The following is a 110800-nucleotide window of genomic DNA, read 5'->3' as shown; positions in this document are numbered from 1 at the left end:
CTTGACTCAAGCATTAATGCAGTACGATCTTCAAAGTTAAGATGATGGTATGACAATTTTATATACTCCATAAACCCTTTAAATTAATTAGGTGGTTTATGTCGCACTTCAAGTTTTACTCTGCCCAGCAACCACAACTAGTATGAGATTCTTTATAATCAAATAGAAGAATTACATAAAATTAATTTAAGATACAAATGCCAAATCAAACAGATCAATCAACTTTAAACATGAGTAAAATTGGACCAGCAATAGCATCTGTACTTATCCTGCTCATCGTCATTGGCTATTCTATTAAAACAATAAAAAATCAAGTTCGACATATTGAAAGCTTACACTCAAACGAATGGCACGTATTTGAAAGGCATATGAATTCAAACTATTTTTTTACCGTGTCAAAATTTCGAGATAATCGTAAAAACCTATATATAAGCCAGAATGGTGACGTATTTTATTCTCAACTTTGCACCAACAAACTAAAAAATATCTGTAAATTAGCTTATTCATCTGAAATAAAAGTTGAAAGCGTACTTTTTTATGCTCAAATACATAAACGGACAGGGCGATATACTTCACTACATTTAAAAGACATCGTTTTCATAGATCAAAATAATCGCCAACAAACATTTAATTATTTAACTACACCTCCAGATGATCAAAACTCTATTTCTAATAAAAAAAATAGTTTATGGATTTCACTCATACTCATATTTATAAGTTATTTATTCTTCGGATCTGTGGCATCTTTTCAGATTTCCGATAGCATTCCTCAAAATATTAAAATGCAAAAAAAGATCAATAAAACTATTATTCTCGCAATCTGTATGTGTTACTGCTATTTAATTGCAATCACATTAATTACATTTTTGAGAAATTAATATTTTTCAAATATAAAACAATCAGACACAAAAAAACCGCAACATGTGCGGTTGATTGTTCAAGTTGGTGCGCTCAGAGAGATTCGAACTCCCGACCCCTTAGTTCGTAGCCAAGTGCTCTATCCAGCTGAGCTATGAGCGCATTACTTGTGTGCCAATTCAGGCGATACGTTACATACAGTTTACTTATTGGTGCGCTCAGAGAGATTCGAACTCCCGACCCCTTAGTTCGTAGCCAAGTGCTCTATCCAGCTGAGCTATGAGCGCGACATAAGTAAATTTGGCGGTGAGAGAGGGATTCGAACCCTCGGTACAGTTACCCGTACGCATCCTTAGCAGGGATGTGGTTTCAGCCACTCACCCATCTCACCGTAACGTGCGGCCATAATACAAACTTCATGCTAGCACTGCAAGCACAGACACTCAATTTTTTGCATATTTTCGTTCAATTAAATACTTTTTAAACAATTTAGAGCGGATTCAGCAGAATTTATTCTTTTCTCTACATCTGCATGTTGAATAAAACAGCAGATATTCTAAATTGCCGACATAAAACACAATATTGCAATCATTTGCGTGCAGTCTGTCTTCGCATGACTTATGCTAATCCTATCTACTGACATACAGCCAAAGACATTATGAAAAATTGGGTCGATCCTGAAGCAAAAGCTGAAGCTGAACGTTATGACAACCCTATTCCGAGCCGCACGCTCATTTTAGAAACCATCGAAGAAAAAAAGACGGCTTTATCGCATGCGGACTTGGTCGAAATTTTTGAAATTGCAGATCAAAAAAGCATTGAAGCACTCAGCCATCGTCTGATTGCGATGGTTCGTGATGGTCAACTGATGAAAGATGGCTTCAAGTTTCAAATTGCCGAAGAGCAACCTGAACATGAAGCAACGGTTTACATCAACAGTAAAGGCTTTGGCACGGCGAATATTGCAGGTCATGAAGACTTACTTCTACCTGAACGCGAACTGCGCCAAGTGTTTAATGGTGACCGTGTTAAAGTGCGTCAAACCTCAGTAGACCGCAAAGGTAAAGCTTGGGGCTTTATTACTGAGGTAGTGCAACACCGTGTGAAGCAAATTATTGGTAAAGTATCAATACATGATGGTGAATACTTTATTCAACCAGCAAATCCGAATACGCACCAACCGATTACTTTAGAAAAAGAGTTAATCGAACACGCACAAGTCAAAGTGGGCGATTCGGTTCGTGTTGCAATTGATGACTACCCAACCAAAGATGAGTTGGCGACAGGTCATATTGTGCAATCGATGGCAGACAAGGCCGATACTGAAATTATTATTCCGCAAACCATTTTAGAGTTTGGTTTGCCGTATGAGTTCCCAGAAGAAGTCATTAAAGAAGCAGAGAGCTTTAAAGAGCCTTCAGCGCAAGACCGTGAAGGTCGTATTGACCTACGTGATTTAGCCTTAGTCACTATTGATGGTGAAGATGCACGCGACTTCGATGACGCAGTCTATGCAGAAAAACGTCCAGGCGGCGGTTACCGTGTGGTGGTGGCCATTGCGGATGTCAGTCACTATGTCCGTTCAGGCAAACCACTGGATGATGAAGCTCAAGAACGGGGTACATCGGTGTATTTCCCGCACTTTGTTTTACCGATGTTGCCTGAAGCCCTCTCGAATGGCTTATGTTCACTCAATCCGCATGTAGACCGTCTATGTATGGTCTGTGATTTAAACCTGTCACGTGCAGGTCGGGTCACCAAGTTTGAGTTCTACCCATCTGTGATGCACTCAAAAGCACGTTTAACCTATACCAATGTTGCCCAGTACTTTGACGGCGACAGCAGTGCCATTCCTGAAGACCGTGATGTTCGCAAATCCTTGAACACCCTGTTCCAACTCTATCAAGTCCTCAAAGGTTTACGTGCAGAACGTCATGCCATGGAATTTGAAACCGTTGAAACTTACATGACATTTGATGAGCTGGGCGGCATTAAGGAAATTTTACCTCGTACGCGTAATGATGCGCATAAACTGATTGAAGAATGTATGTTGTTGGCAAACGTAGCAGCGGCTGAATATGCGCTACAACATGATGTGCCAATGTTATACCGTATTCATGAACCACCTGAGTTTTCACGTATTCAAAAAGTACGCGACTTTGTCAAACTGCTAGGTCTACCGTTCCCAGAACAGCCGACTCAGAAAGACTACCAAGCCGTGATTGATGCAACCAAAGACCGTATTGATGCACCAAGTATCCATGCCGTACTGTTACGTTCAATGATGCAAGCCTACTATGGCGCGAATAACGCGGGGCACTTTGGTTTGGCATATGAAGCCTATACGCACTTCACCTCTCCAATTCGTCGCTACCCAGACTTGTTGTTACACCGTGCGATTAAAGCCAAGTTAAAACATAAACCTGCACCTCTTTCAGGGGCTGCTTTGGATGATGCTGGTCAACATTTCTCGGCGACTGAACGTCGTGCAGATGAAGCATCTCGCTCTGTCACCACATGGTTGAAATGCCATTATATGCAGCAGCATTTGGGTGAAGAGTTTGTCGGCACCATTTCTGCAGTGGCAGAATTTGGTCTGTTTGTGACACTCAAAGACTTATATGTTGACGGCATGATCCATGTCAGCCAACTGGGTGATGACTACTTTGTCTATGACCAACCAAGTCAGAGCTTGATTGGGCAAGCACGCAGTCAAAGCTTTAGCTTGGGCGATGAAGTGAAAATCAAAGTTGCAGCAGTGAATTTAGAAGACCGCAAAATTGATTTTGAATTATTGCAGCAACTCTCACATGGTGGTCGGCCCATACGTAGTCGAGCGCCCCGTGTTGGCAAAGCCAAAACAACACGAAGCGAAAGTAAAGAAGAAGTCTTCAGCGAGTCGACAAACACCTCTCCCAGTAACAGCGGAGACCAGCCCATACGACGCAAAAAAGATAAATCCCAACCTAGCTCCTACAGCAAAAAGCCTGGTAAAAAATCTTCATCAAAGTCTGAAACAAAGGTTAAAGATAAAGTGAAGAAAAAGTCGAAACCTAAAAAGAAAAAATCAAATGCAAAAGCGAAAACTGAGTAAATGATGAAAAAGGTGCTAGGGCTTAATGTGTCCTAGCACCTTTTTTCATAGGGCCAACATGAACTTTTTGCGTTTATTTTTAAGCAAACCTATCAGCCAATACCATCCCCTGCTTTATTTCATGGCCACGCGTAGCCGACGTATGATGCGCTATTGGCAGTGGAAAACAGATGGGAAAGACTATGCCCATTCATTTTCTGACGTCCCTTTGGCTTTTCGCGTCAAAAAGCATCAGTCCGTTCTGATTCGTAAATTAGGCGACAGCGATCAGCAGTGGCAATACAATAAAGTCATCAATCTTAAAATTGCCAGTCCGTGTATTTCCGGGATTTTAATCCATCCACAACAAACGTTTTCTTTTTGTCAGTTGGTGGGACAACCAACAACTCAAAAAGGCTATGTCGAGGGAATGGAACTCAGCTTTGGTCAAGCACGCGGTGGTATTGGTGGCGGTATTTGCCAAATTGCCAATCTCATTCACTGGCTTGTCTTGCATAGCCCGTTACAAGTGGTACAACGTTCACAGCATTCCTTTGACCCGTTCCCAGATCATGGTCGTGTACTTCCATTTGGTAGTGGCGCTGCAATTTTTTATAACTATATCGATTATCAATTTTACAACCCCACCCCGCATAGCTTTCAAATTCGGCTGTGGTTTAGTGAGAAATGTTTAGAAGGTGAACTGCGTTGCTCCGCCGATTTAGGCTATGTCTACCATGTGTTTGAACAACAGCATGCCTTCCTAAAAATCGGGACGGACTACTACCGACAAAACGAAATTTGGCGACACCGCAAAGAAAAATATAAAAGCGGTGAAATCTTAGCCACTGAATGCATGACCCGTAACTTTGCCAAAGTGCTTTATCAGCCCTCACGCATTGATCAGCACTACCCATCATGGGCTGAATTTCAAGCAGTGCAAAACATCAAAACCAATTAAAACTTGATTTCCCACGGCATCACCCTTACATCTAGTGATAACTGAACATTTAATTTGGCTTAAACGCATGACATTAGAAAAAGCAACCTTGCCTGTTCCACAGTTTGATCAAATCACCTTAGTACAACTCCAACAGCAGATCGAACAAGCCATTCAACAGGGTCAACATTTCTTAAAAGACCTGAGCGAAGTCCCTGAATCAATTCAGGCACAGCTTACGGTCTTAGAACAAGTTGATCATTTAGAAAATAATATGAGTGAAGCATGGGGCGTGCTGTCTCACCTCAATGCGGTGATGAACAATGCTGAAACTCGTGAGGTATACCAGTCACTATTACCAAGTTTAAGTGAATACTATACCGAGTTAGGTCAACACACAGCGCTGTATCAAACCTATCAACACATTCATGATGCTGCGCAATTTGATCACCTCCCTGAAGCCCAACAAAGTGCGATTAAACTTGCACTGCGCGACTTCAAACTGTCTGGGGTGGCTTTAGAAGGTGAAGCCAAAAAACGTTATGCAGAAATCTCGGCACGCTTATCACAACTATCGTCCGAGTTTTCCAACCATGTTCTGGATGCAACCCAAGCCTATTTCAAACCTTTAGCGGAACACGAACTGGCAGGCTTACCACAAAGCAGTGTTGAGCTGTTAAAACAATATGGTCAGCAGCGCGAACTGGATCAACCCGTTGCCACTATAGACTTCCCGTCGTATTTGGCGATTATGACTTACGCGGAAAACCGCCCTTTACGCGAAGAACTGTATCGTGCCTACACCACACGTGCATCTGATCAGTCTGAACACGCTGAGTTTGATAACAGCGCGGCGATGGAAGAAATCTTAAGCCTGCGTCAGGAAATGGCGGCATTGTTGGGTTTCAACAACTATGCCGAGCTTTCATTGGCCAGCAAAATGGCGCCAAATGTAGTCACGGTGGATCAGTTCTTACGTGATTTAGCTGAACATTCACGTGCCCCTGCGCTCAAAGAAGTGGCGGAGCTGAAAGCCATTGCCGCTGAAGATGGCATTGAGGATTTAAAACCGTGGGATAGCACATATTATTCGGAAAAATTGAAAGTCCAACAGTTCAATTTATCTCAAGAAGCACTCAAGCCCTACTTCCCTGCACCTAAGATTTTGCAGGGCTTATTTAGCATTGTGAATCGTCTTTATGGGATTCAAATTGTGGAGCGTGAAGCCCCCGTTTGGCACGCAGATGCACGTTATTTTGAACTCGAAGATCAAGGCGCAGTGGTCGGTGGATTCTACTTTGACCTCTATGCGCGTCAGGGCAAACGTGGCGGTGCATGGATGAGTGGTTTCCGCTCTCGCACCCAAACAACGCACGGCCTACAAAAACCGATTTGCTATATGGTGTGTAACTTTACGCCACCAGTGGGAGATCAAGCAGCGCTACTGACACATGATGAAGTGATCACATTGTTCCATGAATTTGGACATGGTTTACATCATATGTTGACAGAAGTCGACAATATTGCGGTTGCAGGCACACACGGCGTGGCATGGGATGCGGTGGAGTTACCAAGCCAATTCATGGAGTTTTGGGCATGGGATACCGAAAGCTTAGACCTGCTCAGTGCACATATTGAGACCCAAGAAGCCTTACCAGAAAGTCTACTCAAAGCCTTGCTGGATGCGCGTTTCTTCCAATCCGGCATGCAAAGTTTACGTCAAATTGAGTTTGCCCTATTCGACCTCAGCATTCATAAAGCAGCCCCTGCTTTGAAAGCAGATCAGATCCAAGCCACCTTAAATGAGATCCGTGCACAATACGCTGTTTTAGAGACCACGCCTTATAACCGCTTCCAACATAGCTTCAGCCATATTTTCGCAGGTGGCTATGCAGCGGGTTATTATTCTTATAAATGGGCGGAAGTTTTGGCCAGTGATGCCTTCGATCGTTTCGAAAATGAAGGGATTTTTAATACTGCCACTGGAAAAGAATTTCGCCAGTTTATTCTAGCAGTTGGCGGAAAAGATACAGCGCTTGATGCATTTATCAATTTCCGTGGACGCGAGCCAAAAATAGATGCTTTACTTCGTCATCAAGGTTGGACGAACCGCTAAAAAAGTGAGTAAACTAGGCGCCTAAATTGTTCAGAAGGTAAGTCTAATGACTATTAAACGTCGTTTCATTGCAGGTGCAAAATGTCCTAAATGTCAGGCGATGGATCGAGTTGTTATGCTTACCTCGAATGACGATGAATGGATTGAATGTATCGACTGTGGTTATTCTGAGAATCGTCCAACTCATGTAGACGAGCCTCAGATCCCTGCTATCCCTGACGAGGTTGGGGTCATTCAATTTAAACCACGTCAATCCAAAGAATAAAGGTTGAATCGAATGTCGTCCGTACAACACAACAACCCTAAATTACTCTGGGGTATTACAGCAGGTTTAGTCGCAATCATTGCGATTTTTGCACTTTATCAATGGTTGTTTGCTGCACAAGAGTCTGCAACACCGGTGCATCAAGCGGAGTTGATTCAACCGACCGTGAAGGCGCTTCCAGAAGCTGAAAAAGCAGCTTCGACCGCCATGGCTGACAACACCATTAAATTGGTCGAAGAAGATATTTTAAAAGCACCTGTCCCTGAAAATGCCTCACTTGCCAAAGAAGAAGTGGCGAAACTGGACGATATTCAAAGCCAGTTGAAGGAACAGGAAAAGAGCTTGCAAGCACAGCACAAAGATGCCGATGAGCTGGTAAAACTCAAAGAAGAACAAATTAAACTGTTAGAAGCCCAATTGGCTGCTCAGTAAAATACGGTTGTTATTTTTAAAGACGTTAGCCTATCGACTGATACGCTAACGTCTTTTTTTGCCCTGCTGCTTCACCCACCTTTTCAATCAGCGCCAAGCTATTAGACCACTCATTATTCTTACCTACCTCGCTCCATGAATGACATTGCATTTGTTATAGACCTACTCCTAGCTATGCCAAGAGTTTCTTTTAGAGGGACTTTATGGATCGATTGATTCTTTTCATTGAGCTTAAGTACGGGCTGATTTTTTAAGATGGGACGCTTAACAATACCCTTGTACTTTGTTTTGATTTGAGTGGGTAGTCGCTGCAAAGAAACCATTTTCCTTAAAATCATCATGAATAAAATCCAAAGCATAAAAAAGCATCCGAAGATGCTTTTTTATGGTCTAACTCAAGTTCACAACTTAGTGATACCAGCCAAATAACTTAAAGAAGTATGGAACATAAGCAATGATCAGCATCGCTGGGAACAACACGATCAAAGGTAAAATCCAACGTTCATAACGATAATAGAAAGACAAATGACGCACTTCCTCATCGGCCTCATTCACTTCGGCATCACCAATGGATTGTCTTGCTAAAAGATGATTAAGGGCCACAGGTGGTGTCACATAGCCCAACTCAAAGCCAATCAAGGTGATCATCCAAAAATGGACAGGATGAATACCATATTGATAGGCCACAGGTGCAACCGTCGCAGAAATCAAGATCACGGCGCCAAATGGATCCATAATCATCCCAACAAAGACCATCAACCCCAAAATCAGAGTAATGACCAAGAACGTACTGCTAATATCAGTCGGGAAGAAACTCATTACCTCCGTACGTTCAAGCAATCCGCCCACGCTGACTGACAGTGCCATTAAAATGACCAAAGCACCAATGTGTCCAACGGTTTCACTGGTCGAGATATGCATCGACTTCCAAAAACCGACTTGGCGTAACACGTCCATGGAACTAGATTGAACCACCCCATGATTCACCACTTGTCCATCATCTGCGGCATTACCATGTAGCCCTTCACGGTATTCTGCATGGGCAACTTGAGCCCCAGCCAATACAGGTTCACCACCCGAGTTATAATTTGTGCTGAGTGTCTCATCCCAATGCCCCACAGCAGGCAAAGGCGCAGGCTGATGACGTAATTTATCAAACAACACGATCATCAATAAAATCACAGGCATCATCACGGGTGCAGTAAATTCATTTAAGTCAGTGTCTAATAAGTATTTATAGAACATCCACGTGAGGACAAAAATCACGATATACGGCACAACTGCTAGGAAAGCACGCCCTGATTTCGGTGCGGCCAAACTCGGTGCCGCGATGCGGAATTTACTCTCTGCAAAGAAGAGTGAAACCACTAAAAACAGTGTTGAGGTCAGTAGGAAAGTATAAACACCATATTGATAAAGTAGGTCCGTCGTGACTTCTTTGTTTAAGGATGCCACCACCACAATCAATAAGCATGGACGCAAAACTACACCCAGCGAACCCGACATAGCGGTTGCAGCCAAGGCAAACTGACGACGTCCACCTGCATTCCAGACTTCTTTATAAATAATCGCCCCTGCTGCAATCACAAAGATCCCCGATGCACCCGTATATGCGGTTGGTAAGGCTGCAGCGATTAAAATCAACCAGGTGAGTGTTTCAGGCGCCAAATTCCATGGACGCAAAATATTTAAGAACAGATCCACGACACGGGTTTGTTTCAACAACATACCCGCCCAAATAAATAGGGCTAAATTCAGGAAAATACTGGAGAATTCAACCAGCTGTCCCAAGTAAATCCCTTGGCCCATTGGGTAGTCCATGAAGAAGATAAATGCTACGCCGGTAATCACCGCCATGTAGGCATACAGAGGCACACTCAGGAAAGCAAAGCCAAGACGTCCACCAGCTTTAGCATCTTTCGGTGGGCTAAACAGCTGCCAAACACTTATCAATGTCAGTACGCCAAATAGAACCATCCACAGCCAATAAATCAGCTGGGTTTCGCCATTCATCGGCACACCTGAGTCTTTGACTGAGTTAAATTGACTAATGCTCGAGTAAGCTAATAGACCATTACCGAATGTCATCAGGAGGCTATAAACCCGATAATCTAGCTTAGTCGCAGGGCCACGCAAACCAATATGATGGATTTTTAAGGTGGCACTAATCGCAGCTAAGACCACCATAAAAATTAATAGAATGGCGCGATTTTCTGTTCCGAATTTAAAAATACCGAAAAAGGTGGTTTCAAAATTACGATAGGCACGGATACTTGGATGTGCCTCCATATGTTGCATGGCTTTATCATAAAACTGATACTTTTCTTCACACTGCTGCACACCCGCCAAGATGGACGCACGCACATCCGCTTCCGAAGCCGCACCAAAAAAGTCTGCGAACTCATCTGCGGCGTTGGCTTGCATTTGGGTTTTCACCAAAGCATCCACATTCGGCTGACGATTACACTCTGGTTTGGCAGGCTCTGCCCTTAAAAAAGAGTACTGCATACCCGTGGCTGGATCGCCATATAAGCGCTCACCCATACGCAGTAATTGGCCATGAATCATTTCACCTGTACCAATTAACAGCGTAAGTAACAGTAAAATCAGAATGACAAAAGTAGAAATCCACTCGGTCCATATATACTTCAGCAGATCGAGTCCTGATCTGCGCTGTCCATGATTTTGCATGTTGTTTCCTATTTTTATTACCGTTCTGTCCAGCGTAATACACCGTAGAACCAGTCGTTTTAGACGGCTCGAGCTTGTCCTTTCTCTCTGCCTTTAGATTTTTGTTTTGTTTATCTTTGCATCAAATTTATATTTTTGAATATGACAATCTGGATTTTCTTTTTAGAATTTAGGTCAATAGATTACTCATCAAATAGATTCACCCCGATTAAATACAAAGCTGCAATCACAATTCCCCAGATCACGCCCAACAAATGTGCTTCGACCAAAACTGGACTCCCGATCAGTTCAGCCGTAGCACTCTCGCCAAAGGTATTTTCCCAAATCAATTTGCCTAAAATAAGAAACAACACCAAACTCGCAAACATCCGTTCTTTACGGTATAGCAAATGGACAATGGCTATGGCAGTGAACATCCCATGCAGCACACCTGACAGCCCTGCATAAGCTTCAATATCCGCCAGAAAATAATAAAAACTGAGACTAATCAACGGCGGTAAAATCAGCAATAACGCCACAAAATGCCAGACACGGACCCGTGGAAAAATAAAAGGCAAACACATAAAAGCCAGCATATTGAGTGCAAAATGAATCCATCCCACATGCACCCAATGCGCGGTCCACAAGCGCCAAATTTCAGGAAAAATATCCACTCGCCAATAAATAAATTGATCTTTAAAAATCTGTAGGCATGCCGAGATCGACGCGACAAACGCAATCAAAATGATTTTTCGATTCAGAAATTGATCATGCATCACATGTCCTTATCGTGTTGCTCGTTCATTTATTGTTATTTTTTCTGAGCTTTCGCTCAGTTTAAAATTGGTTAACTTTCACTAAACAACTCATCTAGCTCAGAACGGTCTTCTTTTTCATCCCAGAAATGCGCCATACCACCATCCCCAGTTCGTGTCCCCGTGTGTTCAGTCCAATAACGATCTGAAATCCCCTGAACCATACTCGAGGCCATACTATCAATCAGTTTAAATTGTGGATTACTCTGTTTTTCATCGCTATAGGAAGCCGCATAACTTTTCAATGCATCACGAATCTTGGCATCGTCACCACTGGCTTGAGCCGCTACAGCATACATTGCATGAGATAAACGAACCCCTTTTTGCTCCCCAATTTGCATCGATTGTTTCAAGGTCTGATACGGATCAGGTTTGCCTTCACCCGCACCTGGCAATAAGGTCCAAATCACCGCACGTGTTGCATTCGGTGCACCCCAAAACTTTTCATTGTCTAGACACACCATCCCACGTTCAACAATAGCCGCAATGTCTTTAGGAACATTGACTGCACCACCTGAGTTAATATCATTGGTCATGGCTTGTAACCCACTCAACATCCCCAGCATATATACAGTTTGATCCAAATCGCTGTTCATTTTTGGACAGCCTTCGCCCAATGGTTTCTTATATTTCTTTTCCCAGCGGTTTTGAAAAAGTTGATAGCCAGTATATTGGCGTTGTGCTGCAGTCGCCGCCCAACGCTTTTGTTCAATTCGAGCATCCTGTGCTTCAGAGACATTGCCTGCTTTCGAGGCACGCAAATAACGTAACTCTGCCTCAAGCGCCTGATTCTCCGCACAAATACCTGATGCTGAATAAAGTAGAACCGCCACACGTGTTGGATCTGCCCCCATGTCTTTGGTCGACATAATCGCAGGAGTCAAAGCATTGCCTGAGTTACACACCATCTCAGCGTCTTCCATGGCTAAAATAGGCGGTACTATATGTTTTTCACTAAACCCAAGCGCAACATTGGCACCTGTTTTAACCACTTGTGAACAACCCGAAAATAATAAACTTGTAAGCGCTACAACAGCCACACCTTGGCCTATTTTTTGGACTTGCGACATTTTCCTGTCCTCTATTTGTATAATTGTATGTGTCCATGCTGACAAACATAGCAGAAGCATTTTCCGAAGAAAAGAGTATTTACTCTAAATCAGACCACTACTCTGCCATGAAATAAAATGCGGAAAATTGACTAAAATGACGCCTCAACTTTTTTTAGGCAAAAAAAAGTAGCATAGCGACGGTTCGGCACATGCTACTTATCAACTGGGAAGCCTAGCTAGGCTTTATTTGGTGCAAATCGTTCCTTCAGCACAGTTCCTAATCGTCCTATAACAATCGCTAACACAATTGCTACCACTAGAAACATCCAAGTTGGGATCATCATACGATTTTCCTTGTTTGCTGTTGGTGATTTGAATGTACATTTTAAGCTCAAAAAACTGTAGGAAAGTTGTCTGACAATCCAAAAAAGCACATCAGTTTCTTCAGATATGTCAGACAAAGCAACACTTCATATATTTATACTTATTATTTTTCAATTACTTAATTAAATTGCGTGAATTAAAATTGTCCAACAATTATTGCATTTTAGTGAGTATTTTCAGGGCTTTCCATTGCGTGATGGGTAACTGATCACACCAAACCAACATCGGTTTTGCTCTAAAGTGTTGAAAATAAATCACAATATAAGCACGATGATCCACAATATGGCTGATTTGCACTCGTTGTACATTGGTTTGTTTCTGAAGTGACAAAGACCAATCACGGCCATCTAAATGCTGAAGCTGAAAATGTTGCGGCCCACGTAGAAAAAACAAATATAGCACAAAGCCAGCAACCAAAGCGATCAGCCACAGTCCTAAAGGAAGTAGCTGATACAAGACCAGCATCAGAACGGCATAAATCGACAACTGAAACACATAAGCCAGACGGCTGGGTTTAAGTTGAAAATGACGATGTTCCATTGCACTTATCCGTGTACATAATGCTTTAATTTTTGAATCAAGGTTTTCATTTCAGGGCGTGGCGGCTCAGAGACTTCCATAAACCAATCCAACAAATCAGGATCTTCTTGTTCAACCAAGGCCGCAAACATGGCCTTTTCCGCAGGATCTGCCTGAAGATAATAATTTTTCACATAAGGGTCAAAGTACACATCAATTTCTTTTAAACCACGACGTGCGCGATAGATTACTTTACGCTCTTCTAAGCTCATTTCTTCAGTCATTATATTCCCCAAATTAATTGAAACGGCTTAGTTTAACCGATCATGCCTGTCCCGCCACTAGTTAAATGTCGCAATTTTAACAACTGGCAAAACACATCAAAAAATCAGCCACATTTGAGCATTCAGTCCATTGTCGCTGTATCTACTTTTCACTACTCTCTTAGCAAAATAACAACATCAGGATGAGCTTCCATGCAATCAGGCGCAATTCGCCCGTTAAACAATATGCTGCCGCGCAACTTATTTAATACTGAACATGAGGCATTTCGAGAAACTGTGCGAAAGTTTTATGCCAAAGAAGTTGTTCCAAATATTGAAAAATATGAACAACAGCAGCATGTCGATCGTGAGCTATGGAATAAAGCAGGCGCCATGGGGCTACTGTGTGCCACTATGCCTGAAGCTTATGGTGGCTCAGGTGTAGACCGCTTGTACAGTATGATTTTGATTGAGGAGCAAGCCTATGCCATGGATTCCTCAACTGGATTTTCACTACACTCGGACATTGTCGCAAACTATATCAATAACTTTGGCAGTGAAGTACAAAAACACCATTGGTTAACGCGGATGGCTTCGGGTGAAACCGTCACAGCCATTGCTATGACTGAACCCGGCACAGGCTCAGACTTGCAAGCGGTACGAACAACAGCTGTTTTAGACGGGGATGACTATATTATCAATGGCTCCAAAATCTTCATTACCAACGGCTATCTCTGCGATATGGCGATTGTGGTCTGCAAGACAGGCGACAGCGAAAAGGGTTCAGCCAATCTCTCTTTAATCATCGTTGAAGCTGATCGTGCGGGGTTCAGTAAAGGTAAACCCCTCAATAAAATTGGAATGAAAGGACAAGACACCTGCGAATTATTTTTTGATCATGTCCGAGTCCCCAAAGAAAATCTACTGGGTATGGAAGGCATGGGCTTTATGATGCTGATGAAAGAACTGGCTTGGGAGCGCATGTTGGTGGCCATTATCTGCCAAGCGGGTGCAGAAGCAGCACTGGCGCATACTGTTCAGTACACCAAAGAGCGTAAAGCTTTTGGAAAAACAGTTTCAAGCTTTCAAAATACCCGTTTTAAACTGGCAGAGTTACGTACAGAAATCGATTTTTGCCGCGCTTACCTCGACCGTTGTATGCAATTGCAACTGGAAGAGAGTCTCGGCATTGATGCCGCAGCGGCTGCCAAATATAAAATTTCTGAGATGTTTTCTAAAGTTGTCGATGAATGCCTACAACTGCATGGCGGTTATGGCTATATGCTAGAATACCCGATTGCACGAGCTTATCTAGATAATCGTGCCAATCGCATTTATGCAGGAACCAATGAAATTATGAAAGAGCTCATTTCACGTTCTCTTTAACTCAAATAGCCCATCTTTGGATGGGCTTTTACTTTTAACAATGTGCTTGATGAAACTCCGCAATCAAAGCAACCTCCAACTCTGGTTGCTCTTTATGTGGCATATGATGTAAACCTTCTAAAATGTGCAGATCAGCATGCCCTGACACCCCTTCAAAAATCTGCTGGGGTTGTGCCGTACTGCCGTATTCATCCAGTTCACCATGAATAACCAAAGTTGGACAATGCACACCATCAATCAAACTGGCCAAATTCCAATCTTGGAAAATGGGTGATAGCCATGTTTCAGTCCATGCATCAAGCACCCACTGCGCCTTTTCAGGGTGATATTTATATAAACGTTCCATTTGTCCCGCTTGTTGAAAGCCAATTTTTGCTTCACTTATCCCCTTCAGTGTCAGCGTTTCAACCGCATACTGTGCACAGATTGAAATTAATCCTTGGCAACGTTCTGGATAAGCCGCAGCAATCGCAACAGACATTCCACCACCCACGCTATGCCCTAGAATGACAAAATTCTGGATCGAAAAATAATCCAATACAGCTTTAAAGGTCTGTTCTGCTTCAGTGATGACAAAACTATGTGCCAAGGGCTGTGTACTCGCATCAGATAAACCAAAACCTAAGCGATCATAGGCATAAACCACCGGCGCGGTCGCTTGTGCCAGTCGGGCAGGAAAATCCCGCCACAAAGCCACACAACCTAATGAATCGTGCATTAAAATAATCGGGGCTAAAGTATGATCTGCTGCATCAGTGTGCCATTTTTTAGCATGAATCATGTTTGACACAGATGGGACTTGGTAATTTTGTTCTAAGATATTCCCTATTCTTTATCTTTTAAATTTTTAAAATCATCTACCAGTCCTACAGTTTAAGAAAGTAAAAACAGAACACCCTAAAGTCATTTCCTTAAAAAAAGGAGCGTTACGCCATTGCTGTCCCACAATTTTTCACAAGAGGAAGCTCATTTGAGCTTCCTCTTGTTTTATGGGTATTTTATCGGGTGAAAATAAAGCTTTTAAAGTTTTTCTTTCAAACAAATTCACTTGAATTATTCTGAGTAAACGTTGAACTGTCCAACCTGTTTTTCCTAAATATTGAGCGAAACTCACCAACAAATAGGCGATCATCGCAATCCAGATTTGTGTCTGAATTGCGTTCCTGCTGCGGCCTAGAAACGCTTTTAATTTGAGATTCTGCTTAATCGCCTTAAAGAACAGCTCAACTTTCCAACGATCTTTATAAATCGCCGCAATGGTGGAGGCGGCTAAATGAAAGTTATTGCTGAGAAAGCTAAAGTGCTTGCCACTTTGCTGATCTCTATATTCAATTCTTCTTAACACTGGGGCTTTTCTTTTTAGGGCATGTGCGCTATTCAGCTGAATGGTTTCATCTTTTAGAATACCTTTGGATTCAAGCACTGGATGTTGCTGGATCACCTGATACACAGATTTAGGCCTAAAACGTGTGACAAATCCAATGTTTTGAGCAGTCAGATTTGCATACCATTGGTAATCGACATAGCCTTTATCAAAAACTACAATGCTGCCAGCAGGAAACTGGAATTTTCGGCCTTGTACCATGTCATTTTCTTTCCCATTTTCAACTGCAACAAACTCAGGAATATCATTGCTGTGATTCAATCCTATGCTGAGTTTCATGCTGGCTTTTGAGTCGTGAACTTTGGCCCATTCACATAAGGAAAGCGACAGGTCAATATGACTGGCATCCAAGGAATACAAGGGATTCTTAAAGCGAAATTTATGAGCTACTTTTGAGTGTTCATAGTATTTAAGCAACTTGTAAAATAGCTGTTGATATAAGGCAGCAGGCTGCTGCTCATTGATTCGTGCCAGCGTGCTTCGGGGAATAGACTTTGCTCCGAGATGACTTAGCTTTTCCTGTTGGCACTCCAAATTGGATTGAATATCTCTCAGACTTTGCCTACAAGAGAATTGAGACATCAATATGGCAATAAACTGATCCCACCGGGAAGCCGCTCTAAATTTCTGTCCAACATGGTGTACTTTAGCAAGTTGTTCAAAATCCTGTCGCACAACAGGTTTAATTAGCTCATGAAATACGGTATTCTGATGTGACAAAACCTGAATCCTGGTCGTTAAAGTGTTTGTTTGCACTCATATTTTAACTGTTAGGACTCAGGTTTTTTTATTTAAAGCAAACTATGGGACAGCAGTGAGCGTTACGCTCCTTTTAAATCCACTACTCAGCTTAAGAAACTAGTTTAGGTTTCTGGTTCAATGCTGCATCACGTTTAGCAAATTTCAGTACTCCATCCTCAAAAGAAGCACTTTTCAATGTCTTACGATCCGCAAGATAATTATTGCTGACTTTCCATGGTGCATGTTTACCCTGTTTTGGCATTACATTAGCAGCACGTGCAATATAACCTGAACTCAAACTGCCCATGACCGTATCGTCCATCAGCTCTGTCGCATCCCCTTGCGGGATCACTTCAGCCCACTGCTTTTGATCCATATAGTTGAGTAAGCGACATATATATTCAGCAGCAATATCCACTTTCAAAGTCCATGACGCATTAATATAGCCAATAATCATCGCCATATTCGGTACATCACTCACCATCACGCCCTGATACAACATATGTTTAGAGGTATCTAACGGTTTGCCATCAATCGTTGCTTGTATACCACCTAGGATTTGAATTTCTAGACCTGTGGCTGAGACGACAATATCTGCCTCTAAATGCTGGCCAGACTTTAATTGAAGGCCCGTTTCAGTAATGCGTTCAATCTGATCTGTTTCAACACTGGCTTGGCCTGAACGAAGAATTTTAAATAAATCACCGTCTGGCACCACACATAAACGTTGGTCCCAAGGATTATATTCTGGGGTAAAGTGTTTCATATCCACTTTACCTTTGAGCTGCATCTTAATCGACTGGAGCAGCAGTCGGCGGAGTAATTTCGGTTGCTTCTGCGCGAACGCATAAATTCCGCGTTGCATTCCAATATTACGTGCACGAGTCAGTTTATACGCCACATCTTCAGGCAACACTTTACGCATTTTGTCATATACAAAATCGATCGATGGCACCGAAGCAATATAAGTTGGAGAGCGTTGTAGCATAGTGACATGCGCCGCCCCACCTTTGGCCATTGCTGGCACCAGTGTAATCGCTGTCGCACCACTACCAATAATGACGACTTTTTTACCTGTATAATCTAATTTTTCAGGCCAAAACTGTGGATTTACAAACTCGCCTTTAAATACTTCTTTATTTGGAAAATCAGGTTGGTAGCCTTGGTCGTAGTTATAATAGCCGGTACAGCCAAACACAAAATTTGCAATCCAGTTTTCTTTTTTGCCTTTTGCATTCTCAATCACGATCTGCCACTTTTTCTGAGCAGAATCATAATTGGCGCTGAGTACGCGATGCTTAAAATGAATTTTTTCTTTGAGTTTCTGTTCATCAATGACTTCCGCCAAATAGCCCTTAATCGAAGAACCATCTGCCAAAACGCTGGCTTGTTGCCACGGTTTAAAATTAAAACCAAAGGTCGACATATCTGAATCAGAACGAATACCTGGGTATTTAAACAAATCCCATGTTCCACCAAAGCTGTCACGACGTTCAATAATTTCAAACGAACGTTGTGGACAATGCTTGGTTAAATGTGCCGCAAGGCCAATGCCTGAAATACCAGCACCTACAATGAGCAGATCGACGTGCTTATCCATGTTGTTTTTATCCTGTCTTATATTCTGTTCTTATTAAACCACAAAACTGACAATACACAATGTCAAGTTTAAGCAGATCTTTCGTAAAATATGTCACTACAGGCCAAAATACAAAGATTGTCGAACAAAAACCCATAAAAAAAGACCAGTGAAACACTGGTCTTTTTCTAAGAACAACTGAATAGTTCTACGAAATTATTTAACTTCGCGATCTACTAGTTCAACGTAAGCCATCGGCGCAGCATCACCTGCACGGAAGCCCGCTTTAAGAACACGTAGATAACCGCCGTTACGTTCTTTGTAACGAGGGCCAAGAACGGTAAATAATTTACCAACAGTTGCTGCTGAACGAGTACGAGCAAACGCTAAGCGACGGTTTGCAACAGTATCGTTTTTAGCTAAAGTGATTAAAGGCTCAGCTACACGACGTAACTCTTTTGCTTTAGGCACAGTTGTTTTGATCAACTCGTGCTCAAACAAAGAGTTAGCCATGTTTTGAAACATCGCTTTACGATGGCTGCTTGTACGGCCTAATTTCACACCACTATTACGATGACGCATGGTGATAGTCCTACTTAATTAACGGCTACGATAGGCGAAACGATCGTCCATACGGAGACTAGCTGGTGGCCAGTTCTCTAAACGCATGCCGAGTTGTAAGCCTTTTGAAGCCAGAACATCTTTGATCTCAGTAAGCGATTTTTTACCAAGGTTAGGAGTTTTGAGTAACTCAACCTCAGTGCGCTGTACAAGATCACCAATGTAGTAAATGTTTTCTGCTTTCAAACAGTTAGCAGAACGAACAGTAAGCTCTAGATCATCTACTGGACGAAGCAAAATCGGATCAACTTCTTCACGAGGTTCTTGAGCAACAGGAGCTTGATCTTTCTGAAGGTCAACAAAAATTGCAATTTGTTGTTGCAAGATTGTTGCCGCTTTGCGGATCGCTTCTTCTGGATCAACTGTACCGTTGGTCTCAAGATCAATGACCAATTTATCAAGGTCTGTACGTTGTTCTACACGAGCGTTTTCCACTGTGTAAGACACACGTTTGATTGGGCTATAAGAAGCATCTAACTGTAAGCGACCTACAGGGCGAGTTTCGCCTTCTGGGAAACGCGAGTCAGAAGTTTCATAACCACGACCTTGAGAAACTTTCAAGCGCATTTTTAATGAGCCTGAAGCACTTAAAGTACCGATCAAATGTTCAGGGTTAACCACTTCAACATTATGAGGTAAACGAAGGTCAGCGGCAGTTACGTCGCCAGGACCTTGTTTCTCTAATGTCAAATAAGCTTCATTTTGATCGAACAGCTTAATAGACAATCCTTTTAGGTTCAGCAAGAGCTCGACGATGTCCTGCTGCAAGCCTTCCAAAGTACTGTACTCGTGCTCGACACCTTCAATCTCAACTTCAACCACAGCAGCGCCAGGTAAAGAAGAAAGAAGGATGCGACGTAAAGCATTGCCCAGAGTATGACCAAAGCCACGCTCTAAGGGTTCTAGAATAACTTTTGCCGAGGTCCCGCTAACCGCTTCGACCTTGATCGCTTGCGGAGTTAGAAACTCATTTGCAGTACGCGTCATATTGCTACCTCAAGGATTATTTAGAATACAATTCTACAATCAAGCTTTCGTTGATTTCAGCAGGTAAATCTGAACGATCTGGTGCAGCTTTAAACGTACCTTCCAGCTTAGAATGGTCAATTTCCATCCAAGAAGGAATACCACGTTGTGCAGCTAATTCAACTGCGTTTTTAATACGCAATTGTTGTTTAGCACCTTCATGCACAGCAATTACATCACCAGCTTTAACTTGGATAGACGCGATGTTAACACGACGGCCATTCAAAGTGATCGAGCGGTGAGATACAAGCTGACGAGCTTCTGCACGTGTAGAACCAAAACCCATGCGATAAACGACGTTATCAAGACGGCTTTCAAGCAGTTTCAACAAGTTTTCACCAGTTGCGCCTTTCACACGAGCAGCTTCTTTATAGTAATTACTAAATTGACGCTCTAAAACACCGTACATACGACGTACTTTTTGTTTTTCACGTAATTGTAGTGAGTACTCAGATTGTTTGCCACCACGCGCTCCGCCATGTTGGCCAGGAGCTTTAGCAGCTTTTTTAGTTTTGACGTCAAATGGTTTAACGCCAGATTTTAATTGCAGGTCTGTCCCTTCGCGGCGAGAGAGTTTGCATTTTGGACCAATATAACGAGCCATGAATGTTTCTCCTTACACGCGACGTTTTTTAGGTGGACGGCAACCGTTGTGCGGGATTGGCGTCACATCGGTAATGCTGTTAATTTTATAACCCACTGCACCTAAAGCACGAACCGCAGATTCACGACCAGGACCAGGACCTTTTACAAGGACGTCCAAGTTTTTCAAACCGTAGTCTAAAGCAGCTTTACCAGCAACTTCAGCAGCTACCTGAGCAGCAAACGGAGTTGATTTACGTGATCCACGGAAGCCTTGTCCACCAGAGGTAGCCCAAGCCAGTGCATTACCTTGACGATCGGTAATAGTCACAATGGTGTTATTAAAAGAAGCGTGAATGTGTGCAACACCTTCAGAGACGGTACGAGTGACCTTCTTGCGTGTGCGAGTATCTTTAGCCATCTTTTAGCTTCCAGAAATCTTATTTCTTAATAGGTTTGCGCGGACCTTTACGGGTACGTGCGTTAGTTTTGGTGCGTTGTCCACGGACAGGCAAGCTGCGACGATGACGAAGACCGCGGTAGCAGCCTAAATCCATTAAACGTTTAATGTTCATGGAAATTTCGCGACGTAAATCACCTTCGGTCGGAACCTTAGCAACTTCTGCACGAATCGCATCAAGCTGAGCGTCATCTAATTCACGGATCTTTGTAGTCGGCGCGATACCAACAGCAGCCAAGATATTCTTAGCAGTGTGGCGACCTACACCAAAGATGTACGTTAGAGAGATAACAGCATGCTTGTTATCCGGAATGTTTACACCGGCAATACGAGCCATTCAATTTTCTCCAAAAAGGCAGTTAAGACAATCAACCGCCCCACAAAAATCTTGAGGGGCGGATAATAACCTAATTAGCCTACTGAAATCAACAGGTCTTGATCAGATTAACCTTGACGCTGCTTATGACGAGGTTCTGCGCTACAAATTACGCGAATAACCCCATTACGACGGATAACTTTACAGCTACCACAAATTTTCTTTACAGAAGCTTGTACTTTCATGATGAAACCTCAAGTGCGCTTATCCCTTAGGATGAGCAGTCGTTTTTCTCATTAACGTTTGATTATCGTATTGATGCGAGGTCAGATGAGCTTGTAGCTGAGCCATAAAGTCCATCACTACCACCACAACAATAAGCAAAGATGTCCCACCTAAAGAGAATGGAATACCAAATGAGCTTTGTAAAATCATCGGCATTAAGCAAATGATGGTGATATAAATCGCGCCAATAAATGTCAAACGGTTAAGAATATGATCTAAGTAACGAGCAGTTTGCTCACCTGGACGAATACCAGGTACATAAGCCCCGCTGCGTTTCAAGTTTTCCGATACTTCTTTCGGGCTAAATACAAGCGCTGTATAAAAGTAACAGAAAAAGATAATTAACGCACCAAAGAGCACCAAATACAACGGCTGACCAGGCGAAAGCACCAATGCCAAATCTTGCAAACTACGTTTGATAATACCCGCATTCGGATCTGCACTACCCACCCATTGCCCTAAGCTCGCAGGGAACAAAAGCAATGAACTTGCGAAAATCGCTGGGATCACACCAGCCATATTAATTTTCAATGGCAAATGCGACTGCTGTGCAGTAAATACACGACGTCCTTGTTGTTTTTGAGCATAGTTTACTGGAATACGACGTTGCGCCTTCTCAATAAACACAATTGCAGCTAATACAGCCAGAGACAACACGCCAAAAATCACCAAGCCAATTAGACTGGTTTGACCATTATCTACTGATGATATTGATTGCAGAATTAAATTCGGCAAACCTGCAACAATACCGGCGAAGATGATCATGGAAATACCATTGCCCACCCCACGTTCGGTAATTTGCTCACCTAACCACATCAAGAACATTGTACCTGCAACCAAAGAAGTTACAGCTGGTACGTAGAAAGCCAGACCTGCAGTTAAGGTAATCCCTTGACTGATCAGACCAGCACACATCCCAATTGCCTGCACGAGTGCAAGGAACAATGTACCCTGTCGCGTATATTGATTAATCTTACGCTTGCCTTGTTCGCCTTCTTTCTTTAAAGCTTCCAGCGAAGGAATAACTGTAGACATTAACTGCACGATAATCGATGCAGAAATGTACGGCATAATCCCAAGAGCAAGAATGGACATACGCTCTAATGCACCACCTGAAAACATGTTAAACAAACCAAGGATCGTGCCTTGGTTTGCATTAAAAAGATTTTCAAGTGCAGCATTATTAATGCCTGGTACTGGAATATGTGCTCCTAGTCGAAAAACCAATAATGCACCGATGAGAAACATCATGCGGCGAATAATTTCACGGTATTTCACATGAAATGGCTGGCCTTTCATCATATTGACATGACCTGAAGAACTAGGAGACATAGACACTAGCGATTACTCCTCGACTTTACCGCCAGCAGCTTCAACAGCAGCTTTAGCGCCTTTAGTCACAGCAACACCTTGAACAGTGAATGCACGAGTAATTTCACCAGAAAGTACGATACGAGCACGTAACATATCTTTACGTACAACGTTTGCAGCTTTTAAAGTTTCTAGGCTAACGATGTCGCCTTCCACTTTAGTAAGCTCAGATAAACGTACTTCAGCAGTTTTCAAAGCGATTTGGCTAGTGAAACCGAATTTAGGTAAACGACGATATAACGCAGTTTGACCGCCTTCAAAGCCTGGACGAGTACCACCGCTCTTACGTGAATTCTGACCTTTGACACCACGGCCACCAGTCTTACCAACGCCAGAACCGATACCACGGCCTAGACGACGATTTTCACGTTTTGCACCTTCAGCAGGTGCAAGCTCATTTAAACGCAGAGTCATGGCTTATTCCTCTACACTAACCATATAGTAGACTTGGTTGATCATACCACGGTTAGAAGGCGTATCTTGCACTTCTACAGTATGACCAATACGACGCAGACCTAAACCTTGTAGGCTAAGCTTGTGATTTTTCAAGCGATGCGCAGAAGATTTAGTCTGGGTAACTTTAATCGTTTTCATGATTGATTACCCTTGAATTTGTTCTACTGTAAGACCACGTTTCGCAGCAACCTTCTCAGGAGAAGTCATATCACGCAGACCGTTAAAAGTCGCGTTTACTACGTTTGCAGCGTTAGTAGAACCATAACATTTTGTTAATACGTTACGTACGCCTACAGCTTCTAGAACTGCACGCATAGCACCACCAGCGATTACACCAGTACCTTCAGAAGCAGGCTGCATGTAAACACGGCTTGCACCGTGACGCGCGTTAATAGGGTGCTGTACAGTACCGTTAACAAGGTCAACAGTAATCATGTTGCGACGAGCAGCTTCAAGTGCTTTAGAAATAGCAGCTGGAACTTCACGTGCTTTACCACGACCAAAACCTACACGACCATTACCATCACCAACCACAGTCAATGCTGTGAAAGAGAAGATACGACCACCCTTAACAACTTTGGCTACACGATCAACGGCAACCAGCTTTTCAACAAGACCTTCGTTTTGTTCAACTTTAGCCATGATTAGAACTCCAAGCCGTTTTCACGAGCAGCATCAGCCAAGGCTTTGATACGACCATGATATTTGAAACCAGAACGGTCAAATGCAACTTTAGTAACACCAGCTGCTTTAGCGCGTTCTGCGATTAAAGCACCTACTTTAGTAGCTGCTTCAACGTTACCAGTTGTACCAGCACGTAAAGTAGCATCTAAAGTTGAAGCTTGCGCTAAAACTTTGCCACCATCTGCTGAAATAACTTGAGCGTAGATGTGACGCGGAGTGCGGTTTACACACAAACGAGTCGCACCCAACGCACGGATGTGCAAGCGTGTGCTTTTCGCACGACGCAAACGGGATTGTTTCTTTTCGTTCATAAGAACCTCGCGCCTTATTTCTTCTTAGCTTCTTTACGAAGTACAACTTCGTCAGAATAACGAACACCTTTACCTTTATAAGGCTCTGGTGGACGGTAACCACGGATATCTGCAGCAACCTGACCTAAACGTGCTTTATCAGCAGATTTAAGAACAATTTCAGTTGCTGTAGGAGTTTCAGCAGTTACACCTTCAGGAAGCGTATAGTCGATCGGGTGAGAGAAACCAAGGTTAAGGTTAACAATGTTACCTTTAACCGCAGCTTTATAACCAACACCGATAAGTTGTAACTTACGTTCGAAGCCTTCGCTCACACCTTTTACAAGGTTGTTAAGCACAGCGCGAGCAGTACCAGCTTGCATCCAAGCGTCTTTCGACTCAGCTTTTGGAGCAATCGCTAAAATACCGTCTTCCTGTTTAAGCTCGACCAGCGCATGCAGGGTGAAAGACAAAGTACCTTTGCTACCTTTCACTTCGACCTGCCGGCCGTTCTGAGTAACTGTTACACCGTTAGGTACAGTTACTGGGGCTTTAGCCACACGAGACATGAGGAATCACCTATTAAGAAACAAAAGCAATAACTTCACCACCGATACCTGCAGCACGTGCAGCGCGATCAGTCATGATGCCTTTGCTTGTAGAAACAATTGCAATACCTAAACCTTGCTTAACGCTCGGAAGTGCATCTTTACCGCGATACTGACGTAGACCTGGACGGCTTACGCGTTTCACAGTTTCGATAACTGGTTTGCCTTCGAAATACTTTAAAGTCAAAGTAAGAGTTGCTTTGCCTTCAGCATCCGCAACTTCTACGTTTGAAATGTAACCTTCTTGTTGAAGAACATTTGCAATAGCAACCTTCAACTTAGAGTTAGGCATAGAAACGGTTTGTTTCTTTGCCATTTGCGCGTTACGAACACGAGTTAACATGTCGGCAACGGTATCTTGCATACTCATCTATAGCGCTCCTTACCAGCTTGCCTTAACAACGCCCGGTACATCACCTTGCATTACTGTATCACGTAATTTGTTACGGCTTAAACCGAACTTACGGAAGTAACCATGAGGACGACCAGTTAAACCACAACGGTTACGTAAACGTACTGGAGACGCATTACGTGGTAATGCTTGGAATTTCATCATCGCTTCGAAACGCTCTTCATCGCTAGCATTTACGTTTGCAATAACAGCTTTTAATTCAGCACGTTTTGCAGCGTATTTAACAACAGTAGCTTCGCGTTTCAATTCGCGATTAATCATACTTTTCTTAGCCATATCGACCTCTTATTTGAACGGGAAGCCGAATGCACGCATAAGCGCACGGCCTTCGTCATCGGTGCGAGCAGTCGTAGTGATGGTAATATCCATACCACGAATACGATCAATCTTATCAAAATCGATTTCAGGGAACATGATTTGTTCCTTAAGACCCATTGAGTAGTTGCCGCGACCGTCAAAAGATTTCGCAGAGAAACCACGGAAGTCACGGATACGAGGGATCGCAATCGAGATTAGACGGTCTAAGAATTCGTACATACGTTCGCCGCGTAAAGTAACTTTACAACCAATCGGCCAACCATCACGGATTTTGAAACCAGCGATTGATTTGCGAGCTAACGTAAGAACTGGTTTTTGACCAGCGATAGCTTGCATATCAGCAAGAGCACCATCAAGGAGTTTTTTGTCAGCAGCAGCTGCGCCAACACCCATGTTGATCGTGATTTTAGTAATGCGAGGAATATCCATCACATTTTTAACGGCTAAAGTCTCTTGTAATTGAGCCTTAAGTTCGTCGTTGTAACGCGTTTTAAGTCTGGCCATTGCCTTTTCAACCTATTACTTCGCTACCGCCACTGATTCACCATTTGACTTGTAAACGCGAGTTTTCACGCCTTCAGTCACTTGGTAACCAACACGGTCAGCCTTTTGGGTTGTAGCATTAAAAATTGCCACGTTAGAGATATGAAGCGAAGCTTCTTGTGTAACTACAGCGCCTTCAGCACCTGTTGCACGGTTCGGCTTTTGATGCTTCTTAACCAAGTTAAGGCCTTCAACCATAACACGGTCATTTGAAACAGACAGAACAGTACCCTGTTTGCCTTTTTCTTTACCTGCGATCACAATAACTTGATCGCCTTTTTTAATCTTAGCCATGATTGCCTCTTATAGAACTTCAGGAGCCAGTGAAATAATTTTCATGAACTGTTCAGTACGAAGTTCACGAGTCACTGGTCCGAAAATACGAGTTGCAATCGGCGCTTTGTTGTTGTTCAAAATAACAGCAGCGTTATCGTCGAAACGAATCACTGAACCGTCTGGACGACGGATACCGAATTTTGTACGAACTACAACAGCATTCATCACGTCACCTTTTTTAACACGTGCGCGTGGAATAGCTTCTTTTACAGTAACTTTAATAATGTCGCCAACAGAAGCATAACGACGGTGTGAACCACCAAGTACTTTAATACATTGTACGCGGCGAGCACCACTATTGTCTGCTACGTCTAGCATACTTTCGGTTTGAATCATTGCCCTACTCCAAAACCGAGCATCACCGGTCACAATTTCGAAAGGCTCAAAGAGTACTCGAAATTAACCGATGATGCAACAGATACGTCTAATTACTCAGCAGCAGCTTCAACAACTTCAACTAGAGTCCAAGACTTAGTTTTAGAAATTGGGCGGCTTTCTTTGATAGTCACAACGTCGCCAGTTTTAGCTGTGTTGTTCTCATCGTGAGCATGTAATTTAGTTGAACGGCGGATTGATTTGCCATACAACGGGTGTTGAACGCGGCGTTCGATAAGTACAACAATAGACTTGTCCATTTTGTCGCTTACTACTTTGCCGGTTAACGTGCGAACTGTTTGTTCACTCATTGTCCGTTCCCCTGTTTTTCGGTAAGGAGTGTCTTAATACGAGCAATTGTCTTACGAGTAAGTGCAACTTCGTGCGATTTACCCAATTGACCAGTTGCTTTTGCCATACGAAGACGGAATTGGTTAAGCTGTTGCTCATCAAGCAAAGCTGTCAACTCTTCTACCGACTTTTCACGTAGATCTTTAGTTTTCATTACATTACCGTCCGAGTCACGATAGTGGTTTTAAACGGAAGTTTAGCAGCTGCAAGCGTAAACGCTTCGCGAGCCAATTCTTCGTTAACACCATCAATTTCGTACAAGACTTTACCTGGTTTGATTTGACAAACCCAGTATTCCACAGAACCTTTACCTTTACCCATACGCACTTCAAGAGGCTTAGAAGTAATCGGCTTGTCCGGGAAAACACGGATAAAGATCTTACCACCACGTTTAATACGACGGCTGATTGTACGACGCGCTGCTTCAATTTGACGAGCAGTCATTTGACCACGCTCAACAGATTTAAGTGCGATTGTACCAAAAGATACCGAGCTACCGCGGTGAGCTAGACCAGTGTTACGGCCTTTCTGCACTTTACGGAATTTAGTACGTTTAGGTTGTAACATGGATTATTCTCCTTTTTCAGCAGAACGATCATTGCGACGACCACGACGCTCTTGACCTTCACCACGACCACGACCGCGTTTAGCTGGACGTTCTTCAGCTGGAGCTGGGTTCATGACTTGTTTCATGCCACCCAAGATCTCACCACGGAAGATCCAAACTTTAACACCAATCGTACCGTAAGTCGTTTCAGCACGCATAGTTGAATAATCGATGTCTGCACGAAGTGTATGCAAAGGTACGCGACCTTCACGATACCACTCAGTACGAGCAATCTCAGCACCACCTAAACGGCCTGATACTTCAACTTTGATACCTTTAGCACCAGCACGCATTGTGTTTTGAACCGCACGCTTCATAGCACGACGGAACATTACACGTTTTTCTAATTGAGAAGCGATAGCTTCAGCAACTAAACGAGCGTCTAAGTCTGGGCGATCGATTTCATTGATACTTACTTGCGCTGGAATACCCATAATTTGAGTAAGTTCACGCTGTAGTTTCTCAATGTCTTCGCCTTTTTTACCGATAACGATACCAGGACGTGCAGTGCTAATAGTTACTTTAGCAGCGCCCGTAGGACGTTCGATAAGAATATTGCTGATCATTGCATTCTTAAGTTTTTTAGTTAAAAACTCACGAACTTGAAGATCTTTAAGCAAGTATTCAGCGTATTGTTTCGGACTCGCATACCAGTTGGCGTTATGACGTTTTACAACACCAAGGCGGATACCGATTGGATGAACCTTCTGACCCATATCAAACCCCTACCTTAACGGTAATGTGACAAGTACGCTTAGTAATACGATCTGCACGGCCTTTAGCACGTGGCATAATACGTTTAAGGCTAGTGCCTTCGTCAACGTAAATCGTAGTAACCTTAAGGTCGTCTACATCTAAACTGTTATTGTGTTCAGCGTTTGCAATTGCAGATTCCAATGCTTTTTTAACCAAAACTGCAGCTTTTTTGTTGCTGAAGTTGAGAATATTAAGCGCGTGAGCAACAGATTTGCCACGGATTAGGTCTGCAACCAAACGAGTTTTTTGTGCCGAGATAGCGGCACCGCGTAATTTAGCAGTAACTTCCATCATAGCACCTTAACGTTTAGATTTCTTGTCAACACCGTGACCACGATAGGTACGAGTTGGCGCGAATTCACCAAGTTTGTGACCAACCATATGTTCAGATACGATTACTGGAACATGGTTACGGCCATTATGTACAGAAATTGTTAAACCAACAAAATCTGGGAGGATCATCGAACGACGCGACCAAGTTTTGATCGGCTTACGGTTATTAGCCGCGATAGCCGCTTCAACCTTAGCGAACAAGTGCGCATCGACGAATGGGCCTTTTTTCAGAGAACGAGGCATTGTCAGATTCCTTTACTTGTTACTTAACGCGACGGTCGCGAATAATCATCTTAGTCGTACGCTTATTGGTACGTGTCTTGTACCCTTTAGCTTTTTGACCCCATGGGCTTACAGGTTGAATACCTTTGCTACGACCTTCACCACCACCGTGCGGGTGATCTACTGGGTTCATCGCCATACCACGAACGGTAGGACGAACGCCACGCCAGCGTGCTGCACCTGCTTTACCAAGTGAACGAAGGTTGCTTTCTTGGTTAGAAACTTCACCAAGAACTGCACGGCACTCAACGTGAATTTTACGCATTTCACCAGAACGTAAACGAACGATAGCGTAAGAACCGTCACGACCCAACAACTGAACTGAAGTACCAGCAGAACGAGCTAATTGCGCGCCTTTACCGATTTTAAGTTCGATGTTGTGAAGAGTAGAACCGATAGGCATGTTGCGAAGCGGTAAACAGTTACCTGGACGAATTGGAGCATCGTTACCAGATTGAACTTTATCGCCAGCGCGAAGGCCTTTAGGCGCGATGATGTAGCGACGCTCACCATCAGCATACAATACTAGTGCAATGTGTGCTGTACGGTTAGGATCGTATTCAATACGCTCTACAGTTGCAGGAATACCATCTTTGTTACGTTTAAAGTCAACTAGACGGTAGTGCTGCTTGTGACCGCCACCAACGTGACGAGTCGTGATGTGACCGTTGTTATTACGACCACCAGTACGTTTTTTAGCTTCAACCAACGGAGCATAAGGCGCACCTTTGTGAAGATGGTCGTGAACGACTTTCTCTACAAAGCGACGTCCAGGAGACGTTGGCTTACATTTTTGAATTGGCATAATTCTCGTCCTTATTCCGCTGCGCTTTCAGCGGTATCGCCCAAGTCAGCCATTTCAACATCTTGGCCAGCTTTCAGGGTGACGTATGCTTTTTTAACATCAGAACGACGTCCTAATGTTTTACCAAAGCGTTTAGTCTTACCTTTAGTGATCGTTGTGTTAACTTTAACAACTTGAACACCAAACAATTGCTCAACAGCTTTTTTGATTTCAAGTTTGTTTGCATCAAGTGCAACTTTGAAAACTTGAACACCAGCAGTTTCGCCTAAAACTTGTGCTTTTTCTGAGAATACAGGTCCTTGTAGGACTTGATAGATACGTTCGTTGTTCATCCGAGTTCTACCTCAATTTTCTTAGCAGCAGCTACAGACATAACAACTTTATCGAACGCAATCAAGCTAACAGGATCGATAGCAGCAGCATCAACCACATCAACGTGTGGAATGTTGCGCGCTGCAAGGTATAGATTCTCATCTACAGATTCTGTAACGATCAATGCACGAGTAGCATTCAAGTCGTTAAGTTTTGCAAGCAACTCTTTAGTTTTTGGAGCAGCAACAGCAAACTCTTCAACCAATACAAGACGATCTTGGCGAACAAGTTCAGCTAAGATACATTGCATTGCACCGCGATACATTTTGCGGTTAACTTTTTGAGACCAATCTTGTGGGCGAGCAGCAAAAGTTTTACCACCACCTACCCAGATTGGGCTACGAATAGAACCAGCACGAGCGCGACCAGTACCTTTTTGACGGAATGGCTTTTTGCCACCGCCAGAAACGTCTGCACGTGATTTCTGAGCTTTTGAACCTTGACGGCCACCAGCTAAATAAGCTGTAACAACCTGGTGTACAAGAGCTTCATTGAATTCACGACCGAACGCAACTTCTGATAATTCAACAGCAGAGCCGGAAACAGTATTTAAATTCACGTTATTTCCCCTCAGGCCTTGATCGTAGGACGAACAGTTACGTCACCACCAGTAGCGCCAGGAATCGCACCTTTCACTACTAAAACTGAACGTTCTGCGTCGATAGATACAATTTCTAGACCCTGTACAGTTACGCGCTCAGCACCTAAATGGCCAGCCATTTTTTTGCCTTTGAATACGCGACCAGGAGTCTGGTTTTGACCTGTAGAACCCAGAACACGGTGAGAAAGTGAGTTACCGTGAGTAGCATCTTGCGTACGGAAGTTCCAACGCTTAACACCACCTTGGAAACCTTTACCTTTCGACTGACCAGTTACGTCAACAACTTGACCAACTGTGAACATGTCTACACCGATAGTTCCACCAACTTCACGACCTTCAAGATCAGCTTCTGTTGCACGGAATTCTTGAACTAGACGACCAGCAGCAACACCCGCTTTCGCGAAGTGACCTTTCTGAGCGTTAGTTACGCGAGATTCGCGACGTTCACCAGTAGTGATTTGAATCGCTTGATAACCATCAGTTTCAAGCGTTTTGATTTGAGTGATGCGGTTAGGATCAACCTCAATCACTGTAACAGGCACAGAAACACCAGCATCTGTAAAGATACGTGTCATACCGCACTTGCGACCGACTAAACCAATAGCCATGTGCATAAACCTCTAAAAAAGCGGCCTAATTAACTTAGAGCGTTAATTAACCCGAAAGCCTTAACCCAATGCGATCTGAACATCAACACCAGCTGCAAGATCTAACTTCATCAATGCATCTACAGTTTTGTCTGTAGGTTGAACGATGTCGATCAAACGTTTATAAGTGCGGATCTCGTATTGGTCACGCGCATCTTTGTTAACGTGTGGTGATGTTAAAACGTTAAAACGTTCAATGCGTGTAGGCATTGGAATTGGACCACAAACTTGTGCGCCAGTACGTTTTGCTGTTTCTACGATTTCTTGAGCTGATTGATCAATTAAACGGTGATCAAAAGACTTCAAACGGATACGAATTCTCTGGTTAGACATACCAGTAAACTCCAAGCCAAATATATAAAGAATCACTCCTGACGCATCTCACCCCACTAAAAGGTAAGTGTCAAGAGCAGTGAAATATCACTAAGGTCATGATCGATGCCACGACTGTCACGATGTTAACTACTTTATTCGCAGTTAACCCCCTTTCATTAAAGGGTCGCTCATTATAGCCATTGTTTAATGCATAAGCAAATCCATTTTTGATTTTTTACAATATATTCAATTTGTTTGGATTATCAGTAGCTTAAAAAAGCATCAATAGACTGTTTGCCGCAACACATAATCAATTGCATTATTAAGAATTTGATTTCCCTCAATAAAATTTAATTTTGGCGATTTTTTCAATTCAGTTTCAGTTGCCACGTATTGCCCCGAAAACTTATTCAGCTCGTCATCATTTTCTAAAAAAAGTGCTAAGGTTTCTGGCACGATCTCTGGGTGAAATTGAAAACCCAATACATTCTTTCCAATTTGGTACATTTGATTACGACAGACTGTATTTTCAGCCAAATGTACAGCACCTTTTGGAATTTCAAAGGTCTCGCTATGCCATTGCATCACATTAAACTGTTCAGGCAATTCAAAGCATTCTGTTGGGACGTGCTGGATTTTGCGTACTGTCGCCCAACCCAACTCCTGTTGTTCATTACGACTGACCGCGGCACCGAGCGCATTGGCAATCAATTGCCCACCCAAGCATAAGCCAATCGCGGGCTTTCCAGCGGCCAAGTAACGCCTTAACCAACGCTTCTCGATCTTTAACCATGGAAAATTCGCTTCATCATTCACACTCATGGTACCGCCCATAATGATGAGTAAGTCAACATCCTCAATACTCGGTAAGGCCTCTATCTCTAAGGCTTGATCTATAGGTAAAGCAAAAAACTCTGTTGCACTGATTACAGCACCTTGTTGTTTTAAATATGTATAGCAACTGCCGAACCCTTCACCAGCAATATGCTGAAAATAATGTACTTTTAAATGCGACGTCATGCGCTTATGCCTTCTTTTTACTATCCTTGCAGATGATTTAGCAAAATTGAAGCCAACTTTTTATTTTGTTTACCTTTATTCACATTTGTTCAATTTTCTCGCCTATTTAGAAACTTTCTCTTAAGCTAAAACAATTTAGCGCTTTATGAAGAGTCGATTCGTGAAAAAAAATCCGCAAACTGCCTTGGTTCATGCACCAAGACAAGCGCCTCAGTACATTTCAACAATCCAACCTCCCCTGTATCGTGCATCGACGATTATTTTTAAAGATACCAATGCACTGTTTAATCGCCATTGGACCGATGACTATGACTATAGTTATGGTACCCATGGCACCCCCACCACCTTTACATTGGGCGATAACATTGCACAAATTGAGGGTGGAACTTACTGCTTATTGGCACCAAGTGGTTTATCTGCCATCAACCTAGTGAACTCATGTTTTTTAAGTCATGGTGATGAAGTTTGGGTAGCAGATAATATTTACGGGCCAAACATGGAGCATCTTCGTAATCTAGAAAAACGCTATGGCATTGATGTTCGTGTTTATAACCCTATTGATGTGTCCTCTTTCCAACCGACGGAAAAAGCAAAACTGATTTGGCTAGAAGCCGCAGGGTCGGTCACACTGGAGTTTCCAGATTTGGTCGGACTGGTGAAAAAGGCACAAACGCATCATGTACTCACTGCTTTAGACAACACGTGGGGCGCAGGCCTTGCCTTTAATGCTTTTGATTTTAGTGATGAGCACTTAAGTGTAGATGTGACAGTACATGCTTTGACCAAGTACCCAAGTGGCGGCGGAGACATTTTAATGGGCTCAGTCGTGACACGCGAGCGAGCTTTACATCATCAACTCTTTCGTACGCATGCCATTCAAGGCATTAGCGTTTCTGGGGATGATGTTGCTCAAGTCCAACGTAGTCTAGCGTCAATGCGTGTTCGGTATGCCGCACAGTCTGAAAATGCGCTACAGCTACTGGCATGGCTAAAACAACAACCCGAATTTGCGCAGGTATTACACCCTGCTGACTCGAGTGCTGCGGGTCATTCATATTGGAAAGACATTTGTGTGGATCAACACAGTGCAGGTTTGGTCAGTGTCATTTTCAAGCCCGAATTTGATCTGCAGGATATTCGTCAATTTTGTGATGCCCTGTCGCTTTTCAAGCTCGGCTTTAGTTGGGGCGGTCCTGTCAGTTTGGTGATGCTGTATGACCTCAAAAACATGCGTGCACTTGAGCATACACATTTACAACAAGGTTTATTGGTTCGCTTTTGTATAGGACTAGAACATCCCGCCGATTTAATTCAAGATATAGAAAACGCACTAAAACAACTGAATAACCATCACAAAAAAATTGAATAGGAATAAGTATGAGCACCCCGATCACCATTGCTAAGAAAACCACGAATACCCAACAAGATGTTGTTCTACACTCAAAATTTGCCAACCGTCATGGCTTAATTGCAGGAGCAACTGGGACAGGTAAAACCGTAACCCTGAAGGTGTTGGCTGAAAGTTTTTCCAGACTCGGGGTGCCCGTATTTTTAGCCGATGCTAAAGGTGATGTTTCCAGCTTAGCGCAGGCAGGTACATCCAATCCAAAATTTGATGAACGCATTAAAAGTTTAGGCATCGACAGCATTCCCTTTGCTGCATCCCCCGTGGTGTTTTGGGATTTATTTGCTGAACAAGGTCATCCTATTCGCACCACGATTACCGAAATTGGCCCGCTGTTACTGGCACGTATGCTGAATTTGAATGATACTCAAGAAGGAGTACTTTCTGCGGTATTCCGTATTGCAGATGATCAAGGCATGTTACTGATCGACTTTAAAGACTTAAAAGCCATGATCGGTTATGTCAGTGAACATGCCGCAGAGTTTAAAGCCGAATATGGCAACCTATCTCCTGCCAGCCTTGGCGCGATTCAACGGAATTTATTGGCACTGGCCGATCAAGGCGGTGATCAATTTTTCGGGGAGCCCAGCTTAAATATTCTCGACTTTATTCAGACCGACAGTAATGGTCATGGCTATATCAATATTCTAGCCGCAGACAAGCTCATGAATACCCCAAAGCTCTATGCCACTTTTCTGCTCTGGATGCTTTCAGAATTATTTGAACAGCTGCCTGAGGTTGGTGATATGGACAAGCCCAAGTTGGTGTTCTTTTTTGATGAAGCACATCTGTTGTTTGATAATGCCAGTGCAGCGCTGCAAGAAAAAATTGAACAAGTGGTGCGTCTGATCCGCTCCAAAGGGGTTGGTATTTACTTTGTCACGCAAAATCCACTGGATTTGCCTGAAAGCGTATTAGGACAGCTCGGCAATCGCGTACAACATGCCTTACGTGCTTTTACCCCGAAAGATCAAAAAGCGGTTAAAACAGCTGCAGACACCTTCCGTGCCAACACTGAATTTAAGGTTGAGCAAGCCATCACTGAACTAGCGGTGGGTGAAGCTTTGATTAGTTGCCTAGATGAACAAGGCACGCCGCAAGTCGTAGAGCGCGCATGGGTGATGCCACCCTACTCGTCTTTCAGTCCCATTAGCCCAGAGCAACGTCAAACCTTAATTTCACAAAGTATCGTGGCAGGCATTTATGAAAAAAGCCTAGACCGTGAGAGTGCCTTTGAACTTCTACAAAATAAAGTGGTTGAACGCCAACAACAAGCCGTACAGATAGAGCAAGAGAAACAACAATCCAAAGAACAAGAGGCGTTAGCGAAACAGCAGGCCAAAGAAGCTGAAACACTGGCTAAGCAACAAGCACGTGAGCAAGAGCGTATCGCAAAAGAACAGCAGAAAGAAGCTGAACGTGAAGCAAAACAGCGTGAGAAGCTAATTCAAGACACAGTAGGAACCTTCGCTAAAAGTGCCGCACGCAGCCTTGGGGGCAGTACGGGACAAAAAATCGTCCGTGGTTTACTCGGCTCATTGTTTGGGCGTAAGTGATCTACTTTTTAAATCTAAAAATCAAAATTTATGGGATATTATTATATTCCATAAAAAAATTAAGCTTTTCTTTAAAAGATGTATTTACATTACATCTTTAAAGGTATATTTTAAATGCATCTTATAAATGATAGCCAAGAGAGATCAAACATGACTCCGCAGCAAATTGAACTTGTAAAAGCAACTGTTCCTGTCCTTCGTGAAAATGGCGTCGCACTCACGGGTTATTTTTATAACCGCATGTTAGGCAACAATCCTAATTTAAAAGAAACCTTTAATATGGGGCATCAACGCAGTGGTGCTCAAGCCCAAGCTTTGGCGGGTGCTGTGTTGGCCTATGCAGAAAACATTGAAGATCCTTCAGTATTACTCCCTGTGGTTGAGCTGATTGCCCACAAACATGTCAGCTTGAATATTCAAGCACCTGACTACAACATTGTTGGGGAAAACCTCCTCCATTCGATTAGTGAAGTTTTAAGTATTTCAATGGAAGATCCATTGATTGATGCTTGGGCTACAGCGTATGGTCAATTGGCTGATTTATTCATTAGTACTGAAAAAGCGATTTATGAGCAACATCAACAAACCAAAGGGAGCTGGTTAGGCTGGCGCAACTTTAAAATCGCGAAAAAAGTGGTTGAAAGCGATGAAATCACTTCTTTCTATCTTGCCCCTGTGGACGGTGGTGATTTACCAAAATATGAAGCAGGTCAGTACATTTCAGTCCGTGTATTTGTTGAGGAACTTGGTCTAAAACAACCTCGCCAATACACCCTTTCAACCAGCCCTCAAGCTGACTATTTACGTATCTCGGTCAAACGCGAAGATGAAAAAGGCGATTTGGCAGGAGGCTGGGTGTCAAATACCCTGCATGGTTTAGCCGAAGGTGCTGAAATTGAAGTGTCTGCACCAACAGGTAACTTCTACCTGATTGACCCAAATAAACGCAATGTCTTTATTAGTGGTGGTGTAGGCCTCACGCCAATGGTAGCGATGCTGAATCAGTTGGTGACTTTGGATATGCCAGAGCCTGTGACTTTTGTGCACGCCTGCCGCAGCAAACAAGTGCACGCCATGAAACAACACATTCATGACTTAAAAGCCAAATACCCACGCTTAAGTACCTTTACTGCATATGAGTTCCCACATCAAAGCGATGTTTTGGGTCAAGATTATGATGCGAAGGGTCGCCTTGATTTGAGTACAATCGATAGCGCGATTCTACCTGTTCAAGCAGACTACTACTTATGCGGCCCAATGCCATTTATGGCTGAACAACAAAAAGCCCTGATTGCCCGCGGTGTTCCTGCCGAAAATATTCACAGTGAAGCTTTTGGTACAGGTGGTGTTCACCACTAACCCATGCCATCGGCATAAAATAGAGAGGGTTAGTCAGGTTATGCTAGACTAGCCCTTTGTTTTTTTGCTTATCAACGATCAGTACCCTCATGCAGCTCAATAAATTTACCGATTATGCTTTGCGAATTCTGATGTATGTTTCACAGCCGAAAGCGCTGCCGCATACCATCGCAGAACTGGCGCAAGCACTACAAGTGTCTGAAAACCACTTGATGAAAATCGTACACTTTATGGCTAAACAGCAGTGGATTATTACTGCACGCGGTCGTGGCGGTGGGATTCGACTCAATCCAGAAACCCTACATTTAAGACTGGGCGAGATTGTACGGGTCTTGCAAGCGGATCAGAACATTGTGGAATGCAACACCCCGCCTTGCGTACTCCGTTCAAATTGCGGACTCAAAGGGATCTTAGATCAAGCGCTAGACCAGTTCTATCATAGCCTAGACCAGTACACCTTAGCTGATGTACTGGGCACTGAGCCTCAGAATAAGTTCACAACCCACTCGCCGATTAACCTGATCAATCTTGCCGATTAAGGTCTTTTACAGACAAGATTGCGGACTTTACGCTGCAAAGGTCGATTGCCCGCTCGACTTCCATTATAATGGCTGATTGTAGATCATAAATTGAAGTTGAGTTATGCACCACAGCCGAGGAAAATCCAAAAACAGTAAAATTGCTGCTGCCCCAAAGCAAAAAATTAGCTATGAAAAAAAGGTAGATTCTGCAGTTACTGAATATGCTGTGCGCGCTCTCAACTGGCTGCGTAAAGCAGAGTTTTTAATGAGTGCCCCGAAGCTCAATCTGTGTGTAGAAGATACAGGTTACGAAATTGCCTTTGCGGGTCGTTCAAATGCAGGTAAGTCTAGTGCTATCAACGCCTTAACCAACCAAAAGCAATTGGCTCGTGCCTCGAAAAGACCGGGTCGTACGCAGATGATTAACTTTTTCAGTCTGGGTAATCCTGACCAACGTCTCGTCGACTTACCCGGTTATGGTTATGCAGCCGTGCCTGAAGCGATGAAAATCGTGTGGCAAAAAGAGTTAGAAAATTACCTGATTCAGCGTAAAAGCTTACAAGGCTTAGTCTTGTTGATGGATATTCGTCATCCGCTACAGCACTTTGACGTGATGATGTTGGAATGGGCTTATTCACGTAAATTGTTTGTGCATGTGCTACTAACCAAGTCCGACAAACTCAACCGTGGCCCTGCCTCTAAAGCATTACAAGAAGTTAAAGCCCAATTGAAAAAGATGAAACTGGATTTCTCAATTCAATTGTTCTCTTCCCTCAACAAACAAGGCCTAGAAGAACTGGCGAGCGTGATGGGCGGACGACTGAATTTCACGTTAGACCAAGCCCAACACTTTGACTTAAGCAGCATTCCAGATGCGACGGCAGATGAGCTGGATACAGACGAATTCGATGAAGATCCTGAAGCTGCTATGGATCTTGATGCTGAAGACGATGTGGAAACCAAACCACAGTCTGAGGCTTAAGTTTTAAACGCCAACCTATAAAAGCATCATCTATTGCTGTATCTGTGTCCCCTATTGCTAATCGCAATCGGGGACTTTTTTTTATACTGATTTTATTCAGCTCGTAAAAAGTTCAACACATATATAAAAATAGGTCAGCATATGAAATTATGGTCTCGATTGAAAAAAAACAAAATTCGTTCTTCTATTGCCTACACCATTAAGCCCCGCAAAGTTAAATTTGAGTGGCAAGACAGTCCGATTGATTGGATTCCCAACCAACCTTTTGCCAGCTATTTCATCAATGAAATTAATATGATCCTGCCCGCAGGTGAGTTCTGGTTCTGCCGCCTCTATAACAAAGTCTTACCACAAATTAGCGATGAAAAGCTGAAGCAAGATGTACAAGCCTTTATTCGCCAAGAAGCCATGCATGCGCAGGCACACAACTCAGCTAACAAAGAGTATCTCAGCCAAAGAAATATTGATGTCTCTCGTAATCTAGCGTTGATGGATTTCTTATTTGGAAAATTACTGGCCGATAAGCCACTTGATCTCACTGTGCCCAAAGCACTAGAGCACCAGTGGGATCTGTTTCGACTTGGCATTATTGCGACAGTGGAACACATGACCTGTGTCCTTGGAAAATATGCACTGGACAACACCGAATGGGAAAAAATGGGCGCTGACCCTGCGATGCTAGACTTAATCAAATGGCACGGCGCAGAAGAAATTGAACACCGTACCGTCGCATTTGATTTGTACCGACATTTAGGTGGAGGCTATATTGCGCGCTATTATTTGAGTCTGGTGGTGATTGCTGCCGTGCTGGGTTTATGGGTCGATGGTGCAGCTCATATTATGAAACAAGATGACCGCTTTAAGTCGATTCAACCCAGTCTGTTTAAACCTTGGATTTGGCGTGAGTGGCTGTCTATTTCTAAACGAAATCATCAAGTGTTGCCAAGTCCGTTATGGCTCATCTCACAGCAATTTGGCTATTTAGTGCCGTGGTATGACCCTGTACACGAAGCCAAAACAGAAGATGCGATTGCCTACTTAGACCAATCCCCAGCGGCTAAACGTGCCATGCTCAAAGTCGCTTAAATCCTAAAATAAAAAAAGCAGCTTAATAGCTGCTTTTTTTATTTTAGAGCAAAACTTAAGACGGATTCGATAAATTGGGCAAAGGTGCATCCAGATCCTTGGTATGTCGATCCACCACCACACTAATCATCATGTCACCTTGTACATTCACCACAGTACGCACGGTATCCAGTAAGCGATCAATCGGTAATAAAATCGCAATCGCTTCAGCAGGAAGCCCCACAGACTGCAATACCATAATCATAGTGACCATGCCTGCACTCGGAATCCCTGGAGCACCTAAAGAGGCAATCATCGCCGTCAGACACACCACCAACTGCTGACTCAAAGTCAAATCTAGTCCCATCAAGTTGGCAATAAACAAAGCTGCCGCTGCCTCATACAGCGCAGTACCATCCATATTGAGCTGCGTCCCCAACGGAATCACAAAGCCCGCTGTTTGCGGACGTACACCGAGATTTTCTTGCGCACACTTGAGAGATAAAGGCATAGTTGCCGAGCTTGAACTGGTGGCAAAAGCAGTAATCAACGCCACACGTGTACCTTTAAAAAAGGTCATCGGATTCATCTTGCCAAAAATCCACAGTAATAGCGGTAAGACCACCAGACCATGAAAAATGGTGGTGCCCGTTACCACAGCCGCAAACTCAGCCAAACGACTCAATACAGAAATGTCTTCAGTGGCAATCAATTTGGCGAGTAATGCAAAAATCCCTAGCGGCGCCAGCTTCATCACCCAACCAATCATCAACATCATGATGTCAAAGAACTGTTGACTCAGCTTACGTACCGTACGGAATTTTTCTCCGCCTTTAACCAGTGCCACTCCAATGAACAGCGCAAAAACCACCACCGCTAAAACATTGCCTTCGGCAAAAGCTTTAAACGGGTTAATCAGCGTATTTTGAATAAAGTTAGTGAAGAACGAAGATGGAGTAAGTGTATCTGGAGTTTGATGAGCGGCCATGGCGTCTTGGAACATGGCGATATCGACACCTTTGCCAACTTCAAATAAATGCGCGCAGCTTAAACCCAATATCAAGGCCAAAGTCGTGGTGGTGACACAACATGCCAGCGTAATTTTCCAAACACGGGAGAGCTGTCCACCCGCTTGCAAGTTTGATACCCCCACCACAATTGAGCTAAAAATGAGGGGAATCAAGAGCATTTTTAACAGACCAATAAAAACACTGCTGACCACCCCGATTCCATACAAACTCATCTCTAAAAAAGCGGTACCCGGGAAAAGATTGAGAATAAATCCGAAGATGACCCCGAAGATCGCGGCAATTAGAATTTGCGTGTTTAAGCTCATAGCTTCATGCTTTTCAAAGATTTCTTTGGGAAACTATGCCATGTGAACAGGTGAGAATCGAGCATTTTTTTGTCACAAGTACTGCACATTTCCCCATATACCTTTCCCAAAAAGATGAGACCATTACAATTGAAGCTCAACGCCTAGCTCAGCTCTGACCACCTTTCAATCATAAAATCAGTCATAAAAAAAGCTGAGTGATATCACTCAGCTTTTTCTGTACTTAGGCTTTATTGGGCTTCGATTTCACGGAGCCGAATCAAACCTTCTTGCGTAGTACTACACACCAACTCACCGTTTTGCCACATTCGTCCAAAGTTTAAACCACGTGAACTGGCACTGACTGTAGCATCCATGTCATACAGCATCCAGTCATCCACGCGAAACGGCTTATGGAAATACATAGCATGGTCGATACTCGCACACTGCAAACTTGGCGAAAGATAACTTAAACCATGCGGGCGCAGTGCCGTGGTCATTAAAGTGAAATCTGAATAGAATGCCGCAATTGCTTGATGCAACGAAATATCATCCACCTCTGCTGCAATGCGGTCATGTGTGCGAATATAGTGCGCATACACAGGTGCTTCAGGCTGCGGTTGATACGGGTTCTGTGGATTGATGGGACGAATTTCCACATGACGATCCCGCATGAAACTTGCACGCACATTTTCAGGCACAAATTCCACCATCATTTTTTTCAGTTCAGCCTCAGACTTTAAAGACTCTGGTGCTGGATACTCAGGCTCACCGATTTGGTAATTCAGCCCTTCTTCATTGTCAGCAAAAGACACCATGCACATAAAGATGGTTTTACCGTGCTGAATAGCGCGCACTTGGCGACTGACAAAACTACGACCATCACGAATTCGATCAACTTCATAAATAATCGGTGCGTTCACATCGCCACCAAATAAAAAGTATGCATGTAAAGAATGAGCTGGACGATCCGTCGTATATGACGCCGCACGTAGGGCCTGACCTAAGACTTGTCCGCCAAAAACACGCTTCCCAACCAAATTACGGCTTTGTCCACGAAAGATATTTTCCTCAATTTTTTCGAGGCTCAGTAATTCAACCAACTCTTGGGTTAAGGCATTCATAAGCAACCTACTTAATGGTGAGAGACCAGATTTTTCTGTAAAGTGATGAGGTATGATATCGATATTAAAATCTATTTTGCCATAAATTCAGACTAAAACCCTATAGATTGCTTGACTGAGTTGTCATAAGTTTTTTTCGTTATTTCCGACTAAAAATACGATTTTTAACGATAAAATTCACCATATAAAACAAATTTGTCAGGAAATGACATACGGTTTATGTTTACAATTACGCAAAATAAATACCCCTTCAGACAAACTGCGGGATTGGTCATTTAAGCAGGAGTGTATATGTCCAAAAGTGGCTTTGGTCAAATGTATAGAAAGCTTTCAAGTAAGCTTCTTGACCTCATAGTAACCCCACATGTATTGGGTGAGGTTCCAACAGAACCGACAGCAACAGATGCTGACCCAGCAGCTTCAGGCCATCCCAAAAAAATTGTCTGTTATGTGCTTCAAAATCACTCACGCAGTAATGCACTGTTGGTGGATGGTGAAACACGTCGTTTAAAGCTTGCTCCTGCACTCGACCCTTTGGTCGTGGGGACACATCAAGAAAAAGCGTCGATCGTGTTTTTACAGCATAACGATGAAAATAATTTACTTAACCCTTCACCACACACCTTTCCACCGCGCCTGTTACGTCTAGTTGAAGCTTTAGAACAACAACCCGATTTAGACGTAGAGCTGGTGCCTGTGACGGTACTGTGGGGACGTTCACCAGACAAAGAAGACTCTTGGTTTAAATTGTTATTTACCGACACTTGGGCGACACCAAGTACGGTGAAGCAGCTGATGAATATTGGTTTACATGGTCGTCAGTCATTTTTAGAGTTTCATGAAAGTCAGTCTTTACGTGCTTTGGTCGACTTTGCAAAAACCACCTATCCGAATTTATCACCTGCGACTTATATTCTAAATACCTTAAATAATCAGCTCGATGCACACCGTGAAGCGGTACTCGGTCCCGATCTTTCGGACCGTCGCAACGTGATGCATTCATTGATTAAAGCCAGTGATGTACAAGATGCGATTCGCCGCGAAAGTATCCGCGGCAAAATTAGCATGTTGGACGCTGAACGTCGTGCCATTGGTTATGTCAATGAAATCGTATCGGACTACTCACATTCGACCATCCGCTTTGCGGAAATGGCGCTAGCACGTTTATGGACGCAGCTCTATGACGGGGTTGAAGTCCATAACTTCAATACGGTTCGTGAGTTGGCTAAAGACTACGAAATTGTGTATACCCCATGTCACCGTAGCCATATCGACTATTTACTGTTGTCTTATGTGGTGTATAACCGTGGTTTGATGGTACCTTATATTGCTGCGGGCGATAACTTAAATATGCCATTTGTTGGGCAAATCCTACGTGGTGGTGGTGCATTTTTTATTCGCCGTACCTTCCGCGGTAATGCACTTTACACTTCAGTCTTTAAAGAATACCTCTACAGCATTTTGTCACGTAACACGCCTTTGGAATACTTCATCGAAGGTGGTCGTTCACGTACAGGTCGTCTGCTACCACCGAAGACAGGTATGTTAGCCATGACCGTGCACAGTCACTTGCGTGGTCGTGCCAAACCGATTGTCTTTGTTCCGACCTATATCGGCTATGAACGCTTGATGGAAGGTGCGACCTACGTCGGCGAGATGAACGGTAAACCCAAAGAAGCCGAGTCTGTCTTTGGGATTCTGCAAACTTTACGCAAAATTGAACGTATTTTCGGGAAAGTGCATCTGAACTTTGGTGAGCCTGTTTTCCTCGATGACATGTTGAAAAAGCATGGCGCTGAGAATGTACAAATTGCTAAAAATGATGATCCAATTCCGCAAGAAGTTTCTGATGCGGTTAACAGTTCTGCACATGCGATTTTAGAAAATATTAACCGTGCAGCTGTGGTGAATCCTGTTTCACTCTTGTCTTTGGTGCTGCTGGCCACTGAGAAGCATACTCTGGATGAAGAAATTTGTATCAAACAGCTCGATACCTATCGTAAGTTGTTGACGACACTTCCTTATGATGAGCGCCTCTTGGTCACGCCATTATCGGGTAAAGAAATCATTGCTTATGGTTTAAAGCTGAAACTGATCAAACGTGTCAATCACGTTCTTGGTGACATTATTGCGATTGCGGACAATCAAGCAGTACTGCTGACCTACTTCCGTAATAATATTTTGCATGCCTTTGTCTTGCCATCACTCGTTGCCGCTTTGGTTGAACACAATGGAACCATTGGCCGTGGTGATTTAATCAATGTAATTCGCACGCTGTATCCATTCTTAAAAGCTGAACTGTTTTTAAAATGGGAAGATGCTGAACTCAAAGATCAAATTTGTGCTTATGTAGATGGTTTGATTCAAGCCAAGCTGATTTCTGAAGATGCCGAAGGCCACTTGATTTCTCCTGCTCCAAACAGCGAAGACCATAACCAATTGGTGGTTTTGGCAGCGCCAGTCATGCAGAGTCTTGAGCGTTACTACATGACGCTTGCGCTGATTACACAGCGCGGTTCTGGGAACATTTCAGCACGTCAGGTTGAAGAGCTCAGTCATTTGGTGGGTCAGCGTCTGTCTGTCCTGTATGAGTTCAACTCACCTGAATTCTTTGATAAAGCCCTGTTCCAAAGCTTTATTAAAGTGTTGACGCAACAAGGGTATATCAGCACCAACTCAGACAACGCGATTGTGTTTGATGAGAACTTTCAAAACGTTGCTCAATATGCCAACTTGGTACTGGATGATGTCACGCTACAAATGTTGCAACACATCACCACTTTCAGCGATGAAGAACTGAAAGACACGCTAGACAAAGTGGCTGCTGAACAAGCGAAGAAGCGTTTGAAACGCAAGAAGAAGTAATTTCTTTTTAAAAGCATAGGTATCTACAAAATGTAGGTGCCTACGCTTTAAGTCTATGAATAAAAATTAAAATCTATTTCGCATAACGACCATTATGTTAATGACCTCGTTCTTCAGGAAGTAAGTAAACTAAGAAACCTTCAATAATTTGATCTGAATATTCTTCTGAATATGCTGTTCTATAGTTTGTTTCTATTTCAACGGGGATAATTTCACCCGCTTTATCACTATATTCTTTATATTCAAGATAGTGCTTATCACCTTCAAAATAGAAATTATATTGATCTTTGGCAGAATCTAACCTATCTCCTATACCTAGTAGACCTAATAATCTCCCTTGATACCCCTTGCCTACATAAATGAACTCTAGCCTTTTTGTATTCGCGTTGAATGTTAGAGTGACACTCTTATTCCAAAAACAATATATTTCATTAATATGATCACCCCATGGTAGTACTTCATTTCGATATAGAATTAGCCACTTATCTCTTTCGGAACATGCGTTTTCTAATTCCGCATAATCATTAATAACCTGATAATCTGAATCGGTCTTAAAGTGTTCGAAATCTAATCCTAATGTAATACCAGCAACAGATTTTGTTGGAACAATTTCGGCGTTTAAATTTGGGATCAACTACTCATACTCTATAAATAATTAGTCTTAAAAAATTAAGAATTTCTAAAATTAACATAATACACCTTATACGAAATTCTTAAAATTTTCCTATAAGCATCAATATCTTAATAAAAGCCGTTCTAGGGGTTAAGCGCACTGGAACGGATTTGTCATGATTCTTCACGTTCCACAGCCATTTTCCAAACGATGCTTCACATTTTTTATGAGTGAAAATTAAAAATTATTTTGACTCACGCTCTGCTAACAACGCCAAATAATCATCAAAACAATGAGAATGCTGTAATTCAAAATTCATCTGCTGCATACGTGAAGCATAAATTTGCTTGCCTGATGGCACATCACTTTCCAAAATCAAAACTGGCAGTCCTAACTGCTGTTGAAACCATTGGATGATTTCATGTAAAGGCAACGGTTGGCTATTGCTACAGATGTAAGACTTTTCGGTATGTTCCACGTGAAGTAAGTGTGTGAGAAAAGCAGCCAAATCATCAACATGAATTCGGTTCGACCAATGCAGTTTTGGATAAGTTTTTGTGGTTCCCGCAAGTTTAATCATACGAGTAACTGAGGTTCCATAAATTCCTGTTGGACGCACAATCACACATTCAGATGGATAAGCCTGTTGCCACAAAGTTTCCATGTTCAATAGCACTTGCCCTTGCGCATCGCTCGGTTGGGGACTAGTGTCATCATCAACCCGCTCCCCTGCACTTTCACCATAGACACGTGTGGAAGAAACCACGATCACTTTCTTTAAAGAATGACTTTCTAAGGCATGTAGCATGGGTGCAATCGAGTCTACAAAAGTTCGCTGATACGCCTCCATCGTACTGCTCTCAGGCGAGAGTAAGACATACACCGCATCAATCGGTGCGACTTGGGACAAATCCAACTGATGAATATCTTGGATCAAATGCTCAGCCCAATCATCTGATTTCGGACTTCGGCTAATTGTGGTAATTTGGTGGCCTTGCTGAAATAACTGTTTAGCAACACGCTGAGATGTTTTACCATAACCTATAAATAAAATATGCATTTAGCACCAAATCACAGACAAAGTTGAGGGGACATGGCTGCAGTCCATCAGTTGCAGGGGGTCGGAGCTGCCTCTGCTGCACTACTTGAAAAGTTGAATCTCTTCACTACAGATGATCTGCTGTTTCATCTGCCACGAGACTATGAAGATCGTAGCACGATCATACCGATGAACCAATTAACGGTTGGGCGTAGCTACCTACTCGAAGGAACGATTCAAGGCGTGGACTTTCCGCCGGGTAAACGTAAATCGATGGCGATTGGACTGCAAGATGACTTTGGCAAAGTGACTTTGCGCTTTTACCATATTTATAAAGGCTTAACGGACCGTGCAAAGATCGGTAATCGTCTACGCATTTTTGGTGAAGTCCGTGTGGGTGCGCGTGGCTTGGAAATGTATCATCCCGAAATTCAACTTATTACAGAACATACGCCGCTTCCACAAACCCAACTGACTGCGATTTACCCCAGCACAGAAGGTCTGACTCAGCCGAAATTTCGTGAATACATCAAACAGGCTTTAGCCAAGCACAGTGATGATTTACCTGAACTGCTACCCGCAAAATTTACCAATGGCTATGCACTTAAACAGGCATTGGACTACATCCATCATCCTCCTGTAGATGCCAATATGCTGCAACTGAGCCAAGGCTCACACCCTGCCCAGCAACGTTTGATTTTTGAAGAGTTGGTTGCGCATCAGGTCAGTCTATTAAGCCGTCGTGCCTATATCCAACAGATTGAAGCGCCACGTATTTCTGCCAGTCGTCAGTTTGCCAAACAACTGCTCAGCAGCCTGCCTTTTGCAATGACCAATGCACAAAAGCGTGTCTCCAAAGAAATCGTACAAGACTTAAAACTTAATAAACCGATGCTACGTTTGGTTCAAGGCGATGTCGGTGCAGGCAAAACCTTGGTCGCTGGAGTCGCAGCCTGCCATGCCTTAGAAGAAGGCTGGCAAGTGGCGTTAATGGCACCGACTGAAATTTTGGCGGAACAACATTATCTCAATTTTAAAAAATGGTTTGAGCCTTTGGGACTTAGTGTATCTTGGCTTTCAGGTAAACAAAAAGGCAAAGCCCGTGCCGCAGCCGAACAAGCCATTGTCGATGGCACAGCGCATCTGGTGGTGGGTACACACGCCCTGTTTCAAGACAATGTCCGCTTTGCCAAACTTGGATTAGTAATTATTGATGAGCAGCACCGCTTCGGGGTCGATCAGCGCTTAGCCCTACGCAATAAAGGCGCGCAGAATATGACCCCACATCAATTGGTGATGACAGCAACCCCTATCCCACGGACTTTAGCCATGTCCGCCTATGGAGACTTAGACACGTCCGTAATCGATGAACTTCCACCCGGACGAACGCCAATTCAAACCGTGACTATTCCACTCGACCGCCGAGAGGAAGTCCTACAGCGTATTGCCAGTAACTGCCTAGAAGGCAAACAAGCTTACTGGGTCTGCACCTTGGTTGAAGAGTCTGAAACCTTAGATGCTCAAGCTGCTGAAGCGACCTATTTAGAAATTAAAGACCGTTTCCCCGAACTCAACATTGGCCTTGTACATGGCAAAATGAAAGCCGACGAAAAACAAGCCGTGATGCAACAGTTTAAAGCCAATGAATTACAACTCTTGATTGCGACCACAGTGATTGAAGTGGGAGTCGATGTACCAAATGCCTCGATCATGGTGATTGAAAATGCGGAACGTTTAGGACTCTCTCAATTGCACCAATTACGTGGCCGTGTTGGTCGAGGCGCCAAGGCCAGTTTTTGCGCCCTGTTATATAAAAGCCCGCTGTCTCAAAATGGACAAGAACGCTTACGCATCATGCGTGAAACCAATGATGGCTTTTTAATTGCCGAAAAAGATTTGGAAATCCGCGGTCCCGGTGAATTGCTCGGTACCAAACAAACGGGTGATATGGGCTTTCGTGTAGCGAAACTGGAACGCGATGATCATTTGCTCAATCAAGCACATTTTGTCGCAGCGCAGATTTTAAAGGACTATCCTAAAAACGCTGAAGCCTTACTGAAACGCTGGCTACCTGAAGCACCACGCTATGCCTATGTTTAGTCATTTACTGCACACCGCCAAACAGTTGCTGCACAAAGCACAGCCTTGTCAGTTGTGTAGCATTGTACGCGCAGATCTGCATTCGGTCTGTCTGGACTGCTGGCAACAACTCCCACTGCATCCACAAACCATTGAAAAACAAGAACTGAGTATTCATGTCGCAGGACAGTATCAATATCCTTTAGATCACCTTATTCAGCAGTTCAAATATGAACAACAACTGCATTGGCAGCCTTTACTGTCAGGCATTCTTCAGCAAATTCGCTTACCTAAAGTACAAGCAATTGTTCCGATGCCGATTTCGACTCAGCGTTTAGCGGAACGTGGCTATAACCAATCAATGATCCTCGCCAAAGACTTAGCCAAGCAGTTAAATGTTCCCATTTGGCAACCTGTGATACGACTGCATCAACATTCGCAAAAAGGACTCAGTCGACTAGAACGCTTAGATCAAATTCAACAACAGTTTAAAATCGATCCTCAGCAGCGCCAGTACGCAAAACTCTACCGGCGTGTTTTGATTTTAGATGATGTCGTGACCACAGGCAGCTCGATTCAGGCACTGACTTTACAGCTTGAACAATTGGGTTGTCATAAAGTCAGCGCCGCGTGTATTGCCTATGCACTAAAATAATTAGACTACGTCAATCAGCAAATGTTCACGTACCCATGGCATGACCACCTCAGTGGTTAGCGGTGCAAGTGCAGTCTGCTGGTCATTCAAACTGACCCATTTCATTTCTGCGATTTCAGCCGCAATTTGTGGCGCTTGCTGAAGCTGAACATGGTAAACATAGCTCACCAATTTAAAATCAGGTTCATTGGCGGTGGCTGTTTCAAAACGACCAACAAACTGTTCAATCGTCGCATCACTTCCAATTTCCTCCCGAATCTCACGCAGCATGGTTTGCTCAGGTGTTTCATTGGGCTCAAGCTTGCCGCCCACTTGCATAAAACACGCAGTGTTCTGCTTACGCACCAATAAAAGCTGCTGCTGTTCATTCACAATAATAGCCGCAGCGACCGTAATCACCTTCATGCTTTGACATCCAACAACTCAGGATCAACCATGCCCCACTTCGGTTCAGGTGCTTGGAACTGATCCATCTGCTTTAAAATGGCTTTCACCGAATCCGATACAATCAGGCTGTCGGTAAAGCGCGCATGGGTAAAGCCTTTGTCGGTGGTCATCTTTAGGAATTTAAGTAAATCATCATAAAAGCCATTTACATTTAAAAAGGCATTCGGCTTGAGGTGAATGCCGAGCTGCGCCCACGTCCATTGTTCAAAAATTTCTTCTAAAGTCCCTGCGCCGCCAGGCATTGCAATAAATCCATCCGACAAGGCTGACATTTTCAGTTTACGCTCTTGCATGTCTTTGACGACATGTAACTCGGTCAGGCCTTGATGTGCCAACTCACGATCCACCAGCACGTGTGGAATCACGCCAATCACTTGACCACCTGCCTCTAAAGCACTGTCAGCCACAATACCCATTAAGCCCGAACGGCCACCACCATAGACCAAGGTTTTGCCTTGTTCTGCAATGGCGTGTCCAACCTGACGTGCTGTTTCGGAAAAAATTTGATCTGAACCTAATGCAGAACCACAAAAGATCGCAATTGAATTTGTCATTTTTTACTCTGATATTTAATTGTCATGCAACTTCACTAAAATGAATGGATATTTTTTAGCAATTTAACCATTCGATCAGTGTTTTTATTGCAATCCTTGTCTAAAATACACCCATCCACTTCAACCATTACTGCGCAAAGGAGAAAGACGGCATGCTTGAAGCCTTTTACGCCACAGAGCGCGGTAGCTTAGAAGACATCACCATTAATGGCGATTTCGATCTTCAGCCCGATTTGGTCTGGCTTGACCTCATTGCTCCCTCCCAAGAAGAACAACAGTGGATTTTAGATGCATATGAACAAAATTTACCTACGCTAAAATCACTCGAAGACATTTCATCTTCAGCTCGATTCTACCGTGATGACGACGGTATTTTGCATATCAGTACGTATTTTTTAACGAAAAATAAAAACTATCAAGTCGATGGTGAGCCTGAAGAAAGCAGCGGTGCCCTTGCCACGGTACAAACTGTCGCTTTCATTTTACATAAAGAACGTCTCTTTACCCTTCGCGGGGAAAAACTGGTGGCGTTCCGTGCCTTTCGTGCGCGTGCGCGCCGCAATGACTACGAAATTGACTATAAAGATCCAACGTGGATCTTACTCGGTTTACTCGAGGCGAAGCTGGATGAGCTTGCGGATATCTTAGAAGATATCCACAAGGACTTGGAAAAGTATTCCACAGAAGTGCTGAATAACCGTCACCGCGAGATGATTCTCGACTTAGATGACATGATTACACGTCTGGCCCACTTGGAAGATATGCTTGGAAAAGCACAGCTGTGCTTGATTGACTTACGTCGTGTACTGACCTTTTTATCACGCCCACGTGCTTTAGGCAGTCATATTTATGATGCAGACATTCGAGAGCTCAGTGAAGACGTTCGCTCACTGGTTGAGCACGATGCCTTCTTGTTCCAAAAAGTGCGATTCTTACTGGACACCACCTCAGGCTTCATTAACACCGAGCAGAATGACACGATTCGTCGCTTCTCTATCTTACCCAGTATGCTTGCTCCACCAATGCTGATTGCTAGTATTTACGGCATGAACACCGATGTATTGCCTTTTGCCAAAGGCGGCACCAGTTTTATTGTGGTGAGCCTAATCTTAATGGCCTTCCTGATTGGCCCGCTCATTTACTTCCGCTGGAAAAAATGGATTTGAGTACAGCTTAAAACATTGCTTTTCCTCATAGAATTAAGAAAAGCAACATATAAAAAAAGCACCTTAGGGTGCTTTTTTTATTTAAGGGATTAACTTTAAGTCATCCTGTAAATGACAGGCTTGAATCACTTTCATCATTTTTTCAGGTACAGCTTTAAAATGTAAACTATGTGCATCGGGTGTTTGACGCAACCAACGCACCAAAACTGCCAGTGCCAATGTACTACCATGCTCAAGCTGGGCCAGATTCACCACCACAGGATAAGACTGTGACTGAATCACCTTCAAACCTTGTTGATAGTAACTTTCAGCATTGTCATATGTAATCTGACCTGAAAGCTGCATTTCCTGATTGCTAAAGTTAATCACCTTTCACCTACTTATTTTTTCTTTTCAACCGCTGCTTCTGCATCAGGTTGGAAGTTTGCAATCGCTTTATCTAGATCGCCACCATTACGTTTAACCGTTGCCGCGAACTGATTACGGAACTGTAAACCAAGGTCGATACCCGACACATTGATATTACGGATTTTCCATTGGTTACCTTTATCCGCCAACTGGAAAGACACTGGGATTTTTTCGCCTTTGTTATTAAAGTCGATCGTCACCACAGGGTTTTTGCTATTGGTTTCTTTATACGGACGAATGGTATATGTCTGATTGCTGAACTTCGCAAATGCAGTACCGTAATTTTCAATCAGTGTTTCACGGAAATTGTTTTCAAACTTCGCGCGTTGTGCAGCAGTACTGTATTGATTGGTTGCATAAGTCCCCATCACAATACGAGAAAACGCTTGTGAATCCACATACGGGTCTAAGTTTTGACGAACAATCGTTTTCACAGCAGCTGGGTTGTTTTGTAGCTTGGCATGGTCCGCTTTTAAACGCGCAATCAAGCCATCTGCCACTTTTTTAACAAAAGCAGGTGGTGCTTCACTTGGTGCTGCAAAAGCAGTACCTGCAAACATTGTAGTTAAAATGCTAGCTGTCAGTGTTTGTTTCAATAAAGTATTCACTACAATTGGTCCTCTTCAAATCATTCAACAAATGACACGTTGGCATCTGCTGTTTCAGTGGTTTCAGGTTGCTCAGTTGTTGCTGAAGCATCTTTCGATTTACCTGCACCACCCGTAATAAATTTAGTAATTAAGTCTTCTAGGTCCATTGTGCCTTGGGTATTGCCAATGCTTTCACCACGTTTCACGTAGTTCAAACCGCCCCCTGGAACAATTTTCAAGTACTTCTCACCTAGCAGACCATTGGTTGCCACCATAATATAAGCATCTTCATCAATGCTGGTGATGGACTTCATGTTCGCAATAAGTTGCTTTTCCATTTCTTTTTGTTGCGCAGCATCCGCAGCGGTATAGTCGCTACTGTAACGAAGCTCTTCAAGTACATTCTTTTCAACTTCTTTAAGTTGTGCTGCATTAAAAGTCGTTAATTTACCATCCAAAGAAAAAGAAACCGTCGCTAAACGTGTCACAGGGTCTAAGCTTATTTGATCGACTTGACCAATTTTTACCCCACTCATCGTCACTTTCGCACGTGGTTTTAAACCATTTACGTTATCGAAGGTTGCACTCATTTCATAGCGATCACTGAGATTTGATCCCACCAAGCCACTCACTCGCATCGCAATAAAGAACAAAGCAATACCGAATAAAATGACAAATATGCCGACTGCCAGCTCACTTGCACGTGATTTCATTAAACACCTCCAAACATGACCGCAGTCAACACAAAATCAAAACCTAAAACACAGAGCGATGAATACACCACAGTGCGTGTGGTTGATGTCGCAATACCTTCAGATGTCGGTTCACAGGCATAGCCTTGATACACCGCAATCCATGTACAAATTAAAGCAAAAACAAAACTTTTAATGATAGTGCCATTCAGGACATCTTTATAGAACTCTACGCTACTTTGAATGCCACTCCAGTAAGAGCCTTCATCTGCACCCAAGAAGTCCACACCCACCATTTTACCGCCCATAATCCCCACCGCAGCGAAGATGACAGACAACATCGGCAAACTAAAAATACCTGCCCAAAGTCGCGGTGAAATCACACGTTTAAGTGGATCAACTCCGATCATTTCCATACTGGACAGCTGCTCTGTGGCTTTCATTAAACCAATCTCAGCCGTTAACGCAGAACCCGCACGACCTGCAAACAGCAATGCTGCAACCACAGGTGCTAACTCACGAAGTAAGGTCAAGGCAACCGCTGTACCCAACATCGCTTCACTACCAAAGGTCACCAAGATGCTATACATCTGTAACCCGAGTACCGCACCAATAAATAGCCCTGACACCACAATAATGAGCAGTGATAACACCCCAACACGGTACATTTGATAAACAAATAACCGAACACCTAAAGCAGTGGGCATCGAAAATAAAATTTGGAATAACATCAGGCTGGCAACACCAATGCCGCGAACCCGTTCAATCACGCGTCGACCTAAGAGTGCTATCGCATTCATGCTTGCACCTCAGTATTTAGATATGCCTTATGGCTAAATTGATAATCGACAGGCCCTTCAACCGCACCTGTTAAAAACTGTTTAACAAACGGAGAGGCATTCGCCTGTAACTGTTCAGGCGTGCCTTCACCTTGCACCTTACCTTCAGCAACAACATAGATATAGTCTGCGATCGATAAGGTTTCAGCCACGTCATGCGAGACAATAATTGTTGTTAAATCAAGAGCTTCTCGCAATGATCGAATCAGACGTGTGAGTACACCCTTCACAATTGGATCTTGCCCTGCAAATGGCTCATCGTACATGATCAGCTCAGGATCGAGTGCAATTGCACGTGCCAAAGCCACACGACGGTTCATCCCGCCTGAGAGCTCAGAAGGCATCATCTGTTCTGCGCCACGTAAACCGACAGACTCTAGTTTTAAAGATATAATTTCTGACAGTAAATGTTCTGGCAACTTGGTATGTGCTCTTATCGGAAAGGCCACATTTTCATATACCGACATATCGGTAAACAATGCGCCACTTTGAAAAAGCATGCCCATACGCGCACGCGCAGCGAATAACTCTTTGCGTGACATTTTCGCAATATTTTGCCCATCAAAAAGCACTTCACCTTGATCTGGGGTCAATTGACCGCCAATTAAACGTAGTAAAGTGGTTTTACCTGTACCCGATGGTCCCATAATGCCCGTAATTTGACCCTGTCGAATTTTTAAATTGACCTGATCATAAATGACACGTTCCCCTCGCTTAAAGCTCAGGTCTTTGACCTCAATGAGGGCTTGAGCAGTCAGAGGCGCTTGATTATTCATAGCTGTGCGTTTTCCTGCATTTTTTCAGCATGCATACTATAAAGGATTAAAAAACGATATGTTAGCGTATTCCGTGTCTAATTTTGTGCACGAATTGATTTCAGTTGGTTGTATTTATATTTATTTGAACTGCGAAAACAAGCTACATAAGATGAATTGCTTCATCCATAACGACTATAGACAAAGAAAAGAATGTTGCAAATCAGCAAAAAGAGTCCGAGACAATGTGCCATATTGACCTCTTTCATGTCAGAGAGTGTGGCGATTGATTCAACCTCATTATTGTGCATCATTATTATCAATACAATTAAAATATGACTCAGTATACATTTTAATTTATTTTTTTACAGCCGTAGACAAAAAAAAACCAGTGTTTCCACTGGTTTTTTTATTCATTCAGACTTAGTCATTAAACTTACGACGTGGGCGGTCAAAACCACCTTCAGTACGTGGACGATCTGAATTAAATTCACGCTTCGGACGGTCTTCGCCACCAAAAGTACGCTTCGGACGGTCTTCACCACCGAAAGTACGTTTAGGACGGTCTTCACCAAAAGAACGTTGTGGACGGTCGCCAAAACCACCTTCACGACGTGGCGCTGGACGATCACCAAAATCACGTTTTGGACGGTCACCAAAAGAACCTTCACGACGTGGTTTGTAATCTACACGGTTACCGCGGTTGTCATCATTCGAGTCAAAACGTGGCTTATCGTTGAAACCGCCTTCGCGACGTGGACGATCAGAGTTGAATTCACGCTTTGGACGATCATCAAAAGAACGTTGCGGACGATCACCGAAACCACCTTCACGACGTGGCGCTGGACGATCACCAAAATCACGTTTTGGACGGTCATCAAAAGAACGTTGTGGACGATCACCGAAACCACCTTCACGACGTGGACGATCATTATTAAACTCACGACGTGGACGATCTTCACCACCAAATGATGGACGATCACCACGAGGTTTGTCATCGTAGCTACGACGTGGACGGTCATCACCACCTTCACGACGTTTAAAGTTAGACTCACCTTCGAAACGAGCACGACCGCCGCCATCGCGACCACCGAAACCACCGCGACCACGACCGCCGCCATCACGACCACGACCACGACCGCCGCCATCACGACTACCGCGTGCAGGAGGTGGAGATGGCTCAAGGCCTTCAATTTCAGATACATTCAAACGCGCATCTAAGAAATCTTCTAAAGCACGGATTTTACCGCGTTCACGGTAAGTTGCTAAAGTGATTGCTTTACCCGTACGACCCGCACGACCTGTACGACCAATACGGTGTACATAGTCTTCGTTCTTCATTGGAAGACCGAAGTTGATTACGTGTGAAATGGTTGGTACGTCAAGACCACGTGCAGCAACGTCGGTTGCAACTAAAATTTTTGCACGACCTTCACGGATGCTACGTAAACGACGGTTACGCACAGTTTGTGGCATAGCACCATGAAGTGCTACAACTGATAAACCTGCTTCAGCAAGTTCTTCAGCCAACATATCGGTGTCTTCTTGAGTAGAAGCGAATACAACAGCTTGATCAAGATCTTCAGCACTTAACCAATGCGTTAGTAATTTTTTCTTGTGCTCAAAGCCATCAGTCCAGTGTAAAGTCTGAGTGATGTCAGTATTCGTAGAGTGACCAGTTTCGATTGCAATACGTTGTGGATCATTCATCATGCGTTCAGCAAGTGTAATGATACGACCAGCAAATGTTGCAGAGAACATTAAAGTCTGTTTACGGTTTGCAGCAAGATCGCTAATTGCTTCTAAGTCTTCAGAGAAACCTAGATCAAGCATACGGTCTGCTTCGTCAACAATAAGTGCATCAACTTGGTCTAATTTAATTTGACGACGGTTTACAAGGTCAAGTAAACGACCTGGTGTTGCAACAACAACTTGCGCACCTTTTAACTGTTGGATTTGCTTACCAAACGGCATACCACCCATGATCGCTGCAATACGTGCACCTTTCATGTGACGGACAAAACCAATCGCGTCTTGGCTTACTTGCTGCGCTAACTCACGAGTTGGGCAAAGAACCAAAATATTTGGTTGAGTAATTGCTTTCATACGTTCTTTGAACGGAACGAAAGTCTCTTGGGCTGCAAGTGCGTTTAACGTTGGAAGTAAGAACGCTGCAGTTTTACCTGAACCTGTTTGGCTAGATACTAAAAGGTCTTTACCTTCTAAAGCTGCAGGAATCGATTGTTCCTGTACAGGCGTAGGAGAAGTAAAACCTAAGCTTTGTAAAGCTTGTTGTAACGATTCATGTAAAGGAAAATCAGCAAAAGTTTTGCTCATAGAGTATTTCACCCGAAAAATGGGTGCTCCATTAAATATATGGTCTGATGGACATCGGCAAAAAGCGGCACAGCAATAATCGCTGAAAATATAGAATCAGCGGCGATCCGAGAACGACGATGCGTATAACGCACATTTGATTACAGCCGCAACCTGAAGGAATCGCTTAAGCGATTGGGTGGGGCGCGAAATAATGTCCTCTCTTTGGACCGGACGCGCATACACAATGATAGAAGAGAATGTTCAGGTAATGAACGAAATTTAGTGCGTGGGCGGAGTATAGCAGGATATTTTTAAAAGTCACCTCTTTTCGTGAAATTGATACAATATTTTCCTCAAAGATTGAATAAATGCAGGTTTTCACTTTAATTTTTTTGACCATCTAGAAAAATATTGAATAGTATTCTTTGCTCTTTGCTCAACTGATCTAGCATGAGCTGAAATTCATTGCTCGAACTCTTGTTCTAATGCTGCCGTGATTTGACATGCTATCTGACCTGTAATGAACATTACACACAGCAAGCTTAAATAGGTGTCTATACGCTGGCTAATTTTAATCCACTTTATTTCTGAGATAGAGTGATCTTCATTCAGAGGTGATCAGAATCTGGCACAGCCTATGTTTTACAATCTATAGAGGTTAAAGCCATAAAGTAAATCACCACAAAGACCTTTATTTTTTCATCCATATCAAAGAAAAAGCCCTCTTCTGAGGGCTTTTCCAATGTCTTAAAACACGATCTACATGCTATTACTTAGCAGCTTCACCCCAAGCAGGTACAACTGCTTTCATCAGAGGTTTCAACATTTTCATAGAACATGCCAGTACTTGGCCATTTTCCATAGATTCGCTACCACCACGTGCATCAACCACTGTACCGCCCGCTTCTTTCACGATCAACTCACCAGCTGCGATATCCCAAGGCTTTAAGCCGAGTTCGAAGTACGCATCGAAACGACCTGCTGCAACATACGCCAAATCTAATGCTGCAGAACCTGTACGACGGTATTGTGCGCCAGCTTCAGTCACATTTAACAATGAATCAAAATGATTTTTTGCATAAGAAATCACTTCACCATTACGTTTTGCACGGTAAGCATGACCCACAGACATGAATGTATTTTCAAGGCTGTCTTTCACATTTACACGAATACGACGTTGGTTCATCATGGCACCACGACCACGACTTGCAGAGAACAACTCATCTTTCACAGGGTCGTAAATTACGCCGTGTTGAGTAATGCCCTTATGTTGAACTGCAATAGAGATACAGAAGTGAGGAACACCGTTAATGAAGTTTAGAGTGCCGTCAAGTGGGTCAATGATCCAACACCAATCTGCGTCGTGACCTTTACCTTCTTGAAAACCAAACTCTTCACCAAGGAAGCTGTGATTTTTATAGCTTTTACGTAGGGTATCGATAGCCAGTTGTTCCAAATAACGGTCTACACGCGTTACAGGACCATCAATTCCTTTTTCTTCGACTTGTAGATCGAGCTTATGACGATTTTGATGCGCTTTTAAAAGCTCTTGACCGACTAATTGAGCCGCACGCGCAGCCATCACCACCATAGGTTCCATTGAACACCCACTACAATTTGAAGATATTGATAAAGAATAATGCATAAAAGCCCGCGCATCTTATCAAAGATCGGGGCTTTTAGGGAAAAAATGTTTCTAAAATTTAAAAACGGTGCTTAAACCATATGTACAAGTTTTAACCACGCTTGGCGCACCGAGCTTTCAATGCCTTCTGCATCTAGTCCTGCCTGATGCAACATTTGCGCATGTGTGGCTTGATGCATGAAGGTATCCGCTAAACCGAGATTTAACATCGGTTTCACGATTTGAGCTTGTGCCAAATATTCATTGACTGCACTGCCCGCACCCGCCATTACCGCATGTTCTTCAACCGTAACAAATAAAGCCGTTGATGGTGCTAAAGTCGCTATCATCTTTTCATCAAGCGGTTTAACAAAGCGCATATTCACCACACGAACCGCTAAATCTTGCTCAGCCAATGCCTGTGCTGCCTCTACTGCGGCCTGAACACGACTCCCAAAGGCAAGAATGCTAATAACGTCGTCTTGGGCATCATTCAAGCTCGCTACAATTTCAGCCTGACCAATTTCGATCGGGGTCATCTGTTGTTGAATCTCAACCCCCAAGCCATTGCCACGCGGGTAACGCACTGCAGCAGGACCATTATATAAATAAGCGGTATGCAACATTTGACGACATTCATTTTCGTCTTTAGGCGCCATAATCACCAAATTCGGTACGGTGCGCATAAAGGCATAGTCATAGGCCCCAGCATGAGTCGGGCCATCTTCCCCCACTAAGCCTGCACGGTCGATACCAAAAGTGACATCGAGATTTTGCAGAGCCACATCATGAATCAATTGATCATAGCCGCGCTGCAAGAAGGTCGAGTAAATGGCCACCACAGGTTTTAAGCCTTCACATGCCATGCCCGCCGCCAAAGTCACCGCATGCTGTTCTGCAATCGCGACATCAAAAAAGCGCTGTGGATACTGTTTGGCAAAACCCACCATACCTGAGCCTTCGCACATGGCAGGGGTAATCGCCAGTAAACGCTCATCTTGTGCGGCTTCATCACATAACCATTGACCAAAGACATCTGAATATTTGGGCGCCGTTTGCGGAGCAGACTTGGCATTTATTTTTGTAATCGCGTGATATTTGATTTGGTCAGCTTCAGCAGGTGCAAAACCTTTGCCTTTTTTGGTATAAACATGAATTAAACGTGGCCCTTTACGTTTTTTCAATGCGGTAAAGACTTGTGTCAACTGCTCAACATCGTGCCCATCAAAAGGCCCAAAGTAATCAAAACCAATCGCTTTAAAGACGTTGTCAGCCGCATCTGTCGCTGCGCTATGTAAGCGTGAGTTATAGATCCATTCAGGATGTGGCTGTACATAAGCTTCGCCATCCGCCGAAATATTAATGGACTGACCACTTTCCCAAATCGAAGCCAAATGTTTAGCAAAACCACCTGTGCTGCATGAAATCGACATATCGTTGTCATTCAGCACCACCATCAGGTCCGCATCATGCGCGACTGCATCGTTCATGGCTTCAAAGGCCATACCTGCTGTCATCGCCCCATCACCAATGATCGCGACCACTTCACATGGATTGTTTTGATAACGACGTGCCAGCGCCATACCTAGACCTGCTGAAATCGCAGTCGAAGAATGTCCGACTCCAAAGGTATCAAACACCGATTCATCACGCGCAGGAAAGGCAGCCAAACCATCTTTAGCACGAATAGTCGTGAGCTGTTCACGGCGGCCCGTCAAGGCTTTATGCGGATAAGCTTGATGACCGACATCCCAAATTAAGCGGTCATTCGGCGTGTTGAAGCAATAATGTAATGCCACGGTGAGCTCGACTACACCGAGGTTTGCACCAAAGTGTCCCCCACTTTGTCCTGCGGCATACAGAATAAATTGACGTAGCTCGTCTGCCACTTGTGCTAATTGACTTTGCTCAAGCGAGCGAAGTTGTTGAGGATGATCAATCGTATCCAACAACGGTGTTACAGGGCGATGAGCTGGTATTTCTGTATACAACATAATATGGCAAAGCCTTCTAAAGCCTGGCAAATCTAGCTAGGTCAAATGGGTAATTCGATCATATCGTCGAATGCTATCACCTTCAATCAGCCATATTTCTAGCGATGCAGTTTTGAGCAGTGCTCTCACTGGGTGTTCGTTTAGTGCAGGTGATTATCCTGAATAATCTTACTATTTATCAACTATTATCGTTCGCTTTATACAAAAAAGAAAATCTTCTACATAAATTCATGGATGCAATTCTACCAATGTCGATGCATTACGCTATACTTTAGCCAATTTCTGAACTATTTACAGGTTTAGCTGTGCCTATTGAATTTGTTGCTACATCCCGTTTACCGACTGCTTTTGGTGAATTTAACATCACCGTATTTCAAGATCCTAAGACCGGTGAAGAACATGTTGCACTCTCAAAAGGTTTGGATCAGCCGATCACAGAACCCGTTTTAGTCCGTGTTCATTCCGAATGTCTCACGGGCGATGCCTTTGCTTCCTTAAAATGTGACTGTGGTCCACAATTGCAAGCCACGCAAAAACTGATCAATGAAGCTGGGCAAGGCGTGATTCTGTATTTGCGCCAAGAAGGTCGTGGCATTGGGCTGACCAATAAAATTCGTGCTTATGCGCTACAAGACCAAGGGCATGACACAGTCGATGCCAACCTAATGCTCAACCTCCCTGCCGATGCACGTCGTTATGACATGGTCAGTATTATGTTAGATCATTTAAATATTCAACAAGTCCGTTTGATTACTAACAATCCATTGAAGATTGCAGCACTGCAAGAACAAGGGATCAATGTGGTGGATCGTGTGCCTTTGACGGTCGGTTTAAATCCTTTCAATGAAGAATATTTAAAAACCAAACATGAACGCATGGCACACTTGTACAAGAAAGATGATTTTTAAAATTTAAAAACTTACTCTAAGCCTGCTTGAAAAAGGCTGGCTTAGAGCACTTCAATCAGATTAGATGGTCATGGAGAAAATACGACTCTCAGGTCGACGGCGTTTTAAATGCAAATCAAACGCCATACAAATATTGCGGACAAAGGCTTTGCCCTGCTCAGTCACCCGTATACTGTGTGGTCTAATTTCCAATAAACCATCGTCCTGCATTTCTTCCAGTTGTCCCAAGACCTCAGCCAATTCCAGAAATTGCATATCTGAATCTGCCCACGACGTCTGAAAGCTACACATCAAATTTAAAATGTGGCGACGAATTAGCAAATCTTCAGCACTCAAAATATGCCCGCGATAGACGGGAAGTTCATTGTTTTCGAGTCGCACATAATAATCTTCGAGTTTTTTTTCATTTTGCGCAAAGCTATACCAGCTATCGCTGATGGATGAAATACCTAAACCTATCATCACTTGGGTTTTTGATGCGGTGTAGCCCATAAAATTGCGATGCAGAGTGCCTGCCTGAAATGATTGGTACATCGCATCACTTTCTAAAGCAAAATGATCCATACCAATTTCATGATACCCCTGCGCAAGCAGCTTCTTTTTCCCTTCTTCATAGCACTGCCGTTTTATTTCATCTTTCGGCACATCATGGTCTTTAAACCCACGTTGCCCGTTGCCTTTGATCCAAGGCACATGCGCATAACTATAAAAGGCCAGACGGTCTGGGCGTAAACGATTGGTTTGATCAATGGTGTTGAGCACATCATCCAAGTTTTGAAAAGGCAGACCAAAGACCAAATCATGTGAAATTGAGCTATAGCCTATTTCACGTGCCCACTGCGTCACCTGCGCAACATGTTCAAAAGGCTGTATCCGATGAATGGCTTTTTGTACGGTTTCATTATAATCCTGTACCCCATAACTAACACGGCGAAAACCCAAGTCATACAAGGCTTGCAAATGCTCCCGTGTGGTGTTGTTCGGATGCCCTTCAAAGCTAAACTCATACTGCTCGGCAATCTCTGCATGCGCAAGGATGCCTTCAATTAACTGAGTTAAATGTGCTGGAGCAAAGAAAGTGGGCGTTCCTCCACCCAAATGAATTTCTTTAATGCGCGGCTTTTCTTCAAGCCATTCACAATAAAGAGACCATTCCTTTAAAACCGCCTGAATATAGGGCTGCTCCATCTCATGCTTTTTGGTCACGCGTTTGTGGCAGCCACAAAAAGTACAGAGACTTTCGCAAAAAGGCAGATGAATATACAAACTTATGCCTTCAGTTGAATTCGATTCAGCAAACGATGTTTTCAGCGTCTGTTTCCATTGCTCTAAAGAAAACTGCGCCTCTTCCCAATACGGCACCGTTGGATAACTGGTATAACGTGGACCAGGAACATTGTATTTTTGAATCAATGAATCGCGCATATTTACCATCAGTTCTTCCGCATTCAGAAGATGCAGCCTATTCTGCATCGCCAAACTCGGGTCTGTACTTTGGTTATTCTGCTGAGCTTAGAATCAGAATTCAACCTAGCGAATTGGTCAGGTTATTTTCGAATGGCAGCATTTCATTTTTGAATTGCTTCACAACATCGAATGCTGCAGTAGGACTCTTCGGAAAATATTCTTAATCTTTTTGCTGTTTTATGTTTTGATGTAGGCAGTTTTCATCTTTTTCCATGAGGCTTTTCATGCAGCACCCAACGTCTGCGGATATCCAACGTGTTCGCGAATTTCTCCTCGACTTACAAGCTCGTATTTGTGCCGCACTTGAACAACAAGAACGTGCAGGTGGCGGGACTGCGCAGTTTGGAATAGATGATTGGGAGCGTCCTGAAGGCGGTGGGGGTCGCTCACGCGTACTGCAAAATGGTACGGTGATTGAAAAAGGTGGAGTGATGTTCTCACACATCAACATATCTAAACTCCCTGCTTCAGCGACTGAACGCCATCCGCAAATTGCAGGCGCCAAAGCACAGGCCATGGGTGTTTCTTTAGTGATCCATCCGAAAAATCCAAATGTCCCGACTTCACATGCAAATGTGCGCTTATTCGTGGCTGAAAAAGAAGGTCAAGATCCAATTTGGTGGTTTGGAGGGGGCTTCGATCTCACTCCATTTTATCCCAACGATGAAGATGTACTGTCATGGCATCAGACAGCGCATGACTTATGTGCGCCCTTTGGCGCTGAAGTCTATGCCGAACATAAACAATGGTGTGATGACTACTTCTATTTAAAACACCGTGACGAACAACGTGGTGTCGGTGGATTGTTCTTTGATGATCTCAATCAATGGGACTTTGAAACCTGTTTCCAATATATCCAAGCTGTGGGCAATGGCTACCTCAACGCCATTCTTCCAATCTTCCAACGTAACCAAGACAAGCCTTATAGCGAGGCACAGCGCGACTTTCAAATCTATCGTCGTGGTCGTTATGTTGAATATAACTTGGTTTATGACCGCGGCACGCTCTTTGGTTTACAAACAGGTGGCCGGATTGAATCGATTTTAGTGAGCTTGCCAAATTTGGCGGGTTGGTCATATCGAACTGAATGGGAGCTTGATTCCGCTGAGAAAAAACTCACCGATTATTACCTCAAACCACAAGATTGGCTCAAGCTGCTCAAATAGACACATAGACTTACAATTCTAAATCCCCCACGTATGCCCTTTTCACCAGATTAGGGCAGCTTATACATTAAATTTTATATATTTCCCGATCAATTCCCCGTAGAATGACCACTACACAAAGCGTCATTTCTTTGCATTTATTAAAACATTGTCACAGGTTTAAAACAGTAATTGGGTTCTTTTAAGTTCGCAAAAACCGTAAACTAAATTAAGTAATTTTCAATACATTCATTTTAATGACATCAATGTTTAATATCCTCCTTTGTGTTCTATGAGGCCCCAAACATGTTCGCAAAAAGAGTTAGCTCTACCACCATGGTTCTTTTCTGCTTTGCTATTGTGTTGCTAAGCTCGATCAGTACCACCATTTTTTCTGAAAGTGCATTCAATGACAATGCTTCCATCAGCATCACTGTATTTGCAGGTATCGGCTTAACCCTGACCGCGGCAAAGCTATTGTTTGATACGATTCACAACATCTGTAATCCATAAGCCCTTCTGCTTCAGAAAAAATAGTCTAACGCTTTAGCCTGAGTCTAATTTGCCGTATATTGAACGGCATTTCTCATATGGACTTGGTGCGATGAGCAAACAATTCGCTGTCATTGGCAACCCGATTGAGCAGTCTCGCTCACCTGAACTTCACCATGCGTTTGCACAAAAAATGGGGCTCGACCTCAACTATAGTAAACGTCTTGCGCCATTCGATGGCTTCCTCGCCAACATTCAAGAATTCTTCGCCCACGGTGGCATAGGTCTAAACGTCACAGTTCCATTTAAAGAACAAGCCTTTGCCGCCTGCGCAGTCCTCACTGAACGCGCTAAAATTGCGAAAGCAGTCAATACGCTGTGGATGGTCGATGGTCAACTGCATGGAGACAACACCGACGGACAAGGCTTAGTCGATGCCATTCGTGCGTTGGACTGGAGTTTAGACCAGACTGATGTGTTAATCATCGGTGCAGGTGGTGCAACTCGCGGCGTCATTTACCCACTGGTACAAGCAGGGGTGAAAAAAATTGTGATTGCCAATCGTACCCTTGCCCGTGCAGAGCAACTGGTGAGTGACTTAAAAACAGCTGTACCGCAAGCTGAATTACAAGCCATCGGCTTAGATGCACTCGAAGGGCAATTTGATTTGGTGATTAACGCAACCTCTGCCAGCCTAAGTGGCGATGCCCTCATTCTGCCTGAAGATTTGCACTTTCAACATGCTTATGAAATGGCCTATGGCAAACCCTCAACTTTTTTAGATCAAGCCAAAGCTCGCGGCGTACCTACCTCAGAAGGCTACGGCATGCTGGTTGGTCAGGCAATTGAATCTTTTTCGATTTGGAATGGCATCAAACCCAACCTCAGAGACTTTTTATAAGCACAAATAAAAAAGAACCTCTGCAGAGGTTCTTTTTTCAGATTAGTTCATGTGTTTCTGTACGGCTTTATAGGTCTCGTAATAGGTCGAATCGCTAAAGAAGTCGTCATGTTCAAGCTTCAAACCTTGCAACGATTTTTCTGTCAATTGACCTTTTAAGTCATCTGCAAATGCTTTAGCAAAGACTTGTGCAGACTGAGTCAAATATGCGCTCTGCTCTTGGTCAATCTCATAGGTATCGGTAAATTTTTCTTGATAGACCTGAGCAAAGACCGCTTGCTTGGTTTTGTATTTCTTCGCCAAATCCTTCCAATGCTGATTTTCTTGTACATTTTCCAACGCATCATTAACAATATTGGCGATACTTTCACCCAGCTCATCAAAGTCTTGTTTGTGTTGTAAAGCATGTTTTTGACGTAACTGAGTCAGACGTTTAAGTGCTGCACCCTTCGGCTCTGCAACATCCATGAACTCATAGGCATACACTTCTGAAATTTCATTGATGGTCGCTGAGCTATAGTAACGAATATACTCTGGACGCTGTGCGGCAAACATCAAAGCAAATACCGCTTGGTAGGCTTTGACTTCAGAATGATGACGTGCATAACTTTGCTGCGCTGCCTGCTGGTAATAATCTGAAATAGCCTTAGGTAATTCTGTTGTGCTTGATGATGCGCTCTCTACACTTGATGAATCTGCACCTAACGGGCCCAGCATGCCTTTCACTACATTTTCCAGCAATGAACCTTTAGACACTTCCTCAATCGATTTGGCATTTCTTAAAGCTTGACGGTCAATGGCGGTCGCACTGCCATAATTAAACACCTGATTGGTGCTCTTAATTTGCAGCTTACCAATTTGCTCATCGCTAATCACAATGTTGTAATCCATGTTTTGCGCACGACCTTTTTGGTCCAGTCCAACATCCATCACAAACGGTGAACGCTCACTACCCAGCTGTGCCATGATTGGTGTAATTTCAGCCTGATGTTTTTGCCAAAGTTGTTTAAAGCTTTGTGCGTCTACCAGTTGCTCTGTTTGATACGCACTAAAGAGTGGTTTCAGCTCTTCCAAAACATTGGTCGCTGCTTGTCCAAAAGTCTCTTCATCTACAGATTCATTGGTTATTTTAGGTGCAAGTACATCAATATCTTGATAATCACGGCATGTGGTCACTTTACCAATAGGAATGTTCTTGCTGTTGATGAGCGCATCGCAAGCTTCTTCAGATAGCGTATTTGGTGCTGCAGAAGCAGACACTTCAGTTGCTGTCTCATCAGCATCTTCTGTCGCGGCCTGCGCATAAGCCACATCTGCTGCTGCATCAACCGTAGCATCGGCAGCGGCATCTACAACAATGTCTTGTTCATCGCTCTGCCCATAACCACTCAGGTTCTGCATTTTTTGGTTCACCAAATGACTGACACGTTCGAGTGAATCATAGGCTGGGTCTTCACTTGCACTACTTGCAGCAATCTCTGCTTCTTTCGCTGCCTGCATTGCATCTTCCGCGGCGCTTGGTGTTTTTGCAGCATCCTCAATCAGACTCTCAGCATCCAAAGCTTGTATCTGCTGGGTATAGTGCAGTTTATTGACGTATTCAAATAAGCCCAATTGTACTTGTGCTGTTTCTAAGTCACCCATATAGCGAATTTTTTTGCTTAGGCCGGCTTCTTTTTCTGACTTGCTTAAATCAACACTATGCACCTGATTTGGCTCTGCCAAAGCATATGGCAGTGCATTCATTTGTTTTAAGTATTCAGCAAACTTTTTAAAATCAATATTACCGAATGCTTCTTTATGCTTAGAAAAGTCAATGTAGGCAAAACGATCCTGACTTTCACGGTTTACCATGAACGGCATAAAGGCAAAGTAGTTGGTGTAAAATTTATAATCATTAAAATCAACCACCATCGGCAACTGTGCTTGCACTTGTAGGGTTGGTTTTTGATAACTTAACTGCAAAGTCAATGCTGCCAATTTTTGACGGAAATGCACAGAGCCTTGATAACTAAACTGTAAGTCATTGAGTAAATTTACCAAAGATTCTGCGATTTGAACCTTAGCAGACCGTGATTCACCACTGCCATACAACGATGCATACGGATTTTGTTCACGCGCAAGTGCATAATATAGGGCTTGTTTTTCTTTGGCCGTAAAAGAAATCTTTTGATTTTTTAATAGTTGATCTAATTGTTTTTTCAACTCTGGATCTAAGTTCGTCCCATTTGACTGAGTATTCGACTTAGAATTTGGCTTGGACTCATTAAAATTAAAGTCAGATTGAATAGAGAACTGACCTTTAAAATCATAGCTGGCATTTTCAAACATGGCATTTAGGCCTTGCGTGGCTTGTTGCCCGAGCTGCTGATCTGAAGAGGCATTGGATTTAATGACATGCTGAGTACACCCACTGATACTCAAACCCAATAAACAAAGTGTTATATATTTTAAGCGCATAATACTTGCTGAAAACCTGAGTTAATTATAGTTTATTAAAAAAGTACATGATCAAAAGACCACCGAGTCAGTGTAACAGAACTGTCTTTTTAGATTGATGATTTTATCTACCAATTCGCCTTTCTGACATTTTCTCAAGTCGGATCTATCAATGTATTTTGATACGATGTATGAATAATGAAATGATCGATTTAAATAATCCAATACTATTTCTAAATTAGGATTACACACATGCCTGCATATAAAGCTCCCTTACATGATATTCGCTTCTTAATGAATGAAGTGCTGGATTATCCTGCACATTATCAAACCCTATCGAATGGTGAAGCTGCCGACGCTGATACGGTAGATATGATCTTAGAAGGCGCAGCAGATTTTTGTGAAAATATTTTATCTCCTTTAAACCAATCGGGCGATGAAGAAGGTTGTACCTTCGACAATGGTGAAGTGAAAACTCCAAAAGGCTTCAAAGACGCTTATGACCAGTTTGTCCAAGGTGGCTGGCAAGGTTTGTCTTTCCCTGAAGAATTTGGCGGTCAGAACCTGCCACAATCATTAAACCTGATTAAATCGGAAATGATGGGTACAGCAAACTGGTCTTTCCAAATGTACCCAGGTTTAAGCATCGGCTGTATGAACACCATTTTACAATTTGGTACAGACGAACAGAAAAATCTGTATATGCCGAACTTAGTGGCAGGTACATGGTCTGGTACCATGTGTTTAACTGAACCTCAGTGTGGCACCGACTTAGGTCAAGTAAAGACCAAAGCTGAATTAAATGCCGATGGCACTTATAGCATCTCAGGCACCAAAATCTTCATCTCTGCAGGTGAACAAGATTTAACTGAGAACATCATTCACATCGTACTTGCTCGTCTTCCAGATGCACCTGCAGGCACCAAAGGGATTTCACTGTTCATTGTGCCTAAATTCTTGGTCAATGCAGACAGTAGCCTTGGTGAACGTAACCCTGTGACCTGTGGTTCAATTGAACATAAGATGGGGATTCGTGCTTCTGCAACCGCAGTGTTGAACTTTGATAATGCTGTCGGTTACTTGATTGGTGAGCCAAACAAAGGCTTACATGCCATGTTCACCTTCATGAACACCGCACGTATCGGTACGGCAATTCAAGGTATTGCACATGCTGAGCTTTCTTTCCAAGGTGCACTTCCATATGCCAAAGAACGTATGTCTATGCGTGCACTTTCTGGCAAGAAAGACCCTGAAAAAGTCGCTGATGCCATTATTCACCATGCTGACGTTCGCCGTATGTTACTGACACAAAAAGCGATTGCTGAAGGCGGTCGTTCAATGATTTATTATGCAGCACAAATTGCAGACAAAATGGCCGATGCACTTGAGCGTGGCGATACTGCTGCATTTGAAGCACATGATGATCACTTAGGTTTCTATACCCCAATTTTAAAAGGCTTCTTAACTGAATTGGGCTTGGAAGCGGCAAACCACGGTATGCAAGTCTATGGCGGGCATGGCTACATTAAAGAATGGGGCATGGAGCAAATTGCACGTGATGCACGTATTGCGACATTGTATGAAGGCACAACAGGTGTTCAAGCACTGGACTTGATTGGTCGTAAAGTACTTCTGACCTCTAAAGGTAAAGTAATTCGTGACTACACTGCTGAAATTCTGAAATTCTGTGGTCAACATGCTCGCAACAAATACATGCGCCGTTTTGCTTGGGACTTAACTAAGCTTTGCGCGCAATGGAATGCTTTAACTGTTCGTATCATGCTGGCGGCTCGTAAAGACCGTGACATCGTGTCATCTGCATCTGTCGATTTCTTGATGTTCTCGGGCTATGTAATGATGGCTTACTTCTGGGCTCAACAAGCGGCTGTAGCTTCTGCTAAATTGGCATCAGGTGAAGGTCAAGAAACACCTGAATTCTACAAAGCAAAAATTAAAGTAGCTGACTTCTATTTCGAACGTTTATTGCCACGTACCCAAGGTCATGCCGAAGCAATGGTCAATCCTTCAAAAACCATGACGTCATTGGCTGCTGAACACTTTAGCTTTGATTACTAAGCTAAAGAACTGAATGCATCATCCTATTCATGTACCTTATAAAATAGGATGACAATCATCACAAATAAAAAATCTAACTATCGGCAGATAGTTAGATTTTTTGTCTAAGTTGTTGGATGATTTTACTTTACAGTGACAGTAATACTGCCTGTGTTCGCTGCACCAATCGCTGAGGTTTTGATGCTGTCAATTGTGTTTTTAAAGCCTTTAGTATTCACAGAAGCATCAACGGAACCTGAGTTAAATGCTAGATTTGCAGCAGCATAATTACTCAAAGTACTATTCAACTCTTGATAGTATTCAGTATCAACAGATCCACTAACAGCAGCTTCAACACCTGAATCTAGTTGTTGATGATAATGACCGCCCACATCTTTCCAAGCATTCAAAGAAGCTTCAAACTCTCCACTAAATGCTCCAGAACTCACTTGATACACATTACCTTGTTCAAGCGTGATATTACCTGTGTTCACGGCACCAATTGCGGAGGTTTCAATATCTCCTAAATTATTGATTCCACCAGCAGTATTCACAGTTGCATCGATACTGTTAGTATTAATGGCAAGATTCAAAGCACTTCCATTTGTTGCATTTTGCGCTAATAAATCAAGAGTGTCTTGTAAACCTGTATTCACCTGTACATGATGTCCTCCCCCAGCCAGTGCAGCACTTGATAGGAAAGCTACAGATACAGATAAGGCGATTGTTTTGATAGTATTATTCATAATTATTTCCTTATTCACTCTAAAGTACTCCTCGCTAAGTACTCATTTTTTTATGTAATAGGAGCGAGCCTATTCTTGAAATTCGGTTAATCACGATTGCTTGTTGACCAATAATTTTCAGTGACCGCTGGATTTGCATCCCAAAGCAATTGTGGTGGTTCATCTGTTTTCTTATCTTCTTTCTCTACAGGCTGTGATGGTACGGCCTGTTTTTTACTAATATATTTAATCAAATCTTGTTTACTCATCTCCGGTTCCGCATCAGGATCTTTGATCAAATCCGATTCCCGCTGTTTTGGAGGTCGTGTATCTTTACTTGGTGTATCCGTTGATTTATTTTTTTCATTCAGAGGTGCACTGCTTTTGGAATGAGTATCAAGCAACGCTTTGTCTGTCTCTGAACCTGCACTATAGTTTTGCTGTTGGCTTTCTTTATATTTGTGGAGTGCAACCGAACTGCGGGTTAAATTTAGAGTTCCAAATTCAGGTGGAATGGCTGCACGGCAACTTTCAAATGTATTGGGTGGAATCACTTGGCTTAACAATTCAAAGGTCGCCAAATTGAGCATCTGACGTAATGCAAAATTGGTTGCTTCACGTTCACCCTTGCCTACTTGAATATTCAGTAAGGTATGCCCTGCAAATCGACCCGCATTAATACCATAATCTTGCGAAACGATTTGCTTTTGTAAGGAGACGTTTGCGACCACTCTACTACTACGGGTATCAGTGAGAGATAAATCGAGCCCAACCATAATTCGGGTTTGACTATAGGTTGGCCCAACACCGCCTATTTGCATATCAAAACCACCACCTGGAATGAAATCTAAACTATTGATACTGCCAGTGACGTAATAATCTGAAGCATGAATATTTCTTGGATCACGAATACCCCACTTCGCCTCACTTTCAATAATGCGGGGATCACGACGGTTTAATAGACTCACACCTGCTTGGAACAATGCCGATTGCACCATATCCCCTGCACCTTGGGTGACCATTTTGCCGCTGCCTCCGTTAGTGACCACATCTTTACCCGTTTGGTCTAAGATCGCGCCTACAGAGAAATTGACATCATTACGTAACTGTCCTTTTAGACAAGACAGAGCCATATCAAAAGGGGTAAAAATATCTGTAATTGGGGGACCTTGTACTAAGGTGACAGGCTTCTTGTTAGACAACGCTAATCCCGTACAACCTGTCACAACTTGGCTTAGCACAAGCGCAACACTCACCGAAGATACTACTCTTCTATTTACTTGAAAATTCAGCATAGTGAGGCTCCCGGTTGGGTGCTCAAATTAGGACAGGCTTGATTATTTTGATTGGTTGTTGAAGTAACATCTGCCTCATTCACAGCATCACTAGAAATATCGACGGTGTTGTCTCCACCATTAACATTAACGTTACTTGTAGATGAGTTGACCGTACCAATGGAGCTAGTCGATGTACTGTAAATTGTGGTTTTTCCCAGCCCGTCATAATAGTCTGAATCCATAAGCTCAATTAAATTGGCCTGAACTAAATGTTCTGTTGAACGGTTCGCAGAAGGTTTCCAGCGTGTACTCCATTCATCCGACGTTGCATAGGAATTACTTAAAAAACACAGAAAACATAATCCTATATTAATTGCTGCTATTCTCATGACTTTAACCATCCCTATTAACCCATATTATTTCCACACTCTCGGTTTAATAAAATTTAATTTTTATTTAATCTAAAAACATTAAATCACATAAAAAAATTTAATAAACCACCAAGAAAAAACAAATGACTCAACAGAAAAACAAACTAAAAGTATCTTATTGTTTTATTTTTTATTGACTGAAACTTGGTATACACTTTTAATTGTAAAAAAATATTTCAATCAACAAAATACCCCCCAATAAGAAGTGTTAAAACAATTCATTAAAATAAATTATAAAAAACACACTTCCACATAACTTTATTTCTTCAACTCAATCCTATAAATTTAATATTCAAACCTTTTACCTTGAAGATGATAATGCTAAATGAATAGTTTAAATTTTAATTTTTTTAGGAAATATGCTGATTTTTAAAATTTTTATGGTTGAAGGACTCATAGGCTATTGGGTATCAAACTTCTACATCAAATAGCCTTATATCAGCTTAAACAAGGCTACCAGATGGAATTGGCAAGTTAGGAATCACTTGAAGTCATGGGTTTCACCACTGCACATACGTAAGTTCAGTATTCATTGTATTTAGGTCTGAAAAAGTAGCTTGTACTTTAAGCTTATGTTTTTTCTTAGTGCTATAACTTTCCCTCAACTTTTCAGCTTTATTAAGTAGAAACATCGATAGTATAAAATCCATCTATATAATTTTCATAATTATTAGGTATGTGAAATTTTAAAAAACAAAATCAATAATAATATTTTTTATTTAAACCATATCCACCAAAAACAAATAACCCCCTATTAAAATAAAAATATTCAATTCAATTAGAAAAATTCCATATAACCATTTTTTTGCATCACCACTTATATCATTAACTTACATCAAAAAAACAACTAAAAAACCTATTAAATTAATTCTAAAAAAACCATAAATCAAAAAAAATCTTTAAATATATTTAACACACACATATAAATTAAAATTTTATCTAAATAAATATATGCATATAACAGCTAGATGTATTTTTTGTTGGAACTTAACTAAGCTTTGCGCACAATGGAATGCCTTAACCGTTCGCATTATGCTGGCAGCTCGTAAAGACCGTGACGTGGTATCTTCAGCTTCTGTCGATTTTTTAATGTTCTCTGGCTATGTGATGATGGTGTATTTCTGGGCGCAACAAGCGGCTGTGGCTTCAGAAAAATTGGCATCAGGTGAAGGTCAAGAAACACCTGAATTCTATAAAGCAAAAATTAAAGTTGCAGACTTCTATTTCGAACGTTTATTGCCACGTACCCAAGGTCATGCCGAAGCAATGGTCAATCCTTCAAAAACCATGACTTCTTTAGCACCTGAACACTTTAGCTTTGACTACTAATTAACAGTATCAGACCGATAAAAAGAGCGCCTAGGCGCTCTTTTTATTTCTTGTTCGACCTTATATTTCCATAAACCTGCAACTTCGTAGTTGCTGCTGTTCTCTTTCACATATTAAAAAATCATTTAACAAAAAAAATAATATAAATATTCAATTACATCAGAAAAACAAATATGATCAGCGTTCAAATATCAATAAAGGAAATAACAATGTTAAAAATGTATAAGCTGAGCTACTATATCTTTCCGCTCATGCTGGGCTTTTTATCAATGGACACTATTGCGGCAATCAATGTTTATGGTCCAGGTGGACCAGCACCAGCAATGCATGAAGCAGCGAAACAATTTAAAAATAAGACAGGGATAGATGTCCATGTAACCGCTGGTCCTACTTCACAATGGGCCGACAAAGCCAAACTCGATGCAGACGTCATCTATAGCGGTTCGGAAGCGATGATGTCTGATTTTCAAAGCGTATTTGCCAACAAAATCGTAAAGGACTCAATTGAGCCACTCTACTTACGCCCTGCTGCCATTTTAGTCAGAAAAGATAATCCCAAGCATATTCAGGGATTTAAAGACCTAAGCAAACCAAACACCAAAGTTTTGGTCACACATGGTGCAGGCCAAGTGGGCATGTGGGAAGATATTGCAGGTAGAACAGGCAACATTCATCTCACAAAATCCTTCCGTAAAAATATCGCCATGTATGCACCCAATACAGGCGCAGCGAAAAAAGCATGGGAAACAGACTGCAGTTATGATGCATGGTTGGTATTTAATATTTGGGGAGTCAGCAATCCAGACATTGGGCAAATTATTCCGATCGAACCTGAACTGGTGATTTACCGTGATGCAAGTGTTGCACTGACTCAGCACAGTCTAAAAAATCCTGAAGCAAAAAGTTTTGTTACGTTTTTAAGTTCTCCACAAGGCCATGCGATTTTTAAACAGTTTGGTTGGAACAAATGAGCTCTTAAGTTTAATCTTTGATCCACATTCAAGATCAGTTTCCAAGCTTAAAGAATCAAACCTTTAACAAACAAATCGGACAAAAAAGAGCGCCACGGCGCTCTTAATTGAAGAAAATAAACTACTGAACCTCAGCTAAAAGCGCCTGTGCTGCCATTTTACCCAAGGTATTCGATGCCAAAGGACTATCTCCTGTAATTAACTTACGGTCTTGAATACACTGTCCCGACATCTCTTTATTGACCACTTCCACACCCAACTTTTCTAAGCGATCTGCCAACAACCACGGTAACTCCCCCGGCATATAACCAATGTCTAGGTTTGCCCCTTGATCGAGTGCATCGGGGAACACACACATTTTATAGCCTTTAAAAATATAGTTTTCAGGCGCTTCATTAACCGCGGTAGCCAATAAGCCTGCTGGCCCATGACACAGAGAAATGACAAATTTATCTTTTGCCACCGCCCACTTCAGTAAGGTTTTTAAGTCTTCACTGTCAGGTAGACCAATTAAAGCACCATGCCCACCGGGAATAAGAACAGCCAAATAGGGAGAGTCATCACCTAAACTGTTTTTCAGTACATCTGCCAGTTTTAGGGGTTTCTTAAATTGGGCTAAGTATTTTTGGAATGTTGCAGGCACGACAGCATCTTCATGGGGCATCGCCCACATTTCAAGTTTAACGGGATTGCCCGATAACGTCGCAATATCAATGTCAAAGCCTGCACGATCTAAATGATACATAGGCAGTAAAGTTTCTACTGGGTGGTTGCCTGTGGAGAAGAACTTGCCATTTTTCATCAGTAAATAACGCTCATCGCTTGCGACCATCAAAACTTTTTTATGCCCAATATAGGGTGTTGGATAGTCGGTTCCATCGAAGTCGGTTTTACTGGCGGTGTATTGGGAAAGTGAATAAGGCGATGGAAAAAATGCATTATCTTCAGCTAAATCAGGGCTTGGATTACGGTCTTGGCTGGTCTGTGCCATGCTGATTCTCCTTTATTATTGCTTGGTTATTTTCAGTTTTACGAAACCTAGAGTTCTGTACCACAGCTCATTTATTCAGCATAACAAAGTTTCAACGTGGCTCTGTTTTAAGATGTAAATATAAGCTTACCTGTATGACAAGATAAAATTTAGACAATAAAAAACCCCGACATCCTGTCGGGGTTTTTCGTATTAAGTGCTGAGGTATGACTCCTGTCGTACCTTCGTCCTTGAGCTGATCTTTATTGTTATTCTATTGGAGCATCCTGCTCTCTATGGTTCTATATTAAAAAAATCACATGCAGACGTATAGGCGAAAAAAGCGGGAATTGATGTAAGCGAATTCGTACAAATGAATCAACTCTATTCATATCGGCTGAATCAAAAAAGGGCTGACCATTTAAAGCCTGATAGTTATTAGCCAGCTTAATTTCACGCGCAGGTATTCTTTTAAACTTTATGTTTTAATTCTTTTGTATTTTTAGCTGAGTTTAATCCTGATGAGAAAGCAATATCATTTTAGAAAAGTTGAAAACGATACCTATATTTGGGATGTCGATCGCTTGGTCGAAATCACTCAATCTTTTCAAGTCAGACAAGTTCCGCTATCAGACATCAAGGAATTAGACGAAGCTTATTGGTATCCAGATACTCACCCCACCACTCAAGACATTATTGCGCATATACAACTCATTCTAGAGGCTGATTTAGCTTATCCCATCATTTTATGTGCTCAAGGCCGATTAATGGATGGTATGCACAGAGTTGCAAAAGCAAAGATTTTAGGCAAGGCGTCCATTTCTGCGGTTCAATTTGATACAAATCCGCAACCTGACTTTATCAATATCCATGAAGATGATCTGATCTATGATGAAGAGTTAATAAATTAAAAAACAATTGAAATCAATCTCATATTGATAAAAAAGCTCAGAACTGAAGTCTGAGCTTTTTTGAATAGACTATTACATCAAAGTCTTACTTCACCACTTCTATCACAGGCATTGAATATTTACCCTCTTGCATGGCTTTACTTGGGCCATACATTCTTAAAATGATATAGCTGTCTTTATTTGGAATCGGTAGAAAGTTTGAATTGTTGGCATTGGCTTTTTCATCAGAACTTAATTCTATGGTGTACAGACCATCTGCACCCGCTTTAAGTGTACGGTCACCACGACTATGACGATTCATTTCGTTATGCGCCATCAATCGGTTGTCAGAACCATAAACGGTAAATGACCAGAATTGACTGACTTCTGGTGCTTTAAAACGCATTTGGTATTTCTTACCATTCGAACCATTAATCTTTTGACCATCGGAACCGATGTCTGCTTTTAGATATACGGTTTCATCTGCAGGTAAACCCCATTGACCTAAATATGTCCCCATATCAAATAAATCACGGGCACCCTCACTCAATTGCTCACGTGTACCAAGCAGGTTACGTGAGTGGGTCAATTTCGGCACAAGATCTCTAATATGCTGCATCCCAAGCTTTTCACCCACTTGAGCGGCTGCAAGCTGTTCTTGAGTCAATTTATAGTTACATGGGGCAATACCCATCACTTTGTATTGGCTAATCCATTTCTGATCGGCTTCAGCCATGGTGCCTTCACAGAGCATAAAGTTTACACGTTCTAACCATGAAGTTTTTGCTGGATCTAAATATGTTCTTTCCTTTTGCTTTGGTCCAGCCACACCTAAATACTCAGATAAAGTCCGGATATTCCATTGATCCATATAATTTAGGGCTTTTTTCTCATCTTCTTTATTGGTCGCCATAATACGACCCATCATTTTCTGCAAATCAGAATCTACATAAATCACTTCATTTACGCTAGATGGTACTGTGCCTTTCCATGCTTTTGATGCGAACATGAAACGACCACCTTTAGTACCACGCGTTCTAGCACCAATCATGGCAGTCGTGTAGTGTCCCATGTCCATGGTATGTAAAATCCAGTAACGCCCCTTGTCAAAGTCTGGAATACTGACAATCACAGGTTCCGCCCCAACATCTAACCACCCCATTAAATGTAACGTGTCATTGTTAATGGTTGGGTGAGCGGTATAAGTATCATCCGCGAGTTGGCGAATATTTTGGAACCGATTTAATGGGGTGTTAGTTTCAACCGTTGTTTTATAGAAATATTTATAGGCTTCATCAATGGAGTAGCCATAAAGATAAGCATCTTCAGCAACTTGATCTGGAATCGCTGCATTCGACGTAGAGCCTACCGCTCCAAGCATTATGAGTGATAATAGTCCTATTTTTTTCATATTATTCCCTTAGTATTATAAATGACTAGGTACTTTTATCCTTTTTAATATTCTTTTTCACCACTCAAATGAATGGTTGTTAAACCCAAATTGAAAGATTCTTTATACAAGGTTCTATCATTTCTTCTAAAACCAGTTTTTGCCATTTTCTTCTGTTAAACCAAGAGTCTTTATTATTAAGCTTTTGATTCCATAGAAAAAGGCATATTCATTCCCTCTATACCGACGAATAAATATGCCTCATTAAAAGCTAGATCACTTAAAAAACTTAGATAAATTCTTCCAACACTGAGTTTAAAAATACATGCCCTTGCTCGGTACATGCTAAGCGCATGGCATCATCCACCATTAATTTTCGACTGCGTAGTGAGTCTAACGTTTCAGCCAAACTATCCAGATTCAAACCTGTACGCTGCGCATAATATTCAGCTGCAACCCCATCATTTAAACGCAAAGCATTCATCATAAATTCAAATGGTAATTCATCTGCTTCAATGCGCTTAAACTGCACATGCTCCGCAGGAACTTTAGCCAAATAGTCTTTGGGTAAACGAGTTTTCTGGAAACGATAGACTCCATCTGGCTGGGTCACTTTGGCATGTGCACCTGCCCCTATCGCTAAATAGTCACCAAACTGCCAGTAATTCAAATTATGCGCGGAAGGCTGCTCTTTACGCCATGCCGAAACTTCATAATTGATAAAACCCTGCGCTTTTAAATAAGCCTCACCTTGGGCTTGAATCTCTTCAAGCACATCGTCCACAGGTAAGACAGGCTTGGTTCTAAAGAACACGGTATTCGGTTCAATCGTGAGTTGATACCATGAAATATGGGTTGCACCATTGTCCACGGCCAGCTTTAAATCCAGTAAAGCTTGTTCTAAAGTTTGCTCAGGTAAACCATGCATGAGGTCGACATTAATTCGCTGAAAGCCTGCATCACGCGCAAGACCAATCGCAGAAATCGCATCGGTATTGCTGTGAATTCGTCCCAACTTGGTTAAATGTTCAGTATTAAAACTTTGAACCCCTATCGATAACCGATTGATACCTGCTGCCAAATAATCGGCAAAAGGGTCATGTTCGACTGTACCCGGATTCGCTTCTAAGGTAATTTCACAATCCGCCTCAAAAGGCAGTAGTGCTTTTAACTGGGCAAATAACGATTGATACCCTTGTGCTGAAATGAGGGACGGCGTTCCGCCGCCAATAAACACACTATGAATATGACGCCCTTGAGCAAACTCGAGTTGAGTTTTAAAGTCTTCCACCAAAGCATGTAAATATTCTTGCTCTAGATCTAAAGACAGTTTGCCATCTGGCACCGCATGCGAGTTGAAGTCGCAATAGGGACACTTACGCACACACCACGGCATGTGAATATATAAAGACAACGGAATATTTGCAGGATGTAAATCAGTCAAGGAAGAGACTCTAAAGCACAGCGGTAATCTTGCATATTTTAACATGACTGCATCAAGACACTTATGAAATCTGTGTCTATTTGGATTAGACTGATAAAAAGACAAGAAGAATGAATGGTTTAAAATGATGAAAATATCGAGCCACTTGCTGTTTATGCTACCACTGGCCTTTGGTATTGGCATTGCTATGACTTTTCAAACGGCACTAAATACACAACTCAGAGAATATTTTTACTCTCCACTACAAGCCGCATTGTTATCCTTCTTCATTGGAACCTGCGTTTTAGCACTTTTGGTTGTACTCCAGCCCGTCGACAAACCGCAGTTACATGATTTTTCCAATATTCCATGGTACTTATGGCTCGGTGGTTGCTTAGGGGTTTATGCCATCAGTATAAGCATCTATACTGCGCCTAAATTAGGCTTTCTCACGTTTTCAGGTTTGGTTATTTTTGGACAAATCCTGACCTCGATGATTTTTGACCACTATGGTCTACTTGGTACCGAAAAAACCCCTGTCAATTGGCAGCGTTTACTTGGTGGCGTCGTAATTTTTATTGGTGTGCTTCTCACTTTACAACGCTGAATTTATTTAGACCAAGCACATGATGAATATGAGTAATTTTTGTGTCGACTACAAATAAAATCACGTCCCATCGTTTCGAATTAAAAAAGTTATTGGTGTTAATGCTGCCCATCCTGATCACGCAGTTTTCTCAAGCGGGTCTCGGGTTAATTGATACCATCATGGCGGGGCATTTATCCCCTACCGATTTAGCCTCAATTGCCGTCGGTGTCGGTTTATGGATACCAGTGATGTTGCTATTCAGTGGCATCATGATTGCGACAACGCCGTTGGTGGCAGAAGCCAATGGCGCACGCACCCCTGAAAAAATCGCCACTATTGCTCGTCAATCCCTGTGGGTGGCCTTTATTTTGGGGAGCATTGCGGGTTTAATTTTACAAGCCATGCCGCTGTTATTGCCCCTCATGGGTGTTCCTGCAAACTTACTACCTAAAGCCAGCCTATTTTTACATGCCATTGGCTTTGGCATGCCTGCGGTGACTATGTATGCCGCACTGCGTGGATATTCTGAAGCACTTGGTCACCCACGTCCTGTGACCGTCATTAGCTTAGCGGCCTTGGTCCTTTTGGTTCCACTGAACTTTGTCTTTATGTATGGTTTCGGCCCAATTCCAGCACTCGGTTCGGCAGGCTGCGGATTTGCCACTGCTATTTTACAATGGATCATGTTTTTCACCTTGGCCACTTATATTTTTAAAGCCTCGGCATATCAAAAAACTCAAGTGTTTAGCACTTGGGAGAAGATGGATCGCTACTGGATCGAACGTATTTTAAAACTTGGTTTACCTATTGGCTTAGCTATTTTCTTCGAAGTCAGTATTTTTAGTACCGCTGCGATTATTCTCAGCCCATTGGGTGAAACCATTGTGGCTGCGCATCAAATTGCAATGTCGGTCACCTCTCAGCTGTTTATGATTCCGATGTCCCTTGCCATCGCCCTGACTATTCGTGTCGGGACTTATTATGGCGAGAAAAACTGGGAGGCTATGCGAAAAGTGCAAAAACTCGGAATGGCTACAGGTACGGTTTTGGCGCTGATGACCATGCTGCTGATTGCACTGTTTCGTCCTGAAATTGTGGCGATTTATACCTCGGATCATGAAGTATCGGAAGTTGCGATGTATTTACTGCTGTTCGCACTTGCCTATCAGCTGATGGATGCTTGGCAAATTAGTGCCGCAGGCTGTTTACGCGGCATGCAAGATACCAAAGGCCCAATGTGGATCACCATGGTTGCCTATTGGATCGTGGCTTTCCCAGTCAGTATCTATTTAGCGCGCTACACCAACATAGGTGCAGCAGGTGTTTGGATTGGACTGATTGTCGGTTTAAGCGTGGCGTGTGCCCTGCTCTTGCTCCGTCTTTATAATAACAATAAACGCCTCAGTCAGGACTATCCATAAGTCATGCATGGCATAGAATAGGAAGGAGCCAGACTCTTCTCCTATTCCAGTTGTTCTACTGTTGTGCCAAAGCGTCTTTCAGACCTTGTGGCACTTCACTCTCATCCTCAACGTCTTTAACCACCACCTGCCCCACGATCACCTCACTGCCATTAAAGGTCATGGTGGGTGAACCATACAAACTATAGCCTTCATTCAGTGCTTTGGTGACACGCGCACAAAAATGCACATCGTCCTTGCCTGTAAAATAACGATAAACTTTCATTTATTTCTTACTCAAAATTTTTCGCACAGTGTAACGCGATTTTTAAATGCAGCGACATCTTGTGTGCAATTCACTCAACTGACCACTATTATTTAAATAGAAACATCAGCTTAACAATTTAAAGTAGGCAGTTTTGCATTTGTCGCCTATGATCAAATCTGAGATGTAATGAAAATTCCCCGAGGAATATCGCATGGCAAATACGACTCGTACGCCCGGTCGTCGCTTTATGAAACTTGCCAGCATGACAGCAAGTATCGCAACCAAAACTGTGACCAATTCAATTAAAAACTTCAATGCCGATGAAGATAAAAAAAATGCGGCGCGCAGTCAGCTTTTTCAGGACATTGGACTTCAAATTGCAGACACCTTAGGTGAAATGAAAGGTGCCGTGATGAAAGTCGGGCAAATTGCATCTCAATACAAAGACATTTTCCCGCCTGAAGTGGCACGTGCAATTAGTAAATTACAACGTCAAGCGCCTGCGATGCCTTTTCAAGAGATCAAAGCTCAAGTTGAAAAAGAACTCGGCAAGCCGCTCAATCAAATATTTACAGCCTTTGATGAACAACCCTTTGCCGCAGCCTCCATTGGTCAAGTACATAAAGCCACTTTACCGAGTGGTGAACAGGTTGTGGTTAAAGTTCAATATCCGGGTGTAGAAGAAGCCTGTGAAAGTGACTTAAAACAAGTCCGTTTAGCGCTTCGCTTGATGGGTGTGCTCAAAATTGACCGTAAGCTGCAAGATCAACTCTTTAAAGAAATTCAGGACAGTTTAGACAACGAGCTAAACTATCAAATAGAAGCCCAAAACTTAGAGGTCGCAAGAACCTTTCATCAAGCTTTAGACTCTAAAATTATTATTCCTCAAGTCTACAAAGACTATTCAAGCCGTCATATTTTGACCTTAAGCTTGGAGCACGGCGAAAGCATTGAAACGGCCAGTACATGGTCACAAGAGACGCGAAATGAACTGGGGCGTCGTTTATTTCGTGCCATTGGCCGTGAGATTTTCTTCTTAAAACGTTTCCACTGCGACCCCCATCCGGGCAACTTTGCCTTCCGAGAAGATGGTAGCGTGATCGTATATGACTACGGCGGTGTAAAAACTCTATCGACTGAAATCGTGATGCATTTTAAGCAGCTGATTCAAGCAGCGCGCGACAGTGATATCTTGGTCATGGAACAGCAACTGACTGCTTTGCACTCGATGTCTGAGCAAGGCAAGTTCCCTGCCGAACTGTATGAAGCATGGTTAGAAGTGCTCATGCGTCCACTGACCACTTTGTATGACTTTGCTGAAAACTCAGCACATCATGATAGTATTGAACTGGTCAAACCATCGCTAAAATACTGGGATGTGTTTAAACCCTCACCCGATACACTAATGGTCAATCGAACAGTCTCAGGACATTATTGGAACCTGATTCATCTCAAAGTACACGACAACCTCAATGATCTATTTGAAGAGTTGGTCCCGCCTCCTGCCTAAATAAAGACTGTGGGCACAATAAAATCGCTACAACTCAACAAACCCAGTTACATAAAGTCACTGGGTTTATTTTGACTTCCCAATTGTTATATTATAACATTTCAAAATAATACATTTAAGGAGAGGTCTATGCGTGCCAATATTCATCCAGAGTATCGTGAAGTCCTGTTCCACGACACCAATGCCGACGCGTTTTTCGTGATCGGCAGTACCTTAGAAAGTCATCAAACTCGTGAGCATGAAGGCAAGACCTATCCTTACGTCAGTTTAGATATCTCAAGTGCTTCACATCCGTTTTATACGGGCGAACAACGTCAAACCAGTAATGAAGGTCGTGTTGCAAGTTTCAATAAACGTTTCGCGCGTTTCAAACGCTCACAATAATTTCATTTTTCTTTAAGCTATACGCGTTATAGTAAAGATATCAAGAAGCCTAAGACCTCCTCCAGCTTAGGCTTCTTTTTTATGCGTTCTTTTCTGGTTCCTATTTTGACCAGCGTTTTTCTTAATGTTTAAACAAACTATCCAACAGATAAAATCCGATCCCAAGCACGATGACGCCCACCACTAAACTCGACAGTGCATAACTCAAAGCCAGCACTGTTTGTCCCTGTCTAAATAACTGAAAAGTTTCGAGGCCAAAACTCGAAAATGTCGTAAAACCGCCCAATATGCCCACCATCAAAAATAAACGTGCTTCTTGTTGCAGTACTGGAAACTTCTGGCTAAAAGCAAAGAAAATACCCGCAGCAAAACAACCGATGATGTTGATCCACCATGTCGGCCATGGAAAACTCATACTCGGTTTAAACAACCATAATCCTGCACCGTAGCGTAAACAGGCCCCTATTCCGCCCCCCATTGCCACCAAGATCCAATTCATTGACCTATCCTATTCTTTACAAAATGCGGTATGGATAAGTCCGAAGTTATCCACAGCTTATCAACTATAATGCTATTAAACCTGAATCAATCCTCGCACTTCAAGGTTTTTTAACATCGGTTGTTGATCCTTACATATCTTCTTGTCTCACTCTCAAAAGTGAACTTCAGCATTCAAACTCACACATGCTTTACATGGGATATTGAACCCAGCATCGCCGAATATCTTTACTTCACCCTAGTGCGCTCTATGACCAATACAACATAGATTCACAAAATCACTAGCACCGGTTCTTCATGCAAAACAGAAGGTTTTCTCTCAGGCAAAAACTCCCAAACATGCAATTTTTGGGTATGATGTGGACATAAATTTAGTCGGAAATAGACGCATGGCACAAGTACTATTGGCTCAGCTTGCAGCGGGCGAAGCAAAATTTTCAGATGTATTGGCTTTTATTGAAGCAGCCTATACACATACACCAACTGCATTTAAAAATGGTTTGCAGCACAATGCGGCAACTGAAAACCAAGGTAGCGCAAAAGTGTTTTCGTTTGCACAACTTCAAGGTCTCGATCAAATGCAAACTTTAAGCCTATTTGCAGAACACTATGCTTCCGTTTTAGCCACACCTGATGAAACAGATCATCAAAATATTCGTCAGTTCATGTTGAATGGATGGAATGGTATTGAATTTGAGGGTACGGCATTAACTGCAAAATAAAGATAAAAAACCACGTTCAAGTAACTTGAACGTGGTTTTAAACAAATACAATATTAATTTTATTATCAGACATTTATAAACACTATTAACATTGATACACCTATAAGCATCCACAGATTTGACCAATAGGTTTCACGTGGAGCAAGACGTCATATGGCTATTCATCGCCTAGAAAACATTAAAACAGCACGCTGAAGTAACTCAGCGCTACTTCCACATTACCCCTTTACCCGTTCGATCCATTGGATTGAGCTGACCCGAAATACTTCACATGCTCCATCGCCCGTATCGGTCGGGGTTAAGGATGAGGTCCAGACCATATCTTTGTCTTTAATTTCAACCAACTCACCTTTTAAACGGACCAAATCACCACGTTTCACGTGTTTAATTTGTTTAGCAATTTCAGGGTTGGCTGGAATGATGTGCATATTTGACACCATTTGCATGGCTTGCTCGGCAGGCACAGGCAAACGATCAATTTTCCAGTTGAGATAACGGTCGTATTGATTCACGGTAATATGGCGTGCAATTTCAGGTTCAGCAAATAAGCCCCAACTTACGGCGTAGTCAATCGGAGAGAATTTAGCTTGTGCATCATCCGAATACATTTTAGAACCTAAAATTCGAAAATCACCTTTAAACGGTTTCAATACCGAAATCGATTGATCTTTAGAGGTCGGCGCTAAACCTTTGGCAATGTTGTAATCCACAGTGGCACTTGCACTGATGGGCAACAGCAAACTGCTGAGTAAACTGAGCAGGATAAATTTAGATTTCATTGCAAACCTCATTCCCATCGACCTAGGAAAATATGAACCAATTTTCATCTTAGTCCAGTTTCCTGAAAAGAAGCTTATGAACTTAGTAACATTGTGAACGAATTATGCAGTCTACTTTTAGCCACAGCACTTTTCAGTTAGGCTAGAGCTGAAGAACAGAGCCCCAAAAATAATCATGCTTTATAAATACTATCAACAACACATCTTTCCACATGTCCTGAATCAGGTCATGCAAGTACCAAGCTTAATGGACAAGCGCCGCGAACTGCTTTTGCCAATTCAGGGAGAGGTATTGGAAATTGGTTTTGGTACAGGGCTAAATCTACCCTTTTATCAAAATGTCGATACTGTCTTTGCCCTTGAACCCAGTCCTGAAATTTATCATTTGGCTTTAGAGCGGGTACAAGCAGCAGCATTTGAAGTGCATCATGTACAAGCCCGTGCGGAAAAGCTGCCTTTTGCTGACCAGAGCCTTGAGCATGTAGTCAGTACATGGACACTGTGTAGTATTGCTGAGCTAGAACAGGCTTTGGCAGAAATATTACGCGTGCTCAAACCGGGTGGTACCTTACATGTGGTGGAGCATGTATTAAATACAAATAACCTTTATATTCAGCGCCTACAACACTTACTCACGCCTGTGCAAAAGCGTTTAGCCGATGGTTGCCATCTCAATCGAAACATTGAACAGGCCTTAAAAGCAGCAGGATTTAATATGATAGAACAACACTACTTTTATGCCGAAGGTATTCCGAAACTCGGACAACTGATGTTTTTTGCACGTGCTCAAAAGCCACATTCACGCGATGGGTCATGATAGTCATGTAGAAAGCATCTGCTCTATATAAAGAAATGCCTTCATGGGTAGACATTATCAAGCTTATTCGATCGTATCGAAGTCGATGCGGACCGTTTCAAAACGAACCCGCCCTGCTTGAATCGCTTGTGCAATAGCAACTTGTCCTTTGGTCAGCCTAGCCCCACCGCTTTTAATATCAATGAGAACAATTTCAATGTCCTCTGGTCGCCCTTCACCATCACGTAGGTCGGTATAACCATCAAAGACCACATAGTCGACAGGATCACCCAAAAACTTGGCATCACTAGGTAAGTATTCAAACTGAGGCATAATCGGTGCCAGTTGCTCCGCCATTTTACCTTTGAGCACTGCACGACTGGTATTGACACTGCGCTTTTGTGCATGGGTTAAAGCCTGCTGATGCTCTAGTTCTAATTCGGCAATGTAGCGCTCATATTCTGCTTTGATGCGTCCATTTCGGCTGTGACTTAAAATAAGGGTGGTCAAGACCACACCAATTGCTGCACCGATCAACATTGCCATCCATATGGACATGGTTCTTTCCTAATTTTGTGCTACAGGTAGCAAGATTTAAACTTACAACTTTGGTTTGGTGTCATATGCGACACACAAAAGAATGATATGCTAGGGGTGAGCAGAATAAAATCATTTAAGGTCATGAAAACGATATTAATCGCCAACCAAAAAGGTGGCTGTGGCAAAACGATAACCGCAATCAATTTAGCTTCGGCACTCGCACAAAAAGGTTATAAAGTGGCTTTGGCGGATGCCGATAATCAAAAATCTGCTCGTCAGTGGTTAAAACAGCGTCCAGAGCAAGTGGCACATATTCAAAGTTTAGATTGGCGCCATGAGAAATCGATTGGTGAAGTGCCTAAAAACATTGAATATTTAATTATCGATGCGCCGGGTGCGCTGTCTGGTGAGCATGCCGAACAGCTGGTCAGTGAAGCGCATGCGATTGTGACGCCACTGCAACCCTCGTTTTTTGATATTGACAGTACCCGTCGTTTTTTAAAGCATTTACAAGACATTAAACGCATTCGTAAAGGCAAAGTGCAAATTTTGCTTTTGGCCAATCGGGTCAAAGCCAACAGCGCCAGTGCCAAAGACATCCAAGATTTTTTTGCGAAAATTGAACAACAACCTGTAGCATGGATTTCAGAGCGTACCGCGTATGGTCAATTGGCAATGCAAGGTTTAAGCATATTTGATAAAACACAAAAGAATTACCTCTCCATTCAAAGTCAATGGCAACCGCTGCTCAACGCTATTGTCGATGACCCAAGTGCTTGGTTCTAAAATATTTTGCTATAGATAAAACGGGACTATTCCCTATTTATAGTCGGTTATTCACGAGAACTTACCAAGGGTACGTTCTCGTGCGCATTTTTTTCAGTTAATATGACTTTGACCTTAGAGATATAGCAGTGAATACCGTGCAACGATACGCACCAGCCTTACAAAAAGTATTGTTATTTGGACTGATTTTTATTCTGTTCTATTTGAGCTTTCAAGTCCTGAAATACTTTATTGTACCTGTGCTTTGGGCTGCGATTATTGCCTACATCACATGGCCTTTATATCACTCAGTGCAGAAACTCTGTGGACCACGTCCAACCTTAAGCGCCACCCTCATGATCAGTATGGTGGTGTTAGTTGTCGGTATCCCGCTAACCTTTGCCATCTTTATGCTGCAGCATGAAGGTCGTAATCTATTTTATGAACTACAAAGACAAGTGTTCTCAGGTCATTTAGATGTTCCGCAATTTATTCGGGACTTGCCCATTATCGGTAAAGAAGTCACCCGTACTTTAAAAGAAATCAACACCGATCCGAACAGTATTGTACAAAATGTCTCAGGCTGGTTTCAAAGCCACTTAAATTATGGTCGTTTGGTGCTGAGTGAAATTAGTAAAAATATTTTTAAACTCTGTTTTGCGGTGATGTCGTTATTCTTCTTCTATCGTGACGGACAAACCATTTTAAATCAGGTCAGTAAAGCGTTGGAGATGGTGATTGGCCCACGTATTCACCACTATTTAGACACCATTTCAGAAACCACGCGTGCTGTGGTCTATGGGGTTGGCCTGACTGCAATTGCACAAGCACTCTTGGCAGGCCTGAGCTATTTTGTTGCTGGTGTCCCAAACCCAATGGTACTGACCATTGTGACCTTTATCTTTGCACTCATTCCTTTTGGCCCTCCTGTGGCATATAGTGCCGTGTCTTTATGGTTATTCTCTCAAGGGCAGACTATTGAAGCGATTGGAGTGATGGCGTGGGGTGTCTGTGTGGTCAGCACAGCAGACAATGTGATTCGCCCATTGGTGATCTCAGGTGCAACGCAAATTCCGTTCTTGCTCATCATGTTTGGTGTATTGGGTGGTTTAGCCAGCTTTGGTATGGTCGGCTTGTTTGTCGGCCCCGTGATTCTAGCGGTACTGTTAGCCATTTGGCGCGAATGGCTACATGAACAAGTCAATGAACCCCTCATGATGCCGAAAGCGACATTGGCTTATGATCCACCTGAAGAGCCTTTAGATACGCCCAAAAAATAAGTTCTGTGAAATGACTTGAGCGCATGCTTTCCTCGAAAGTATGCGCTTTTTTATGTCAGATACAAAAACGCTGTACGGACAACATTGAACCGAAGCCCTGACTTTGTTTGAATAATTCTGAATTTTAAGGAAAAAAGGACCCAACATGTTGTCTTCTGCTTTCAAACTAAGCGCACTTGTGACTTTAATCGGTTTAGGGACTGTGGCATGTACTACTACACCTACTGAAACCAACACGATGGTCAAAGACGTCGATGTACACGCTGTTTCAACTGCAGGTGTAGGACAAAAAATTGGCACCATTCGTTTTATTGATAGCCCTGTTGGTTTAGCGATTCAAACCAATTTGACTCAACTTCCACCCGGCCCACACGGTTTTCATATCCATGAAAAAGGTTCGTGTGATGTAGCTGAAAAAGAAGGAAAACCTGTGGCTGCTTTAGCCGCTGGGGGACACTTTAACCCAGAAAAAGCGCCAAACCACGGCACACCACTGAATGGCCATCTAGGTGATTTACCCATCTTGAATGTCGACTCAGCAGGTAATGCAAAAGTCAATTTACTCGCTCCTCGCTTAAGTTTAGCTGACGTTGAGGGCTTAGCGGTGATGGTACATGCAGGTGGTGATAACTATTCAGATACACCTAAACCACTTGGCGGTGGCGGTGACCGTATTGCGTGTGGCGTGATTAAGTAACTCTATCGCCCCCTGCACTGTGAATAAAGCAGTGTTTTGACCGCACACATGTGGATAAGTTTCGACTTATACACACAATGCAGCGGAGCCATGCTCCGCTGCATTTTTATTGTCATAGGTGAATTTTTCATGCAATGGACCACAGCATTAAATTGACAGCGCCCTGAAAAAAGTTCAGGCTAAAACCAAAATAAAACTAAGCCTAGACTATTACATCGTGAACAATCTTCGTCAGTGGTTTCAGTCCTTTCAGTCCAATGCAATTTTTATGTATTGCTTGCAAATTTTGATTGTGCTGAGTGGCACAACCTTAGGTTTATATTTTTTAGGACTACAACAGCTTATTGTTCCGACCACATTAGGTGCAATTGCAACAGCCCTGACCGACTTCGATGACCGGCTCAGCATTCGTCTCAGAAACCTTGCCTATGTCTGTATCTTGTTCTTTAGCGTTAGTAGCATCTTAGATTTTTTGCATCCTTATAAATTCTTCTTCATCTTATATTTATCACTGTCTAGTGCTTGTTTTATTTTACTGGGGTCACTGGGGCAACGCTATGCAGCAATGAGCTTTGGTACCATTTTACTTTCCCTATACAGCATGTTTGGCCTAGGTGAATATTCGGTTTGGTACTTTCAACCCAGTTGTTTTGTCTTGGGAGCATTGTGGTATGGCTGTACCGCCATTGTGTTTTATATTCTTAAACCCACCTTGGCCGTTCAGGACAACTTAGCCCGCTGTTTTAACCAAGTTGCCGATTTGCTCAACGCAAAAGCACGTCTATTCGACCCAGACAATCGAGACAATGTAGAAGCGCTGCTCTACGATTTATCCCTACAAAACAGTACTGTGGTGCAAAGTTTTAACCACACCAAAAGTTCACTACTGACGCGATTAAAAGCGTCTCGCGCCAACCAAAATACAATTTATTGGCTCAACCTCTACTTTCTCGTTCAAGACATTCATGAACAAGCCAGCTCTAATTATTTACACTATGAGCAGTTACATCAAAACTTTAGCCGAACTGACCTCATTTTTCGTATTCAAAAAAATATTCGGCTGCAAGCTCTTGCCTGTCAGGCTTTGGCACGGTGTATCTTAACCAATCAAACCTATGTATCAGATCCAACGACCACTCAGGCGTTGCTGAATTTACACAGTTCCATGCAGGATTGGGTTCGAGATCATCCACACAATATTGAAGTCAAAAACCTACAACTGATTTTAAACAATTTAGATAGTGTGCATGAACGTTTTCAGCACCTCAACGAACTACAATCGCGCCAAGAACAGCGTTATCAGCAGCATATTGATAACCTCAATTTATATGATGATGATATCCATGATTGGCATGATCTGTGGCTCAAACTCAGTCAACATCTCACCCCCCAATCCGCACTGTTTCGCCATGCTGTACGCATCGCCTTTGTCTTTGCTGTAGGTTATGGCATCTCTCTTTTGCCCTTTGCGCAACATGGCTATTGGATTTTGCTCACCAGTTTATTTGTTTGCCAAATGCGTTATTTCGCCACCAAAAGTCGCTTAAAAATGCGAACCTTAGGCACAATTTTGGGCGTTGTTTTAGGGATTCCGCTGCTGTATTTCGTCCCAAGTATTGAAGGACAACTGCTACTAACCATTATTTTTGGCGTGTGTTTTTTCTATCTCAGTTCCAAGAAATATGCCATGGCGACCCTGATGGCAACACTCATGGTGCTGCTGATTTTTAATTTAAAAGGTGCAGGCTATGCCATTATTTTACCACGAATTATAGACACCCTCATTGGTTGTGCCATTGCTTGGTTCGCAGTGAGTTTTATTTGGCCCGATTGGGACTTCCGCAATATTTCCAACACCATTAAAAAAGCATCCGATGCAACCCTCAACTATTTCAATGCCATCTGTGAGCAATATCAACACGGCAAAAATAATAGTCTGGCTTACCGCAGTGCACGACGTACTGCGCATAATGCCCAAACCGAACTGGCAAACATGATTTCTAGTCTCAGTACCGAGCCCAATCCAAACCCAGAACTGGTACATCATGCTTTTCGCTACTTGGTATATAGCCACAGTCAACTCAGTTATATTTCTGCTTTAGGAAGCCACCGAGAATTGGTGCAGGATACACAAGTGCTGGAACTCATGCTGTGGTGTCAAAATACGCTAAATCATGTACTGCTCCATCAGCAGGCATTAGCTGAACTCGACATCCAGCAAAAACTGGCAGAGATTAAACGCTTAAATGCTCAAGAAACCATGAATCAGAATTTACACTTGGTACTCAAACAAATCAGTCTACTACTGGAAACTCTGCCCGAATTGCTGAAGTTAAAAACTGAACTGCTGGCCCGAGATATTAAATAAAACGGAGTACACAACGACGATCTTTAAAAGGTTCATGGTGTATTGTGGTTCATTTTTATCTGGTTCTTGCGTACACTCGAGCTTCATTCTCATAGATTTTTTGACCATGAACATTCAGACATTACGTGTTGTAGGATTTTTAGAAGGGATTTCTTTTTTACTGTTGTTATTCGTTGCGATGCCAATGAAATACATCTTTGATAACCCTATCCTAGTCAAATACGTGGGTATGGGGCATGGCGTATTATTTATCTTGTTTTTAATTGTGCTGTTTGTGGTATGTGAAAAGCAAAAATGGTCTTTGAAGATGTTTATTTTAGGTTTGATCGCTTCAATCTTACCTTTTGGGCCTTTTGTGTTTGATGCCAAAATTAAAAAATTAGAACCTGAGCAAGCTGAAGCCTGAGTTAAAAAACTGGCTTTAAAAAGGATTTTGTAAAGCAGTCATAAAAAGCGCCCATTCAAATGAATGCGCGCTTTTTTTGATGTGAACTTAGCTGAATTTAATCTTAGTAAACACCACTCTCAAGACGTTTTTGCATCACTTTTTTCACGGTCGCACGTGGAAAGCTAAACCAAAGTGCAATCAATATCAGGCAGACCAAACTGTAGGCCCAAAGACCAAATGCCACATAAGCCATGCGAACCAGTTCAATCACGAAGAAGAACGTAAACATCATCAGTACCGAAACGGCTGCAGCAACCGTCCCTTTGGACACTTCCGATGACATCAAAGCAAAGCGATATAACACAGAAAAACTGATACCTTCGCCGAAGCTCACCAAAGTCATCCCCACAATCAGTAACGGCAAGAAATAGCTTTGGAAAATGGTGCCGAGCACCACCAAGAGCGTACCAACGAACATCAAAGGCAAACCGAGTAACACAGTTTTACCGAGTGCCATTTTGTCGATGACTTTAATCAATACAATGTTGCCCAGAATGAGACCACCCAAGACAGGGAACTGCGCTAAGCCGTATTGCATACTGCTCAAGCCAAGTTCTTCCACCAGGATCACAGGCGACAGCGCAATCCACAGCATCAAAGGCATGGCGACCATAGGCAAACCAAAGGTGAGCGCCAAAAAGGTCTTATTTTTATAGACCATTTTATAGTCATCCCAAATATAGCGCAGCGGCTTTTTAGAATGACGCTGTTGTGTCGCAGGCATTTTGGCTTTTAAACCAAACCAACTTAAAAAAGCCAAAAAGGCGATGCCAATAAAGCCCCAATGCCATGACACATGGTCAATCATAAACGCGCCCACTACGGGGCCAAGCAGCGGTGCCAGCAAAGAAATATTGGCCATGAGTGCCATGACTTTAATGGCATCACGCTCTTCAAAACTTTCCTGTACTGCGGCATAACCCACCGCAGAAATCATCGATAGCCCCACGCCTTGTAAAAAGCGGAGCGCCAAAAAAGACTCAATATTTTGAGTGAGTAAAATCGCGAGGCAGGTCAGCACGAAAAATGCCACACCTGCAAGCAACACTTTTTTACGGCCTAAACGGTCTGAGAGTGGCCCAAGTAACCACGCAACACAGGCACCGCCCAGTAAATAAAAGGACATAGACGATGGTGCCCACGCACTACTTACCCCAAAGTCTTGGGTAATCGCGAGCATGGCAGGCTGGACTAAATCGTTACCGATATAGACCGAAAATTCGAATAAAACCAATGCCAAAGGAAACATCAATGTGGCACGGCTTAACTTTAAAGTTTGTACGTTTTGCATTGTTATCTACATATAAAATGCGTACAAGCCTGAGCAAAGTCCGTTAGAGGGAGAGACGACTAAGCCCAATGACAAGCACTGTAAAATTGAATAAAAAATGTAATGGGTGCGAGAAATGCACACTGGTTTTACGCTGTATTCACAAAGCGTTTTTAGAAAAGATGTTATTAATATAGACTGAGCGGTGACACCGACAAAGCTCAGTTAAGCTATTTTAGCAGTGTTGCATCTGTTTGTATTGTTACTTTTTTAAGTTTCATCTGTCGCATTTGGTTTTATACTAGGCGCAATAAAATACCCTTGTTTTAAGTCCTCATACGCCTGCAAAACTTCGGTGAAGGTGTTCATGACAAAATAGCCACGTCCATAAATGGGTTCATTTAAAGGTTGCCCACTGAGTAATAAAAAAGCACTGTCTTGTACAGCTTGTATTTCGAAATGCTCACCATGACTAGACATGACCACCATCTGTTGTGCTTCTATCATTTCTCCACTATTGAGCTGAAGACGACCACTACGGATATACAGCAGTGTCGTTTCGCCTTCCAATGCAGGTAAAACTGTTTTCGTACCCGCTGTAAGCTGAATATCCAACACGGTCATAGGGCTATGCGTTTGAGCAGGCCCTGTCTGGTTTTCATACGTCCCTGCAATCACCCTGACCGCTCCTTGAGCTTGCGCCAACTCCAGTTTTGGAATCATGGTATGACTCAAGTGTTGGTAACGTGCAGGATTCATTTTATCTTTAGCAGGTAGGTTGACCCACAATTGGATCATTTCAAATGTCCCGCCTGTTTTGGAAAATGCTTCACTAAATACTTCTTCGTGCAGCACCCCGGCCCCTGCCGTCATCCACTGTACATCTCCAGCGCTAATCACACCACCACCACCTGTCGAGTCCTGATGGGCAAGTTCACCTTGATAAACAATGGTTACGGTTTCAAAGCCACGATGCGGATGTTCACTCACGCCCTTTTTTAAGTGAGTCGGTTGTAAATAACTCGGGCCGATATGATCCAGCAATAGAAAAGGTGAAACCTAATTTCCCAGTTCATAGTGTGAAAACACAGAGACGACTGGGGCGAAGTCGCCTACAGCTGTTCGTGTACTTTCTGAGTGAATAAAGGCAAGGGTTTTCATGATTTACAATTTTTAGGTATTGTGACCCATATTTTATCAAGAGTTACAACGAGTAACTCTTTTATTATCAGAAGAACTACCTTCATTCTTAGATGAAATAAATAAGTTTGAGAATACAGAAATATATTTATGACCTTTTGCTACATCATGTTCTGAATGAGTTGTTTTCTCTGAAACTATAACTCTAACATTGTTACATGTATTATTGCTTTTAGATGTGCTCATTTTACCCTCCTATCATTTAGCTTGATGCTGTCGCATTGCTAAGAGATAAAGTTCTAATTCCACCCTATCACCAATTTCATCCAACAATGTTGCTATTTGGTTAGCTTCATCTACATTATTTGGCGAACATAAATAAGTGCCATATGTTACTAGAGTGAAAATATAGTTGTAAGTGATTTCTTGAATTTTTATTGTTACTGGTTTGCAATAAATAGAACCTATACAATTCACTTTAACAGAACGCTCAGATTTGTAAAATATTTTCTCTGAATCTCTCGTACCTTCCTCACTTAAATCAGCCAAAAAAATAGGCTCTCCAGTTTGTAAAGCTTGGGTCGCAACTGATCTGTTCTGCATTAAAACATTAGCATCAGTATGATTTTTTTGCCTATCTAGTGTCTCTTCATAAACCCATTCATTAGTATTTGAATTAGAACTTAATATGGTGATTTGCAAATTAGATCGTGGAACACCATAAAATTCAAAAAAGATTATTGCATTCTGCATTATCGATCTTAGTTGTTCTTTTGGATGAGTAATAATTTCAAAGAAATTAGCCCTCTTTCCTATATCCAACTTTGTCACTTTATCGTAAAAGCGAGTTCTTTTCGCTTGTACAATATTTTTTATAAATAATAAAAATTGATTTTGGAGTTTATCGTGAACAGCTTTATTCTTCACATCTTGCCAATCATAATATGCTCTTAGGCTTACACTGATTATAGTAAGTCCCATCAAAATTGAATATATTCTACTGTGTAAAGGCTTATAATCTACGATCCACCCCCAATCATCTCCCCAAATATCCAAAGTTCCATAATATAATCCCAATAAAACAGCAAAGGCTGAACTAAGCCACTTTTGACCAAAAATCTTTTTTAACATCAATACATCCAAGAATTTATTATTCTTTTCACAAACATAATATTACCAATAACCAGTAATACTTTAAAAGTACTTTTATTGAATCAATTTCTTAAATAAGTCACTTTCAACAATCAAAATATTCATTTTTATAAAATCCCAAAAAGCAAAAAAGCGCATCAACCGATACGCTTTTTATGAGGTAGAATCGTCTACATTTCAACCATAAATCAAAGATTTATTATGCACACTTCGCTGTTTGGAAGTTTTTGGTATTTTTACCGCGCGCACATTGGTAAGAGGTTTTCGTCGCAGTTTTTTCCCAGTCGCCATCAACCAACTTAAAGTTATACACGGTACGCACCGACTTTACTGAATCATCTAACAAACCTGTTTCAGTCACTTTGACTTCTGCCGCAGTCGGGGACTCAACCGTATTAAAGTACTGACGGATTTCAACCGTAGCTAACTCATTACGCAAATCTGGACGCTCTTTAAGTACCTGAGCCAACGGCGTATCTGACGAACCGACTTTATTCACTAACTCTTTCGTCGTCGCACAACCTGACAAAAGTCCCACACATACGGCTGAAGCTAAAATAAGACGCAACATAAATCCCACCCAAAATTCATTATTTATCAGTCCATCATGCCTTTTTTAGGCCTATTACACTATTTAGTAAATGTAATTCAGTTCCTTCAGCCATAAAAAAGCGCATCACGATGGATGCGCTTTTAAAATTCAATTCGAACTTAAAGATCGAATAATTTACCTGGGTTCATAATTCCGTTTGGATCAAAAACTTGCTTCAATGCCTTCATATATTCAATCTCTTCCGCCGAACGCGTGTAGTCAAGGTATGGCTTTTTGGTCATACCAACACCGTGCTCCGCAGAAATTGAACCATCGTATTTTTTCACGGTTTCGAAGACATATTTATTCACCACCTGACATTTAGCAAAGAACTCATCTTTGCTTAAGTCAGCAGGTTTTAAAATATTTAAGTGTAAATTACCGTCACCAATATGTCCGAACCAGCAGATCTCAAAGTCTGGGTAGTTGCTTGCCACAATCGCATCAATTTCTTTAATAAATGCAGGTACATGCGTAATCAAAACTGAAATGTCATTTTTGTATGGTGTAAATGGAGCAATCGACTCAGAAATATCTTCACGTAAACGCCATAAACTTTCCACTTGATCAAGGCTTTGGCTCAACACGCCATCCAGTACCCAGCCTTGTTCCATGCAGTGCTCAAAAATTTCCATCGCCTTGTCCATAATTGGCTCAAATGGCGCTTCAAATTCTAACAATACATAGAATGGACATTCGGTTTCAAATGGACGTTGTACATGACCATGTGCCAACACTTTTTGCATTGCCAGTTCACCAAAGAACTCAAATGCAGTCAGGTCAATTTTTGCTTGGAAAGCATGCAGTACAGGCATCACAGCATCAAAGTCAGGCACGCCCAACACCATTACTTGAAGGTCTTGCGGTTGGCGTTCCAGTTTGATTTCAGCTTCAGTCACTAAGCCCAGTGTCCCTTCACCACCAATGAATAAATGTTGTAGTGCATAACCCGTCGCGTTTTTGATCATGCCTTTGTTTAGACGCAGCACATCACCCTTACCCGTGACTACAGTTAAACCGAGTACCCAGTTACGCGTCATGCCGTATTTAATAACTTTAATACCACCTGCATTGGTGCCAATGTTTCCACCAATTTGACTCGAACCCGCAGAAGCAAAATCGACTGGGTAATACATGCCTTGCTCTTCAGCATAGTTTTGCAACTGCTCAGTCACCACGCCTGCTTGGACGCGAACCATACGATCTGCTGGGAAGAATTCCAAGATTTGGTTCATCTTGTCCATGCTCACCACAATTTCACCGTTGGCAGCGACTGCACCGGCAGATAAGCCAGTACGACCACCTGATGGTGTAATCGCAACATTAAACTCATTTGCAAGTTTCACAACCGCTTGCACTTGTTCCGTGCTCGATGGAAAAACGATGACTGACGGGTTTGGATCAAAATGTTTGGTATGATCGCGTCCCCAATTTTCAAGGCTATCCGCATCGGTTTTAATGCGGTTTTCACCTACAATTGCTGTCAATTGGGTCAATAACTCTGGGGTTAAAGCGACTGGAGCATTCATCGTTTTCAGACCTTGCAAGAAGTAAACAAGTTGTTTGTGGCACTAGGGTTCTCTGCATGAAAAGCGCTTCATTTCAGTCTTTCCATGCCCTAAAGCTCAGGCAGTTCGTGAGGATTTAAGCAGCAGTGTGCAACTGGCTTATTTTCACGGAGTCATATTATAAGGCATTTTTTCTGTTTCCCGCAGAAAAAGCTGTTTTATTCAGGATACCTTTGAAATGATTAGTTTAATTAGACCAAAAAGACTTTTTTACGCACCATAGAGGCTAAAAATACCCAGCAGAGTCCGCATAAAGGAAATGTATATCGGGCGCGGTACGTGCTATTATATCGCCACTAAATTTGGCCTTTGTAGCGGAGCCGTAATGAGCCAACATCTTTCACTTCCTAAAGATAAAATTCGTTTCTTGTTGTTAGAAGGCGTTCACCAAAACGCAATCGACACACTAAATGCTGCCGGATACACCAACATCGATTATCGTAAAACTGCGCTTGAAGGTGAAGCGTTGAAAGAAGCGATTAAAGATGCACATTTCATTGGTATTCGTTCCCGTACACAACTCACTGAAGAAGTGTTTGAAGCAGCGAATAAATTAATCGCTGTTGGTTGTTTCTGTATTGGTACCAACCAAGTGAACTTAAATGCTGCAATGGTTCGTGGTATTCCAGTATTTAACGCACCATACTCAAATACACGTTCAGTGGCTGAACTTGTACTTGCTGAAGCTATTCTTCTTCTTCGCCGTGTACCTGAGAAATCGACAGATACACATGCAGGCGGTTGGAACAAGTCAGCGGTTGGTTCGTTCGAAACTCGTGGCAAAACTTTAGGGATTGTCGGTTACGGTTCAATCGGTTCACAACTTTCTGTCCTTGCTGAAAGCTTGGGTATGAAAGTGATCTACTTCGACACAGTAACGAAACTACCATTAGGTAATGCACGTCAAGTCGGTAGCTTAAACGAACTTTTAGCCAATGCTGATGTTGTTTCTTTGCATGTACCTGATGTTCCGTCTACACGTAACTTCATGACCAAAGAAAAATTTGCACAAATGAAAGAAGGTGCAATCTTCATCAATGCTGCACGTGGTACATGTGTAGTGATTGAAGACTTAGCAGATGCCTTGAAATCAGGTCATGTTGCTGGTGCTGCGGTTGACGTGTTCCCGAAAGAACCAAAAGCCAATGGTGAAGAGTTCATTTCTCCACTACGTAACATTCCAAACGTGATCTTAACTCCTCACGTGGGTGGTTCGACGATGGAAGCGCAAGCGAACATTGGTTTAGAAGTGGCTGAGAAATTCGTTTCTTATTCAGATAAAGGTATGACTTTATCTGCGGTGAACTTCCCAGAAATCGCGTTACCGTTGACCGAAGGTAAACACCGTTTACTTCACATCCACAAAAACGTGCCAGGCGTGTTGTCAAAAATCAACAACTTGTTTGCTGAACACGGCATCAACATTTCTGGTCAGTCTTTAATGACCAAAGGTGATGTTGGTTACTTGGTGATGGATGTAGACGCAACAGCATCTCAAGAAGCTTTAGATACTCTACAAGACGTTGAAGGCACAATCCGCGTTCGCGTATTGTTCTAATTCGACTCTATTTAAAAACCACAGCTGCCAAGCTGTGGTTTTTTTATTTTTGAATACTTGTTAAAATTTTATGTGCGACCCAAGCACATTCTCCGCTACGTTTTGCAAGTATTCACTTCCCTATCTAGTATTCTAATAATGCCAAATCTAAAAAGTACTCCCCACCTCCAAGCGACCTTTTTATTGCTGATTGCAATGCTGAGCTTGCAAAGTAGTGGTTCATTGGCCAAAGTGCTGTTCGATCAATTTCCCATTTTAACCGTTTCCGCCATGCGCTTGCTGTTGGGATCAATCATTTTGGCCGTATTGTTTAAAATTTGGCAGATTGACTTTAAGCAAGTTAAATACAAGGCCATCATCAGCTATGGTTTTGCTTTGGCAGGCATGAACCTATTGTTTTATTTATCCATTGCTCGCCTGCCGCTCGGCATTGCAGTGTCGTTTGAATTTATTGGCCCACTCAGTGTCGCTCTGTTTTATGCCAAACAACGCTTTGACTTTGTTTGGGTCGGGCTAGCTATTTTAGGCTTGGTTTTACTGTTTCCTTTCGACCAAGCAACTCAACCTTTAGACCTTCTTGGGATTGTATTTGCACTAGGTGCAGGTGCATGTTGGGCCTTGTATATCGTGGCGGGGCAGCGCCCATCGGGTGTTTCGGGAAATCATACCGTATGCTTAGGTATGTTTGTCGGTATGCTAATATTAATGCCTCTCGCCCTGTTCAGTGGTTTACCTACAAATGTGTTTGAGCCCTCCAACCTAATCTATTTCGTGGCTTTGGCTGTTTTGGCCAGCGCTCTGCCTTTTAGTTTGGAAATGATTGCGCTACGTAATTTAACCGCTTTAAGCTTTGGCACGCTCATGAGTCTTGAGCCTGCTATCGCAGCACTGTCTGGTTTTGTCTTTCTAGGCGAGCAATTATTGTGGTCACAGTGGCTGGCGCTCAGCGTGATTATCATGGCGTCTATTGGTTGTACCTATACAGCCCAGAAAAACCGAAAAACTGCAGTTGAAATCATGTGATCCAGAGTTTGAATTTAGCTTTTAAATCCAAAGGCTCTATCGATTACTTTTAAATTCATGTCATTGCATTTCAAAAAATCAGCTTATTCAGCATCCAACTTGGGTGCTGAATCGTTATACTAATCCACCTTCTTAAAATAACAGGTCGCTATGACCTAATGTATGCATGATGCCTAATTCTCAACTGATGGCAGTGATGTTCATGGTCTTGTCCATGCTGTCCTATCAAATCAGTGCTTCTTTTGCCAAGCAGTTGATTGCCATCCTTGACCCGCTGACCGTGGTGACCCTTAGACTGTGCTTTGCCGCAATTTTAATTGTGCTGATGTTCCGCTCATGGAGCATCATCAAACGCCTACCGCATTTAAAATGGAAAGATTTACTCAGTTATACAGCAGCCTTATGCCTCATGAATATTTTATTCTACGCTTCGCTGGGTAGATTGCCGCAAGGTATTGCCGTAGGTTTAGAGTTTTTAGGCCCTTTAACTTTAGCGCTACTCTCGATCAAACAACGTCGTGATTATATTTGGGTCGGATTAGCGATTTTAGGCATTGCACTGATGGTGCCGTGGCATCAAGCCAATGCAAGCAACTTCTCCTTCTTAGGAGCCGCATTTGCGGTTTCAGCGGGTGCTTGCTGGGCGCTGTATATTTATTTTGGGCAAAAAGTCGTCCGTCAAAATATCGGCATGCATGCCCTCAGTATTGCTATTATGATCTCAGCCTTGGTGCTTCTGCCCATCAGTGCCACGCATAACCCAACAGCGCTGATGCAAACGGAATACTGGCCCAAAGCTTTATTGATTGCGCTGCTCGCCACAACCATTCCCTATGCTCTAGACCTGATGGCTTTGAAACGTTTAAGTAAACTCAGCTATGGGACGCTTTCAAGTTTGTCGCCGGCTTTAGCAGCCTTGGCAGGTTGGTTACTACTGAAAGAACAAATTAGCATGTGGCAAACGTTGGCGCTAGTTTGCATTATGATTGCCTCCGTTGGTGTTACCTTTAGAGCCAAACTGCAAAGTGATGACGCGCTTTAAATCACAAAAGATGGTACTCGCCATCTTTTGTTTAAAATGGACTTAAACCAAACTGTCTTTGTCAATTTTTTTGTACTTTTTGTATTCCTGCTGATACTGCTTGGCGAGCGCAGTCTTTTGAGCATCGAGTAAAATTTTTCCGGCTTGCTGAAAGAAACCATGCTCTTCTTCTTGTAAGTGATGATGTACGGTTTCCGATAATTTTTTTGCAATTGCCAACCACCCTGGATTTGAGAATTCCGTCTCCGTCAATTGTTCCAATAACTCATCCATTTTATGGTGCTCTGCCAAAGCATGGCGGGTAATGTTGAGGCCCGAATCGGTCATCATTAAAGGGATATAAAAATAACGGTCTTCTGCCACAGCATGGGCAAATAATTCATTTTTAAGGCGTTCAAATAGCTCACGGCGCTCAGGCGTATCCCCTGAAGTTTGGAGTAGTCGTTCAGCCAAATTTCGTTGTATAACGTGACTTTCTCTTAAGGCTTCAAATATATTCATTCTATGCTCCAGTTCCGTTCAACTTAAAACATCATTTTTTATTGAAAAGCTTCTTGGCACAGCATTGAGTGCGCTGTATTGATCATAAAGGCAATAAACGAGAAATGAGGTCACAGACTGCGCGTTTTTTGTAATCAAGTTTTAAAGGTATCGCACGATTACATCAAAAACATTTGATAGCTCAATCTTACAATCAGAATCGTCACCAAAATAAGAAATAAAATGCGGATAAAACCACTGCCGTATTTCAGCGCCATTTTTACCCCACAAATAGACCCGATCATATTTGCGACGGCCATCGTACCTCCTACAGCAAAGAGCACATGCCCCGAGGGAATAAAAAAGCTTAGCGCTGCAAGATTGGTCATCACATTGCCAATTTTAGCCAATGCCGCCGCATGCAAAAAATCAACGCGTAAATAGCGAATAAAATAGAAAATAAAAAAACTGCCCGTGCCTGGGCCAAACAAACCATCGTAAAAGCCAATGACTAAACTTCCGATTCCCGCCAACAGCAAAATTTTAGGCGTCACACGCTGCGCCATATGCACTTGCCCAAATTGCTTCTTCATGAGGGTATATACCGCCATCACAATTAACATGACCAAGACAAAGGGTTGGAGGACTTCTTTTGGAATCATGGCCACACTGGCCGCGCCCCCAAATGAACTGATGGTGGCACACACTGCGACCACAGCCAAAAGTTTCCATTCAAAGCGCACTTTACGGGCAAAGGAAACGGCTGAAGTGGCTGTACCCACCACTGCCGCTAATTTGTTGGTGCCAAATAAAGTGGCAGGTGCCATCGACGGAAATGCATTCATCAAAGCGGGAATTTGGATCAGCCCACCACCACCGACGGCAGCGTCAATTGCACCTGCACAAAAGGCAAAAAAGATCAGACTGATAATAATGTCGATGTCCACGCCTCATCCTTTTTGACCGAGTGATATATTTCGATTATAGATTTAAAACCCGCTTTGGAACCAATCTTTTCTTATCAGTAATTTCAGCCAAGCCTAAGCATTTTTCCCCATCGAAAACCAAGACCTGCGCTTCCGCTGTATGCTCAATATTACTTTCCATACCGCGACTAAAGTATTCACTGCGCCCTTCTGGAACTTGTACTTTAGGAAAATGATCTACGGGTGCATATACAGGTAACAACAGTGCTTCGCGCTCTTGTTCAGACAAACTTTCCAAATACTCAATGGTATAACTTGGAATCAGATCAAAATGACCCGTTTTAATGCGGTGTAAATAAGTCAAATGACCATAAGTACCTAATGCCTTCGCAATATCTTCGCCTAAAACACGAATATATGTGCCTTTGGAGCAGGTAATATCAAGGGTGATACTGTCTGCTGTGAATGAAAGCAGCTCAATCGCATAGATGGTAACCGGACGTGCTTCACGCTCAATTTCAATCCCTTTACGGGCCAACTCATATAAAGGACGACCATCTTTCTTCAAAGCGGAATACATCGGTGGCACTTGCTGAATATCACCCACAAACTGAGCCAAAACGGCTTCAATCAACTCTTCGGTTAACTCAGGTACAGCCTGCTCTAACAACTGCTCGCCTTCTACATCACCTGTGGTGGTACTGTGCCCCAGCTGAATGGTGGTTTGATAGCGCTTCACCGAGTCCAACAAAAAGTGCGAAAACTTGGTCGCTTCGCCCAAACAAATCGGCAGCAATCCTGATGCCAATGGATCAAGCGCTCCTGTATGCCCCGCCTTTTGCGCACGGTATAACCAACGCACTTTTTGCAATGCCGCATTTGAACTGATCCCCAATGGCTTATTCAATAAAAATACACCATTCACGGCACGGCGCTGGATTTTTGAAGCAGATGATTTCATAACATAGACACGTCTTAAAGCTGCCGCAATACTATCAACCGCTTGTCTAGTTTTACAACTTTTCTGTTGTTTATTTGTCCTTTTGTTTCAGAATAAATCGAGTTCAGTCATATGAACCAAATAAAAAATACAATAGGGATGTTAGGCATAGGATATGCAAAAAAAGAAATTATGGCTCATTTTCGCCGTGATCATCGTTGTCATTCTTGGTTTTCTCATTTGGCTCGCACCCAATGCAACTGTTGGCTCAAACCAAGGGCCGATTAGCTCTAGTGCTCAAAATACTACAGGCTTATTACCCGCAGCGTCAGACTTGCCACATGCATCGGGGCTGCCTTTTGTCAGTAACAGCCAACAGGACACCGAAATCAACTGCCAACTGGTGCTCGACCAAAGTAATCGCTTAGTTGTTAATGAACAAACACGTAACTGTTTTGAATATTTCATTACCCAATATGGTGAAAAAAATATTGACCAGATCAAGCAAGATTTTAAAGCCTATATCCAGCAAGGTTATCAAGAACCTGCGCTTAAGCAGATTTTAGATCTTTGGACTCGCTATATAGATTATCGTGTGCAATTGGGTAGTCTGAAGGAGCCAAGCCTAAATAAAGAAGACCCTGAGTACTATCGTAAAATTTTTACTTTGATGAAAAACCTACGCAGCCAGTTCTTTTCTGACTATGAAATCGAAGGCCTCTTTGGCGCTGAAAATACCTACCATGAATATACCTTAGACCGTATGAGCATCATGGCAGATCAATCCTTAACTGAAGTACAGAAAGCGCAGAAACTGAAAGAACTGTTTGCTCAACTGCCTGAAGATTGGAAAGAAAACCTAGAACAACTCTCCAAACTCGAAGATCTGCGTAAACTGACCTCAGATATTAAAGCGCGCGGCGGCTCTGCTGAAGAAATTCGCCAAATGCGCCAGAATCTTGTCGGTGCCGAAGCGACCGTACGCTTAGAAAAACTCGACCAAGATCGAAACAATTGGAAATCTCGGGTCAATACTTACTTAGAACAACGCGACAGCATTCTCAAAAGTAACATGAGTCAAGACGCGCAGCAGCAAGCCATTCAAAAACTACGTGATCAACAGTTTAATAATTCACAAGAACAACTTCGACTAGGAGCCTTTGAAACCACACATGACACGGGAGGAAAACTTCCGTTCGCAGATTAAAGCTATACCGTGTTTGACTTTTTCAGGATGAAAAAAATGTTTATAACGAAAAGAATGATACAAACAATGTCACTCGTAGGTCTGATTACCAGCCTTGGACTCAGCGCGACCACAGCTACAGCTGGTTTACAGACGGTGACTGCAAGCGTAAAAAGTAATTATGCTCAAACTAAATATCCATTGCTATTTACCCATGGCATGTTTGGGTTCAGCCGAGTGGGCGTTGCCGAACTTGGACTGGATTACTGGTATCAAATTTTACCCGACTTGGCTCGAAATGGAGCAACCACCTTTGCAGCACAAATTTCCCCTTTAGAGTCAACTGAAGTACGGGGTGAACAGTTACTACAACAAGTTGAAGAGGTCATCGCCCTGACAGGCAAGCCCAAGGTTAATTTGATTGGACATAGCCATGGCGGACCAACCATTCGCTATGTAGAAGCAGTTAAACCGCAATATGTGGCCTCACTGACAGGTGTGGGAGCAACATTTAGAGGGTCAAAAGTGGCTGATCAGCTTCTTGCCAATCAAGGCGGAACACAACTACTCAGCCTAGCGGCGGATTATATTATTGGCCCTATGCTTGCTTATGGGCAAAGTAACCCTGCATTAAAAAGCAATTTAACAGCATCACTCACCTCAATTAGTGAGCAAGGTTCCAGTGTTTTTAATCAGAAATATCCAACAACAGCACTGGCTTCAGACTGTAACAAGAGCGGTGCAACATCCAGCAAGGGCGTGTATTACTATTCTTGGACTGGCACGTCTCAAGTCACGAACATTCTCGATGTTGCAGATAGTGCGATCTCACTGTTGGGGCCTTTGGCGTATGGCCATTTTGACAATGATGGTTTAGTGGCACGCTGTAGTACACACTTCGGTAAAGTCATCCGTGATAACTATGACTGGAATCATTTAGATGAGGTCAACCAAGTTATGGGGCTACGTGGACTATTTAGCGCAGACCCTGTTGATGTCTATCGCCAACATGCCAATCGCTTAAAACTTCAAGGACTCTAGTTCTATTTTTCCCTTCGAATCTTTAACGTTTCGGAGGGATGCCTCCTAGAATTATCCAGTTACAAACTGTATTTAATTTAATCGGATTTCTCTACGCCCCTCCTCCCTCACCTTTATACTCATTTTTGACAACTTAAATTGTCGTCATAAAAAATAAAAAACGAGGATGATCAATGAAATATGAATTATTGATAGCTGGACTGCTGTCGACCTGCGCACTCGCTGCTACACAAACGCAAGCAGCTGCTTCACAAATTAAATCAAACTACGTTGCCTCTAGTTATGCAAAGACCAAATATCCTTTGGTTTTTGCACATGGTATGGGTGGCTGGATTCGAGCAGGAACCGATGAACTTGGTGTGGATTACTGGTATCAAATCTTGCCAGATTTAGCCCGTAACGGTGCAAACGCATGGGCAACACGCGTTTCTCCATTCAACACATCTGAAGTTCGTGGTGAACAACTGCTGCAACAAGTAGATGAAATCTTAGCGATTACAGGAGCACCCAAAGTCAATTTGCTTGGTCATAGTCACGGCGGACATAGTATTGCCTATGTCTCAAATGTTATGCCCAATAAAATCGCGTCTGCAACAGCCATTTCTAGTCCTTTAAAAGGCTCTCCTGTGGCGGATTTGATTATTTCCGCGCAAGGTACGCCGCTAGAACAACCGCTGGTAGGCTTAATCAACTTTGGGTCCAAGGCTATTGTTTGGGCACAACAGCAAAATCCGAACTCACTTCCACATGATGCACTCGGTGCTGGTAAAAGTTTGAGTCAAGCTGGGTCTAAAGCTTTTGCTCAGAAATATCCATTGGGTATGCCAAAAACAAGCTGTGGTGAAGGTTTAGCGAAAGAAAATGGAGTTTATTTTTACTCTTTCTCTGGCAACTCAACATTAACCAATATTCTTGATCCAGACTCATTATTGGGTGCGACAGGCTTACTCATGCAAGCGCCAAATGATAATGATGGCTTAGTCTCACGTTGTAGTGCCAAATATGGCAAGACCGTGCGCGATAACTATAATTGGAACCATTTAGATGTGATTAACCAGTTCTTGAGTCTACGTTCTATTTTTGCTCCAGACCCTGTGGATGTTTATCGTCAACACGCCAACCGTTTGAAGCTTCAAGGACTCTAAAATTTAGGCATAAAAAATGCGCCATTGGGCGCATTTTTTTACTCGTATAAAACTTAAAATTAAGCTTTAACTTTACGAGCTGGTAACTTTTCACGAATACGTGCAGCTTTACCAGACAATTCACGTAGGTAGTAAAGTTTAGCACGACGTACGTCACCACGACGTTTCACTTCGATTTTAGCAACGATTGGAGAGTGAGTTTGGAAAACACGCTCAACACCAACACCGCTAGAAATTTTACGTACTGTGAACGCAGAGTTCAAGCCACGGTTTTTCTTCGCGATTACAACACCTTCAAATGCCTGAAGACGCTCACGGTCACCCTCTTTTACTTTAACCTGAACGATAACTGTATCGCCTGGTGCAAAAGCTGGGATGTCTTGTTTAAGCTGTGCATTTTCAACAGCTTGTACTAAAGGATGCTTACCGCTCATGGGGTATCTCCAATATGTGCGGGTCAGAAGAGGTCTGATATCCGCTGGGTATAGAGGCTAAATCGCATAGACCCGATTATCTTTCTCTTTATGCTTGACCACTTCAATGCACAAAGAGCCTATTAAAAGAATACTCTGAATTAAGTATTCAAATCTGTTAGCCATTTCTTTTGCTGCTTCGTCAACTCCACATTTTCCACCAACTCAGGTCGGCGTTGTTGTGTTCGTTGATAACGCTGCAAAAACCGCCATTTCTCAATATTGGCATGATGTCCCGACTTTAAGACTTCAGGGACATCCAAACCTTCAAAATGGTCTGGCTTGGTATATTGTGGGCAGTCCAAAAGACCATCCACAAATGAGTCTTGCACATGAGACTGTTCATCAGACATTGCACCCGGGAGTCTCCGAATAATACTGTCTAATAAAACCATCGCAGGAAGCTCGCCACCCGATAAAACGTAATCCCCTATGGACCATTCCTGATCAACATATTTTTGGATCAAACGTTCATCGACCCCTTCATAACGGCCACACAACACAATCAATCCATCATAGTCGACAAACTGTTGTACTGCAGGCTCATTTAAGGTTTTTCCTTGCGGTGACATATACACCACAGGAACATGAACTACACCTGCTTGCATGGCAAGCTCTTTGGCATGTTGAATTGCTTTTGCCAGAGGCTCAGCCATCATCACCATACCAGGACCACCGCCAAATGGACGTTCATCCACTCGTTTGTAGTTGCCCTCAGCATAATCACGAGGATTAATACAAGTCACTTGTACTAAATCACTTTTTGCTGCACGCCCGCTAATACCGTAGGCTGTAATCGCTTCAAACATTTCAGGAAAAAGCGTAATGACTGCAAAAAACATCGCAGACTCCCGTATTTCCAAAAATAATTAGTAATCTACGCCCCAATTAACGTAAATACGACCAGCTTCGAGATCAACGCGTTGCACCACATCTTTATGCCATGGAATCATGCGTTCTTCAGCATCAACGCTGTCTGGTGTTGCGTGAACCACCATCACATCATTGGCACCTGTCTCAAACATTTCATGGATTTTTCCGAGATTTACTTCTTGTTCTTCATCATCCAAACCTAACACTGTTAAGCCTTTCAAATCTGACCAGTAAAACTCATCCATTCCTGCTTTAGGAAGTTGCGCTTTTGAAATCCAAACATTTGCGCCAACTAGGTTATCTGCTGCAGTGCGATCAATGACGCCTTTTAGCGAAACAACTAAGCCTTTGCCATGCGGTTTCCAACGTTTTACATCTATTGTTTGCCAACCTGCTTTGGTTTCAATGTACCAAGGCAGATAGTCAAAGATGTTGCTCATTGGTTCTGTGTTGGAATAGATCCAGAGCCACCCATTTAATCCATATGCTGAACGTAACTGTCCAATCTGAATACGATCTTCGGGAACATTCTGTGTTGGTGTCATGGGCTACCTACTACTTAATTAGCAAAAATTATGCAGTAGCTGCAGCTTTCTTAGCTTGAGCAGCTAAAGAAGCAACACGTTCAGATGGTTGAGCACCTTGAGCAACCCAGTGTGCAAAACGATCAGCATCTAAACGAAGTTTTTCTGCTTTACCTTGAGCTGTTGGGTTGAAGAAACCAATACGTTCGATGAAACGACCGTCACGTGCATTACGGCTATCAGTTACAATAACTTGATAGAATGGACGTTTTTTAGCACCACCGCGTGCAAGACGAATAACTACCATGATACAACCTTATAGTTTTTACGGATTATCCCTGCCCCGACCATCGGAACATTTCAAACCCCTTTCATAGAGGGCAATATTTTACGTTATCTTTGCTGCGAAAGAAAGATTAAAATTTGTTTATCCACACTTTTGAATTTGGATTGGCTTTGTTGCACAAAGATTTAAAAGATAACACTCTGCTCATTTGAACAGAATTCAAGTGACAACTTGGGTATGAGGACGACCTAATTCTGTAAATTTGTTCAATACGGCTATGCGTGCATGAATCTCATTCACCTGACTAGAAAAACTCCTTGCTGTTAATTTATCACCTAATAGTTTGATGCAATGCATCTTGGTTTCAACTAAACTTCGACGATGATAACCAGACCATTTTTTCCAAAGCGTTCTTCCTAAACGTTTAACTGTTTTCAGTAACTCATTCCGCTCTAAAGATCTCAATTTCTGATCTTTCCATGGTTTTGCATTTTTTCTTGGCGGAATGA

The 110800-nt window shown here is 42.6% G+C and carries 116 protein-coding genes, 3 tRNA genes and 4 pseudogenes; 42 read left to right on the top strand and 81 right to left on the bottom strand.

The window, feature by feature from the left end:
• Positions 1–197 precede the first annotated feature (197 nt).
• Positions 198–878, top strand: a complete 681-nt coding sequence (locus HYI04_RS05715) for a hypothetical protein (protein WP_256732922.1) — start codon at positions 198–200, stop codon at positions 876–878.
• A gap of 65 nt (positions 879–943) precedes the next feature.
• On the opposite strand, the gene HYI04_RS05710 is transcribed toward HYI04_RS05715, so the two are convergent.
• The 3 genes from HYI04_RS05710 to HYI04_RS05700 all read right to left on the bottom strand — a co-directional run bounded on the left by HYI04_RS05710 (position 944) and on the right by HYI04_RS05700 (position 1249).
• Positions 944–1020 (bottom strand) — tRNA-Arg (locus HYI04_RS05710).
• A gap of 48 nt (positions 1021–1068) precedes the next feature.
• Positions 1069–1145, bottom strand: a tRNA-Arg gene (locus tag HYI04_RS05705).
• Between the two features lie 14 nt (positions 1146–1159).
• Positions 1160–1249, bottom strand: a tRNA-Ser gene (locus HYI04_RS05700).
• Positions 1250–1513: 264 nt separating this feature from the next.
• On the opposite strand from HYI04_RS05700, the gene rnr reads away from it, so the two are divergent.
• The 5 genes from rnr to HYI04_RS05675 are packed head-to-tail and all read left to right on the top strand — an operon-like array spanning position 1514 to position 7684.
• A complete protein-coding gene (gene rnr, locus HYI04_RS05695; protein WP_178895985.1) occupies positions 1514–3952 on the top strand; it encodes a ribonuclease R in 2439 nt (812 codons plus the stop codon).
• A 58-nt stretch (positions 3953–4010) separates the two neighbouring features.
• Complete coding sequence (locus HYI04_RS05690) at positions 4011–4892, top strand: VanW family protein (RefSeq protein ID WP_178895981.1); 882 nt, start codon at positions 4011–4013, stop codon at positions 4890–4892.
• A gap of 52 nt (positions 4893–4944) precedes the next feature.
• Complete coding sequence (locus HYI04_RS05685) at positions 4945–6987, top strand: M3 family metallopeptidase (RefSeq protein WP_178895984.1); 2043 nt, start codon at positions 4945–4947, stop codon at positions 6985–6987.
• A 52-nt stretch (positions 6988–7039) separates the two neighbouring features.
• Positions 7040–7252: a YheV family putative zinc ribbon protein gene (locus HYI04_RS05680; RefSeq protein WP_171054267.1), complete on the top strand. Its 213-nt coding sequence runs from the start codon at positions 7040–7042 to the stop codon at positions 7250–7252.
• A gap of 12 nt (positions 7253–7264) precedes the next feature.
• Positions 7265–7684, top strand: coding sequence for a hypothetical protein (locus HYI04_RS05675; RefSeq protein WP_178895980.1), 420 nt, complete (start codon positions 7265–7267; stop codon positions 7682–7684).
• Between the two features lie 408 nt (positions 7685–8092).
• Here the strand turns inward: HYI04_RS05675 and HYI04_RS17045 are convergent.
• From HYI04_RS17045 to HYI04_RS05645, 6 genes and pseudogenes are all read right to left on the bottom strand, one after another.
• Positions 8093–8632: pseudogene (locus tag HYI04_RS17045) on the bottom strand (TRAP transporter large permease subunit); the annotation flags it as partial.
• Between the two features lie 140 nt (positions 8633–8772).
• Positions 8773–10375 (bottom strand): annotated as a pseudogene (locus tag HYI04_RS05670) (hypothetical protein); the annotation flags it as partial.
• Positions 10376–10557: 182 nt separating this feature from the next.
• Entirely contained in the window at positions 10558–11130 is a 573-nt protein-coding gene (rrtA, locus tag HYI04_RS05665) for a rhombosortase (protein ID WP_178895978.1), read from the bottom strand.
• 71 nt (positions 11131–11201) lie between these two features.
• On the bottom strand, positions 11202–12239 hold the full coding sequence (locus HYI04_RS16895) for a hypothetical protein (RefSeq protein ID WP_094148505.1): 1038 nt from the start codon (positions 12237–12239) through the stop codon (positions 11202–11204).
• A gap of 519 nt (positions 12240–12758) precedes the next feature.
• A complete protein-coding gene (locus HYI04_RS05650) occupies positions 12759–13145 on the bottom strand; it encodes a protein YgfX (protein WP_062032505.1) in 387 nt (128 codons plus the stop codon).
• 5 nt (positions 13146–13150) lie between these two features.
• The gene (locus HYI04_RS05645) at positions 13151–13408 is read right to left on the bottom strand and encodes a succinate dehydrogenase assembly factor 2 (RefSeq protein WP_004977895.1); all 258 of its coding nucleotides are present in this window, start codon (positions 13406–13408) and stop codon (positions 13151–13153) included.
• Between the two features lie 192 nt (positions 13409–13600).
• Here HYI04_RS05645 and HYI04_RS05640 point away from each other — a divergent pair, with 192 nt between their 5' ends.
• On the top strand, positions 13601–14773 hold the full coding sequence (locus tag HYI04_RS05640) for an acyl-CoA dehydrogenase family protein (protein ID WP_178895977.1): 1173 nt from the start codon (positions 13601–13603) through the stop codon (positions 14771–14773).
• A gap of 34 nt (positions 14774–14807) precedes the next feature.
• On the opposite strand, the gene HYI04_RS05635 is transcribed toward HYI04_RS05640, so the two are convergent.
• The 32 genes from HYI04_RS05635 to HYI04_RS05480 form a co-directional block, all read right to left on the bottom strand.
• Complete coding sequence (locus tag HYI04_RS05635) at positions 14808–15554, bottom strand: alpha/beta fold hydrolase (RefSeq protein ID WP_178895976.1); 747 nt, start codon at positions 15552–15554, stop codon at positions 14808–14810.
• Between the two features lie 171 nt (positions 15555–15725).
• Positions 15726–16877: an IS4-like element ISAbe18 family transposase gene (locus HYI04_RS05630; protein ID WP_119686979.1), complete on the bottom strand. Its 1152-nt coding sequence runs from the start codon at positions 16875–16877 to the stop codon at positions 15726–15728.
• A gap of 130 nt (positions 16878–17007) precedes the next feature.
• Positions 17008–18498, bottom strand: a complete 1491-nt coding sequence (locus HYI04_RS05625) for an NAD(P)/FAD-dependent oxidoreductase (protein WP_178895975.1) — start codon at positions 18496–18498, stop codon at positions 17008–17010.
• A 195-nt stretch (positions 18499–18693) separates the two neighbouring features.
• Complete coding sequence (rplQ, locus tag HYI04_RS05620) at positions 18694–19059, bottom strand: 50S ribosomal protein L17 (RefSeq protein ID WP_004691290.1); 366 nt, start codon at positions 19057–19059, stop codon at positions 18694–18696.
• A gap of 18 nt (positions 19060–19077) precedes the next feature.
• On the bottom strand, positions 19078–20085 hold the full coding sequence (gene rpoA, locus HYI04_RS05615) for a DNA-directed RNA polymerase subunit alpha (RefSeq protein ID WP_004691292.1): 1008 nt from the start codon (positions 20083–20085) through the stop codon (positions 19078–19080).
• A 16-nt stretch (positions 20086–20101) separates the two neighbouring features.
• A complete protein-coding gene (gene rpsD, locus HYI04_RS05610; protein WP_004691294.1) occupies positions 20102–20728 on the bottom strand; it encodes a 30S ribosomal protein S4 in 627 nt (208 codons plus the stop codon).
• Positions 20729–20740: 12 nt separating this feature from the next.
• Positions 20741–21127: a 30S ribosomal protein S11 gene (gene rpsK / locus HYI04_RS05605; RefSeq protein ID WP_001040166.1), complete on the bottom strand. Its 387-nt coding sequence runs from the start codon at positions 21125–21127 to the stop codon at positions 20741–20743.
• A 19-nt stretch (positions 21128–21146) separates the two neighbouring features.
• On the bottom strand, positions 21147–21503 hold the full coding sequence (gene rpsM / locus HYI04_RS05600) for a 30S ribosomal protein S13 (RefSeq protein ID WP_004691296.1): 357 nt from the start codon (positions 21501–21503) through the stop codon (positions 21147–21149).
• Positions 21504–21610: 107 nt separating this feature from the next.
• Positions 21611–21727 (bottom strand): 50S ribosomal protein L36, encoded by a 117-nt coding sequence (gene rpmJ / locus HYI04_RS05595; protein WP_000867907.1) that lies wholly within the window; start codon positions 21725–21727, stop codon positions 21611–21613.
• Positions 21728–21746: 19 nt separating this feature from the next.
• Positions 21747–23066: a preprotein translocase subunit SecY gene (gene secY, locus HYI04_RS05590; RefSeq protein WP_171054269.1), complete on the bottom strand. Its 1320-nt coding sequence runs from the start codon at positions 23064–23066 to the stop codon at positions 21747–21749.
• A gap of 45 nt (positions 23067–23111) precedes the next feature.
• Entirely contained in the window at positions 23112–23552 is a 441-nt protein-coding gene (rplO, locus tag HYI04_RS05585; RefSeq protein ID WP_004691300.1) for a 50S ribosomal protein L15, read from the bottom strand.
• 3 nt (positions 23553–23555) lie between these two features.
• The gene (gene rpmD / locus HYI04_RS05580) at positions 23556–23732 is read right to left on the bottom strand and encodes a 50S ribosomal protein L30 (protein WP_004691302.1); all 177 of its coding nucleotides are present in this window, start codon (positions 23730–23732) and stop codon (positions 23556–23558) included.
• A 6-nt stretch (positions 23733–23738) separates the two neighbouring features.
• Complete coding sequence (rpsE, locus tag HYI04_RS05575) at positions 23739–24236, bottom strand: 30S ribosomal protein S5 (protein ID WP_004691304.1); 498 nt, start codon at positions 24234–24236, stop codon at positions 23739–23741.
• A gap of 2 nt (positions 24237–24238) precedes the next feature.
• Positions 24239–24589, bottom strand: coding sequence for a 50S ribosomal protein L18 (gene rplR, locus HYI04_RS05570; RefSeq protein ID WP_004650473.1), 351 nt, complete (start codon positions 24587–24589; stop codon positions 24239–24241).
• A gap of 14 nt (positions 24590–24603) precedes the next feature.
• Positions 24604–25137 carry a 50S ribosomal protein L6 gene (gene rplF / locus HYI04_RS05565; protein ID WP_004691306.1) on the bottom strand — a complete coding sequence of 178 codons (534 nt, stop codon included), beginning with the start codon at positions 25135–25137 and terminating at the stop codon, positions 24604–24606.
• A gap of 13 nt (positions 25138–25150) precedes the next feature.
• Entirely contained in the window at positions 25151–25546 is a 396-nt protein-coding gene (gene rpsH / locus HYI04_RS05560) for a 30S ribosomal protein S8 (RefSeq protein WP_004691308.1), read from the bottom strand.
• Between the two features lie 12 nt (positions 25547–25558).
• Complete coding sequence (rpsN, locus tag HYI04_RS05555) at positions 25559–25864, bottom strand: 30S ribosomal protein S14 (RefSeq protein ID WP_178895974.1); 306 nt, start codon at positions 25862–25864, stop codon at positions 25559–25561.
• A gap of 9 nt (positions 25865–25873) precedes the next feature.
• Complete coding sequence (gene rplE, locus HYI04_RS05550; protein ID WP_004691311.1) at positions 25874–26410, bottom strand: 50S ribosomal protein L5; 537 nt, start codon at positions 26408–26410, stop codon at positions 25874–25876.
• Between the two features lie 15 nt (positions 26411–26425).
• Entirely contained in the window at positions 26426–26743 is a 318-nt protein-coding gene (gene rplX, locus HYI04_RS05545) for a 50S ribosomal protein L24 (RefSeq protein WP_004691313.1), read from the bottom strand.
• Between the two features lie 9 nt (positions 26744–26752).
• Entirely contained in the window at positions 26753–27121 is a 369-nt protein-coding gene (gene rplN, locus HYI04_RS05540; protein ID WP_004657680.1) for a 50S ribosomal protein L14, read from the bottom strand.
• Positions 27122–27213: 92 nt separating this feature from the next.
• The gene (rpsQ, locus tag HYI04_RS05535) at positions 27214–27471 is read right to left on the bottom strand and encodes a 30S ribosomal protein S17 (RefSeq protein ID WP_004691314.1); all 258 of its coding nucleotides are present in this window, start codon (positions 27469–27471) and stop codon (positions 27214–27216) included.
• Entirely contained in the window at positions 27468–27665 is a 198-nt protein-coding gene (gene rpmC / locus HYI04_RS05530) for a 50S ribosomal protein L29 (RefSeq protein WP_004650482.1), read from the bottom strand. Before rpmC ends, rpsQ begins: the two co-directional genes overlap by 4 nt.
• Positions 27665–28078 (bottom strand): 50S ribosomal protein L16, encoded by a 414-nt coding sequence (gene rplP / locus HYI04_RS05525; protein WP_004691317.1) that lies wholly within the window; start codon positions 28076–28078, stop codon positions 27665–27667. Before rplP ends, rpmC begins: the two co-directional genes overlap by 1 nt.
• 3 nt (positions 28079–28081) lie before the next feature.
• Positions 28082–28834 carry a 30S ribosomal protein S3 gene (rpsC, locus tag HYI04_RS05520; protein WP_004691318.1) on the bottom strand — a complete coding sequence of 251 codons (753 nt, stop codon included), beginning with the start codon at positions 28832–28834 and terminating at the stop codon, positions 28082–28084.
• A gap of 1 nt (position 28835) precedes the next feature.
• Positions 28836–29165: a 50S ribosomal protein L22 gene (rplV, locus tag HYI04_RS05515; RefSeq protein WP_004691320.1), complete on the bottom strand. Its 330-nt coding sequence runs from the start codon at positions 29163–29165 to the stop codon at positions 28836–28838.
• 9 nt (positions 29166–29174) lie between these two features.
• Positions 29175–29450: a 30S ribosomal protein S19 gene (rpsS, locus tag HYI04_RS05510; RefSeq protein WP_004281508.1), complete on the bottom strand. Its 276-nt coding sequence runs from the start codon at positions 29448–29450 to the stop codon at positions 29175–29177.
• Positions 29451–29469: 19 nt separating this feature from the next.
• The gene (gene rplB / locus HYI04_RS05505) at positions 29470–30294 is read right to left on the bottom strand and encodes a 50S ribosomal protein L2 (protein ID WP_004691322.1); all 825 of its coding nucleotides are present in this window, start codon (positions 30292–30294) and stop codon (positions 29470–29472) included.
• A gap of 11 nt (positions 30295–30305) precedes the next feature.
• Positions 30306–30626 carry a 50S ribosomal protein L23 gene (gene rplW, locus HYI04_RS05500; protein ID WP_004691323.1) on the bottom strand — a complete coding sequence of 107 codons (321 nt, stop codon included), beginning with the start codon at positions 30624–30626 and terminating at the stop codon, positions 30306–30308.
• The gene (gene rplD / locus HYI04_RS05495; RefSeq protein ID WP_004691326.1) at positions 30623–31225 is read right to left on the bottom strand and encodes a 50S ribosomal protein L4; all 603 of its coding nucleotides are present in this window, start codon (positions 31223–31225) and stop codon (positions 30623–30625) included. The genes rplW and rplD overlap by 4 nt, the downstream gene beginning before the upstream one ends.
• Positions 31226–31236: 11 nt before the next feature.
• The gene (rplC, locus tag HYI04_RS05490; RefSeq protein WP_004691328.1) at positions 31237–31875 is read right to left on the bottom strand and encodes a 50S ribosomal protein L3; all 639 of its coding nucleotides are present in this window, start codon (positions 31873–31875) and stop codon (positions 31237–31239) included.
• A 60-nt stretch (positions 31876–31935) separates the two neighbouring features.
• On the bottom strand, positions 31936–32247 hold the full coding sequence (gene rpsJ / locus HYI04_RS05485; RefSeq protein WP_000070912.1) for a 30S ribosomal protein S10: 312 nt from the start codon (positions 32245–32247) through the stop codon (positions 31936–31938).
• 264 nt (positions 32248–32511) lie between these two features.
• Positions 32512–33249, bottom strand: coding sequence for a type 1 glutamine amidotransferase (locus HYI04_RS05480; RefSeq protein ID WP_178895973.1), 738 nt, complete (start codon positions 33247–33249; stop codon positions 32512–32514).
• 160 nt (positions 33250–33409) lie between these two features.
• Between HYI04_RS05480 and HYI04_RS05475 the strand changes: the two genes are divergently transcribed.
• The 6 genes from HYI04_RS05475 (at position 33410) to HYI04_RS05450 (ending at position 40158) form a co-directional block, all read left to right on the top strand.
• Positions 33410–34618, top strand: coding sequence for a PLP-dependent transferase (locus HYI04_RS05475; RefSeq protein ID WP_178895972.1), 1209 nt, complete (start codon positions 33410–33412; stop codon positions 34616–34618).
• Positions 34619–34626: 8 nt separating this feature from the next.
• Positions 34627–36210 carry a helicase HerA-like domain-containing protein gene (locus HYI04_RS05470; protein ID WP_178895971.1) on the top strand — a complete coding sequence of 528 codons (1584 nt, stop codon included), beginning with the start codon at positions 34627–34629 and terminating at the stop codon, positions 36208–36210.
• Between the two features lie 150 nt (positions 36211–36360).
• Positions 36361–37569, top strand: coding sequence for an NO-inducible flavohemoprotein (gene hmpA / locus HYI04_RS05465; protein ID WP_178895970.1), 1209 nt, complete (start codon positions 36361–36363; stop codon positions 37567–37569).
• A gap of 89 nt (positions 37570–37658) precedes the next feature.
• Positions 37659–38108 carry an Rrf2 family transcriptional regulator gene (locus HYI04_RS05460; RefSeq protein ID WP_178895969.1) on the top strand — a complete coding sequence of 150 codons (450 nt, stop codon included), beginning with the start codon at positions 37659–37661 and terminating at the stop codon, positions 38106–38108.
• 103 nt (positions 38109–38211) lie between these two features.
• On the top strand, positions 38212–39072 hold the full coding sequence (yihA, locus tag HYI04_RS05455) for a ribosome biogenesis GTP-binding protein YihA/YsxC (protein WP_004691339.1): 861 nt from the start codon (positions 38212–38214) through the stop codon (positions 39070–39072).
• Positions 39073–39213: 141 nt separating this feature from the next.
• Positions 39214–40158, top strand: a complete 945-nt coding sequence (locus HYI04_RS05450) for a metal-dependent hydrolase (protein ID WP_087011646.1) — start codon at positions 39214–39216, stop codon at positions 40156–40158.
• 55 nt (positions 40159–40213) lie between these two features.
• On the opposite strand, the gene HYI04_RS05445 is transcribed toward HYI04_RS05450, so the two are convergent.
• The gene (locus HYI04_RS05445) at positions 40214–41473 is read right to left on the bottom strand and encodes a dicarboxylate/amino acid:cation symporter (protein WP_058870356.1); all 1260 of its coding nucleotides are present in this window, start codon (positions 41471–41473) and stop codon (positions 40214–40216) included.
• Positions 41474–41703: 230 nt separating this feature from the next.
• On the bottom strand, positions 41704–42576 hold the full coding sequence (locus HYI04_RS05440; RefSeq protein WP_178895968.1) for an acyl-CoA thioesterase II: 873 nt from the start codon (positions 42574–42576) through the stop codon (positions 41704–41706).
• Between the two features lie 291 nt (positions 42577–42867).
• On the opposite strand from HYI04_RS05440, the gene plsB reads away from it, so the two are divergent.
• Positions 42868–45441: a glycerol-3-phosphate 1-O-acyltransferase PlsB gene (gene plsB / locus HYI04_RS05435; RefSeq protein WP_094148497.1), complete on the top strand. Its 2574-nt coding sequence runs from the start codon at positions 42868–42870 to the stop codon at positions 45439–45441.
• A gap of 97 nt (positions 45442–45538) precedes the next feature.
• On the opposite strand, the gene HYI04_RS05430 is transcribed toward plsB, so the two are convergent.
• On the bottom strand, positions 45539–46075 hold the full coding sequence (locus HYI04_RS05430; protein WP_178895967.1) for a hypothetical protein: 537 nt from the start codon (positions 46073–46075) through the stop codon (positions 45539–45541).
• 223 nt (positions 46076–46298) lie between these two features.
• Entirely contained in the window at positions 46299–47114 is an 816-nt protein-coding gene (locus tag HYI04_RS05425) for an NAD-dependent epimerase/dehydratase family protein (RefSeq protein ID WP_178895966.1), read from the bottom strand.
• Positions 47115–47147: 33 nt separating this feature from the next.
• Between HYI04_RS05425 and recG the strand changes: the two genes are divergently transcribed.
• Both recG and HYI04_RS05415 read left to right on the top strand, forming a co-directional pair.
• Positions 47148–49193, top strand: coding sequence for an ATP-dependent DNA helicase RecG (recG, locus tag HYI04_RS05420; protein WP_178895965.1), 2046 nt, complete (start codon positions 47148–47150; stop codon positions 49191–49193).
• Positions 49180–49827, top strand: a complete 648-nt coding sequence (locus HYI04_RS05415; protein ID WP_062032555.1) for a ComF family protein — start codon at positions 49180–49182, stop codon at positions 49825–49827. Before recG ends, HYI04_RS05415 begins: the two co-directional genes overlap by 14 nt.
• Here HYI04_RS05415 and HYI04_RS05410 read toward each other — a convergent pair whose 3' ends face one another.
• Positions 49828–50232, bottom strand: coding sequence for an NUDIX domain-containing protein (locus HYI04_RS05410; RefSeq protein ID WP_178895964.1), 405 nt, complete (start codon positions 50230–50232; stop codon positions 49828–49830). It lies immediately after the preceding gene.
• Positions 50229–50828, bottom strand: coding sequence for a TIGR00730 family Rossman fold protein (locus HYI04_RS05405; RefSeq protein ID WP_004691359.1), 600 nt, complete (start codon positions 50826–50828; stop codon positions 50229–50231). Before HYI04_RS05405 ends, HYI04_RS05410 begins: the two co-directional genes overlap by 4 nt.
• Before the next feature lie 152 nt (positions 50829–50980).
• On the opposite strand from HYI04_RS05405, the gene HYI04_RS05400 reads away from it, so the two are divergent.
• Positions 50981–51994, top strand: a complete 1014-nt coding sequence (locus HYI04_RS05400) for a CorA family divalent cation transporter (protein WP_004691361.1) — start codon at positions 50981–50983, stop codon at positions 51992–51994.
• An 81-nt stretch (positions 51995–52075) separates the two neighbouring features.
• On the opposite strand, the gene HYI04_RS05395 is transcribed toward HYI04_RS05400, so the two are convergent.
• The 8 genes from HYI04_RS05395 to dxs all read right to left on the bottom strand — a co-directional run bounded on the left by HYI04_RS05395 (position 52076) and on the right by dxs (position 61215).
• The gene (locus HYI04_RS05395; protein ID WP_004691363.1) at positions 52076–52363 is read right to left on the bottom strand and encodes a lipid asymmetry maintenance protein MlaB; all 288 of its coding nucleotides are present in this window, start codon (positions 52361–52363) and stop codon (positions 52076–52078) included.
• A gap of 11 nt (positions 52364–52374) precedes the next feature.
• The gene (locus HYI04_RS05390) at positions 52375–53010 is read right to left on the bottom strand and encodes a phospholipid-binding protein MlaC (RefSeq protein ID WP_004691364.1); all 636 of its coding nucleotides are present in this window, start codon (positions 53008–53010) and stop codon (positions 52375–52377) included.
• Positions 53011–53030: 20 nt separating this feature from the next.
• A complete protein-coding gene (locus HYI04_RS05385; RefSeq protein WP_178895963.1) occupies positions 53031–53705 on the bottom strand; it encodes an outer membrane lipid asymmetry maintenance protein MlaD in 675 nt (224 codons plus the stop codon).
• Positions 53705–54484 (bottom strand): lipid asymmetry maintenance ABC transporter permease subunit MlaE, encoded by a 780-nt coding sequence (mlaE, locus tag HYI04_RS05380; protein WP_178895962.1) that lies wholly within the window; start codon positions 54482–54484, stop codon positions 53705–53707. The genes HYI04_RS05385 and mlaE overlap by 1 nt, the downstream gene beginning before the upstream one ends.
• Positions 54481–55299, bottom strand: coding sequence for an ABC transporter ATP-binding protein (locus HYI04_RS05375; RefSeq protein WP_004691369.1), 819 nt, complete (start codon positions 55297–55299; stop codon positions 54481–54483). The genes mlaE and HYI04_RS05375 overlap by 4 nt, the downstream gene beginning before the upstream one ends.
• Before the next feature lie 402 nt (positions 55300–55701).
• Positions 55702–57615 (bottom strand): DEAD/DEAH box helicase, encoded by a 1914-nt coding sequence (locus HYI04_RS05370; RefSeq protein ID WP_178895961.1) that lies wholly within the window; start codon positions 57613–57615, stop codon positions 55702–55704.
• A gap of 751 nt (positions 57616–58366) precedes the next feature.
• Positions 58367–59197, bottom strand: coding sequence for an inositol monophosphatase family protein (locus HYI04_RS05365; RefSeq protein ID WP_004691373.1), 831 nt, complete (start codon positions 59195–59197; stop codon positions 58367–58369).
• A 116-nt stretch (positions 59198–59313) separates the two neighbouring features.
• Positions 59314–61215: a 1-deoxy-D-xylulose-5-phosphate synthase gene (gene dxs / locus HYI04_RS05360; RefSeq protein WP_178895960.1), complete on the bottom strand. Its 1902-nt coding sequence runs from the start codon at positions 61213–61215 to the stop codon at positions 59314–59316.
• 305 nt (positions 61216–61520) lie between these two features.
• On the opposite strand from dxs, the gene ribA reads away from it, so the two are divergent.
• A complete protein-coding gene (ribA, locus tag HYI04_RS05355) occupies positions 61521–62123 on the top strand; it encodes a GTP cyclohydrolase II (RefSeq protein ID WP_058870370.1) in 603 nt (200 codons plus the stop codon).
• 60 nt (positions 62124–62183) lie between these two features.
• Here ribA and hemN read toward each other — a convergent pair whose 3' ends face one another.
• Positions 62184–63548, bottom strand: a complete 1365-nt coding sequence (gene hemN, locus HYI04_RS05350; protein ID WP_178895959.1) for an oxygen-independent coproporphyrinogen III oxidase — start codon at positions 63546–63548, stop codon at positions 62184–62186.
• A gap of 266 nt (positions 63549–63814) precedes the next feature.
• On the opposite strand from hemN, the gene hemF reads away from it, so the two are divergent.
• The 3 genes from hemF to aroE all read left to right on the top strand — a co-directional run bounded on the left by hemF (position 63815) and on the right by aroE (position 66128).
• Positions 63815–64756, top strand: a complete 942-nt coding sequence (hemF, locus tag HYI04_RS05345; RefSeq protein WP_062032571.1) for an oxygen-dependent coproporphyrinogen oxidase — start codon at positions 63815–63817, stop codon at positions 64754–64756.
• A gap of 285 nt (positions 64757–65041) precedes the next feature.
• The gene (locus HYI04_RS05340; RefSeq protein WP_086208984.1) at positions 65042–65248 is read left to right on the top strand and encodes a hypothetical protein; all 207 of its coding nucleotides are present in this window, start codon (positions 65042–65044) and stop codon (positions 65246–65248) included.
• Between the two features lie 91 nt (positions 65249–65339).
• The gene (aroE, locus tag HYI04_RS05335; RefSeq protein WP_062032576.1) at positions 65340–66128 is read left to right on the top strand and encodes a shikimate dehydrogenase; all 789 of its coding nucleotides are present in this window, start codon (positions 65340–65342) and stop codon (positions 66126–66128) included.
• Between the two features lie 42 nt (positions 66129–66170).
• Here the strand turns inward: aroE and HYI04_RS05330 are convergent, their stop codons facing one another.
• The gene (locus HYI04_RS05330; RefSeq protein ID WP_178895958.1) at positions 66171–68588 is read right to left on the bottom strand and encodes a hypothetical protein; all 2418 of its coding nucleotides are present in this window, start codon (positions 68586–68588) and stop codon (positions 66171–66173) included.
• A 231-nt stretch (positions 68589–68819) separates the two neighbouring features.
• Between HYI04_RS05330 and HYI04_RS05325 the strand changes: the two genes are divergently transcribed.
• A complete protein-coding gene (locus HYI04_RS05325) occupies positions 68820–70643 on the top strand; it encodes an acyl-CoA dehydrogenase C-terminal domain-containing protein (RefSeq protein ID WP_178895957.1) in 1824 nt (607 codons plus the stop codon).
• 122 nt (positions 70644–70765) lie between these two features.
• On the opposite strand, the gene HYI04_RS05320 is transcribed toward HYI04_RS05325, so the two are convergent.
• The 3 genes from HYI04_RS05320 to HYI04_RS05310 all read right to left on the bottom strand — a co-directional run bounded on the left by HYI04_RS05320 (position 70766) and on the right by HYI04_RS05310 (position 73013).
• Positions 70766–71368: a hypothetical protein gene (locus tag HYI04_RS05320; protein ID WP_062032585.1), complete on the bottom strand. Its 603-nt coding sequence runs from the start codon at positions 71366–71368 to the stop codon at positions 70766–70768.
• 86 nt (positions 71369–71454) lie between these two features.
• Positions 71455–72642, bottom strand: coding sequence for a CsgG/HfaB family protein (locus tag HYI04_RS05315; RefSeq protein WP_178895956.1), 1188 nt, complete (start codon positions 72640–72642; stop codon positions 71455–71457).
• On the bottom strand, positions 72636–73013 hold the full coding sequence (locus HYI04_RS05310) for a hypothetical protein (protein ID WP_062032604.1): 378 nt from the start codon (positions 73011–73013) through the stop codon (positions 72636–72638). The genes HYI04_RS05315 and HYI04_RS05310 overlap by 7 nt, the downstream gene beginning before the upstream one ends.
• A 1017-nt stretch (positions 73014–74030) precedes the next feature.
• Between HYI04_RS05310 and HYI04_RS05305 the strand changes: the two are divergent.
• A pseudogene (locus HYI04_RS05305) lies at positions 74031–74384 on the top strand (acyl-CoA dehydrogenase C-terminal domain-containing protein); the annotation flags it as partial.
• A gap of 209 nt (positions 74385–74593) precedes the next feature.
• On the top strand, positions 74594–75355 hold the full coding sequence (locus HYI04_RS05300) for a substrate-binding domain-containing protein (protein ID WP_178895955.1): 762 nt from the start codon (positions 74594–74596) through the stop codon (positions 75353–75355).
• A gap of 121 nt (positions 75356–75476) precedes the next feature.
• On the opposite strand, the gene hchA is transcribed toward HYI04_RS05300, so the two are convergent.
• Positions 75477–76346: a glyoxalase III HchA gene (gene hchA, locus HYI04_RS05295; protein WP_178895954.1), complete on the bottom strand. Its 870-nt coding sequence runs from the start codon at positions 76344–76346 to the stop codon at positions 75477–75479.
• A gap of 500 nt (positions 76347–76846) precedes the next feature.
• On the opposite strand from hchA, the gene HYI04_RS05290 reads away from it, so the two are divergent.
• Positions 76847–77236 carry a hypothetical protein gene (locus HYI04_RS05290; RefSeq protein WP_178895953.1) on the top strand — a complete coding sequence of 130 codons (390 nt, stop codon included), beginning with the start codon at positions 76847–76849 and terminating at the stop codon, positions 77234–77236.
• Between the two features lie 85 nt (positions 77237–77321).
• Here HYI04_RS05290 and HYI04_RS05285 read toward each other — a convergent pair whose 3' ends face one another.
• Positions 77322–78596 (bottom strand): DUF1254 domain-containing protein, encoded by a 1275-nt coding sequence (locus HYI04_RS05285; protein WP_256732917.1) that lies wholly within the window; start codon positions 78594–78596, stop codon positions 77322–77324.
• A gap of 298 nt (positions 78597–78894) precedes the next feature.
• Complete coding sequence (gene hemW / locus HYI04_RS05280) at positions 78895–80049, bottom strand: radical SAM family heme chaperone HemW (RefSeq protein WP_178895951.1); 1155 nt, start codon at positions 80047–80049, stop codon at positions 78895–78897.
• A 124-nt stretch (positions 80050–80173) separates the two neighbouring features.
• Between hemW and HYI04_RS05275 the strand changes: the two genes are divergently transcribed.
• Both HYI04_RS05275 and HYI04_RS05270 read left to right on the top strand, forming a co-directional pair.
• A complete protein-coding gene (locus tag HYI04_RS05275) occupies positions 80174–80635 on the top strand; it encodes a DMT family transporter (protein WP_005401310.1) in 462 nt (153 codons plus the stop codon).
• Between the two features lie 101 nt (positions 80636–80736).
• Positions 80737–82038, top strand: a complete 1302-nt coding sequence (locus HYI04_RS05270) for an MATE family efflux transporter (RefSeq protein WP_131231016.1) — start codon at positions 80737–80739, stop codon at positions 82036–82038.
• A gap of 55 nt (positions 82039–82093) precedes the next feature.
• Here the strand turns inward: HYI04_RS05270 and HYI04_RS05265 are convergent, their stop codons facing one another.
• Positions 82094–82303: a DUF1737 domain-containing protein gene (locus HYI04_RS05265; protein ID WP_004691402.1), complete on the bottom strand. Its 210-nt coding sequence runs from the start codon at positions 82301–82303 to the stop codon at positions 82094–82096.
• 193 nt (positions 82304–82496) lie between these two features.
• Between HYI04_RS05265 and HYI04_RS05260 the strand changes: the two genes are divergently transcribed.
• Entirely contained in the window at positions 82497–83795 is a 1299-nt protein-coding gene (locus tag HYI04_RS05260) for an AarF/ABC1/UbiB kinase family protein (RefSeq protein ID WP_178895950.1), read from the top strand.
• Positions 83796–83924: 129 nt separating this feature from the next.
• A complete protein-coding gene (locus HYI04_RS05255) occupies positions 83925–84179 on the top strand; it encodes a type B 50S ribosomal protein L31 (protein ID WP_062032294.1) in 255 nt (84 codons plus the stop codon).
• Positions 84180–84300: 121 nt separating this feature from the next.
• On the opposite strand, the gene crcB is transcribed toward HYI04_RS05255, so the two are convergent.
• The gene (crcB, locus tag HYI04_RS05250) at positions 84301–84678 is read right to left on the bottom strand and encodes a fluoride efflux transporter CrcB (RefSeq protein ID WP_062032296.1); all 378 of its coding nucleotides are present in this window, start codon (positions 84676–84678) and stop codon (positions 84301–84303) included.
• A gap of 388 nt (positions 84679–85066) precedes the next feature.
• On the opposite strand from crcB, the gene HYI04_RS05245 reads away from it, so the two are divergent.
• Positions 85067–85399, top strand: coding sequence for a HopJ type III effector protein (locus HYI04_RS05245; protein WP_178895949.1), 333 nt, complete (start codon positions 85067–85069; stop codon positions 85397–85399).
• A gap of 218 nt (positions 85400–85617) precedes the next feature.
• Here the strand turns inward: HYI04_RS05245 and HYI04_RS05240 are convergent, their stop codons facing one another.
• A complete protein-coding gene (locus HYI04_RS05240) occupies positions 85618–86178 on the bottom strand; it encodes a hypothetical protein (protein ID WP_058870379.1) in 561 nt (186 codons plus the stop codon).
• Positions 86179–86353: 175 nt separating this feature from the next.
• Between HYI04_RS05240 and HYI04_RS05235 the strand changes: the two genes are divergently transcribed.
• A complete protein-coding gene (locus HYI04_RS05235) occupies positions 86354–86995 on the top strand; it encodes a class I SAM-dependent methyltransferase (RefSeq protein ID WP_131230691.1) in 642 nt (213 codons plus the stop codon).
• A 63-nt stretch (positions 86996–87058) separates the two neighbouring features.
• Here the strand turns inward: HYI04_RS05235 and HYI04_RS05230 are convergent, their stop codons facing one another.
• Positions 87059–87532: a Holliday junction resolvase-like protein gene (locus HYI04_RS05230; RefSeq protein ID WP_131230694.1), complete on the bottom strand. Its 474-nt coding sequence runs from the start codon at positions 87530–87532 to the stop codon at positions 87059–87061.
• 123 nt (positions 87533–87655) lie between these two features.
• Here HYI04_RS05230 and HYI04_RS05225 point away from each other — a divergent pair, with 123 nt between their 5' ends.
• The 5 genes from HYI04_RS05225 to HYI04_RS05205 all read left to right on the top strand — a co-directional run bounded on the left by HYI04_RS05225 (position 87656) and on the right by HYI04_RS05205 (position 93030).
• Positions 87656–88300, top strand: coding sequence for a ParA family protein (locus HYI04_RS05225; RefSeq protein ID WP_131230696.1), 645 nt, complete (start codon positions 87656–87658; stop codon positions 88298–88300).
• A 137-nt stretch (positions 88301–88437) separates the two neighbouring features.
• Positions 88438–89559: an AI-2E family transporter gene (locus tag HYI04_RS05220; protein ID WP_171519344.1), complete on the top strand. Its 1122-nt coding sequence runs from the start codon at positions 88438–88440 to the stop codon at positions 89557–89559.
• A 145-nt stretch (positions 89560–89704) separates the two neighbouring features.
• Positions 89705–90256, top strand: coding sequence for a superoxide dismutase family protein (sodC, locus tag HYI04_RS05215; protein WP_159152632.1), 552 nt, complete (start codon positions 89705–89707; stop codon positions 90254–90256).
• A gap of 217 nt (positions 90257–90473) precedes the next feature.
• The gene (gene yccS, locus HYI04_RS05210; protein WP_131230701.1) at positions 90474–92624 is read left to right on the top strand and encodes a YccS family putative transporter; all 2151 of its coding nucleotides are present in this window, start codon (positions 90474–90476) and stop codon (positions 92622–92624) included.
• Positions 92625–92730: 106 nt separating this feature from the next.
• On the top strand, positions 92731–93030 hold the full coding sequence (locus tag HYI04_RS05205) for a DUF3817 domain-containing protein (RefSeq protein ID WP_004977999.1): 300 nt from the start codon (positions 92731–92733) through the stop codon (positions 93028–93030).
• Between the two features lie 103 nt (positions 93031–93133).
• Here the strand turns inward: HYI04_RS05205 and HYI04_RS05200 are convergent, their stop codons facing one another.
• The 6 genes and pseudogenes from HYI04_RS05200 to HYI04_RS05180 form a co-directional block, all read right to left on the bottom strand.
• Positions 93134–94363 carry an MFS transporter gene (locus tag HYI04_RS05200; protein ID WP_131230703.1) on the bottom strand — a complete coding sequence of 410 codons (1230 nt, stop codon included), beginning with the start codon at positions 94361–94363 and terminating at the stop codon, positions 93134–93136.
• Between the two features lie 249 nt (positions 94364–94612).
• A pseudogene (locus HYI04_RS05195) lies at positions 94613–95503 on the bottom strand (pirin family protein).
• 36 nt (positions 95504–95539) lie between these two features.
• Positions 95540–95728, bottom strand: a complete 189-nt coding sequence (locus HYI04_RS16815) for a hypothetical protein (protein ID WP_205667547.1) — start codon at positions 95726–95728, stop codon at positions 95540–95542.
• Positions 95729–95740: 12 nt separating this feature from the next.
• The gene (locus HYI04_RS05190; protein WP_256732913.1) at positions 95741–96613 is read right to left on the bottom strand and encodes a hypothetical protein; all 873 of its coding nucleotides are present in this window, start codon (positions 96611–96613) and stop codon (positions 95741–95743) included.
• Between the two features lie 220 nt (positions 96614–96833).
• The gene (locus HYI04_RS05185) at positions 96834–97205 is read right to left on the bottom strand and encodes a hypothetical protein (protein WP_078389157.1); all 372 of its coding nucleotides are present in this window, start codon (positions 97203–97205) and stop codon (positions 96834–96836) included.
• A gap of 140 nt (positions 97206–97345) precedes the next feature.
• Positions 97346–98755, bottom strand: a complete 1410-nt coding sequence (locus HYI04_RS05180; RefSeq protein ID WP_004978025.1) for an FAD-binding oxidoreductase — start codon at positions 98753–98755, stop codon at positions 97346–97348.
• 364 nt (positions 98756–99119) lie between these two features.
• Here HYI04_RS05180 and serA point away from each other — a divergent pair, with 364 nt between their 5' ends.
• The 3 genes from serA to HYI04_RS05165 all read left to right on the top strand — a co-directional run bounded on the left by serA (position 99120) and on the right by HYI04_RS05165 (position 102417).
• The gene (gene serA / locus HYI04_RS05175; protein ID WP_004691438.1) at positions 99120–100352 is read left to right on the top strand and encodes a phosphoglycerate dehydrogenase; all 1233 of its coding nucleotides are present in this window, start codon (positions 99120–99122) and stop codon (positions 100350–100352) included.
• Positions 100353–100490: 138 nt separating this feature from the next.
• The gene (locus HYI04_RS05170; protein WP_130235329.1) at positions 100491–101375 is read left to right on the top strand and encodes an EamA family transporter; all 885 of its coding nucleotides are present in this window, start codon (positions 100491–100493) and stop codon (positions 101373–101375) included.
• A gap of 169 nt (positions 101376–101544) precedes the next feature.
• Positions 101545–102417, top strand: coding sequence for a DMT family transporter (locus HYI04_RS05165; RefSeq protein WP_178895982.1), 873 nt, complete (start codon positions 101545–101547; stop codon positions 102415–102417).
• A 42-nt stretch (positions 102418–102459) separates the two neighbouring features.
• Here the strand turns inward: HYI04_RS05165 and HYI04_RS05160 are convergent, their stop codons facing one another.
• From HYI04_RS05160 to truB, 3 genes are all read right to left on the bottom strand, one after another.
• Positions 102460–102918, bottom strand: coding sequence for a hemerythrin domain-containing protein (locus tag HYI04_RS05160; protein WP_178895948.1), 459 nt, complete (start codon positions 102916–102918; stop codon positions 102460–102462).
• A 158-nt stretch (positions 102919–103076) separates the two neighbouring features.
• Positions 103077–103844: a TSUP family transporter gene (locus tag HYI04_RS05155; protein ID WP_178895947.1), complete on the bottom strand. Its 768-nt coding sequence runs from the start codon at positions 103842–103844 to the stop codon at positions 103077–103079.
• A gap of 34 nt (positions 103845–103878) precedes the next feature.
• Entirely contained in the window at positions 103879–104784 is a 906-nt protein-coding gene (gene truB / locus HYI04_RS05150; RefSeq protein WP_058870391.1) for a tRNA pseudouridine(55) synthase TruB, read from the bottom strand.
• 154 nt (positions 104785–104938) lie between these two features.
• On the opposite strand from truB, the gene HYI04_RS05145 reads away from it, so the two are divergent.
• The 3 genes from HYI04_RS05145 to HYI04_RS05135 all read left to right on the top strand — a co-directional run bounded on the left by HYI04_RS05145 (position 104939) and on the right by HYI04_RS05135 (position 108135).
• Positions 104939–105970 (top strand): lipase secretion chaperone, encoded by a 1032-nt coding sequence (locus HYI04_RS05145; RefSeq protein WP_178895946.1) that lies wholly within the window; start codon positions 104939–104941, stop codon positions 105968–105970.
• Positions 105971–106024: 54 nt separating this feature from the next.
• Positions 106025–106990, top strand: coding sequence for a triacylglycerol lipase (locus HYI04_RS05140; protein WP_178895945.1), 966 nt, complete (start codon positions 106025–106027; stop codon positions 106988–106990).
• Between the two features lie 173 nt (positions 106991–107163).
• The gene (locus tag HYI04_RS05135; protein WP_178895944.1) at positions 107164–108135 is read left to right on the top strand and encodes a triacylglycerol lipase; all 972 of its coding nucleotides are present in this window, start codon (positions 107164–107166) and stop codon (positions 108133–108135) included.
• A 59-nt stretch (positions 108136–108194) separates the two neighbouring features.
• Here HYI04_RS05135 and rplS read toward each other — a convergent pair whose 3' ends face one another.
• The 5 genes from rplS to HYI04_RS05110 form a co-directional block, all read right to left on the bottom strand.
• Positions 108195–108569 carry a 50S ribosomal protein L19 gene (gene rplS / locus HYI04_RS05130; RefSeq protein WP_004691454.1) on the bottom strand — a complete coding sequence of 125 codons (375 nt, stop codon included), beginning with the start codon at positions 108567–108569 and terminating at the stop codon, positions 108195–108197.
• A 140-nt stretch (positions 108570–108709) separates the two neighbouring features.
• Positions 108710–109450, bottom strand: coding sequence for a tRNA (guanosine(37)-N1)-methyltransferase TrmD (trmD, locus tag HYI04_RS05125; protein WP_178895943.1), 741 nt, complete (start codon positions 109448–109450; stop codon positions 108710–108712).
• 27 nt (positions 109451–109477) lie between these two features.
• The gene (gene rimM / locus HYI04_RS05120) at positions 109478–110026 is read right to left on the bottom strand and encodes a ribosome maturation factor RimM (protein ID WP_004978035.1); all 549 of its coding nucleotides are present in this window, start codon (positions 110024–110026) and stop codon (positions 109478–109480) included.
• Positions 110027–110054: 28 nt separating this feature from the next.
• On the bottom strand, positions 110055–110312 hold the full coding sequence (gene rpsP / locus HYI04_RS05115) for a 30S ribosomal protein S16 (protein ID WP_004718284.1): 258 nt from the start codon (positions 110310–110312) through the stop codon (positions 110055–110057).
• A 198-nt stretch (positions 110313–110510) separates the two neighbouring features.
• The coding region (locus HYI04_RS05110) for a transposase (RefSeq protein ID WP_372239160.1) at positions 110511–110800 on the bottom strand (290 nt) is incomplete at its 5' end.

The sequence above is a fragment of the Acinetobacter sp. SwsAc2 genome (assembly GCF_013391465.1).
In the GTDB taxonomy this organism is placed as follows: domain Bacteria; phylum Pseudomonadota; class Gammaproteobacteria; order Pseudomonadales; family Moraxellaceae; genus Acinetobacter; species Acinetobacter johnsonii.
The sequence above is the reverse complement of the archived record's forward strand: the minus strand, read 5'-3'. Positions and strand labels throughout refer to the sequence as shown.

What these genes read in the sequence shown, in the direction of transcription:
- HYI04_RS05715 (WP_256732922.1), top strand. Translation starts at nt 198, where the DNA reads ATGCCAAATCAAACAGATCAATCAACTTTAAACATGAGTAAAATTGGA.
- HYI04_RS05690 (WP_178895981.1), top strand. Translation starts at nt 4,011, where the DNA reads ATGAACTTTTTGCGTTTATTTTTAAGCAAACCTATCAGCCAATACCAT.
- HYI04_RS05675 (WP_178895980.1), top strand. Translation starts at nt 7,265, where the DNA reads ATGTCGTCCGTACAACACAACAACCCTAAATTACTCTGGGGTATTACA.
- rrtA (WP_178895978.1), bottom strand. Translation starts at nt 11,130, where the DNA reads ATGCATGATCAATTTCTGAATCGAAAAATCATTTTGATTGCGTTTGTC.
- HYI04_RS16895 (WP_094148505.1), bottom strand. Translation starts at nt 12,239, where the DNA reads ATGTCGCAAGTCCAAAAAATAGGCCAAGGTGTGGCTGTTGTAGCGCTT.
- HYI04_RS05650 (WP_062032505.1), bottom strand. Translation starts at nt 13,145, where the DNA reads ATGGAACATCGTCATTTTCAACTTAAACCCAGCCGTCTGGCTTATGTG.
- HYI04_RS05645 (WP_004977895.1), bottom strand. Translation starts at nt 13,408, where the DNA reads ATGACTGAAGAAATGAGCTTAGAAGAGCGTAAAGTAATCTATCGCGCA.
- HYI04_RS05640 (WP_178895977.1), top strand. Translation starts at nt 13,601, where the DNA reads ATGCAATCAGGCGCAATTCGCCCGTTAAACAATATGCTGCCGCGCAAC.
- HYI04_RS05635 (WP_178895976.1), bottom strand. Translation starts at nt 15,554, where the DNA reads ATGATTCATGCTAAAAAATGGCACACTGATGCAGCAGATCATACTTTA.
- HYI04_RS05625 (WP_178895975.1), bottom strand. Translation starts at nt 18,498, where the DNA reads ATGGATAAGCACGTCGATCTGCTCATTGTAGGTGCTGGTATTTCAGGC.
- rplQ (WP_004691290.1), bottom strand. Translation starts at nt 19,059, where the DNA reads ATGCGTCATCGTAATAGTGGTGTGAAATTAGGCCGTACAAGCAGCCAT.
- rpoA (WP_004691292.1), bottom strand. Translation starts at nt 20,085, where the DNA reads ATGACGCGTACTGCAAATGAGTTTCTAACTCCGCAAGCGATCAAGGTC.
- rpsD (WP_004691294.1), bottom strand. Translation starts at nt 20,728, where the DNA reads ATGGCTCGTTATATTGGTCCAAAATGCAAACTCTCTCGCCGCGAAGGG.
- rpsK (WP_001040166.1), bottom strand. Translation starts at nt 21,127, where the DNA reads ATGGCTAAAGATACTCGCACACGCAAGAAGGTCACTCGTACCGTCTCT.
- rpsM (WP_004691296.1), bottom strand. Translation starts at nt 21,503, where the DNA reads ATGGCTCGTATTGCCGGTGTAAACATTCCGGATAACAAGCATGCTGTT.
- rpmJ (WP_000867907.1), bottom strand. Translation starts at nt 21,727, where the DNA reads ATGAAAGTACAAGCTTCTGTAAAGAAAATTTGTGGTAGCTGTAAAGTT.
- secY (WP_171054269.1), bottom strand. Translation starts at nt 23,066, where the DNA reads ATGAAAGGCCAGCCATTTCATGTGAAATACCGTGAAATTATTCGCCGC.
- rplO (WP_004691300.1), bottom strand. Translation starts at nt 23,552, where the DNA reads ATGACTCTGCGTTTAAATGAGCTTGCACCTGCTGAAGGTGCAAAACGT.
- rpmD (WP_004691302.1), bottom strand. Translation starts at nt 23,732, where the DNA reads ATGAAAACGATTAAAGTTACCCAGACTAAATCTTCTGCGCATCGCTTG.
- rpsE (WP_004691304.1), bottom strand. Translation starts at nt 24,236, where the DNA reads ATGGCTAAAGTTGAACAAAACGAAGGTCTTGTTGAAAAGCTGGTTGCC.
- rplR (WP_004650473.1), bottom strand. Translation starts at nt 24,589, where the DNA reads ATGAACGAAAAGAAACAATCCCGTTTGCGTCGTGCGAAAAGCACACGC.
- rplF (WP_004691306.1), bottom strand. Translation starts at nt 25,137, where the DNA reads ATGTCTCGTGTGGCTAAAGCCCCAGTAACTGTACCTAACGGTGTAACA.
- rpsH (WP_004691308.1), bottom strand. Translation starts at nt 25,546, where the DNA reads ATGAGTATGCAAGATACCGTTGCCGACATGTTAACTCGTGTTCGTAAC.
- rpsN (WP_178895974.1), bottom strand. Translation starts at nt 25,864, where the DNA reads ATGGCTAAGAAAAGTATGATTAATCGCGAATTGAAACGCGAAGCTACT.
- rplE (WP_004691311.1), bottom strand. Translation starts at nt 26,410, where the DNA reads ATGGCCAGACTTAAAACGCGTTACAACGACGAACTTAAGGCTCAATTA.
- rplX (WP_004691313.1), bottom strand. Translation starts at nt 26,743, where the DNA reads ATGGCTAAGATTAAAAAAGGCGATCAAGTTATTGTGATCGCAGGTAAA.
- rplN (WP_004657680.1), bottom strand. Translation starts at nt 27,121, where the DNA reads ATGATTCAAACCGAAAGTATGCTAGACGTAGCAGACAATAGTGGTGCT.
- rpsQ (WP_004691314.1), bottom strand. Translation starts at nt 27,471, where the DNA reads ATGAGTGAACAAACAGTTCGCACGTTAACCGGCAAAGTAGTAAGCGAC.
- rpmC (WP_004650482.1), bottom strand. Translation starts at nt 27,665, where the DNA reads ATGAAAACTAAAGATCTACGTGAAAAGTCGGTAGAAGAGTTGACAGCT.
- rplP (WP_004691317.1), bottom strand. Translation starts at nt 28,078, where the DNA reads ATGTTACAACCTAAACGTACTAAATTCCGTAAAGTGCAGAAAGGCCGT.
- rpsC (WP_004691318.1), bottom strand. Translation starts at nt 28,834, where the DNA reads ATGGGTCAGAAGGTTCATCCAATCGGTATCCGCCTTGGTGTTGTAAAA.
- rplV (WP_004691320.1), bottom strand. Translation starts at nt 29,165, where the DNA reads ATGGAAGTTACTGCTAAATTACGCGGTGCCGCTATCTCGGCACAAAAA.
- rpsS (WP_004281508.1), bottom strand. Translation starts at nt 29,450, where the DNA reads ATGCCTCGTTCTCTGAAAAAAGGCCCATTCGTCGATGCGCACTTGTTC.
- rplB (WP_004691322.1), bottom strand. Translation starts at nt 30,294, where the DNA reads ATGCCAATTCAAAAATGTAAGCCAACGTCTCCTGGACGTCGCTTTGTA.
- rplW (WP_004691323.1), bottom strand. Translation starts at nt 30,626, where the DNA reads ATGAACAACGAACGTATCTATCAAGTCCTACAAGGACCTGTATTCTCA.
- rplC (WP_004691328.1), bottom strand. Translation starts at nt 31,875, where the DNA reads ATGGCTATTGGTTTAGTCGGTCGCAAGTGCGGTATGACACGTATCTTT.
- rpsJ (WP_000070912.1), bottom strand. Translation starts at nt 32,247, where the DNA reads ATGTCTAACCAGAGAATTCGTATCCGTTTGAAGTCTTTTGATCACCGT.
- HYI04_RS05480 (WP_178895973.1), bottom strand. Translation starts at nt 33,249, where the DNA reads ATGACGTCGCATTTAAAAGTACATTATTTTCAGCATATTGCTGGTGAA.
- HYI04_RS05470 (WP_178895971.1), top strand. Translation starts at nt 34,627, where the DNA reads ATGAGCACCCCGATCACCATTGCTAAGAAAACCACGAATACCCAACAA.
- hmpA (WP_178895970.1), top strand. Translation starts at nt 36,361, where the DNA reads ATGACTCCGCAGCAAATTGAACTTGTAAAAGCAACTGTTCCTGTCCTT.
- HYI04_RS05460 (WP_178895969.1), top strand. Translation starts at nt 37,659, where the DNA reads ATGCAGCTCAATAAATTTACCGATTATGCTTTGCGAATTCTGATGTAT.
- yihA (WP_004691339.1), top strand. Translation starts at nt 38,212, where the DNA reads ATGCACCACAGCCGAGGAAAATCCAAAAACAGTAAAATTGCTGCTGCC.
- HYI04_RS05450 (WP_087011646.1), top strand. Translation starts at nt 39,214, where the DNA reads ATGAAATTATGGTCTCGATTGAAAAAAAACAAAATTCGTTCTTCTATT.
- HYI04_RS05445 (WP_058870356.1), bottom strand. Translation starts at nt 41,473, where the DNA reads ATGAGCTTAAACACGCAAATTCTAATTGCCGCGATCTTCGGGGTCATC.
- HYI04_RS05440 (WP_178895968.1), bottom strand. Translation starts at nt 42,576, where the DNA reads ATGAATGCCTTAACCCAAGAGTTGGTTGAATTACTGAGCCTCGAAAAA.
- plsB (WP_094148497.1), top strand. Translation starts at nt 42,868, where the DNA reads ATGTCCAAAAGTGGCTTTGGTCAAATGTATAGAAAGCTTTCAAGTAAG.
- HYI04_RS05425 (WP_178895966.1), bottom strand. Translation starts at nt 47,114, where the DNA reads ATGCATATTTTATTTATAGGTTATGGTAAAACATCTCAGCGTGTTGCT.
- recG (WP_178895965.1), top strand. Translation starts at nt 47,148, where the DNA reads ATGGCTGCAGTCCATCAGTTGCAGGGGGTCGGAGCTGCCTCTGCTGCA.
- HYI04_RS05415 (WP_062032555.1), top strand. Translation starts at nt 49,180, where the DNA reads ATGCCTATGTTTAGTCATTTACTGCACACCGCCAAACAGTTGCTGCAC.
- HYI04_RS05410 (WP_178895964.1), bottom strand. Translation starts at nt 50,232, where the DNA reads ATGAAGGTGATTACGGTCGCTGCGGCTATTATTGTGAATGAACAGCAG.
- HYI04_RS05405 (WP_004691359.1), bottom strand. Translation starts at nt 50,828, where the DNA reads ATGACAAATTCAATTGCGATCTTTTGTGGTTCTGCATTAGGTTCAGAT.
- HYI04_RS05400 (WP_004691361.1), top strand. Translation starts at nt 50,981, where the DNA reads ATGCTTGAAGCCTTTTACGCCACAGAGCGCGGTAGCTTAGAAGACATC.
- HYI04_RS05385 (WP_178895963.1), bottom strand. Translation starts at nt 53,705, where the DNA reads ATGAAATCACGTGCAAGTGAGCTGGCAGTCGGCATATTTGTCATTTTA.
- mlaE (WP_178895962.1), bottom strand. Translation starts at nt 54,484, where the DNA reads ATGAATGCGATAGCACTCTTAGGTCGACGCGTGATTGAACGGGTTCGC.
- HYI04_RS05375 (WP_004691369.1), bottom strand. Translation starts at nt 55,299, where the DNA reads ATGAATAATCAAGCGCCTCTGACTGCTCAAGCCCTCATTGAGGTCAAA.
- HYI04_RS05370 (WP_178895961.1), bottom strand. Translation starts at nt 57,615, where the DNA reads ATGAGCAAAACTTTTGCTGATTTTCCTTTACATGAATCGTTACAACAA.
- HYI04_RS05365 (WP_004691373.1), bottom strand. Translation starts at nt 59,197, where the DNA reads ATGGAACCTATGGTGGTGATGGCTGCGCGTGCGGCTCAATTAGTCGGT.
- dxs (WP_178895960.1), bottom strand. Translation starts at nt 61,215, where the DNA reads ATGTTGTATACAGAAATACCAGCTCATCGCCCTGTAACACCGTTGTTG.
- hemN (WP_178895959.1), bottom strand. Translation starts at nt 63,548, where the DNA reads ATGCGCGATTCATTGATTCAAAAATACAATGTTCCTGGTCCACGTTAT.
- hemF (WP_062032571.1), top strand. Translation starts at nt 63,815, where the DNA reads ATGCAGCACCCAACGTCTGCGGATATCCAACGTGTTCGCGAATTTCTC.
- HYI04_RS05340 (WP_086208984.1), top strand. Translation starts at nt 65,042, where the DNA reads ATGTTCGCAAAAAGAGTTAGCTCTACCACCATGGTTCTTTTCTGCTTT.
- aroE (WP_062032576.1), top strand. Translation starts at nt 65,340, where the DNA reads ATGAGCAAACAATTCGCTGTCATTGGCAACCCGATTGAGCAGTCTCGC.
- HYI04_RS05330 (WP_178895958.1), bottom strand. Translation starts at nt 68,588, where the DNA reads ATGCGCTTAAAATATATAACACTTTGTTTATTGGGTTTGAGTATCAGT.
- HYI04_RS05325 (WP_178895957.1), top strand. Translation starts at nt 68,820, where the DNA reads ATGCCTGCATATAAAGCTCCCTTACATGATATTCGCTTCTTAATGAAT.
- HYI04_RS05320 (WP_062032585.1), bottom strand. Translation starts at nt 71,368, where the DNA reads ATGAATAATACTATCAAAACAATCGCCTTATCTGTATCTGTAGCTTTC.
- HYI04_RS05315 (WP_178895956.1), bottom strand. Translation starts at nt 72,642, where the DNA reads ATGCTGAATTTTCAAGTAAATAGAAGAGTAGTATCTTCGGTGAGTGTT.
- HYI04_RS05310 (WP_062032604.1), bottom strand. Translation starts at nt 73,013, where the DNA reads ATGAGAATAGCAGCAATTAATATAGGATTATGTTTTCTGTGTTTTTTA.
- HYI04_RS05300 (WP_178895955.1), top strand. Translation starts at nt 74,594, where the DNA reads ATGTTAAAAATGTATAAGCTGAGCTACTATATCTTTCCGCTCATGCTG.
- hchA (WP_178895954.1), bottom strand. Translation starts at nt 76,346, where the DNA reads ATGGCACAGACCAGCCAAGACCGTAATCCAAGCCCTGATTTAGCTGAA.
- HYI04_RS05290 (WP_178895953.1), top strand. Translation starts at nt 76,847, where the DNA reads ATGAGAAAGCAATATCATTTTAGAAAAGTTGAAAACGATACCTATATT.
- HYI04_RS05285 (WP_256732917.1), bottom strand. Translation starts at nt 78,596, where the DNA reads ATGCTTGGAGCGGTAGGCTCTACGTCGAATGCAGCGATTCCAGATCAA.
- HYI04_RS05275 (WP_005401310.1), top strand. Translation starts at nt 80,174, where the DNA reads ATGATGAAAATATCGAGCCACTTGCTGTTTATGCTACCACTGGCCTTT.
- HYI04_RS05270 (WP_131231016.1), top strand. Translation starts at nt 80,737, where the DNA reads ATGCTGCCCATCCTGATCACGCAGTTTTCTCAAGCGGGTCTCGGGTTA.
- HYI04_RS05265 (WP_004691402.1), bottom strand. Translation starts at nt 82,303, where the DNA reads ATGAAAGTTTATCGTTATTTTACAGGCAAGGACGATGTGCATTTTTGT.
- HYI04_RS05260 (WP_178895950.1), top strand. Translation starts at nt 82,497, where the DNA reads ATGGCAAATACGACTCGTACGCCCGGTCGTCGCTTTATGAAACTTGCC.
- HYI04_RS05255 (WP_062032294.1), top strand. Translation starts at nt 83,925, where the DNA reads ATGCGTGCCAATATTCATCCAGAGTATCGTGAAGTCCTGTTCCACGAC.
- crcB (WP_062032296.1), bottom strand. Translation starts at nt 84,678, where the DNA reads ATGAATTGGATCTTGGTGGCAATGGGGGGCGGAATAGGGGCCTGTTTA.
- HYI04_RS05245 (WP_178895949.1), top strand. Translation starts at nt 85,067, where the DNA reads ATGGCACAAGTACTATTGGCTCAGCTTGCAGCGGGCGAAGCAAAATTT.
- HYI04_RS05240 (WP_058870379.1), bottom strand. Translation starts at nt 86,178, where the DNA reads ATGAAATCTAAATTTATCCTGCTCAGTTTACTCAGCAGTTTGCTGTTG.
- HYI04_RS05235 (WP_131230691.1), top strand. Translation starts at nt 86,354, where the DNA reads ATGCTTTATAAATACTATCAACAACACATCTTTCCACATGTCCTGAAT.
- HYI04_RS05230 (WP_131230694.1), bottom strand. Translation starts at nt 87,532, where the DNA reads ATGTCCATATGGATGGCAATGTTGATCGGTGCAGCAATTGGTGTGGTC.
- HYI04_RS05225 (WP_131230696.1), top strand. Translation starts at nt 87,656, where the DNA reads ATGAAAACGATATTAATCGCCAACCAAAAAGGTGGCTGTGGCAAAACG.
- sodC (WP_159152632.1), top strand. Translation starts at nt 89,705, where the DNA reads ATGTTGTCTTCTGCTTTCAAACTAAGCGCACTTGTGACTTTAATCGGT.
- HYI04_RS05205 (WP_004977999.1), top strand. Translation starts at nt 92,731, where the DNA reads ATGAACATTCAGACATTACGTGTTGTAGGATTTTTAGAAGGGATTTCT.
- HYI04_RS05200 (WP_131230703.1), bottom strand. Translation starts at nt 94,363, where the DNA reads ATGCAAAACGTACAAACTTTAAAGTTAAGCCGTGCCACATTGATGTTT.
- HYI04_RS16815 (WP_205667547.1), bottom strand. Translation starts at nt 95,728, where the DNA reads ATGAGCACATCTAAAAGCAATAATACATGTAACAATGTTAGAGTTATA.
- HYI04_RS05190 (WP_256732913.1), bottom strand. Translation starts at nt 96,613, where the DNA reads ATGTTAAAAAAGATTTTTGGTCAAAAGTGGCTTAGTTCAGCCTTTGCT.
- HYI04_RS05185 (WP_078389157.1), bottom strand. Translation starts at nt 97,205, where the DNA reads ATGTTGCGTCTTATTTTAGCTTCAGCCGTATGTGTGGGACTTTTGTCA.
- HYI04_RS05180 (WP_004978025.1), bottom strand. Translation starts at nt 98,755, where the DNA reads ATGAATGCTCCAGTCGCTTTAACCCCAGAGTTATTGACCCAATTGACA.
- serA (WP_004691438.1), top strand. Translation starts at nt 99,120, where the DNA reads ATGAGCCAACATCTTTCACTTCCTAAAGATAAAATTCGTTTCTTGTTG.
- HYI04_RS05170 (WP_130235329.1), top strand. Translation starts at nt 100,491, where the DNA reads ATGCCAAATCTAAAAAGTACTCCCCACCTCCAAGCGACCTTTTTATTG.
- HYI04_RS05165 (WP_178895982.1), top strand. Translation starts at nt 101,545, where the DNA reads ATGCCTAATTCTCAACTGATGGCAGTGATGTTCATGGTCTTGTCCATG.
- HYI04_RS05160 (WP_178895948.1), bottom strand. Translation starts at nt 102,918, where the DNA reads ATGAATATATTTGAAGCCTTAAGAGAAAGTCACGTTATACAACGAAAT.
- truB (WP_058870391.1), bottom strand. Translation starts at nt 104,784, where the DNA reads ATGAAATCATCTGCTTCAAAAATCCAGCGCCGTGCCGTGAATGGTGTA.
- HYI04_RS05145 (WP_178895946.1), top strand. Translation starts at nt 104,939, where the DNA reads ATGCAAAAAAAGAAATTATGGCTCATTTTCGCCGTGATCATCGTTGTC.
- HYI04_RS05140 (WP_178895945.1), top strand. Translation starts at nt 106,025, where the DNA reads ATGATACAAACAATGTCACTCGTAGGTCTGATTACCAGCCTTGGACTC.
- HYI04_RS05135 (WP_178895944.1), top strand. Translation starts at nt 107,164, where the DNA reads ATGAAATATGAATTATTGATAGCTGGACTGCTGTCGACCTGCGCACTC.
- rplS (WP_004691454.1), bottom strand. Translation starts at nt 108,569, where the DNA reads ATGAGCGGTAAGCATCCTTTAGTACAAGCTGTTGAAAATGCACAGCTT.
- trmD (WP_178895943.1), bottom strand. Translation starts at nt 109,450, where the DNA reads ATGTTTTTTGCAGTCATTACGCTTTTTCCTGAAATGTTTGAAGCGATT.
- rimM (WP_004978035.1), bottom strand. Translation starts at nt 110,026, where the DNA reads ATGACACCAACACAGAATGTTCCCGAAGATCGTATTCAGATTGGACAG.
- rpsP (WP_004718284.1), bottom strand. Translation starts at nt 110,312, where the DNA reads ATGGTAGTTATTCGTCTTGCACGCGGTGGTGCTAAAAAACGTCCATTC.